The sequence below is a fragment of the Streptomyces sp. NPDC044003 genome, assembly GCF_056435185.1.
Map to the genome: position 1 here is coordinate 228173 of NZ_JBWKFA010000009.1, position 110922 is coordinate 339094.

At 71.6% G+C, this 110922-nt stretch carries 106 protein-coding genes and 7 pseudogenes (2 of these 113 only partly in view); 56 read left to right on the forward strand and 57 right to left on the reverse strand.

The features are described 5' to 3' along the window. Positions 1–121: the final stretch of a right-handed parallel beta-helix repeat-containing protein gene (locus AC07AW_RS31205; RefSeq protein WP_478818811.1), read on the forward strand. Its footprint begins 1388 nt before the window's first position; the window shows 121 of its 1509 coding nt (coding positions 1389–1509); its start codon lies beyond the left edge, outside the window; the stop codon is at positions 119–121. 295 nt (positions 122–416) lie between these two features. Here AC07AW_RS31205 and AC07AW_RS31210 read toward each other — a convergent pair whose 3' ends face one another. Beyond that, the gene (locus tag AC07AW_RS31210) at positions 417–1991 is read right to left on the reverse strand and encodes a carbohydrate-binding protein (protein ID WP_478818812.1); all 1575 of its coding nucleotides are present in this window, start codon (positions 1989–1991) and stop codon (positions 417–419) included. A 206-nt stretch (positions 1992–2197) separates the two neighbouring features. Here AC07AW_RS31210 and AC07AW_RS31215 point away from each other — a divergent pair, with 206 nt between their 5' ends. Further along, a complete protein-coding gene (locus AC07AW_RS31215; RefSeq protein WP_478818813.1) occupies positions 2198–2521 on the forward strand; it encodes a hypothetical protein in 324 nt (107 codons plus the stop codon). A 126-nt stretch (positions 2522–2647) separates the two neighbouring features. Next, positions 2648–3901, forward strand: a complete 1254-nt coding sequence (locus tag AC07AW_RS31220) for an erythromycin esterase family protein (RefSeq protein WP_478818814.1) — start codon at positions 2648–2650, stop codon at positions 3899–3901. Positions 3902–3988: 87 nt separating this feature from the next. Here the strand turns inward: AC07AW_RS31220 and AC07AW_RS31225 are convergent. Beyond that, positions 3989–4213, reverse strand: a pseudogene (locus tag AC07AW_RS31225) (NF041680 family putative transposase); the annotation flags it as partial. Positions 4214–4394: 181 nt separating this feature from the next. Here AC07AW_RS31225 and AC07AW_RS31230 point away from each other — a divergent pair. Further along, positions 4395–5186 (forward strand): bestrophin-like domain, encoded by a 792-nt coding sequence (locus AC07AW_RS31230; RefSeq protein WP_478818815.1) that lies wholly within the window; start codon positions 4395–4397, stop codon positions 5184–5186. A gap of 4 nt (positions 5187–5190) precedes the next feature. Here the strand turns inward: AC07AW_RS31230 and AC07AW_RS31235 are convergent, their stop codons facing one another. Together AC07AW_RS31235 and AC07AW_RS31240 are read right to left on the reverse strand one after the other, a co-directional pair. Next, positions 5191–6201 carry a zinc-dependent alcohol dehydrogenase family protein gene (locus AC07AW_RS31235; RefSeq protein WP_478818816.1) on the reverse strand — a complete coding sequence of 337 codons (1011 nt, stop codon included), beginning with the start codon at positions 6199–6201 and terminating at the stop codon, positions 5191–5193. A gap of 56 nt (positions 6202–6257) precedes the next feature. Further along, a complete protein-coding gene (locus AC07AW_RS31240; RefSeq protein WP_478818817.1) occupies positions 6258–6653 on the reverse strand; it encodes a nuclear transport factor 2 family protein in 396 nt (131 codons plus the stop codon). A 92-nt stretch (positions 6654–6745) separates the two neighbouring features. On the opposite strand from AC07AW_RS31240, the gene AC07AW_RS31245 reads away from it, so the two are divergent. From AC07AW_RS31245 to AC07AW_RS31255, 3 genes are all read left to right on the forward strand, one after another. Continuing rightward, entirely contained in the window at positions 6746–7318 is a 573-nt protein-coding gene (locus AC07AW_RS31245; protein WP_478818818.1) for a TetR/AcrR family transcriptional regulator, read from the forward strand. A gap of 95 nt (positions 7319–7413) precedes the next feature. Continuing rightward, entirely contained in the window at positions 7414–8001 is a 588-nt protein-coding gene (locus AC07AW_RS31250; protein WP_478818819.1) for a histidine phosphatase family protein, read from the forward strand. Between the two features lie 61 nt (positions 8002–8062). Further along, positions 8063–8602: a GNAT family N-acetyltransferase gene (locus tag AC07AW_RS31255; protein ID WP_478818820.1), complete on the forward strand. Its 540-nt coding sequence runs from the start codon at positions 8063–8065 to the stop codon at positions 8600–8602. 21 nt (positions 8603–8623) lie between these two features. Here the strand turns inward: AC07AW_RS31255 and AC07AW_RS31260 are convergent, their stop codons facing one another. Both AC07AW_RS31260 and AC07AW_RS31265 read right to left on the reverse strand, forming a co-directional pair. Next, entirely contained in the window at positions 8624–9145 is a 522-nt protein-coding gene (locus AC07AW_RS31260) for a GNAT family N-acetyltransferase (protein ID WP_478818821.1), read from the reverse strand. Positions 9146–9210: 65 nt separating this feature from the next. Next, positions 9211–9654, reverse strand: coding sequence for a MarR family winged helix-turn-helix transcriptional regulator (locus AC07AW_RS31265; RefSeq protein ID WP_478818822.1), 444 nt, complete (start codon positions 9652–9654; stop codon positions 9211–9213). A gap of 109 nt (positions 9655–9763) precedes the next feature. Here AC07AW_RS31265 and AC07AW_RS31270 point away from each other — a divergent pair, with 109 nt between their 5' ends. Next, complete coding sequence (locus tag AC07AW_RS31270; RefSeq protein ID WP_478818823.1) at positions 9764–10687, forward strand: quinone oxidoreductase family protein; 924 nt, start codon at positions 9764–9766, stop codon at positions 10685–10687. 27 nt (positions 10688–10714) lie between these two features. On the opposite strand, the gene AC07AW_RS31275 is transcribed toward AC07AW_RS31270, so the two are convergent. Continuing rightward, complete coding sequence (locus AC07AW_RS31275) at positions 10715–11668, reverse strand: terpene synthase family protein (protein ID WP_478818824.1); 954 nt, start codon at positions 11666–11668, stop codon at positions 10715–10717. 372 nt (positions 11669–12040) lie between these two features. Between AC07AW_RS31275 and AC07AW_RS31280 the strand changes: the two genes are divergently transcribed. Further along, complete coding sequence (locus AC07AW_RS31280; protein WP_478818825.1) at positions 12041–14212, forward strand: AAA family ATPase; 2172 nt, start codon at positions 12041–12043, stop codon at positions 14210–14212. 216 nt (positions 14213–14428) lie between these two features. Here AC07AW_RS31280 and AC07AW_RS31285 read toward each other — a convergent pair whose 3' ends face one another. Together AC07AW_RS31285 and AC07AW_RS31290 are read right to left on the reverse strand one after the other, a co-directional pair. Next, a complete protein-coding gene (locus AC07AW_RS31285; protein ID WP_478818826.1) occupies positions 14429–15196 on the reverse strand; it encodes a MerR family transcriptional regulator in 768 nt (255 codons plus the stop codon). Positions 15197–15297: 101 nt separating this feature from the next. Next, a complete protein-coding gene (locus AC07AW_RS31290; protein WP_478818827.1) occupies positions 15298–16266 on the reverse strand; it encodes an ArsR/SmtB family transcription factor in 969 nt (322 codons plus the stop codon). Positions 16267–16357: 91 nt separating this feature from the next. On the opposite strand from AC07AW_RS31290, the gene AC07AW_RS31295 reads away from it, so the two are divergent. The 7 genes from AC07AW_RS31295 (at position 16358) to AC07AW_RS31325 (ending at position 23895) form a co-directional block, all read left to right on the forward strand. Continuing rightward, entirely contained in the window at positions 16358–17707 is a 1350-nt protein-coding gene (locus AC07AW_RS31295; protein WP_478818828.1) for an MFS transporter, read from the forward strand. After that, on the forward strand, positions 17704–18327 hold the full coding sequence (locus AC07AW_RS31300) for a GNAT family N-acetyltransferase (RefSeq protein WP_478818829.1): 624 nt from the start codon (positions 17704–17706) through the stop codon (positions 18325–18327). Before AC07AW_RS31295 ends, AC07AW_RS31300 begins: the two co-directional genes overlap by 4 nt. A gap of 152 nt (positions 18328–18479) precedes the next feature. Continuing rightward, positions 18480–18887: a YciI family protein gene (locus AC07AW_RS31305; protein ID WP_478818933.1), complete on the forward strand. Its 408-nt coding sequence runs from the start codon at positions 18480–18482 to the stop codon at positions 18885–18887. An 8-nt stretch (positions 18888–18895) separates the two neighbouring features. Continuing rightward, positions 18896–20041, forward strand: a complete 1146-nt coding sequence (locus AC07AW_RS31310; protein WP_478818934.1) for an RNA polymerase sigma factor — start codon at positions 18896–18898, stop codon at positions 20039–20041. Positions 20042–20261: 220 nt separating this feature from the next. Next, positions 20262–21461, forward strand: a complete 1200-nt coding sequence (locus AC07AW_RS31315) for a S8 family peptidase (RefSeq protein WP_478818830.1) — start codon at positions 20262–20264, stop codon at positions 21459–21461. A 197-nt stretch (positions 21462–21658) separates the two neighbouring features. Next, positions 21659–23293, forward strand: a complete 1635-nt coding sequence (locus AC07AW_RS31320) for a serine/threonine-protein kinase (RefSeq protein WP_478818831.1) — start codon at positions 21659–21661, stop codon at positions 23291–23293. Continuing rightward, positions 23290–23895, forward strand: a complete 606-nt coding sequence (locus AC07AW_RS31325) for a hypothetical protein (RefSeq protein WP_478818832.1) — start codon at positions 23290–23292, stop codon at positions 23893–23895. The genes AC07AW_RS31320 and AC07AW_RS31325 overlap by 4 nt, the downstream gene beginning before the upstream one ends. Here the strand turns inward: AC07AW_RS31325 and AC07AW_RS31330 are convergent. From AC07AW_RS31330 to AC07AW_RS31345, 4 genes are read right to left on the reverse strand one after another with little or no spacing between them, the layout of a single operon-like run. After that, complete coding sequence (locus AC07AW_RS31330) at positions 23876–24613, reverse strand: Type 1 glutamine amidotransferase-like domain-containing protein (protein WP_478818833.1); 738 nt, start codon at positions 24611–24613, stop codon at positions 23876–23878. The two genes, AC07AW_RS31325 and AC07AW_RS31330, sit on opposite strands and share 20 nt — an antisense overlap. Continuing rightward, complete coding sequence (locus tag AC07AW_RS31335; RefSeq protein ID WP_478818834.1) at positions 24610–26079, reverse strand: hypothetical protein; 1470 nt, start codon at positions 26077–26079, stop codon at positions 24610–24612. Before AC07AW_RS31335 ends, AC07AW_RS31330 begins: the two co-directional genes overlap by 4 nt. A 54-nt stretch (positions 26080–26133) precedes the next feature. Further along, a complete protein-coding gene (locus tag AC07AW_RS31340) occupies positions 26134–26286 on the reverse strand; it encodes a hypothetical protein (RefSeq protein WP_478818835.1) in 153 nt (50 codons plus the stop codon). A 24-nt stretch (positions 26287–26310) separates the two neighbouring features. Next, the gene (locus AC07AW_RS31345) at positions 26311–26829 is read right to left on the reverse strand and encodes an MFS transporter (RefSeq protein ID WP_478818836.1); all 519 of its coding nucleotides are present in this window, start codon (positions 26827–26829) and stop codon (positions 26311–26313) included. Here AC07AW_RS31345 and AC07AW_RS31350 point away from each other — a divergent pair. After that, positions 26786–27247: a MarR family winged helix-turn-helix transcriptional regulator gene (locus AC07AW_RS31350; RefSeq protein WP_478818837.1), complete on the forward strand. Its 462-nt coding sequence runs from the start codon at positions 26786–26788 to the stop codon at positions 27245–27247. The genes AC07AW_RS31345 and AC07AW_RS31350 overlap by 44 nt on opposite strands. Positions 27248–27586: 339 nt before the next feature. Further along, positions 27587–29194 (forward strand): TROVE domain-containing protein, encoded by a 1608-nt coding sequence (locus AC07AW_RS31355; RefSeq protein WP_478818838.1) that lies wholly within the window; start codon positions 27587–27589, stop codon positions 29192–29194. A 138-nt stretch (positions 29195–29332) separates the two neighbouring features. Here AC07AW_RS31355 and AC07AW_RS31360 read toward each other — a convergent pair whose 3' ends face one another. Continuing rightward, complete coding sequence (locus tag AC07AW_RS31360) at positions 29333–30883, reverse strand: serine hydrolase (RefSeq protein ID WP_478818839.1); 1551 nt, start codon at positions 30881–30883, stop codon at positions 29333–29335. A gap of 98 nt (positions 30884–30981) precedes the next feature. On the opposite strand from AC07AW_RS31360, the gene AC07AW_RS31365 reads away from it, so the two are divergent. From AC07AW_RS31365 to AC07AW_RS31375, 3 genes are all read left to right on the forward strand, one after another. Continuing rightward, positions 30982–31929, forward strand: coding sequence for a nitrilase-related carbon-nitrogen hydrolase (locus tag AC07AW_RS31365; RefSeq protein WP_478818840.1), 948 nt, complete (start codon positions 30982–30984; stop codon positions 31927–31929). Positions 31930–31991: 62 nt separating this feature from the next. Beyond that, positions 31992–32789 (forward strand): thymidylate synthase, encoded by a 798-nt coding sequence (locus AC07AW_RS31370; protein ID WP_478818841.1) that lies wholly within the window; start codon positions 31992–31994, stop codon positions 32787–32789. Positions 32790–32824: 35 nt separating this feature from the next. After that, positions 32825–33331, forward strand: coding sequence for a dihydrofolate reductase (locus AC07AW_RS31375; protein WP_478818842.1), 507 nt, complete (start codon positions 32825–32827; stop codon positions 33329–33331). Positions 33332–33435: 104 nt separating this feature from the next. On the opposite strand, the gene AC07AW_RS31380 is transcribed toward AC07AW_RS31375, so the two are convergent. From AC07AW_RS31380 to AC07AW_RS31400, 5 genes are all read right to left on the reverse strand, one after another. Beyond that, entirely contained in the window at positions 33436–34440 is a 1005-nt protein-coding gene (locus AC07AW_RS31380) for a HEAT repeat domain-containing protein (RefSeq protein ID WP_478818843.1), read from the reverse strand. Between the two features lie 6 nt (positions 34441–34446). Continuing rightward, positions 34447–35115, reverse strand: coding sequence for a HEAT repeat domain-containing protein (locus AC07AW_RS31385; RefSeq protein ID WP_478818844.1), 669 nt, complete (start codon positions 35113–35115; stop codon positions 34447–34449). 88 nt (positions 35116–35203) lie between these two features. Next, the gene (locus AC07AW_RS31390) at positions 35204–35731 is read right to left on the reverse strand and encodes an NUDIX hydrolase family protein (protein ID WP_478818935.1); all 528 of its coding nucleotides are present in this window, start codon (positions 35729–35731) and stop codon (positions 35204–35206) included. 111 nt (positions 35732–35842) lie between these two features. Beyond that, the gene (locus AC07AW_RS31395; RefSeq protein WP_478818845.1) at positions 35843–36226 is read right to left on the reverse strand and encodes a VOC family protein; all 384 of its coding nucleotides are present in this window, start codon (positions 36224–36226) and stop codon (positions 35843–35845) included. Positions 36227–36326: 100 nt separating this feature from the next. Then, a complete protein-coding gene (locus tag AC07AW_RS31400) occupies positions 36327–37088 on the reverse strand; it encodes a GntR family transcriptional regulator (protein WP_478818846.1) in 762 nt (253 codons plus the stop codon). Positions 37089–37391: 303 nt separating this feature from the next. Here AC07AW_RS31400 and AC07AW_RS31405 point away from each other — a divergent pair, with 303 nt between their 5' ends. Genes AC07AW_RS31405 through AC07AW_RS31425 form a run of 5 tightly spaced genes read left to right on the forward strand, consistent with a single transcriptional unit; the run spans position 37392 to position 42083 of the window. Continuing rightward, the gene (locus AC07AW_RS31405; RefSeq protein ID WP_478818936.1) at positions 37392–38510 is read left to right on the forward strand and encodes an ABC transporter substrate-binding protein; all 1119 of its coding nucleotides are present in this window, start codon (positions 37392–37394) and stop codon (positions 38508–38510) included. After that, a complete protein-coding gene (locus AC07AW_RS31410; protein ID WP_478818847.1) occupies positions 38510–39403 on the forward strand; it encodes an ABC transporter permease in 894 nt (297 codons plus the stop codon). Before AC07AW_RS31405 ends, AC07AW_RS31410 begins: the two co-directional genes overlap by 1 nt. After that, positions 39391–40314, forward strand: a complete 924-nt coding sequence (locus AC07AW_RS31415) for an ABC transporter permease (protein WP_478818848.1) — start codon at positions 39391–39393, stop codon at positions 40312–40314. Before AC07AW_RS31410 ends, AC07AW_RS31415 begins: the two co-directional genes overlap by 13 nt. Before the next feature lie 3 nt (positions 40315–40317). Next, positions 40318–41403 carry an ABC transporter ATP-binding protein gene (locus AC07AW_RS31420; protein ID WP_478818849.1) on the forward strand — a complete coding sequence of 362 codons (1086 nt, stop codon included), beginning with the start codon at positions 40318–40320 and terminating at the stop codon, positions 41401–41403. Then, positions 41400–42083, forward strand: coding sequence for an HAD family hydrolase (locus AC07AW_RS31425; RefSeq protein WP_478818850.1), 684 nt, complete (start codon positions 41400–41402; stop codon positions 42081–42083). Before AC07AW_RS31420 ends, AC07AW_RS31425 begins: the two co-directional genes overlap by 4 nt. Positions 42084–42147: 64 nt before the next feature. Here the strand turns inward: AC07AW_RS31425 and AC07AW_RS31430 are convergent, their stop codons facing one another. Next, a complete protein-coding gene (locus AC07AW_RS31430; RefSeq protein ID WP_478818851.1) occupies positions 42148–42627 on the reverse strand; it encodes a carboxymuconolactone decarboxylase family protein in 480 nt (159 codons plus the stop codon). A 208-nt stretch (positions 42628–42835) separates the two neighbouring features. Here AC07AW_RS31430 and AC07AW_RS31435 point away from each other — a divergent pair. Continuing rightward, positions 42836–43704 (forward strand): annotated as a pseudogene (locus tag AC07AW_RS31435) (RNA polymerase sigma-70 factor). 100 nt (positions 43705–43804) lie between these two features. Further along, positions 43805–44614 (forward strand): alpha/beta fold hydrolase, encoded by an 810-nt coding sequence (locus AC07AW_RS31440; protein WP_478818852.1) that lies wholly within the window; start codon positions 43805–43807, stop codon positions 44612–44614. 36 nt (positions 44615–44650) lie between these two features. Here AC07AW_RS31440 and AC07AW_RS31445 read toward each other — a convergent pair whose 3' ends face one another. Further along, entirely contained in the window at positions 44651–45199 is a 549-nt protein-coding gene (locus AC07AW_RS31445; protein WP_478818853.1) for a GNAT family N-acetyltransferase, read from the reverse strand. A 289-nt stretch (positions 45200–45488) separates the two neighbouring features. Continuing rightward, positions 45489–46391, reverse strand: a complete 903-nt coding sequence (locus AC07AW_RS31450) for an NAD-dependent protein deacetylase (RefSeq protein WP_478818854.1) — start codon at positions 46389–46391, stop codon at positions 45489–45491. Between the two features lie 126 nt (positions 46392–46517). Between AC07AW_RS31450 and AC07AW_RS31455 the strand changes: the two genes are divergently transcribed. Next, complete coding sequence (locus tag AC07AW_RS31455; RefSeq protein ID WP_478818855.1) at positions 46518–47126, forward strand: HAD family hydrolase; 609 nt, start codon at positions 46518–46520, stop codon at positions 47124–47126. A 79-nt stretch (positions 47127–47205) separates the two neighbouring features. On the opposite strand, the gene AC07AW_RS31460 is transcribed toward AC07AW_RS31455, so the two are convergent. The 8 genes from AC07AW_RS31460 to AC07AW_RS31495 form a co-directional block, all read right to left on the reverse strand. After that, a complete protein-coding gene (locus AC07AW_RS31460) occupies positions 47206–48246 on the reverse strand; it encodes a vWA domain-containing protein (protein ID WP_478818856.1) in 1041 nt (346 codons plus the stop codon). A 102-nt stretch (positions 48247–48348) separates the two neighbouring features. Beyond that, positions 48349–49206, reverse strand: a complete 858-nt coding sequence (locus AC07AW_RS31465) for an ABC transporter permease (RefSeq protein WP_478818857.1) — start codon at positions 49204–49206, stop codon at positions 48349–48351. Beyond that, positions 49203–50312 (reverse strand): ABC transporter ATP-binding protein, encoded by a 1110-nt coding sequence (locus AC07AW_RS31470; RefSeq protein ID WP_478818858.1) that lies wholly within the window; start codon positions 50310–50312, stop codon positions 49203–49205. The genes AC07AW_RS31465 and AC07AW_RS31470 overlap by 4 nt, the downstream gene beginning before the upstream one ends. A 122-nt stretch (positions 50313–50434) precedes the next feature. Next, positions 50435–50590 (reverse strand): VenA family class IV lanthipeptide, encoded by a 156-nt coding sequence (locus AC07AW_RS31475; protein WP_167352188.1) that lies wholly within the window; start codon positions 50588–50590, stop codon positions 50435–50437. 166 nt (positions 50591–50756) lie between these two features. Continuing rightward, positions 50757–53477, reverse strand: coding sequence for a class IV lanthionine synthetase LanL (gene lanL / locus AC07AW_RS31480; RefSeq protein ID WP_478818859.1), 2721 nt, complete (start codon positions 53475–53477; stop codon positions 50757–50759). A gap of 172 nt (positions 53478–53649) precedes the next feature. Continuing rightward, complete coding sequence (locus AC07AW_RS31485; protein ID WP_478818860.1) at positions 53650–54309, reverse strand: CoA transferase subunit B; 660 nt, start codon at positions 54307–54309, stop codon at positions 53650–53652. After that, positions 54309–55085: a CoA transferase subunit A gene (locus tag AC07AW_RS31490; RefSeq protein ID WP_478818861.1), complete on the reverse strand. Its 777-nt coding sequence runs from the start codon at positions 55083–55085 to the stop codon at positions 54309–54311. The genes AC07AW_RS31485 and AC07AW_RS31490 overlap by 1 nt, the downstream gene beginning before the upstream one ends. Before the next feature lie 171 nt (positions 55086–55256). Then, complete coding sequence (locus AC07AW_RS31495; protein WP_478818862.1) at positions 55257–56753, reverse strand: extracellular catalytic domain type 1 short-chain-length polyhydroxyalkanoate depolymerase; 1497 nt, start codon at positions 56751–56753, stop codon at positions 55257–55259. A 296-nt stretch (positions 56754–57049) separates the two neighbouring features. Between AC07AW_RS31495 and AC07AW_RS31500 the strand changes: the two genes are divergently transcribed. The 3 genes from AC07AW_RS31500 to AC07AW_RS31510 all read left to right on the forward strand — a co-directional run bounded on the left by AC07AW_RS31500 (position 57050) and on the right by AC07AW_RS31510 (position 61397). After that, on the forward strand, positions 57050–57844 hold the full coding sequence (locus AC07AW_RS31500) for a 3-hydroxybutyrate dehydrogenase (RefSeq protein ID WP_478818863.1): 795 nt from the start codon (positions 57050–57052) through the stop codon (positions 57842–57844). A gap of 80 nt (positions 57845–57924) precedes the next feature. Next, entirely contained in the window at positions 57925–59289 is a 1365-nt protein-coding gene (locus tag AC07AW_RS31505; RefSeq protein WP_478818864.1) for an MFS transporter, read from the forward strand. Between the two features lie 167 nt (positions 59290–59456). After that, a complete protein-coding gene (locus tag AC07AW_RS31510; protein WP_478818865.1) occupies positions 59457–61397 on the forward strand; it encodes a helix-turn-helix domain-containing protein in 1941 nt (646 codons plus the stop codon). Here the strand turns inward: AC07AW_RS31510 and AC07AW_RS31515 are convergent. Next, a complete protein-coding gene (locus tag AC07AW_RS31515; RefSeq protein ID WP_478818866.1) occupies positions 61356–62216 on the reverse strand; it encodes a helix-turn-helix transcriptional regulator in 861 nt (286 codons plus the stop codon). The genes AC07AW_RS31510 and AC07AW_RS31515 overlap by 42 nt on opposite strands. Before the next feature lie 203 nt (positions 62217–62419). On the opposite strand from AC07AW_RS31515, the gene AC07AW_RS31520 reads away from it, so the two are divergent. Beyond that, positions 62420–63205 (forward strand): SDR family oxidoreductase, encoded by a 786-nt coding sequence (locus AC07AW_RS31520; RefSeq protein ID WP_478818867.1) that lies wholly within the window; start codon positions 62420–62422, stop codon positions 63203–63205. Between the two features lie 294 nt (positions 63206–63499). Here AC07AW_RS31520 and AC07AW_RS31525 read toward each other — a convergent pair. Then, a pseudogene (locus tag AC07AW_RS31525) lies at positions 63500–63587 on the reverse strand. A gap of 35 nt (positions 63588–63622) precedes the next feature. Then, positions 63623–64158: pseudogene (locus tag AC07AW_RS31530) on the reverse strand (DUF7873 family protein). A 244-nt stretch (positions 64159–64402) separates the two neighbouring features. On the opposite strand from AC07AW_RS31530, the gene AC07AW_RS31535 reads away from it, so the two are divergent. Both AC07AW_RS31535 and AC07AW_RS31540 read left to right on the forward strand, forming a co-directional pair. Next, complete coding sequence (locus AC07AW_RS31535) at positions 64403–65035, forward strand: hypothetical protein (protein WP_478818868.1); 633 nt, start codon at positions 64403–64405, stop codon at positions 65033–65035. A 37-nt stretch (positions 65036–65072) separates the two neighbouring features. Then, positions 65073–65381: a transposase family protein gene (locus AC07AW_RS31540; RefSeq protein ID WP_478818869.1), complete on the forward strand. Its 309-nt coding sequence runs from the start codon at positions 65073–65075 to the stop codon at positions 65379–65381. 54 nt (positions 65382–65435) lie between these two features. Here the strand turns inward: AC07AW_RS31540 and AC07AW_RS31545 are convergent, their stop codons facing one another. After that, positions 65436–66485 carry a competence protein CoiA family protein gene (locus tag AC07AW_RS31545; protein WP_478818937.1) on the reverse strand — a complete coding sequence of 350 codons (1050 nt, stop codon included), beginning with the start codon at positions 66483–66485 and terminating at the stop codon, positions 65436–65438. A gap of 472 nt (positions 66486–66957) precedes the next feature. Between AC07AW_RS31545 and AC07AW_RS31550 the strand changes: the two genes are divergently transcribed. The 3 genes from AC07AW_RS31550 (at position 66958) to AC07AW_RS31560 (ending at position 68848) form a co-directional block, all read left to right on the forward strand. Next, the gene (locus tag AC07AW_RS31550; protein WP_478818870.1) at positions 66958–67248 is read left to right on the forward strand and encodes a DciA family protein; all 291 of its coding nucleotides are present in this window, start codon (positions 66958–66960) and stop codon (positions 67246–67248) included. A 455-nt stretch (positions 67249–67703) separates the two neighbouring features. After that, on the forward strand, positions 67704–68309 hold the full coding sequence (locus AC07AW_RS31555) for a dihydrofolate reductase family protein (protein WP_478818871.1): 606 nt from the start codon (positions 67704–67706) through the stop codon (positions 68307–68309). Between the two features lie 305 nt (positions 68310–68614). Continuing rightward, positions 68615–68848, forward strand: a complete 234-nt coding sequence (locus AC07AW_RS31560) for a hypothetical protein (protein ID WP_478818872.1) — start codon at positions 68615–68617, stop codon at positions 68846–68848. A 160-nt stretch (positions 68849–69008) separates the two neighbouring features. Here AC07AW_RS31560 and AC07AW_RS31565 read toward each other — a convergent pair whose 3' ends face one another. Beyond that, positions 69009–69137 (reverse strand): hypothetical protein, encoded by a 129-nt coding sequence (locus AC07AW_RS31565; protein WP_478818873.1) that lies wholly within the window; start codon positions 69135–69137, stop codon positions 69009–69011. On the opposite strand from AC07AW_RS31565, the pseudogene AC07AW_RS31570 reads away from it, so the two are divergent. Together AC07AW_RS31570 and AC07AW_RS31575 are read left to right on the forward strand one after the other, a co-directional pair. Further along, positions 69102–69233, forward strand: a pseudogene (locus tag AC07AW_RS31570) (IS5/IS1182 family transposase); the annotation flags it as partial. The gene AC07AW_RS31565 and the pseudogene AC07AW_RS31570 sit on opposite strands and share 36 nt — an antisense overlap. 589 nt (positions 69234–69822) lie before the next feature. Next, positions 69823–70281, forward strand: a complete 459-nt coding sequence (locus tag AC07AW_RS31575) for a hypothetical protein (RefSeq protein ID WP_478818874.1) — start codon at positions 69823–69825, stop codon at positions 70279–70281. Positions 70282–70352: 71 nt separating this feature from the next. On the opposite strand, the gene AC07AW_RS31580 is transcribed toward AC07AW_RS31575, so the two are convergent. Together AC07AW_RS31580 and AC07AW_RS31585 are read right to left on the reverse strand one after the other, a co-directional pair. Continuing rightward, entirely contained in the window at positions 70353–70730 is a 378-nt protein-coding gene (locus AC07AW_RS31580; RefSeq protein ID WP_478818875.1) for a hypothetical protein, read from the reverse strand. Positions 70731–70955: 225 nt separating this feature from the next. Next, positions 70956–71291, reverse strand: a pseudogene (locus AC07AW_RS31585) (GNAT family N-acetyltransferase); the annotation flags it as partial. Between the two features lie 319 nt (positions 71292–71610). Between AC07AW_RS31585 and AC07AW_RS31590 the strand changes: the two are divergent. Then, positions 71611–72948, forward strand: a complete 1338-nt coding sequence (locus AC07AW_RS31590; protein ID WP_478818876.1) for a hypothetical protein — start codon at positions 71611–71613, stop codon at positions 72946–72948. 221 nt (positions 72949–73169) lie between these two features. On the opposite strand, the gene AC07AW_RS31595 is transcribed toward AC07AW_RS31590, so the two are convergent. Together AC07AW_RS31595 and AC07AW_RS31600 are read right to left on the reverse strand one after the other, a co-directional pair. Continuing rightward, positions 73170–73973, reverse strand: a complete 804-nt coding sequence (locus AC07AW_RS31595; RefSeq protein ID WP_478818938.1) for a nucleotidyltransferase domain-containing protein — start codon at positions 73971–73973, stop codon at positions 73170–73172. A 125-nt stretch (positions 73974–74098) separates the two neighbouring features. Beyond that, positions 74099–74932 carry an SDR family NAD(P)-dependent oxidoreductase gene (locus tag AC07AW_RS31600; protein ID WP_478818877.1) on the reverse strand — a complete coding sequence of 278 codons (834 nt, stop codon included), beginning with the start codon at positions 74930–74932 and terminating at the stop codon, positions 74099–74101. 274 nt (positions 74933–75206) lie between these two features. On the opposite strand from AC07AW_RS31600, the gene AC07AW_RS31605 reads away from it, so the two are divergent. The 5 genes from AC07AW_RS31605 to AC07AW_RS31625 all read left to right on the forward strand — a co-directional run bounded on the left by AC07AW_RS31605 (position 75207) and on the right by AC07AW_RS31625 (position 79885). Beyond that, positions 75207–76130 (forward strand): NAD-dependent epimerase/dehydratase family protein, encoded by a 924-nt coding sequence (locus tag AC07AW_RS31605; RefSeq protein ID WP_478818878.1) that lies wholly within the window; start codon positions 75207–75209, stop codon positions 76128–76130. 4 nt (positions 76131–76134) lie between these two features. Further along, the gene (locus AC07AW_RS31610) at positions 76135–77019 is read left to right on the forward strand and encodes an RNA polymerase sigma-70 factor (protein ID WP_478818879.1); all 885 of its coding nucleotides are present in this window, start codon (positions 76135–76137) and stop codon (positions 77017–77019) included. A gap of 114 nt (positions 77020–77133) precedes the next feature. Further along, positions 77134–77430, forward strand: a complete 297-nt coding sequence (locus tag AC07AW_RS31615; RefSeq protein ID WP_478818880.1) for a hypothetical protein — start codon at positions 77134–77136, stop codon at positions 77428–77430. Positions 77431–77665: 235 nt separating this feature from the next. Beyond that, on the forward strand, positions 77666–78844 hold the full coding sequence (locus AC07AW_RS31620; RefSeq protein ID WP_478818881.1) for an NAD(P)/FAD-dependent oxidoreductase: 1179 nt from the start codon (positions 77666–77668) through the stop codon (positions 78842–78844). A 96-nt stretch (positions 78845–78940) separates the two neighbouring features. Continuing rightward, entirely contained in the window at positions 78941–79885 is a 945-nt protein-coding gene (locus AC07AW_RS31625; protein WP_478818882.1) for an NAD-dependent epimerase/dehydratase family protein, read from the forward strand. Between the two features lie 155 nt (positions 79886–80040). On the opposite strand, the gene AC07AW_RS31630 is transcribed toward AC07AW_RS31625, so the two are convergent. The 3 genes and pseudogenes from AC07AW_RS31630 to AC07AW_RS31640 all read right to left on the reverse strand — a co-directional run bounded on the left by AC07AW_RS31630 (position 80041) and on the right by AC07AW_RS31640 (position 82855). After that, complete coding sequence (locus AC07AW_RS31630) at positions 80041–80436, reverse strand: hypothetical protein (protein ID WP_478818883.1); 396 nt, start codon at positions 80434–80436, stop codon at positions 80041–80043. 1280 nt (positions 80437–81716) lie between these two features. Further along, complete coding sequence (locus tag AC07AW_RS31635) at positions 81717–82058, reverse strand: hypothetical protein (protein ID WP_478818884.1); 342 nt, start codon at positions 82056–82058, stop codon at positions 81717–81719. 33 nt (positions 82059–82091) lie between these two features. Beyond that, a pseudogene (locus tag AC07AW_RS31640) lies at positions 82092–82855 on the reverse strand (transposase family protein). Between the two features lie 962 nt (positions 82856–83817). Between AC07AW_RS31640 and AC07AW_RS31645 the strand changes: the two are divergent. Both AC07AW_RS31645 and AC07AW_RS31650 read left to right on the forward strand, forming a co-directional pair. After that, positions 83818–83985 carry a hypothetical protein gene (locus AC07AW_RS31645; RefSeq protein ID WP_478818885.1) on the forward strand — a complete coding sequence of 56 codons (168 nt, stop codon included), beginning with the start codon at positions 83818–83820 and terminating at the stop codon, positions 83983–83985. A gap of 316 nt (positions 83986–84301) precedes the next feature. Then, positions 84302–84967 carry a DUF4232 domain-containing protein gene (locus AC07AW_RS31650; RefSeq protein WP_478818886.1) on the forward strand — a complete coding sequence of 222 codons (666 nt, stop codon included), beginning with the start codon at positions 84302–84304 and terminating at the stop codon, positions 84965–84967. Positions 84968–85030: 63 nt separating this feature from the next. Here AC07AW_RS31650 and AC07AW_RS31655 read toward each other — a convergent pair whose 3' ends face one another. The 5 genes from AC07AW_RS31655 to AC07AW_RS31675 form a co-directional block, all read right to left on the reverse strand. Further along, positions 85031–88507 (reverse strand): hypothetical protein, encoded by a 3477-nt coding sequence (locus AC07AW_RS31655; protein ID WP_478818887.1) that lies wholly within the window; start codon positions 88505–88507, stop codon positions 85031–85033. A gap of 119 nt (positions 88508–88626) precedes the next feature. Then, positions 88627–89481 (reverse strand): sulfite exporter TauE/SafE family protein, encoded by an 855-nt coding sequence (locus tag AC07AW_RS31660; protein WP_478818888.1) that lies wholly within the window; start codon positions 89479–89481, stop codon positions 88627–88629. After that, entirely contained in the window at positions 89478–90062 is a 585-nt protein-coding gene (locus AC07AW_RS31665) for a rhodanese-like domain-containing protein (RefSeq protein WP_478818889.1), read from the reverse strand. Before AC07AW_RS31665 ends, AC07AW_RS31660 begins: the two co-directional genes overlap by 4 nt. A 191-nt stretch (positions 90063–90253) precedes the next feature. After that, entirely contained in the window at positions 90254–91651 is a 1398-nt protein-coding gene (locus tag AC07AW_RS31670) for an MBL fold metallo-hydrolase (protein ID WP_478818939.1), read from the reverse strand. Positions 91652–91803: 152 nt separating this feature from the next. Further along, a complete protein-coding gene (locus AC07AW_RS31675; RefSeq protein ID WP_478818890.1) occupies positions 91804–93126 on the reverse strand; it encodes a D-arabinono-1,4-lactone oxidase in 1323 nt (440 codons plus the stop codon). Between the two features lie 173 nt (positions 93127–93299). Here AC07AW_RS31675 and AC07AW_RS31680 point away from each other — a divergent pair, with 173 nt between their 5' ends. Beyond that, the gene (locus tag AC07AW_RS31680) at positions 93300–94586 is read left to right on the forward strand and encodes an amino acid deaminase/aldolase (RefSeq protein WP_478818891.1); all 1287 of its coding nucleotides are present in this window, start codon (positions 93300–93302) and stop codon (positions 94584–94586) included. Between the two features lie 94 nt (positions 94587–94680). Next, complete coding sequence (locus AC07AW_RS31685; protein WP_478818892.1) at positions 94681–95286, forward strand: TetR/AcrR family transcriptional regulator; 606 nt, start codon at positions 94681–94683, stop codon at positions 95284–95286. 22 nt (positions 95287–95308) lie between these two features. Here the strand turns inward: AC07AW_RS31685 and AC07AW_RS31690 are convergent, their stop codons facing one another. Further along, positions 95309–95950, reverse strand: a complete 642-nt coding sequence (locus tag AC07AW_RS31690; protein WP_478818893.1) for a CGNR zinc finger domain-containing protein — start codon at positions 95948–95950, stop codon at positions 95309–95311. Between the two features lie 99 nt (positions 95951–96049). On the opposite strand from AC07AW_RS31690, the gene AC07AW_RS31695 reads away from it, so the two are divergent. Further along, positions 96050–96964 (forward strand): arginase family protein, encoded by a 915-nt coding sequence (locus tag AC07AW_RS31695; protein ID WP_478818894.1) that lies wholly within the window; start codon positions 96050–96052, stop codon positions 96962–96964. After that, positions 96961–97470: a hypothetical protein gene (locus tag AC07AW_RS31700; protein ID WP_478818895.1), complete on the forward strand. Its 510-nt coding sequence runs from the start codon at positions 96961–96963 to the stop codon at positions 97468–97470. The genes AC07AW_RS31695 and AC07AW_RS31700 overlap by 4 nt, the downstream gene beginning before the upstream one ends. 31 nt (positions 97471–97501) lie before the next feature. Here AC07AW_RS31700 and AC07AW_RS31705 read toward each other — a convergent pair whose 3' ends face one another. From AC07AW_RS31705 to AC07AW_RS31735, 7 genes are all read right to left on the reverse strand, one after another. Then, positions 97502–97912, reverse strand: a complete 411-nt coding sequence (locus AC07AW_RS31705) for an SRPBCC family protein (protein ID WP_478818896.1) — start codon at positions 97910–97912, stop codon at positions 97502–97504. A 44-nt stretch (positions 97913–97956) separates the two neighbouring features. Beyond that, positions 97957–98901 (reverse strand): class A beta-lactamase, encoded by a 945-nt coding sequence (gene bla / locus AC07AW_RS31710; protein ID WP_478818897.1) that lies wholly within the window; start codon positions 98899–98901, stop codon positions 97957–97959. A gap of 61 nt (positions 98902–98962) precedes the next feature. Beyond that, complete coding sequence (locus tag AC07AW_RS31715; RefSeq protein WP_478818898.1) at positions 98963–101899, reverse strand: NHLP bacteriocin export ABC transporter permease/ATPase subunit; 2937 nt, start codon at positions 101897–101899, stop codon at positions 98963–98965. A gap of 1 nt (position 101900) precedes the next feature. Continuing rightward, on the reverse strand, positions 101901–104018 hold the full coding sequence (locus AC07AW_RS31720; protein WP_478818940.1) for an NHLP family bacteriocin export ABC transporter peptidase/permease/ATPase subunit: 2118 nt from the start codon (positions 104016–104018) through the stop codon (positions 101901–101903). A gap of 182 nt (positions 104019–104200) precedes the next feature. After that, positions 104201–105007 carry a biotin/lipoyl-containing protein gene (locus tag AC07AW_RS31725; RefSeq protein WP_478818899.1) on the reverse strand — a complete coding sequence of 269 codons (807 nt, stop codon included), beginning with the start codon at positions 105005–105007 and terminating at the stop codon, positions 104201–104203. Between the two features lie 122 nt (positions 105008–105129). Beyond that, positions 105130–105381 (reverse strand): hypothetical protein, encoded by a 252-nt coding sequence (locus AC07AW_RS31730; protein WP_478818900.1) that lies wholly within the window; start codon positions 105379–105381, stop codon positions 105130–105132. 349 nt (positions 105382–105730) lie between these two features. Continuing rightward, positions 105731–106195 carry an N-acetyltransferase family protein gene (locus tag AC07AW_RS31735; protein WP_478818901.1) on the reverse strand — a complete coding sequence of 155 codons (465 nt, stop codon included), beginning with the start codon at positions 106193–106195 and terminating at the stop codon, positions 105731–105733. A 137-nt stretch (positions 106196–106332) separates the two neighbouring features. On the opposite strand from AC07AW_RS31735, the gene AC07AW_RS31740 reads away from it, so the two are divergent. Next, on the forward strand, positions 106333–106881 hold the full coding sequence (locus AC07AW_RS31740; protein WP_478818902.1) for a GNAT family N-acetyltransferase: 549 nt from the start codon (positions 106333–106335) through the stop codon (positions 106879–106881). A gap of 71 nt (positions 106882–106952) precedes the next feature. Then, complete coding sequence (locus AC07AW_RS31745; RefSeq protein ID WP_478818903.1) at positions 106953–107210, forward strand: DUF6332 family protein; 258 nt, start codon at positions 106953–106955, stop codon at positions 107208–107210. A gap of 111 nt (positions 107211–107321) precedes the next feature. Here the strand turns inward: AC07AW_RS31745 and AC07AW_RS31750 are convergent, their stop codons facing one another. Then, positions 107322–108188, reverse strand: a complete 867-nt coding sequence (locus AC07AW_RS31750) for a D-alanyl-D-alanine carboxypeptidase family protein (RefSeq protein ID WP_478818941.1) — start codon at positions 108186–108188, stop codon at positions 107322–107324. A 240-nt stretch (positions 108189–108428) separates the two neighbouring features. Then, positions 108429–109058, reverse strand: coding sequence for a TetR/AcrR family transcriptional regulator (locus AC07AW_RS31755; protein WP_478818904.1), 630 nt, complete (start codon positions 109056–109058; stop codon positions 108429–108431). Positions 109059–109172: 114 nt separating this feature from the next. On the opposite strand from AC07AW_RS31755, the gene AC07AW_RS31760 reads away from it, so the two are divergent. Both AC07AW_RS31760 and AC07AW_RS31765 read left to right on the forward strand, forming a co-directional pair. Continuing rightward, positions 109173–110333 (forward strand): agmatine deiminase family protein, encoded by a 1161-nt coding sequence (locus AC07AW_RS31760; protein ID WP_478818905.1) that lies wholly within the window; start codon positions 109173–109175, stop codon positions 110331–110333. Between the two features lie 256 nt (positions 110334–110589). After that, positions 110590–110922, forward strand: the 5' portion of a protein-coding gene (locus tag AC07AW_RS31765; RefSeq protein WP_478818906.1) for a TetR/AcrR family transcriptional regulator. It continues 249 nt past the right edge of the window; the window shows 333 of its 582 coding nt (coding positions 1–333); its start codon is at positions 110590–110592; the stop codon falls past the right edge of the window.

The following is a 110922-nucleotide window of genomic DNA, read 5'->3' on the forward strand; positions in this document are numbered from 1 at the left end:
GTCCCCCGGCCTGAACAACGGCTCCGTCATCAGCGGCAACGGAGGCCGCGACTACTGGGGCAACCCGGTGAGCTCGACCACGAAGCCGCACCGCGGCGCGTACAACGGACCCGGCCTGTAACTTCCTCGTCCGGCCGGGGCCCGAGGACGGCCGAGGCCCGAGGACGGGCAGGGTCCGTCCTCGGGCCTCGCTCACGGCGCCACGTGGTAGTACTGCGACTGCGTACAGGCGAGGCTCGGGGCCGGTGCCCTCCGCACCGACCGGTTGGCTCCTCGCCGACGTCACCGTCCCGGACGGACACCACGCCGCCGTGGCGCTCCGACAGTGAGGAATGAGGCGAGCCGCCACGTCCATGAGTCGTCGGCCCGGGGCGAACCCGAGGCCGACGACTACGACTACGCCTGCGGCTTGAGGCCTACCAGGTGACCGTACGGCCGCCGAAGGCGACGACGAGACGGCCGTCCGTGGCGTACGACCAGGTCAGCGCCCCGCTGTAGGAGGAGCAGCGGGAGCCGTTCGAGCCGGACCAGAACTGGTTGGAGCCGTCGGCGTCACCGATGGTCCGGTCGTTCGTGCCGCTGCTCGCGCTGCGGCACGAGGTGTTGTTCCGGAAGACCGAAGTGCCCGCGTCGAAGGAGAAGTTCCGCTGGGCGTTGTCGACGGAGACGTTGTTCGAGACCGTGATCGAGCCCGGGTTGCTGTTGTACGTGAACCCGTGCTTGCCGTTGTGGAAGGCGATCGTGCGCCGCACCACATGGTCGACGGCGATGTCCTCACCGCCGAGCTTGAAGCCGTTGCGGTCGCCGGCGCCGGCCTGGGAGCCGTCGCTGAGGGTGCCGTTGTCGTACGCGAGGGAGTCCTCGATGGTCACGGGCCCGATGGGGCCGGTGTCGGTCTTGGTGTAGAGGTCCCAGCCGTCGTCGATGTTGTGGTGGGAGACGGCGTACCGGAACACGTTGCCCGTGCCGACGGTGAGCTTCGCGGCGAACCCGTCGGCGTCCTCGCCGTCGGAGTCGGCGTTGTCGTGCGACTCCGCGCTCAGGATCAGGTTGTCGGACGGCCACTGCTCGCGGGGCGTGGTGGAGGCGATGCGGCCGAGCTGGAGGCCGGTGTCGCGGTTGAAGCGGGTGACCGTGCGCTCGATGACGTTGTGGCTGCCGCCGACGTAGATGCCGTTGTCGCCGGCGCGCTCGACGACGACGCCGTTGACGTGCCAGTACGAGCCGTTGACGGCGAGGCCGCGGTTGGCCGGGTCCTCGGTCATGGCGGAGAAGTTCAGCACCGGGGTCTCGCCGGGGTAGGCGGACAGCGTCTTGAGGGCGGCGGAGGTGCCGTTGTTGCCCGGCGGGATGGTGATCGTCGTGGAGTGACGGTAGGTGCCGCCGCGGAGGTAGATGGTCCCTCCGGCGGAGACGCGCCCGAGGGCCGAGGTGAGCGTCGTGGGGTCGGACTGTGTTCCCGAGGCGCCGTCCGTGCCGTTCGGGGAGACGTACAGCGCGCCGCTCGTCGGCGGCGGGGTGTCGGCGGGCGTGACGTTGAGGGAGTCGATGTTGGGCAGGCCTGCGGCGGTGGTGGGGTTGAGCCGGATGGTGTTGCTGCCGGCGTTCAGGGAGACGGTCAGGGTCTTGGTGGTCCAGGCGGTCCAGGTGCCGGTGGACTCGAACGACGGTGTCTGCACGGTGGACCCGTTGACGAGGAGGCCGGCGGGCCGCGCCGTGGTGGTCCCGTTGGCGAACCGTACGGCGAGCGTCGCCGTTCCGGCGGAGGGGGCGTTGACCGTGAACTGTGCGTAGGCGCCGACGGCGTTGGTGCCGTTGCAGAAGCCGCTGCCGGTGTAGCCGGCCCAGTCGGAGTCCACGGTGCCGCTGCAGACGGCGGGGGAGGACTCGGCCTCGTACAGGGTGGAAGCGGCGTGCGCCGTGTTCAAGGACAGGGCGACGAGCGTGCCCGCGACGAGGCTGACGCAGGCCGTGACGGATCGCAGATGCATGTGGGGGCTCCAGGAGGGAATGGACGGCGTTCCGGGACTGGACGGGAAAGCGCTTTCTCCGGAAGCTAGAGGTGTCGTCGTGGACGCGTCAATGGTTGCGTACGTGGCTGGCGTTCATATGGCTGAACATTTACGGGAGTTGGAGGCCGTCGGAACGGCGACGGCCCCAGCAACGTTCACCAGTCAAGGGAGGGGGCGACAGCAACATGACGGGGTTTCTGATCTTCGTGGGTGCCCTCGCCGGGGTCATGGGCATCTTCACCTGGCTGGCCGCGCACGTCCGGCGCCGGGGCGGCGCGGGCGCGGGCATCGCGGCGGCGCTGGCCGCCCACGACGAGGCGTTCCGCGTGACGGCGTACGAGTCCCACCACGAGATCCAGGCGCAGGCCTCACGCAAGGCGCCGTTGCTCTCCCCGGACGACCGCTGGACCCCCACCGGGGACGCAACCACCCGCCGGCCTCCGGTACTCGCACGGAAGAGCCTCCGGCACCGGATCGCAAGGCTCCGCACCAGACGCCGACGGCCGTAGCGCGCCAATCGCCACCGACCGGCTTCGCGAGCTTGTCGACCGCGCCGGCACGCCGATGGCCGACTTCCTGAGTGCACGTCGACATGTTTGGCTTCGGAGAACGTGACGGCAGGAGAGGGGAAAGCCGTGTCCGACGAGGTAAGGCGCTGGTTGGCCCAGACCGCCATCCCGTTGAACTGCCTCACTGCAGGTGGGTCAACTGCTGATCTCCAACCGCTGAAGAAGGTCCTCGACGGTGTGCGGATCGTGGGGCTGGGGGAGGCCACCCACGGGACGCGCGAGTTCTTCCAGCTCAAGCATCGCCTGCTGGAGTTCCTGGTAACCGAGCTCGGATTTTCGGTCTTGTCCATGGAGGCCAGTGCGTCGGCCGGCCCGGCTGTCGACGCCTATGTCCGCCATGGCGTCGGTGATGCCGCGCAGGCGATTTCCGGGCTGGGGTTCTGGACATGGCGGACTCACGAGGTCCTCGCCGTGATCGAGTGGATGCGTGACTACAACCGAGGGCGACAAGAGGATCAGAAGGTCCGTTTCATCGGCATCGACCCACAGCAGTGCAGCAGCTCTCTGGCCCTGATCGATTCCTTCCTCCACAGGACGGCACCGGAGACGGCACCGGACCGCGCAACCGGACTTCTCTCCACGCTCAGCGTGCTCGCCACGGCCTATCCAGGGTCGCACCCTGATCCCCGGCGGCGTCTGGTGCATGATGCCGAGGAGCTGGTGAAGTACCTCCGTCGGCTCGGCCCCGACGCGGCCGACGCGCTTCGGCATGCCCGGGTGCTGGTGCGGGCCGCCGACCTGGTGACACGTCCCGGGCACCATACGGACCCGGAGCAGACGGTCTTTGCCGCACGCGACCGCCACATGGCCGACGCCGTGGGGACGATCCTCGAAGATCCGTCCGCCAAGGTCGCCCTCTGGGCGCACAACGGGCACATCACCAAGAGCCGTCACAGTGGCGCGGTACCGTCGCTGGGGCAACACCTTCACTCGCAATATGGTGGCGCCTACTACGCGCTCGGCCTGTTGTTCGGCAGCGGCGCCTTTCGCGCCCGGCGGATGTGGCCGGGCCCGTGGTCCCGTCCCCGATCAAGCGCTGTCGTCACCAACCGGATCGGCTCTGCCCGATCCGGTGCCGTTGAGGCCCAGCTGGCCACAGCCAACCCCGGCAACCACCTCGTGGACCTGCGCAGCGCGGTCGACGCGCCGAGGGCCGTACAGACGTGGCTCAACGTCCGGCACGGCACGCGAAGTTTCGGCGCCATGGTCCCGCGCTGGACCTACCGTTTCCATCTGAGCCCTTCCTCCTTGGCTGAGGAGTACGACGGACTGGCCTACGTGGCGGTCTCGTCCGGCTCCCGGCCCCTCCGAATCTCATGAACGGTCCTCTGCACGAGCAAGATCAACAATCGGTCGCTGGACCCCGCCCGACCCCGATCGGTTCTCAAACCGTTCTTAGCTTGTTCTTCATGGTCTGATCCGGTCCCGTTCGATGATGCTCTCGGGACGGCGGACGGTTTTGCCGACGTCGTAGCGGGTGGCCGGCCGCTGGTTCTTCGAGGCGAGGAGCCTGCCGGGGCCCGGGCGCGATGGTTTCGGCGCACGGGCCGGACAGGGCAAGGCCGGGCGGAGGTTTCTGAACCCCCGGCGAACCCGGGCGGGAGTGAGCCTGTTCGGTTTCATCGGTCGCTCCTAGGGCTTGGACGTCGTTCCTTTCGTCTTCGGCGACCGTTGACGGGACATGGACCGTCTGAAGGTCACGGGTTCGTCGTGGCGGCATCGTGTTCCAAGGTCGACACGGGCGAGTGATCATTCAGCGTCAGCGCTGCCGTCGGCCGGGAAGGGCTCCGTGCCGCACCTAGACTCCCCGCACATGTCGCTCTGGCTCCTCAATCACTTCAGCACCTTCACTCTGGCCGTGGTCACCGTCGGCGGGACCGTCGTGCTCGCCGTGTCCGGCAGTGTGCTGCTGCGCCGCAGGTATCCGTCGCTGGCCCGGGGGGAGCACAACGACATGGTCGGGGTGACCTTGGGGATGTTCGGTGCGATCTACGGGATCATCCTCGCCTTCGTCATCGTCACCCTCTGGACCCAGCTGGACAACACGCAGACCATCGTCGCCAGCGAGGCCACCGACGCCGCGCTGATCGCCCGCGACGCCGCCGCCTTCCCGCCCTCCGTCCGCGCCGACCTCGACACCGCGCTCAGCGGCTACGTCCACACGGTCGTCGAGGACCAGTGGCCCCGTATGCGCGCCGGACAGCCGAGCTACGGGGCCACCGAGGGGCACCTCCGGTCCGCCTTCGAGGTCCTGCAGTCGTACGACCCGAAGTCCCCGCGCGAAGAGGTCTTCTACGGGGAGGCCGTCAGCCACCTCAACGACGTCGCCGCCCAGCGCCGTGCCCGCCTGACCATGGCCCAGCAGGAACTGCCGCCCCTGCTCCAGGTCTTGGCCTTCGGCGGTGCGATCGTCCTCGTCCCGCTGACCTTCCTCTACGGCATGCGCAAGCTCCGGATCCAGCTTCTTTTCGTCGCCTCGGTTGCCGCCCTCATCGGCTTCAGTCTGCTCCTTGTCTTCGTCCTCGACCGTCCCTTCGCCGGCGAACTGAGCGTGAGTCCCGCTCCGTACCGGGAGGGAGCGCTCGCCCGGTACTGGGATCGATGAGCGGTCAGGAGTGGTCGATGACGACCTTGCCGAAGGGGGCTCCGCCGGCGTAGTGGCGGTAGGCGTCGACGGCCTCGTCGAAGGGGAAGACGCGGTCGACGACGGGCCGCAGTCCGTGCTTCTCGATGAAGGCGTTCATGGCGGTGAACTGGGCGCGGCTGCCGACCGCCACGCTGCGGACGGTGGCACCGGAGGCGAAGAGGGCGTGCGGGTCGAGCGGCGGCGCCGTCCTGCCGGTGAAGCCGACGCACGCGATGGTGCCGGCCAGGGTGATGGCGCGGACGGACTCGTGGAGGAGTCCCGCGACGTCGACGATGCGGTCGGCGCCCCGGCCGCCGGTGAGGGCGCGGACCTCGTCGGCCCAGTCGGGGGTGGCCGTGTAGTCGACGACCTCGTCGGCGCCGAGTTCGCGCAGGCGCGCGGCCTTGGCGGAACTGCTGGTCGTGGCGATCACGCGGGCGCCGAGCGCCTTCGCGAACTGGAGCGCGAAGAGGGAGACGCCGCCGGAGCCCTGCACGACGACGGTGTCGCCGGGGCGGACCCCGGCTCCGTCGCCGGTCAGGGCGTTCCATGCGGTGACCGCCACGCAGGGAAGGGTGGCGGCCTCCGCGTACGTCAGGTGCGCGGGTACGGTCACGAGCGCGTCCGCGTCGACCAGGGCGAACTCGGTGAGCATGCCGTTCAGCGAACCGCCGCGCTGCGCGGCGTGCTCGACGGCGAACGGCCCGTCCTGCCACGACGGGAACAGCGTGGCGGCGACGCGGTCCCCGACGCGTACCGAGTCGGCTCCCGGACCGACCGCGACCACCTCACCGGCCCCGTCCGAGACCGGGACGACGTCGGGCTTGACCGGCAGGACGTAGGTCCCGTCGAGCACCATGAGTTCACGGAAGCTCAGGGACGTCGCGCGCACCGCCACCAGGGCCTGCCCGGGGCCGGGCGCCGGGACGTCGTGCTCACGGACGGAGAGGCCGGACAGCCCGGCCCCGGTGTGCGACAGGTGGTAGCTCCGCATCGATCGTGCCCTTCGTGTGAGACGGATGGTGGCTGGGGGGTTTCCCGGTGCGGGCGTCACTCGGCGTCGGACTCGGCGGCCAGCGGGACCTCGCCCGCGGTCTTGCTGAAGCCGAGCGCCTCGACGATCCGGCCGTCCGTCACCCGCATGACGTTGACGCCCTGCACCCACTGGTCGGGGCCGTCGCCGAAGCGGTAGGTCCACACGATCGTCGCGCGGTCGCCCGCGACGATCACCTCCTGCGGGGTGAACTGCGCGCCGGGGTCCTCGACCAGGGCCGTCCACCACTGCGTACACGCCTCGCGCCCGGAGACCCGCTCCCCGCGCGGCGCGGGCTGGACGCTCTCCATGACGCAGTCCTCGGCGATCAGGTCGGCCAGGAGGCCGGCCTCGCGGTCGGTGAACGCGCGGTTGAAACGGTCGATGACTTCGGCGGTGGTGCGTACGGGCATGGACGCCTCCTCGGAAGAGATAGACCGTTCGGTCTACGAGAGAAATAGATAGACCGATTGATCTACCGTGTCAAGTGCTGCAGAATCGAGTCATGAGCACTTCCGTGAAGCCCGGCCCCCGCGAGCGACTCCTGCTCACCGCCCAGGAGTTGACGTACACCCAGGGTGTCGGAGTCGGCATCGACGCCCTGCTCAAGGGCGCCGGCGTCGCCCGCCGTTCGCTGTACGAGCACTTCGGCGGCAAGGACGGCCTCATCGCCGAGGTGCTGCGCCGCAGCACCGCCGAGGACGTCGAGCGATACCGCACCACCATGGACGAAGCGGGGGACGACCCCCGCGCCCGGCTCCTCGCCGTCGTCGACCGACTCGGCCGCATCGCCGCCGACCCGGACTTCCACGGATGCCGCTACCTCGCCGCCGACCTCGCGCTCACGGACCCGGAGCACCCCGGCCACGAGGTCACCAGGGCGTACCGGCACACCATCCACGGCCTGTTCACGGACGAGTTCGTCGCCCTCGGGCACGCACGGCCCGGCTTCGCCGCCGACCAGCTGCTCCTCCTCGTCGACGGCCTCCTCGCCGCCGGCGCGACCCGCCCCGGCAGCGAGCCCGCGGCGGCGGCCCGCGACCTCGCCGAGTACCTCATCGACGCGGGTCGTGCGTAGGGCGGTGCCTTGACCGGCGCCGGCCCAGTCCGGGAACTCATCTCATGTGGTGATCCCACCACGGAGGGCGAGGTGATCGGATAGCGTGCGCGGCTATGGGTGAGCTGATAGTGATCAGGCATGGCCAGACCGAATGGAGTCTGTCAGGCCGGCATGCCGGACGAACCGACGTGGCGCTGACCGAAGCGGGCGAGGCTGCGGCCGGCGCCCTTGCTCCAAGGCTGGCGCGCCGCCGGCTGGTTGCCGTGTTCAGTAGCCCGCTGAGCCGCGCCATGCGGACGGCCGAGCTCGCCGGCCTGACCGATGCCAAGCCCGATCCCGACCTGTTGGAGTGGGACTACGGCGGCTACGAAGGCCTGACCGCCGATCAGATCCGCGCAACCCGGCCGGGCTGGGACCTGTGGCGTGACGGCGTCGTTCCCGGTGACGCCGACCACCCCGGCGAGGAGCTCGCGGCCGTGGCCGCACGCACGGACGCGGTGCTGGACCGTATCCGTCCGCTGCTGGAGGAGGGCGATGTCGCCGTGGTCGCGCACGGCCACCTGGCGCGCGTGCTCACCGTGCGCTGGCTCGGTCTCGACGCGTCCGCGAGCCGGCTGCTCGGTCACCCGCATCCGGGCACTCTCGGCTTCCTGGCGACCGAGGACGGGCAACCCGTGATCTCCGCCTGGAACGTCCCGTAGGGCGATGCGGCGCTCGCACCCGCCGAAGACGCGAGGCGGCTTCGTCGTCAAGAATGGGCAGATGGATGAGACAGAGCTGTCCGACGGGATCATCACGCTGTCACCGCTGCGCCTGGACGATGTGGAGGCACATCTCGCGGGGGAGGACGAGCCGTTGGTCCGCTGGCTCAACGGAGGTCCCGGTACGCGCGAGGGCGTCGAGGCGTACTTCCGGCACTGCCGGGAACAGTGGAGCACTGCGGGGCCGCTGCGCGCCTTCGGCATCCGGGCGGGCGCCGACAAGGTGCTCGCGGGGACGATCGACCTGCGGTTCACAGGAGAGGGCTTGGCTCCCGGCCAGGTGAACGTCGCCTACGGCCTCTATCCCTCCTGGCGGGGCCGTGGCCTGGCCACCCGCGCGGTCCTCCTGGTATCCCGGTACGCGGGTGCCGAGGGCGCGCGGGAAGCGGTCATCCAGGTCGATCCCGGGAATCCCGCATCCGCCGCGGTCGCGCGGCGCGCAGGATTCACTCCCGGCAAGCAAGCGCCGGGCAGCGGCGACACACGCCTCGACCAGTACCTCAGGGACCTGCGCGAGGACCCTCCTGGCCACGCCTGTTGAGCACGTGCCGCCGCGGCGGCTTCAGAGACTCTTCCGCATGAGGACGCACATCGTCTCGTGGCGACGGATCGACCCGTCGGGCCCTTCCTCGTCCCAGGCGTCCGGCGCGCGGCCGTACGCGACATAACCCAGGCGCTCGTACAGGGCGCGCGCCCGGGGGTTGTCCTCCTCCACGGCGAGTGCGGCCTTGCGCAGCCCGCGGTCCCGGATCCGCTGTTCGGCCGCTCGGACGAGCAGCGTTCCCAGGCCGCAGGACTGCAGCGCCGGGAGGACGGCGAGCTGCCACAGGGTTCCGGCTCCCGAGGAGACCGGGTAGTCGATGCCGCCGATCGCCACCGGCAGATCCGCGGGAGTGCATACGGCCAGGTAGTCCACCTCACCCAGCGCAGCACGTGTCAGTTCCCGTTCCACATGGCGCAGGTGGGTGTCCGAGCCCGACCAGGTGCACGCCGGCAGATCCCGAGGCAGGAGATCGCGCACGCTGAGAGACAGGGTGACGGCGGCCCGAGTGGAGTCGTCTTCGGTGTTCACGCCCTGAAGCATGCGATCGAAGCGACGGTACGGCAATGGATTTCTCGCGGCCGGCGACCGCCTCGCGGGGCCCGGTGCTATCCCTCGTGCACCCGGGTCAGCAGCTCCATCAGCTGTCGGGCCTCTGTCGCGCTGAGCGGCGCCAGGAGTGCGGAGTTGGCCCGCTCGGCCAGCTCCGCACACCGTTCCAGGACCCGCGCGCCCGCCGGTGTCACCGTCACCGCGTTCTTGCGCCGGTCGCGCGGATCGGGCTGCCGTCGCGCGAGCCCGGCGTCCTCCAGGTGGTTGAGCAGGAGGACCACGTCCTTGGCGTCGAAGCCCAGTCGGCGCACCAGATCGGCCTGGGCGACCGGACCGTACTCGGACACCGCCGCGAGCACGGCGTGCTGCGGGAGCTTCAGCCCTTCCTCGGCGATCGCCTCGGCGACCAGACTCCGGCCGCGCGCGGCGACGCGGCCGACCAGCCAGCTCGGCAAGGACTGGATGTGCGCCAGGGCGTTCGGGCCTTCCGTGGGAGTCATGGGCAGCAGACTATCCCGAATTCATTGGACTTCCCAACGGTATGCCTCTACGGTGGAATTCATTGGGGATCCCAATGATTCCGCGAACGTTCCGCACCTGGAGGTGTCCATGCGTCGTGTGCGCTACGAGGTGACCGGCGGTCCCGAGGTCCTCTTCCTGGAGGAGGTCCCGGTGCCGGAGCCCGGTCCGGGGGAGCTGCTCGTCCGGTCCGAAGCGGTCGGGGTCACCCTGCCCGCCGTACGGAAGGTGCGTGAGGGGACCGAGCCCGGCCCGCTCGGAGGTGAGGTGGCGGGCACCGTCGCCGCCGTCGGTGAAGGCGTCACCGGTTTCGCCGTGGGCGACCGCGTCACCGGACTCTGCTTCTCCCACGCCTACGCCGAACTGGCCCTCGTTCACGAGGCGATGACCTCCCGCATCCCCGACCGGGCGACCGCCGTCGACGCCGTGGCCCTGGTCCGCAGCGGCCTGGTGGCGCGCGGTGCCTACGAGGCCGGCCACCTCCGCCCCGGCGACGCCGTCATGGTCACCGCCGCGGCCAGTGCGGTCGGCACCCTCGCCCTCCAGTACGCCAGGGCAGGCGGCGCCTCCCGTGTCGTCGCGGCCGTCGGCAGCGCGGACAAGGCGGAGTTCGTGCGTGCCCTCGGCGCCGACGAGGTCGTGCTCTACGGGGACGAGTCCTGGGGTGATCCGGTCGACCTCGTCATCGACGGGGTGGGCGGGGAACTCCTCGGACCCGCCGTGCGAGTGCTCGCCCCCGGTGGCCGGCTGGTCGCCTTCAGCTCCGGCGGCGGCACGATCGACGCGTACGAGCTGCTGGTCCGGGGCGCTTCGGTGATCGGCTTCCAGATGGCGGCCATCGCCCGGGGCGAGCCGGAGGTGTACGCGCGCTGGCGCGACGAGCTGTGGGAGCTCCACCGCGACCAGGTGCTCCGCCCCCGGGTCGCCGCCGAGATCCCGCTCGCCGAAGCGGCGCGCGCCCATGAACTCGTCGAGTCCCGGCGCAACCTGGGCAAGGTCGTCCTCATTCCCTGAGACCGGGAAGGAGAGCGAACGTGCCGCTCAGCGGTCGTAGCGGCCGGTGTCGAGCTCCCAGCGGTGGTAGCCGGCGATCCAGGCGGCCAGGCCGTCGACGTAACGGCGGGCCGCCTCGCGTGCGGCCGGCGCGAGACCGAAGAGCTCGCAGATCTCCGGGACTTCAGCGGACAGTTCCACGAAGCGGTCGACCATCGCCTGGGCCTCGCGCATCACCTGCACCGCCGCCTCGGCGGGAGTGCCGCCGCGTTCTTCGCGGACGATCATCACCATATTGGCGACGTCCCCACGGGCGAGCTCCTGGGCGTACGAATGCACATCATTGGTGAACGACGGTATGTCGGCCGCCAGTTGGCGCATCAGACGGAGGGTCGGGTGGTGCAGCATCTCTTGCGGCAGCTCGAAGCCGTTGAGCCGCTCGACCATGTCGAAGAGCGTCTCCATCGCCGCCGTACCCCGGCGCAGCGCCAGATAGCTCTCCCGGTCCGGGAGCCGCCCGGAGAGGCGGCCGGCGGCCTCGGCGGGGTGGCACGCGAAGTACCACTCCCAGTTGTAGGCGGACCGCGCCCGCCACCGGGCGGACATGCCGCGTGCGCTGCGCTCCCAGAGGTCCGCGAAGGCCTTCTCGACCGGCGTACGGACCTCGGGGGCGGGGCCGTTCCCGTACAGAAGGGCCGTCAGGCGGGTGCAGATCTCGGCCACTTGCGCCGGTGCCCGACCGAGTTCCGAGTCGAAGCCGTCGTCGAAGAGGAAGTAGAAGCCGAGCAGGTCCGCGGCGAGGACGAGGTCGTCGGCGGCGGAATCAGGGCTGGTGAAAGCGGCGAGGCGGGGCACGTCCCACTTCTCGTACGCCGGCAGGGCTGTCGACGCGGCGAGACCCTCGTGATGGACGAGCCAGTCCCGGTGGCGTGGCGCGACGGATGCCTGGTTCGGATTGGCGCGAGGCGGAAACGGCAGGTCGAGCGTGGTGGCGTTGGTCACTGGCCCCCCAGGTTCTGATCCCGGGTGATCCCAAGACGCCCCCGGCGCGTTCGAAGAGTACTTGAATTGATCATCAACTGCCAGGAACGTCAAGCAGATCGCTTTCAAGCCAACGGAAGTGCTGGGTCCGGATGGGGCGATGAGGGCGTCGGGACGCGTGGGTCCTCGTGTCGGTCACGCGTTCCATCGTTCATTGCGGCGGGTGGTTCGTCCGGCGTGTGCGCCACCCGCGGCCGGGGGAGCGCGTTGGGGTTGCCGTGACGCCCGGTGCAGTGACGGTTCTGCAACCGGGACCTGCGGGTTCTGTGTCGACTGCCGATCTTGGCGGGTCGGCGGCGAGAGCGAAGATCTGGATGGTGCGCGGTGCCGGAGATGTGGACTCGGGACGAGGGACGCCATGCCCGGTTCGTGGACTGCCTCCGGGACGGTCCCGCCCTGGTCGGACGCGGCGAGGAGCTTGCCGCGCTCCGGGCCGCCCTGTCCGAGCACCGGATGGTCACCGTGACGGGCGCGGCCGGGACGGGGAAGAGCAGGCTGGCGCTGGCCGCCGTCACGCCACCTCTCGACGGCCCCTGGCGGACGGTGGTCCGGGTGCGCTGGCACGACGGTATCCCCGTGGGACGCCGGGCGTTGACGGCGCGGGTCGCCCGGGCTCTCAGGGGGGCGGACCTGGTCTGGGATCCGGCGCGAACGGACCTGGTGGTGCCGGATCCTGCTGGTTCGGGCCTCGCGGTGCCGGGCCTCGCGGTGCCGGGCTTCGCCGGGCCGGACCCCGCCGTGTCGGGCCTCGCCGAACCGGACCCCGCTGTGCCGGAGTCCGCCGGGCCGGATGCTGCTGGGTCGGGCCTCGCGGTACCGGACTCCGCTGTGTCGGCCCTCGCCGAACCGGACCCCGCACCCCCGAACCCCGTGACGCCGGCCGATGAAGTGCTCCTCCTCCTGGACGATGTCGATCCCGTGCACACGGAATGCATCGGCCTGGTCCAGACGCTGCTCATGGCCCAGCCCTCGGTACGGGTCCTGGTGACCGCGCGCCGGCCGCTCGGGCTCGGCGACGAGGAGGTGATCAGACTGGCGCCGCTGCCGGTGGAGGCGGCACCGGGCCAGGCGGGTTCGCTCGCCGCGGAGCTCCTGGTCTCCCGCGCGCGGGAGCGCGGCTGGAGCGAGGAGGCCGATCCGGCGGCCGTGGCCCGGGTCTGCCGTCTGCTCGAGGGCGTTCCCCTGGCCCTCGAACTGGCCGCGGGACGGCTGGGGGAGTGGACGTTGGAGGAGCTGGCCGTTCACCTCGAATCCGGCCAGTGCCGGCTGGCCGACCCGGCCCCGCTCCTGTTGCGGCACCGCACGCTGCGCACCTCCATCGGGGCCGTCCACGCCCTGTGCGACCCGGCGCAGCGCAGTGTCTGGCGCCGGCTGAGCGTGTTCGCCGGGCCCTTCACGGAGGCGGCGGCGGTGTTCGTGTGCTCCGGCTCGGACCTCGCGCAGCACGAAGTGCCTCCCGCCCTGGCGATGTTGAGCGCCATGGGCGTGCTCCAGGCGCTCGGGGACGCCGGCGCGGTGCGCCCGCCCCGCTACCGCATGGCCCGGGCCGCCCGGGACTTCGGTGCGGAACGGCTCGCGGCGGCGGGCGAACGGCCGGTGACACGGGACCGACACGCCGCGCATTGCCGTGGGGTGGCGGCGGTCGCCGAGACCCTGTGGAACACCGGTCTTCAGCGCCAGGCCCTCCAGACCGTCCGCGACGAACTCGACGACCTGATGACCCTCGTGCACCGCGGAGGGGACGGGACCGGTCACGCCGAGACGGCTCTGGAGATCATGCTGCACCTGTGGTTCTGGTGGGCGGTCCACGACCACGCCCGAGAGGGCAGCGACCACCTGCGCGTTCTGCTGCCCCGGCTGGGCGCCGACAGCCCGCTCCTGGCACGGGGCCGATGGCTCGCGGCCTGGCTCAGCGCCGCGTGGGACCCGCGCACGGCGCACCACCTGCTGTCCCTCGCCTGGCCGGCGGCCGTGCTCGCCGGTGACGACGCCCTCCTCGGCCGGATCGCCCACGTGCACGGGACGCTGGCGTGGCAGCGGCGGGACCCGGAGGTGGCCGCCGAGTACTACCGGCAGGCAGCGGACATCACGCCGAGCGGCGCCCCCGGAGGCCCGCCGCCCACCGTGAGTCTGGCCGCCCTGGCCGTGATCGAGGCCCACCGCACCCCCGCGGCGGCGGCGCGCACCGCCCGCCGGGCACTCGCGCAGCCGAGCTGCGCGAACGACGCCTGGGCCACGGCGCTCGCCCACTACGCCCGCGCCTTCGCCGACCACCGCGCCGGGCGGACGAGCCGCGCCCGGCACCGTGCCCGGCGCGCGCTCGCGGACCTAGAAGCCCGGCTCGACGCCCCGCAGGCCCGCCGCGCCCTGCTCCTTCTCCTCACCGCCCTCGACCTGGCCGCGACGGCGACCGGCGCGTCGACGCCACACCCGCGCCCGCACCTCCCCGGGCCCCGGGACGGGGCGCAGACCCCGCCGACGACGGCGAGCCTGGCCCAGCGGTGACAGCGCGCCGTCAGTGACGGCGAGTCCTGGATGACCCCGTGCCATCAGTGTCGGCGAGTCCCGGATCACCCGCGCCATCAGTGACGGCGAGTCCCGGATCACCCGCGCCGTCAGCGACAGCGAGTCCTGGATGACCCCGCGCCATCAGTGGGGGTCAGTCCCGGCTGACAGTGCGCTGTGGAGGACAGCGCACTGTCGGTGGCATCACCCCCCGGTTCAGCCCAGCCCGGAGGTCGCGTACGCCTCGATGGCATCTCGCTGGTACGCGGCGAGGCCCGGTGCGATCGCCTCGTACGCCGCGCGCCACTGCTCGTTCTCCACGCAGGAGCGCCCGAGGGCGCGGAACTCCTCGACGGAGACGGAGCCGGCCCGCAGTTCCGTCAGGGCCCGGTACTGGGCCTGCGTCTCGGCCTGTACGGGCTCGGCGTCGGCCGGCAGGCCGGCGGCCATCAGCTCGGCGAGCCGCACCATCTGCGCCGTGCGCTCGCGCTGCCCGGCCTCGATGTCCTGCGGGGTCATGGCGGTGACCCGGCGGGCGACCGCCTCGGTGTGCTCGGGGAAGTCGCGCAGGCTCTCCTCGTACTGAGCCGCCTGGACGCCTTCGAAGAGGTTCTCGGGTCGGTTGATCGCGGTCATGGATGTGCCGTCCTTCCTGGACTGCTCCAGTTCGCCGATCGTGCGGGAGACGGTGGCGGCCAGGGCGTCGAGCCGGTCCCGCTCCGCGAGCAGCCGCCGGTGGTGGCCGCGCAGGGCCTCCACCTCGTCGACCTGCTCGGCGAGGATCCGGCCGATCTCGGGCAGTCCCACGCCCAGCGCCCGCAGGACGAGGATCTGCTGCAACTGCAGGAGCTGCTGCTCCCCGTAGTGGCGGTGGCCGCTGGCGCCGATCCGGGCCGGCGGCAGCAGGCCGATCTCGTCGTAGTGCCGCAGGGTCCGGGCGGTCACGCCCGACATCCGGGCGACCTCCGCGATGGGCCAGTCCATTGCCGCCTCCCGCACGAGTGCGTCACGGGCCGGTCTTTCCGGCCCTGGTCAGGACGGTAGAAGCTGCCGCAACGGTAACTTCAACCCTCCGATCCGGGCCGTCACCGGCCCGCCCCCGCGACGAGTTCCTCCGCCACGCGCGTGCGTGCGTACAGCACGGCCCGCCCGGCCCGGTGGGCCGAGACGAGACCGGCCGCGCGCAGGGCGCCGAGGTGCTGGGACACCCCACCGGGAGTGAGGCCCGTGCGCCCGGCCAGTTCGGTCGTCGACGCCGGTGCGGTGAGCTCCGCGAGCAGCTGCGCGCGCGACCGGCCGAGGACCCCGGAGAGGGCCCGGGAGGCGGATTCGGGCGGGGCTTCCCACAGGGTGCCGATGCCGCGCGGGGGATAGCGCAGGGCCGGCTGGTACAGGGGGTCCGTCGTCGAGAAGACCCGGGGCCAGACGAACGCCGACGGCACGAGGAGCAGCCCACGCCCGTCCAGCCTGCGCACGCCGTGGACGAAGCGGTGCTGGACGCTCAAGGTGCCCGAGTCCCAGGCGAGTCGAGGTTCGAGGTCCGCGAAGAGGGTCCGCGTCCCGCCCTCGGCGAAGCGGCGGGCCCGGTACTGGATGTCGGCCTCCAGATGCGTCTGGATCCGCGGCCAGTACGGGGCCATCGCGAGCTCCCAGAAGGCGGCGATGACATCGGCGAGCCGCCCGAGCCCGCGCTCCGGATCGGCCCGCAGCGCGTCGACGCCGGGCTGCGCCTCGGGCGCGGAGGCCCGGATCCGCTCGGGCGGGGTGGCGCGCAGCGCGGCCAGCTCCACGGCGAGCGACGGGCCGGACGTGCTGGGCGGCGGACAGAGGAAACCGGGGATGGAAGGCGCGGGCACCGGCACCAGCGAGGTCAGCGGCGTCAGATCGAGCCGCGCCGCCGCGATCCGGGCGCGTACCTGCGCGGCCCAGCGGCGGTGCAGGGCCTGCTCGTCGGCCCCCAGGAGCACCCGGGCGCCGGCCACGACCTCCCAGAGCGGTGAGATGGCGAAGCGGGTGCGCGCGACGTCCTCGGCCGAGAACTCGATCTCCAGCACGGGTGCCCCTCCTGGCGGGCCGGCGTTCCTTGGATTCATGTGAGGCTAAAACATTGGCCCCTGGCTGGGACGACCGGCCACCGTATCGGGCATGCCCACCTTCCTCGCCGCCTCGCGGCGCATGCGGTCTCCCCTGCGCTCGCATCGTCCCCTCGACGTCCGGTCCCCGTGGCGCACGGGGGACTTCCGCGTCCTGTTCTCCGCCTCCGTCCTGAGCGCTCTCGGGACGAACGTCTCGTACGTCGCCGTCCCGCTGATCGCCGTGCTCGCACTGGAATCCGGGCCCGGCCAGGTCGGCCTGCTCGGCTTCCTCAGTACGGCGGCGTTCCTGCTCATCGGCCTTCCCGCGGGCGCGTGGGTCGACCGGATGCGGCACCGCACGGTCCTGATCGCGGCGGACCTGGTGCGCGCGGCGCTCCTCGCGTGGATCCCGGTGGCCTGGTGGTGCGACCTCCTGACCTTCGGCGGTCTGTGCGCGGTGGTGTTCCTGACCGGGGTGGCCACGGTGCTCTTCGACGTGGCCGGACAGAGCGCGCTGCCCCGGCTCGTCGAGCCCGCCGCCCTGATCCCGGCGAACTCGGCCCTGGTGACTCTGATGGCCACGGGCAACGTGGCGGGGCGGGGAGCGGGCGGCGCGCTGGTGCAGCTCCTGGGCGCACCGCTCGCCGTGGTGTGCTCGGCGGCGGCCCATCTCGGGTCGGGGCTCCGGCTGATGAGGCTGGCACGCGAGACCGCGCCCGGCACCCCCGTCGCCCAGGCCGCCGGCCCGGGGCCGAACCTCCGTGCCCAGATCGCCGAGGGACTGCGCCATGTCCTGCGCCACGCGGAACTGCGCGCCCTCGCGCTCACCGGCACGGTGGGGAACCTCGGATCGGTCATGGTGACCACGATGCTCCCCTTGGTGTTCACCCGTGACCTCGGTCTGTCGGCGGGCGCGCTCGGTCTGTTCTGGGCGGTCGGAGGCGCCGGGATGTTCCTCGGTGCGCGCTGCGCCCGTCCGCTCGCCGACCGGTTCGGACACGGCAGGGGGCTGGTCCTGACCCACCTGTGCCTGGCTCCGGCGGGCCTTCTGGTGCCCCTGATGGACCGGGGCGGGTGGCTGTGGGTGGCCGGCGCCGGATGGTTCGCGTCCTCCGTACGGACGGGGACGGTCAACGTCCTGGGCGTGAGCCTCCGCCAGCGTCTGACCCCGGCCGGCCTGCTCGGCCGCATGAACGCCACCTTCCGGTTCCTCCTCACCGGGGCGATGGCCCTCGCCGCCGCGCTCGCCGGTGCCATCGGCGCGCACTACTCGCCGCGCGCGGCCCTCTGGGCGGGTGGAGCCCTCCTCTGCCTGAGCTTCCTTCCCACGCTCCTCTCTCCGCTGCGCGGGCGCCGTGACCTCCCGGTCGAGGAAAAGCCCTGCGGGAGCGCTCCCAAGGTGGCAGGCTGCACCGGGTGACGACCGCACCGCACATCCGCCCGTACCGGCCCTCGGACCGCGCCGCGCTCGGCGACATCTGCGTCAGGACGGCGCACGAGGGCGGGGACGCGTCGCTCCCGTACCCGGACCCCGAGCTGCTGCCGGCGATCTTCGCCTACCCGTACGTGGACCTCGAACCCGACTTCGCCTTCGTCCTGGACGACGGTGCCGGCGGCGCCGTCGGCTACGTCCTGGGCGCACCGGACACGGCCGCGTTCGCCGGACGGTTCCGCGCCGAGTGGCTGCCGGAGGTGACGGACCGGTACCCGCCCGTCGCGGGAGCGGCCCGCACTCCGGCCGAGGAGATGACCGGACTGCTGCACACGCCGGAACGGATGGTCCGCGAGGAACTCACCGGCTTCCCCGCGCACCTCCACATCGACCTGCTGCCCGCATGGCAGGGCCGGGGGTACGGCCGCGCCCTGATGTCGACCCTCCTGGAAGCCCTGCGCCGGCACGGCGTCCCGGCCGTGCACCTCTGCATGGCGCGGGCGAACACCCCGGCCCGGGCGTTCTACGACCGTCTCGGCTTCCGGCTGCTGTCCGTGGACGACCCCGGCCCCGTCTGGTACCTGGGCAGGCCGACGACGGCCCCGTGAGCGGGGTCGGCCGTGCCGCTCGACGCGGCCCGCTGGGGCACGTCGAGAAAGCCGGAAAAAAGATCCGGCGATGATGTCGAGAACCCGTGGGCTGCTCCGTCCCCGGTGTGAGAGCGACCAGAATGGGCCGCATCAGCACCGAGGAGAACATCATGGCCAAGTACCTGCTCCTGAAGCACTACCGGGGCGCCCCGGTCGTGGACGACTGCGTGCCCATGGACCACTGGACGCCCCAGGAGATCTCGGACCACATGCAGTACATGCACGACTTCGCCGCCCGGCTGGAGAAGACCGGAGAGTTCGTCGACGCCCAGGGGCTCGCCCCCGAGGGAGTGTGGGTCCGGTACGACGGAGAGGGCCGCCCGCCCGTCACCGACGGCCCGTTCGCCGAGACCAAGGACCTCATCGCCGGCTGGATGGTGATCGACGTCGACAGCTACGAGCGCGCTCTGGAGCTCGCCGGGGAGCTTTCGGCCGCCCCCGGGGCCGGCGGGAAGCCGATTCACGAGTGGCTCGAACTGCGCCCGTTCATGGCGGCGCCGCCCACCATCACGGAGTGACCACGTCCATGGACGAGGCCCTGCTCCGCAGCCTCACACCGAGTGTCCTCGCCGTCCTCGTCCGCCGCGGAGCCGACTTCGCGGCGGCCGAGGACGCCGTCCAGGACGCACTGGTGGAGGCGGTCCGCGTCTGGCCGGACGACCCTCCCCGCGACGCGAAGGGCTGGCTGGTCACCGTCGCCTGGCGCAAGTTCCTGGACGCGACCCGGGCGGACACCGCCCGGCGCCGGCGCGAGGACCTCGTCGACGAGGAGCCGGCGCCGGGGCCCGCGCCCGCGGCGGACGACACGCTCCGGCTCTACTTCCTGTGCGCCCACCCGTCCCTGACGCCCTCGTCCGCGGTCGCGCTCACGCTGCGCGCCGTGGGCGGGCTGACGACCCGCCAGATCGCCCAGGCCTACCTGGTACCCGAGGCGACGATGGCGCAGCGCATCAGCCGGGCCAAGCGCACGGTCTCCGGTGTTCGTCTCGACCGGCCCGGCGACGTCGCCACCGTGCTGCGCGTCCTCTACCTGGTCTTCAACGAGGGCTACTCCGGTGACGTCGACCTCTCCGCCGAGGCCATCCGGCTCACCCGCCAGCTCGCGGCGGCGATCGACCACCCCGAGGTGGCGGGGCTCCTCGCCCTGATGCTGCTCCACCATGCCCGCCGCGCCGCCCGGACCGCGCCCGACGGCAGCCTCGTGCCGCTCGCCGAGCAGGACCGCGGCCGGTGGGACACGGGGGCGATCGCCGAGGGCGTCGAGATCCTGCAGGCGGCGCTCGCCCGAGACCGCCTCGGCGAGTTCCAGGCGCAGGCCGCCATCGCGGCGCTCCACGCCGACGCGCCCACGGCGGAGGAGACCGACTGGGTGCAGATCGTCGAGTGGTACGACGAGCTCACCCGCCTGACCGACAGCCCGGTCGTCCGGCTCAACCGCGCGGTCGCCGTCGGCGAGGCCGACGGACCGCGCGCCGGCCTGGCGGCGCTGGCGGAGCTGGACGCCTCCCTGCCCCGGTACGCGGCCGTGGCGGCGTACCTCCACGAACGCGCCGGCGATCGGACGACGGCGGCGCGGCTGTACGCGGAGGCGGCGAAGAAGGCGACCGACCTTCTGGAACGCGACCATCTGACGCGTCAGGCCGCCCGCCTCAACACCCACTTGCGTCGCTGACGTCCCGTCCGTCGCGGAGTCCGCCTCGAACGTGCCCATTTCACGGAGGAGTTCGCGACAGGGCGTGTGCGACGTGGAGGCGATGCGGAGGGCTTATTAAGAAACCTTGTTGAAGAACCCCTTACCCCTGGTTCGCACTTGATTTGCTCCTGCCAACTCGCACAGGGTTTCCCTCGAACGTTTGACGCCCCACACGTCAACACGAGGAGAGACCCTTTTCATGGCAACTCACAAGCGATCCCGCGGACTTCGCAACGCGGCCATAGCCGCAGGAGTAGCAGGCGCCGCCACCGCGGCGCTGCTCGCGGGCAATCTCGCCGGCGCGGCCGCCCCGGCCGAGGGCACCGTGCACGGACTCGGTGCCCCGGGTGCCGTCGCCGGCAGCTTCGTCGTCATCCTCGACGCATCCGCGAACAAGGCGGACCTCGCGAAGAAGTACGGCGGCACGCTCCAGCGCTCCTACGGCTCCGAGGTCAACGGCTTCTCGGCATCGGGCCTGACCGTCGAGGAGGCCAAGCGGCTCGCCGCCGACCCCGCCGTCGAGACGGTCGTGCAGAACAAGCGCTTCAGCATCAACGAGACGCAGGAGAAGCCCCCGTCCTGGGGCCTGGACCGCATCGACCAGGCGGAGACGGCAGGCGACGACAAGTACACCTATCCGGACGGCGGGGGCGAGGGCGTCACCGCGTACGTCATCGACACCGGCGTACGGATCACCCACCAGGACTTCGGCGGCCGGGCCACCCACGGCTTCGACGCGGTGGACAACGACGACACGGCCGACGACGGCAACGGCCACGGCACCCACGTCGCGGGCACCATCGCCGGTACCTCCCACGGCGTGGCCAAGAAGGCGAAGATCGTCGCCGTGCGGGTGCTCGACGACAACGGGTCCGGCACCACCGAGCAGGTCGTGGCGGGCATCGACTGGGTGACGAAGAACCACTCCGGTCCGTCCGTCGCGAACATGAGCCTCGGCGGCGGCGCCGACGAGGCGCTCGACGCCGCGGTCCAGCGCGCCATCGCCTCCGGCGTGACCTTCGCGGTCGCGGCCGGCAACGAGTCCTCCGACGCCGGCCAGGGCTCCCCGTCCCGGGTGGCCGAAGCCCTCACCGTCGCGTCCAGCACCAAGGACGACGAGCAGTCGGACTTCTCGAACTTCGGTGCGGTGGTCGACCTGTACGCCCCCGGCTCGGACATCACCTCGGCCTGGAACGACAGTGACACCGGCGTCAAGACGATCTCCGGGACGTCCATGGCCACGCCGCATGTGACGGGTGCCGCAGCGCTCTATCTGGCGGCCCACCCGTCGGCGACACCCGCGGACACGGCCGCCGCGCTGACCGGGGCGGCGACACCGGACGCCATCAAGAACCCCTCGGCCGGCACGGCGAACAAGCTCCTGAAGGTCACTCCGTAACCGCACCGCACCTCGGACGGCCCTCCACCACCGTGGGGGGCCGTTCCCCATTCCGTACGGGGTCGGAGTCAGTCCGCGGTCGACAACCACCGTCGGCCTACTGTCGCCGGGAACCGGCCGTGGCGAGAATCTGTCCCTGTGGAGGAAGGCCGGTCGGCCTCGCCAAGGTCCCGCCACGGCGCCGAGGGGGTACGGGGATGAGCGCATGGGTGGTCCCGGGCTACACGGAGTCCCGGGAGCTGGGCGCGGGCGGCAGCGGACGGGTGGCGCTGGCCACCCACGACGCGACCGGCGTGCCGGTGGCCGTGAAGTACCTGAGCGAAAGGCTCCGTTCCGACGAGTCCTTCGTCCGCGGATTCCGCTCCGAGGCCCGGCTCCTCGGCACCCTCGACACCCCGCACGTCGTGGGGCTCTACGAGTACGTCGAGTCGCCGCAGGGCGCGGCCATCGTCATGGAGCTGGTGGACGGCGTCGCGCTGCGCGCCCTGCTCGCCCGGGAAGGCGCGACCGGCCCCGAGGCCGCGCTCGCCGTCCTCAAGGGCTCGCTCCTCGGCCTCGCCGCCGCCCACCGGGCAGGCGTCGTCCATCGCGACTACAAGCCCGAGAACGTCCTCGTCGCCGCCGACGGGTCCTCCAAGCTCGTCGACTTCGGGATCGCGGCCGGACGGGACAGCAGCCCCGGCATCGCCGGGACGCCCGCCTACATGGCACCCGAGCAGTGGAACGGCGCACCCGCCTCGCCCGCGGCCGACGTCTACGCGGCGACCGCGACCTTCTTCGAGTGCCTGACCGGACGCAAGCCCTTCGCGGGGGACAACTTCGCCGAACTCGCCCTCCAGCACCTGGAGGCACCCGTACCCGACGGACAGGCCCCGGAGCCGCTGCGCCCGCTGATCCGCCGGGGCCTCGCCAAGGCCCCGAACGAACGGCCGGAGAACGCCGAGGCGTTCGTCAGCGAACTGGAGTCGGTGGCCACGGCCGCGTACGGACCGGACTGGGAGGAGCGGGGCCGGGGCCGACTGGCGGCCCTCGCGGCACTCCTGCCGCTGCTCTTCCCCTCCGCCGGAGGTACGGCCCAGGGCACGACGGCGCTCGCCACGACGACCCTGCCGACGCCCCCCGCCCGGGGCCTCCGCCGGTGGCTCCCGCACGGGCTGCCCGCGGGCGCCGCCGCCCTGGTCCTGGCGCTGCTGCTCGCGCTCGCCGCGCGGGCCGGGGGAGCGGAGTCGGACGGCGACGAGGCCGCGCAGGCCTTCGCGACGACGAACACGTCACCGAGCCCGAGCCCGAGTACGTCTCCGACGACCGAGGAGCCCTCCGCCGCGCCGGAAACCCCCACGACATCACCGCCGGCGACCTCGACACCACCACCCACCCCCTCATCCACCACCACGGATCCGACGCCCCCGCCCACGACGCCGCCGACGACTCCCCCCACCACCCCGCCCACGACCCCACCCACGACTCCGCCCACCACCCCACCGACGACGCCCCCGACGCAGCCGCCGGTCTCCGTCACGTCCGTCTCCGTCACGAGCCTGCGCCAGACCGGGCCGACGACGGCCGAGGCCACCGTCGAGATCACGACGGACGGAACGGGCCCGGTGACACTCCTCGTCGAGTGGTCCACCAGCGACGAGAAGGACGTGCCGGGCACGCCGGACGGCTCCGAGACCATCCGGCGCGAAGGCGCGGACCGTTACACCCTGACGCTCCCGCACGTGGTCCGGGGCAGCGGCTGCTACTGGGGCGTGCGCGCGACGACGGACCCGGGCGCCGCGAACGGCGGCTCCCTCCAGCAGATCTTCATCAGGCGGTGTGTGATCACGTGAACGACGACGACTACAGCGCCACCGAACTGGGCAGCCACTGGTTCCAGGGCCCGACACCGGACCCGACGCCCGACCGCGTGGAGGGCGAAGTCCTCCGCTTCGGCCCCGGGGTGACCGCGGCCGCCGCCCGACGCGCCCAGAACACGCCCACGGCGGCTCAGATCTGGCACGGCACCCTGCCCGGCACCCCACCACCGCGCCGACCCCGTTCCCGCTGGCCCCTCCGGTACGTGCCGGCGGCCGTGATCCTCCTTGCCGTCCTGGCACTGCTCGCGTGGCGCGAGTACGGCCCCCGGGTCTCGGTACGGGACATCACGGTCACCGCCCCGGAAGGGACGCTCGGCTGCGACGGCACGGCGAACGTGCTGGGCGTCGTACGCACCGACGGCCGCCCGGGCACCCTCACGTACCACTGGGAACGCAGCGACGGCACCCGCTCCGCACCCCTGCGCGAGACCGTGCCCCGAGGCCGGAAGGAGGCCCGACTCCACCTCCTGTGGACCTTCGAGGGCCGAGGCACCCACCACGCCGTGGCACGCCTGGTGATCACGTCCCCCACGGCCCGTACGGCGGAGGGCGCCTTCACGTACCGCTGCGAGTGAGCCCCAGGGGGCGACACGACAGGGCTCGTTCCCTCGCTCCGCCTTCCTCGTCCGGCTCCACCCGGTACAGCCGGGCCCGGGGGGCGCGGCTCACGGCGTCCGTCAGCCGGCCGTCCGTGAAGAGCGCGCCGACGCCGTCCTCCACCGCCCAGCCGGCGGACAGCGCACCGGTTGCCACAGCCGCCCGATAGGAAGCGCGTCGGCCCGGCTCGCTGTCGTAGTGGGGGCACACCGAGCCGGGCAGCAGGCCAAGACCGTCGGAGAGATGAGTGAGCGGCCCGAAGGAGTCGGTGTGCGAGCCGTCGGCCCAGCAGTTGGCGCCGGCGCTGATCCCGCACAGCAGGGTCCCCCGGTCGTAGGCCTCGCGCAGCAGACGGTCCACGCCGTGCACCCGCCACACCGCGAGCAGGTTCGCGGTGTTGCCCCCGCCCACGTACACGACGTCCTGGGAGAGCAGGAAGGTCCGCAGGGCGTCGTCATCGAGTGCGCGCCGGAACAGGGGGAGGACGCCGGGTTCACAGTTGCGCGACCGGTAGGCCGCCAGAAACTGCTCTACGTAGCCGGGGGCGTCACCACTGGCCGTGGGAACGAAGCAGACCTTCGGCCGGGCGGCGCGCGCCTGACCGAGCACCCAGTCGTCGAGGAGCCCGTCGCCGTCGGTGGAGAAGCCACCCCCGAGGAGCGCCAGCCGACGCCGGCCGCTGGAGTGCTGGTTCATGAGGTGACGATCCGTTTCATCAGCGTCTCGGGCAGCGCCGGGTTCTCGGCGGCCGCCCGGGCGAGCGTCTCGTCGGGGCCGTCGATCAGCGACTGCAGGACCGACACCGGGAGAGCCGGGTGAGCGGCCGCGTACTGCTGGACATCCGGGGACTCGGCCGCCAGGCAGAGCAGGAGGGCCTCGGGAGGTGCGGACGGGTGGCGGGCGATGTCCCGCAGGACGCGACGGCCGGTCGTCGGGTGCGCCGCCACGTGGTGCAGCACGGCGGCGGGGCAGCCGGGTCGGCCGACGACGGCGCTGAAGACGGGCGGCCCGTGGCGTTCCACCAGTTCGGCGAGTTGGCCGGGGGCGAGTTCCGGGTGGGCCGCGATCCGCCGGGCGACCCCGGGGTCCGGGTCGGCGACGAGCTGTTCGACGAGGGCGGACGGCAGCGCGGCGCGGTCGGCGACCAGGGCTCTGACCTGCGCCACACGACTCGCGGCGAGGGTGCGGAGCTCGGTCTCCGTGGCGGATTCGACGCGCGGGGCCGGTTCGTCCGGCAGCCGTTCGTGCGCGGCGACGGCGACCAGGAGGTCGAGCGGGACGGCCGGATTCTCGGCGATGGCCCGCCGGACCTCCGGATCCGGGTCGGTGGCGAGCGTACGCAGAAGGGCTTCGGGTACGGCGGGGTTGGCGGCGACCGCGGCGCGGACGTCTGCGGCGGGGTGTTCGGCGAGCCGGTCGACGAAACCGGTCGGGAGGTCGGTGCGGGCCGCGAACGTCGTGACCGTCCGGACCTCGGGCGCGTCCAGGAACGCGGCGAGTCCCGCCGTCGGCACGGCCGGATGAGCGGCTGCCGCGAGTCGGACGCGTCGGACGCCGGGCGCGTGGTCGAGGCAGGCCGTTTCGCGCCGGTGGCACGCGCCGCAGCGGGTCGGGGCCGGGTGGCCACCGTCGGCGAGAAGGGCGGCGAGCACCGCGGCGGGCGCGTGCTCGTTGCCGGCGACTGCCTCTCGTACGACCGTGCTGGGGTGGCGGGCGAGACGGGGGAGCAGTTCCGGCGGGAGGCGGGGGTTTCCGGCGGCGTCCGCCACGACCCTGGGATCCGCGTCATGGGCGAGGGCGGCGACGACCTCGCTCGGCGCGTCGAACTCGTAGGCGACCTCCTGCCGCACCCCGGCATCGGGATCGGTGGCCGCTTCCCACCAGAGGGCCACAGGAGCCACTCCGCCGAGTACCGCGTCCACGGCCCGTCCGGGATGGCTTGCGGGAATCCGGGACCACGGCACCCGCCCGCTCCGTATCAGACAGCTGGTGAGTGCCGGGTCGCCGGCGGCGAGCAGTGCGTCGATCTGAGGGGCGGTGAGCTGCTCGCGGGTGGCCAGGGCGTACAGGACGTCCTCGTCACCGGTCGCCGCCAGCAGGGCGAACAGGTCGGCGGGCAGAGCCGGGTTCTCGGCCAGCCCCAGCAGCAGTGCGTCGTGCATACGATCCTCCCCGTCGGAGGCGATGGAACAGCACGCGAGCCCGCTGAGTCCACCTCATATCGCGGACGTGCGAGGCCCCGTGATGTTCGTGCGGGCCGGGAGCGACCGCTCGGCGCACAGCAGGATCGCCGCGCCGGTCAGGACGAGGAGGGCGAGCACCGTCCACAGGTGCCACGGTCCCGTGTCGAGCAGGAACCCCAGGAGCATGGGCGCGACAGTGCGGCAGACCGATCAGGACAGCTGGTAGACCGACAGGTAGCGGCCCCGCAGGTGGTCGGGGGCGGCCTGGACGGAGAGGCTCTGTGCGGGGGCGGAGTGGATGAGTTCGCCGGCGGTGTAGAGCGCGGCGACCGCCAGGACGACGACCAGGGCGTCCGCGCCGTGGACCAGCCGGGGGAGGGCGGCGAAGGCGGCGAACGAGAGCGCGAAGGTGACCGCGCCGAGGGCGGCCGTACGGGTGCGCCGGCCGCGCGAGGTCAGGCGGGCGGCGGGCACGCCGAGTGCGGCGACCAGAACGGTGTTGACCGCGAAGACCGCCCCCGCCAGGGCGTCCGGCAGGGCGACGTCGCGGGTGAGGAAGACGGGCAGGGCCATGGCCTGGGTGGTGTAGCCGAAGGCGATGAGGAAGTTGGCGGTCGTCAGGAGGAGATAGGGGCGGTCGGCGAGCACCTGGCGGTAACCGCCCTGCTTTTCACGGTGTTTGGCGGTGCTGCGGACCTGGGGGATCCGGGCGACCAGTACGCTCGTCATCGGCCGGCTCTTCCGGCTCACCCACACCCTCGACCAGCAGCTGCGCCCGCCCTTCGCCGAAGCGGGCCTGGGGAGCGGGGACTTCGACCTGCTCGCCGCGCTCCGACGGACCGGCGAGCCCTACGCCCTCTCCGCGGGCGAGCTCAGCCGCACCGTCCTCGTCACCACCGGCGCCATCACCAAGCGCGTCGACCGGCTCGAAGCCCGCGGTCTGGTCGCCAGGACCGTCGACGAGGCCGATTCGCGCGGGCGCCTCATCACCCTCACCCCCGAGGGCGTCGCTCTGACCGACGAACTCATCGCCGTCCACCTGGCCAACCAGCGCCGACTCCTCGCCGGGCTCGGCGGGGACGAACAGGAGCAACTCGCGGACCTCTTGGCGCGGCTCACCGTCACACAGCCGACGAACGAGGAGTGAGTGCAGCCGGCCGGAGCGTCGTCGGCGATGCGGTGGCCCACCCCGGTGGTCGTCGTGATGACCCCGCGTTAAATCGTTGGTGCGCGGGCTGCGGGGCCTTGTACGTTGGCTTCGCGACCGCGCCTCCCGATGCGCCCGGCTGCGGCTACTTCCTTCCGAAAACAAAGTGACGCCGCCGCCTCTTCTGATCTCGGCAGGCGCGGGCGTGTTCGCCCCGCCGGGCATGGTGCCCGGGGGCCTCGCCCCGCCGGACGTCGTGCCCGGGGCCGTCCGACCCTTTGAATCCGGGGAGATTCACTGCCTCGTCACACCCCACGTGTCTCCAAGATGTGGTCCGACATGCTCGTCGCCCCACACATCCTGGCGGCCGCCCGCGCCATGCCCGCGTCCCCACCACGGATCCACCACCCGCCCGTCGGGCCGGGGTTCCGCACCTACCCGGGCGGTCCGGCCTTCGTCCGGGAGCCCCGCGACGAGCTGTTCCTCCTCGCCGTCGGCAACTTCGTCTCCCAAGGGACGTTCTACGAGAGCGGCGAGGACCGGGACGCGCGGTACGTCCGACTCGTCGGTGAACTCGCCGTCGAGGACCCCGCATGGACGGCCGGCCTGCTGCGCTGGCTGCGCGGCGAGGGCAACATGCGCACGGCGTCCCTGGTGGGCGCCGCCGCGTACGTGCGGGCCCGGCTCAAGGCCGGAGCGACCGAAGGCCCGTCCAACCGGTCCGTGATCGACTCCGTGCTCCAGCGCGCCGACGAGCCCGGCGAGCTGCTCGCCCACTGGATCTCGGCGTACGGGCGGAACATGCCGCAGCCCGTGAAGCGGGGCATCGCCGACGGCGTACGCCGGCTGTACACGTCCCGGTCCCTGCTCAAGTACGACACCGCGTCCAAGGCCTTCCGCTTCGGCGACGTGCTCAACCTCGTGCACGCCACCCCCGACCCGGACAAGCCCTGGCAGGGCGCGCTCTTCCGGTACGCGCTGGATCGCCGCCACCACCCCGAGCGGGCGGTTCCGCCGGCGTCCGACCCGCTGCTGACCGCCCATCGGGCGCTCCTGGAGACGGCGGCGGACGAGCGGCGGCCGCTGGTGACCGGGCCGGGCGGCCCCGAGCGGCTCGCCGCGGCGGGCATGACGTGGGAGGCCGTGGCGGGCTGGCTCCACGGGCCGATGGACGCCGCCGTCTGGGAGGCCCTGATCCCCACGATGGGACCGATGGCCCTCCTCCGGAACCTGCGGAACTTCGACGAGGCCGGAGTCTCGGACGAGGTCGCGGCCCGGGTCGCCGGACGCCTCTCGGACGCCGAAGAGGTCGCCCGGTCCCGCCAGTTCCCCTTCCGCTACCTGGCCGCCCATCAGCACGCGCCGTCGCCGCGCTGGGCGGCCCCGCTGGAATCGGCACTCGGCCACTCCCTGGCCAACGTACCGGCCCTGCCCGGCCGGACCCTGATCCTCGTGGACCGGTCCGACTCCATGTTCTGGGACACCGTCTCCGAGCGGTCCAAGCTGACCCGTGCCGACGCGGCCGCCGTGTTCGGCACCGCGCTGGCCATGCGCGCCGAGCAGGCGGACCTGGTGGAGTTCGGCTGGGGCAGCGCAGCAGTGCCGTACACGACGGGCGAGCCGGTCCTCGAGGTGCTGAAGCGCTTCCGCAGCATGGGCGGCACCTACACCGCGAACGCGGTACGGAAGCACTACCGGGGCCACGACCGGATCCTGATCGTCACCGACGAACAGACCGCCCCGTACCAGCCTGCCGTGCCGGCCGATACGGTCCCGGCCGACATCCCCGTCTACACCTGGAACCTGGCGGGATACCAGCCCGCCCACGGCCCCACGGGCCCCCACCGGCACACCTTCGGCGGCCTCACGGACGCCGCGTTCCGCATGGTCGGGCTCATCGAGGCGGGCCGCGAGGCCACGTGGCCATGGGGAGAGGCCAGCACCTGAGCTGCGCCGGTCCCTTGGCCCTGGGGAGAGGTCAGCTCCTGAGCTGCGCCGGTCCCTTGGCCCTGGGGAGAGGTCAGCACGTGGGCCACGTCGGCCACTTGGCCATGGGGAGGGGGCAGCACGTGAGCCGCGTCGGCCTCATGTGCCGTTGACGCGGGTGAACGTGCCCAGGCCCTCGTGGTTCAGGTATTCGACGGTGAACGACTTTCCGTCCGGGGTGAAGGTGACCCCGGTGAGGCCCACGGCGTTCTCGCCGGCCGTCGGGAAGCTGAACGTATTGCCGTCGTAGTGCGTGAGCCGGTACGACTGCGGCTTCGGCCCCAGTTGGAGCGTCAGGGTGCCGTCCGTGGCGACGACGACCTTCGCGCGGCCGTAGTAGGAGTTCCCGAACGTGCCCGCGTACGTCTCGGCGGCCTGCGCGGGCGTGGCGCCGGACGGCGGGTGGGCGTAGTCGGTCTTCGACCGGAGGGCGTCCGTCTGCTGCTGGTACACCGCGTCCACGAGGGGGATCCAGTCACGGCTGACCTTGCCCGTCTGCGCGATGTCGAAGAAGTCGAGCGCGACCGCGTCGGCGACGCCGACCGGTGAGGCGTTGGTCAGGACGACGATGCCGAGCTGCTCGCCGGGCAGCATCGTCACGTTGGTGTGTGCGCCCAGCTCGAACCCTCCGGTGTGCGAGAGCCTGAGCCGGCCCTCGTCGTCGTAACTCACGTTCCAGCCCAGGCCGTAGAAGCCGGTCCGGCCGGCCGGGGCGTGCGGCGGGCTCGAGACCGACTCGGGCCAGTGGGTGCGCTCCAGGGCCTCGGCGTCGATGATCTGCTGACCATCGAGCTTGCCGTTGGCGAGTTGAAGCTTCAGCCACGTGGTCATGTCACGGGCGCTGGAGCTGACTCCGCCGGCGGGGGACTGGGCGTCCGGATTCCGCACGTACTCGGCCTTCCAGGCGCCGTCGACCTTGGCGTGGCCCCAGGCCCGGTCGGTGGCCTTCGCGAAGTCGTCGAAGCGAGAACTGGTGGAGTTCATGCCGGCCGGCTTGTAGAGCGTGTCGTCGGAGAGCTTCTCCCAGGACACACCCTTCTCGTTGGCGACCGCCTGAGCGGCGGCCGTGAGGCCGAAGTTGGTGTACGCGTAGCTGGCACGGAAGGGGGTGAGGGGCTCGTACCGCAGATGAGACAGGATGTACGAGCGGTCGTAGCCCAGGTCTTCGAGCAGGTCACCCGAGTGGTCAGGGAGGCCGCTGCGGTGCGCGAACAGGTCGGCGGCCGTCACGTGGGAGGTGACCCACGGATCCTTCAGCGCGAAGCCCGGCACGTTCGGGGCGACCGGCTCGGCCCAGCCGTCGACGCCAATGGCTCCGGCCATCACGGTGGAGGCGACCGGTTTCGACACGGAGGCCAGCTGGAACACGGTGTCGGCGTCGATGGCGGCACTCTCGCCGACCTTCCGTATGCCGTACCCCTTCAGGTGGATCACCTTGCCGTCGTGGACGACGCCGACGGCGACGCCCGGCACGCCGGTGCGTTGCATGGCGTCCTTGACGACTCCGTCGAGCTGGTCGACGGCGCGCTGCACATCGGCGTCGTCGAGCTGGGGCGGGGGTTGCGGGGGAGGCGGCGTAGGGCTGGGGGCTGCGGCGCCTATAAGCGCCGCCGCCAGTCCTGCCGCGGCAAGCCATCGAACGGTGCTCATATCTCCATTCAAAGTCCTCCCCCGACGTCTGTCGCGCGCTGCCCGGCCCCTGGGGCGGCGTGCTTGCCGATCAGCGGCGGTGTTCCTAGCGTCGGAACATGACTCCGACCTCTGACGGGCCCCGCCGCACCGTGACCGTCGCCGTCGCCCAGGCGGCGGCCCCGCTCTTCGACACCCCGGCCGCGGTGGCCCGGGCCGAGGAACTCGTCCGCGAGGCAGCCGCCCGGGGCGCCGAAGTCGTCGTCCTCCCCGAGGCGTTCATCGGCGGCTACCCCAAGGGACTGGACTTCGGCATCACGGTCGGCAGCCGCAGCCCCGCGGGCCGTGACCTCTTCCGCCGCTACCACGCCGCCGCCGTCGAGATCCCCGGCCCGGAGACCGAGACGCTCGCCGCCGTCACCCGGGAACTCGGCTGCCACGCCGTGATCGGCGCGGTCGAACGCCAGGGCGGCACCCTGTACTGCGTCGCGCTCTTCTTCGGCCCCGACGGCTACCTCGGCCTTCACCGCAAGCTCATGCCCACCGCCGCCGAGCGCTTCCTGTGGGGCCAGGGAGACGGTTCCACCCTGCCCGTCGTCGACACGGGCACCGGCCGCATCGGCGCGGCCATCTGCTGGGAGAACTACATGCCGCTCCTGCGCACCACGATGTATGCCAAAGGCGTCGACCTGTGGTGCGCGCCGACCGTCGACGACCGCGACGCCTGGCAGGCCACCATGCGGCACATCGCCCTGGAGGGCCGCTGCTTCGTCCTCGCCGCCTGCCAGTACCTGCGCCGCGACGGACTGCCGGACGACCTCCACCCCGTCCAGGGCGACGAGCCCGACACCGTACTGATCGGCGGCGGCTCGGTCATCGTCTCCCCGCTGGGCGAGGTCCTCGCCGGGCCGCTGCGCGACGGCGAGGGCATCCTGACCGCCGAGCTCGACCTCGACGAGCTCGCGCGCGCCCGCTTCGACCTCGACACCACCGGCCACTACGCCCGCCCCGACGTCTTCACCCTCCACGTCGACGAGACTGCCCGCACCACCGTGACCAGCGGGTAATGGGTGGGATGCGCCCGACCGCCGTCGAGATCGCCCCGTGGCCGGCGGTAGACTCGGCGACCGTGGCGGATACCCAGTACGAAGACTTGTTGAAGACGGTGCTCACCTCGGGAACGGCCAAGGCCGACCGGACGGGCACAGGCACCCGGAGCATCTTCGGGCACCAGCTCCGCTACGATCTCTCGCAGGGATTCCCGCTGGTCACCACCAAGAAGGTGCACCTCAAGTCCATCGTGTACGAGCTGCTGTGGTTCCTCCGCGGCGACTCGAACGTCGGCTGGCTCCAGGAGAACGGCGTCTCCATCTGGGACGAGTGGGCCGACGACAAGGGCGAGCTCGGGCCCGTCTACGGCGTGCAGTGGCGCTCCTGGCCCACGCCCGACGGCCGGCACATCGACCAGATCAGCCAGGTCCTCGACACGCTGCGCAGCGACCCGGACTCCCGGCGCATGATCGTGTCCGCGTGGAACGTCGCCGAACTCGACCGGATGGCGCTGGCCCCCTGCCACGCCTTCTTCCAGTTCTACGTCGCCGACGGCAAGCTCTCCTGCCAGCTGTACCAGCGCAGCGCGGACCTGTTCCTCGGCGTGCCGTTCAACATCGCCAGCTACGCCCTGCTCACCCACATGGTGGCGCAGCAGACGGGCCTGGAGCCGGGCGACTTCATCTGGACCGGCGGCGACTGCCACATCTACGACAACCACGTGGAGCAGGTGACCGAGCAGCTCGGCCGCACGCCGTACGAGTTCCCCGAGCTGAAGCTGCACAAGGCCGACTCGCTGTTCGACTACGCGTACTCCGACGTCGAGATCGTGGGCTACCAGCACCACCCGGCGATCAAGGCTCCGGTCGCCGTATGAGCAGCACGAGCAGGACGAGTAGGACGAGTACGGGTGTGAACATCGGTCTCATCTGGGCGCAGACCCCGGACGGCGTGATCGGCGCCGACAACACGATCCCGTGGCGGCTTCCCGAGGACATGGCGCACTTCAAGGCGACCACCCTGGGCCATCCCGTGATCATGGGACGCAAGACCTGGGACTCGCTGCCCGCCCGTTTCCGTCCCCTGGTGGGCCGGCGGAACATCGTCGTGACCCGGGACGCGCAGTGGGCGGCCGAGGGCGCGGAGCGCGCCGGATCCATCGAAGCGGCCCTCGCCCTGGCAGCGGGGTCGCCGGAGCCGGCCGACGAGGCCGTCGCCTGGGTCATGGGAGGTGGCGAGATCTACCGCGCCGCCCTGCCCCACGCCCGGACACTCTCGGTGACGGAGGTGGACACCGCGATCGACGGCGACACGTACGCCCCGACCGTCGAGGCCGACTGGCAGGTCGCGGAGGACACCGACTGGCAGGACTCCACGACCGGCCTGCGCTACCGCATCCGCCGGTACACCCGGCCGTAGCCGTAGCCGTAGCCGTAGCCGTAGCCGTAGCCGTAGACGTGGCCGTGGCCGTGGCCGTGGCCGTAGCCGGTAGCCGGTAGCCCGTAACCGGCCGGCCGCGTCCGTCAGCGCGCCTCGCGCCTTCCCAGGACGTACGTCGCGGTCAGCGCGACCGCCCGGTCCTCGTCCTGGGACAGCTCTGTCAGCGCCCGCGACGCGGCGTCTCCCGGGATGTCCGCGAGGGCCTGCGCAAGGCGCCGACGCTCGGACGCCTGCGTCGCGCCGTGGGCCAGGCGCTCGACCAGCAGGCCGGTGATCCGGTCCGCGAGCGCGGGACGGCGCGCGAGCCCGCCCAGCGCGTCGGCCGCGTCGACGTCGTTCGCCTCCTCGGCGATCATGTCGACGAGCGTGGGGACCGCGTCGGCCACGCCGCGTGTCCCCAGCTCCAGGGCGGCGTACCTCCGCACCCCGACGTCGGGGTCCGCGAGGGACTCCCGCAGCAGGCCGGTCGCCTCGTCGCCCGGGATCTCGGCGACGGACTGGACGGCGCGCCTCCGGACCTCGGCCACCGGTGAGCCGAGGCCGCGGGCGAGGAGCGGCAGCCCGCCCTCGCCCGAGCGGGCGAGGGCCCAGCGGAGGGCTCCCGCGACGACCGGGTCCGCCTCGCTCAGCGCCGCCTCGACCAGCGCTTCCACCGGCACCGGGGCCTCCTCCGTCGAGGACAGGGCGGCGCGCTGGCGCGTCCCCGGGCTCTTCGAGCCCAGCGCCTGGAGCAGGGCGACGACCTGGAGGACGTCCTGCCAGCCCGCGGGCTCCGCGGAACCGATCCGGCGCAGCCGTGTGAGCAGCTCCGTCTCGGCCGCGATGCGCTCGCGCGTCTGGCGGATCAGGTCGTCGACGAGCTCCGAGGGCGCGAAGCCGGGTTCGTCGAGCGCGCGCCCGACCTCGCGCAGCGAAAGCCCCAGGGACCGCAGGCTCTCGATGTGGAAGATGCGCCGGATGTCCGCCTCCGAGTACTCCCGGTAGCCGCCGCTCGTACGGCCCGTCGGCCGTACCAGGCCGAGCGCCTCGTAATGCCTGAGCATGCGGGCACTGACCCCGGAGTGCTTCGCCACATCACCGATCAACACCGACGGTCACTCCTCCTGGCCCGACGGGCCGAGCAGCACGATCCGCTGCGCCTCCTCGATCGCGAAGTCGAACCCGGCGTCCGGGTCGCGCGACAGCTTCTCCGTCGCGATCGCGTGCTGACGTACATGAGGGCGGGGGTCCGACTTCGCGGCGCGCAGGACCGGCGTCATCGCCTCGCCGAGCGCGATCAGCGCCCGGCTGAGGCTCAGCTGCGTCTCGCGCCCACCCCGCCCGAGCTGGGTCGCGAGCACTCCGGCCGGCTCGGACTCGGCGCCCTCGGGCACGAGCACGACCGCCGCCCGCCAGGCGCTCCGCGCCACCTCGTCGTCCGGGTCGGTCATGAGCTCCCGTGTGATCGCCGGCCAGGCGCTCGGGTCCCCGATCTTGGACAGGGTGTGCAGGGCCTGGCTCCGCGCCTGGGACAGCTCCGAGCGGAGCTCGCCGAGGAGCCGGGGGAGCGTCAGCGCCGACGCGTGGCGGGTGAGCGCCCACGTGAGCATTTCGCGTACCTGGAAATCCGGCTCGATCGCGCAGCGCCCGACGAGCTCGTCGACGCACCGCGGGTCCGGCGCCGTGCCCACCGCGAGCGCGGCCCGCAGCCGCACCGACGGGCTGTCGCTCCCGAGCCCCCGCAGAGCCCTCATCATGTTCGTGGCCTCGTTCGCCATGGTCATGGGACCACCTCCTCGGCCACAGTGAAGACCTTGTCACCGTGTCAAGGTCAAACGGTGTCGCGGGGGCGGCCCTGCGGGGGAGCGGGGTTCAGTAGGTGTGTCCGACGTGGGCGAGGGCCTGCTTGAGGAGGTGTCCCTGGCCGCCCGGCATCTCGTTCTGCACGGCCGGGGAGGCCGCTTCCTGCGGGCTGAACCACACCAGGTCGAGGGCGTCCTGCCGCGGGCGGCAGTCGCCGGCGACCGGGACGATGTACGCCAGGGACACGGCGTGCTGGCGCGGGTCGTGGAAGGGCGTGATGCCGGCGGTGGGGAAGTACTCGGCGACGGTGAAGGGCTGCAGGGACGCGGGGACGCGGGGCAGGGCCACGGGCCCGAGGTCCTTCTCCAGGTGACGCAGCAGCGCGTCACGGACCCGCTCGTGGTGCATCACCCGGCCGGACACCAGGGTGCGGCTGATCGTTCCCTCGGAGCCGATCCGCAGAAGCAGCCCGATGCTGGTGACTTCGCCGCTGTCGTCCACGCGCACGGGGACGGCCTCGACGTACAGGATCGGCATCCGGGACCTGGCGGTGTCCAGTTCGTCCGTGGTCAGCCAGCCGGGCGTGGTCTCAGTCATGTCGGACATCGCTTGATCATACTTTCCGGGCGGAGCTTCGGCCCAGGCCGCGTGTCCGCCGGCCGGGTGGGAGTGGGAACGGGAGTGCTGTCGGTCGCTGCCGCGGGGCGGTCAGAGCGGCTTGAGCCTCTGGTGCAGGAGACAGAACTCGTTGCCTTCCGGATCGGCCAGGACGTGCCAGTTCTCGGCGCCGCTCTGGCCGACGTCGACGGGCTTGGCGCCGAGCGCGAGCAGCCGCTCCAGCTCGGCGTCCTGGTCGCGGTCGGTGGCGTTGACATCGATGTGCAGACGGAGCTTCCCGGTCCGCGGCTCACTGCTGGGGCTGAGGATGAGCGTGGGCTGCGCGCCGCCGAACCCGATGCCGGCCGGCCCGATCTCGATGCTGCCGTCGTCCTCGCGGCCGACCTCGACGTAGTCGAGGACCTCGCTCCAGAAGACGGCGAGCCGCTCGGGATCGGCGCAGTCGAGGATCAGCTCACTGATGCGGGATGCCATGCCGGCGAGTGTACGTGCCGAGCCGTCGTGACGCGCCGTCATATCGCCACATCCGGATGCTGGTTGAACGCCCCGAAGATTCCTCGTGACGCATCTGTCGTCACATCAGCAGCGAGCCGGGGTCCCGGACCAGCGGCGCCGTGCCCACCGAGTTGCTCACGTTGAACGTGACGCTCCCCGCGCGGTAGCGGTCCTCGGTCCACTCGATGGGGCGGCCGTCCTGGTTGCTCGTGAGGTGCCGCTGGCGCAGGAGCGGGCTGCCCCGGCGGACACGGAGCAGGCGGGCGTCGTCGCTCCCGGCGGGGACCGCGTCGATGAGGTGCTCGCCGTAGTGGGCGACGATCCCCGCGTCCTCGGCCATGCTGTCCATGATCGAGGCGCAGTCGACGGGCAGGGACTCGACGGTGGGCGCGACCCACTCCGCGTACGCCGTGCGTTCCAGCATCACCGGCTCGTCGTCCAGACAGCGCAGGCGCAGGACGTCGAGGACCCCGGCCCCGTCCGGGAGGGCCAGCCGGCGCGCCTCCTCCGGGGTGGCCGGGCGCCGCTCGCGGTGGAGGAAGCGGCTCGCCGATCGGTAGCCCATCGTCCGTGCCCACTGGGCGAAGCTGTGGAGCTCGGCGAAGCTGTGCCGGCGCTCCCGGCGGAGCACGATGCGGCGGGCGCCCTGGCGCGAGCCGATGATGCCTTCCGAGGTGAGCAGGGCGACGGCCTGGCGGACCGTGCCGCGTGACGCGGACCAGCGGTCGGCGAGGTCGCTCTCGGACGGCAGGCGGGCGCCGACGGCGTACTCGCCGTTGAGGATCGAGCGGCGGAGTTCCTCCGCGATCTCCACGTACAGCGCCGTCACAATGCCCCCCACTCGTCCTTGACTGTGCGCACCCGGTCACGGGGTGTGCTGTCCCGGCGGCCACCCTAACCCGGCGAACTGACCTGGAAAGGCCTTGTCGGTTCACCTCAAGTCCACCCGGGCCAGCTGTGGTTCACCACAACCGGCTCTTCCGGGAGGCGTCTGGATTTCGCCATGTCCCGTTCACTTTCCGGACAGGAGGCGCGGGCGAACTAGGGGCGGCTTGTTCAGACAAGTTCCGTCACTCGCTTCAGTCGCTCCACTCGCTTCTGGGAGAAACCCGTGCGCAGAACCCCCGTCCGCGGCGCCGCAGTCCTGCTCGGCGCCGTCGTCCTGACCACCGTCACCGCCTGTGGTGCCGCTCCCGAGGGCGCGGCCGGCGCCGCGGGCGAGGGCGCGAAGTCGGCCAAGGCGGCGTCGGCCAAGGACTTCGGAGGCATGGACGCCCTCGTCAAGGCGGCGAAGCAGGAGGGTGCGCTGCACGTCATCGCGCTGCCGCCGGACTGGGCCAACTACGGCGAGCTGATCAAGGCGTTCGAGACGAAGTACGGCATCAAGGTCGAGAGCGAGAACCCGGACGCCTCCAGCGCAGACGAGATCGCCGCCGTCAAGTCCCGCAAGGGCCAGAAGCGCGCCCCCGACGTCCTCGACCTGGGCATCGCCTTCGCCCGCAGCGGCGCCGAGGAGGGCCTGTTCGCCCCGTACAAGGTCGAGGCCTGGGACAAGATCCCCGCCGCCCAGAAGGACACGGACGGCCGCTGGTACAACGACTACGGCGGCTACGTCTCCATCGGCTGCGACGCCAAGCGGATCCCGAACTGCCCGAAGACCTTCGCCGACCTCCTCAAGCCCGAGTACAAGGGCAAGGTCGCCCTCAACGGCAACCCGACCAAGTCCGGCTCCGCCTTCGGCGGCGTGTACGCGGCCGCCCTCGCCAGCAAGGGCTCCTTCGCCGACATCCAGCCCGGCATCGACTTCTTCGGCACCCTGAAGAAGAGCGGCAACTTCATCCCCGTCGAGTCCACCCCGGCCACCGTCGAGAAGGGCGAGACGCCCATCAGCATCGACTGGGACTACCTCAACGCCGGCTACGCCGACCAGTTCAAGGGCAAGGGCGTCGACTGGCAGGTCGCCGTCCCCACCGACGGCGTGTACGCGCAGTTCTACTCCCAGGCCGTCAGCAAGGACGCCCCGCACCCCGCCGCCGCCCGCCTGTGGATGGAGTTCCTCTACAGCACCGAGGGCCAGAACCTCTGGCTCAAGGGCTACGCCCGCCCGGTCCTGCTCCCGGCCATGACCGCCGACGGCACCGCCGACAAGACCTTCGTCGCCAAGCTCCCCAAGGTCGACGGCACCCCCGCCTTCCCGGCCTCCGCCGAGCTCGACAAGGCCAAGGCCACCCTCGCCGAGAAGTGGGACAAGGCCCTCTCCTGATGTCCTCAGCCACCCCCACCACGGGAACCGCCGGCGGCAGCCGCCGCCGGCGGCGCGGCCCCCGTACCTGGCTCGCCGCCCTCCCCCTGATCGCCTTCACGGCCCTCGCCTTCGGACTGCCCCTCGGCGCCCTCCTGTACGGCGCCGTCACCCGCACCGATCCGGCCACCGGCACCACCGCCCTCACCGGCGAGCACCTGAGCCGCTCGCTCCGGGGCCCCTACCTCGGCTCCCTCCTCGGCAGCCTGCAACTCTCCGCGCTCACCGCCCTGATCGGCTCGGTCCTCGGCGTCCTCATCGCCCAGGCCGTCGTCACCTCCCGGTCCCAGGCCCTGCGCAGCGCCGTCCTCACCGCCTCCGGGGTCCTCGCCAACTTCGGCGGCGTCCCCCTCGCGTTCGCGTTCATCGCGACCGTCGGCATCTCCGGCGTGGTCACCCAGCTCGCCGACCTGACCAGCCTCGGCTGGAACCTGTACTCCTTCGGCGGCCTCGCCGTCGTCTACCTGTACTTCCTCATCCCCCTCATGGTCCTGGTGATCCTGCCCGCCCTCGACGGCCTGCGCCCCCAGTGGCGGGAGGCCGCGCAGAACGCGGGCGCCGGCGGATGGCAGTACTGGCGCCACGTCGGCATCCCCGTCCTCGCGCCCTCGCTGCTCGGCGGGTTCGTGCTGCTCTTCGGCAGCGCCTTCGCCGCCCACGCCACCGCCGCGGCCCTCGTCGGCGGCTCCGTCCCGCTGGTCACCCTGAAGATCGCGGACGCCCTCTCCGGCAACGTCCTGGTCGGCCAGGAGAACGTGGCCCTCGCCCTCGGTCTCGACATGATCCTGATCGCCGGCCTGGTCATGGCGGTCTACCTCCCCCTCCAGCGCAGGAGCGCCCGATGGCTGCGATGACCCCCACCGCCCCGGACACCACCCCGGAGTCCGCGGCGCGGGCGGCGGCCCGGCCCACCACCCCCGTACGGACCCGGCGCCGCCCCCGCCTGTGGCGCGGCCTCGTCCTCGGCCTCGGCGGCGCGTACTTCCTCGTCCCGCTGATCGCCTCGTTCGTCTTCACCGTGCACACCCCAGGACAGGGCGTCTCCTTCGAGGCGTACACCGCACTGCTCTCCGCCGACGGGTTCACCGAGAGCCTGCTGCTCTCCCTCGGTCTCGCCGCCGCCACCATCGCACTCGCCCTGCTGCTCGCCGTGCCCGCCCTGGTGGCCGTCCGGCTCGGCGCGCCACGCCTGCGACCGGTCGTCGAGGTGATGTGCATGCTGCCGCTCGTCGTGCCGCCGATCGCACTCGTCACCGGCATCAGCACCGTACTGCGCTGGGGCCCGGACCACCTGTCACGGACCCCGCTCTACCAGACGTTCCTCGCCGTCCAGAACGAGGACTTCCCCTTCGTCCTGGTCCTCGCGTACACCGTCATGGCCCTGCCGTTCGTGTACCGCTCCCTCGACGCTGGACTGCGCGCCGTCGACGTCCCCACCCTCGTCGAGGCCGCCCGCAACTGCGGCGCCTCCTGGCCGTACGTCATGCTCCGGGTGATCCTGCCCAACCTGCGCTCCTCGCTCGCCGGCGCCGCCTTCCTCACCCTGGCCCTGGTCCTCGGCGAGTTCACCATCGCCTCGATCCTCGGCTTCCGGCCCTTCGCCGTCTGGATCGTCTCCATCTCCGGCGCCCAGGCCCGCATGTCGGTGGCCGTCTCCCTCCTGAGCCTCCTCATCACCTGGGCGCTGCTCCTCGTCCTGTCCCGGGCCGGAACCGCCCAGGCCGGCACGCCCGGAGCCCCCCGCACCTCCCGCAAGGAGTCCTGACCCATGACCTCTGCCACAGCGGAACGGACGGAGTCCACCGCCGCCACCGGGGCCCGCGTCGAATTCCGCGGCCTGCGCCGCGCCTTCGGCACCACCGTCGCCCTCGACGGCCTCGACCTCACCGTCGAGCCCGGCGAACTCCTCGCGCTCCTGGGCCCGTCGGGCTGCGGCAAGACCACCGCCCTGCGCGTCCTCGCCGGCTTCGAACGCCCCGACTCCGGCGAGGTCCTCGTGGACGGGCAGGACATCACCCACGTCCCGGCCAACCGCCGCGACGCCGGCATGGTCTTCCAGTCGTACAGCCTCTTCCCCAACCTCACCGCCCGCGACAACGTCGCCTTCGGCCTCCGCGTCCGCAAGACCAAGGCGGCCGAGCGCCACGCCCGCGCGGCCGAACTCCTCGACCTCGTCGGCCTGCCCGAACACGGCGACCGCTACCCGCACCAGATGTCCGGCGGACAGCAGCAGCGCGTGGCCCTCGCCCGGGCCCTCGCCCTGCGCCCCCGCGTCCTGCTCCTGGACGAACCCCTCTCCGCCCTCGACGCCAAGGTCCGGCTCAGCCTGCGCGAGGAGATCCGCCGGCTCCAGCTCTCCCTCGGCATCACCACCGTGTTCGTCACCCACGACCAGGAGGAGGCGCTGTCCATGGCGGACCGCGTCGCCGTCCTCAGCGCGGGCAGGCTGGAGCAGTGCGCGGCCCCCGCCGAGCTGTACCGCCGGCCGGCGACCGCCTTCGTCGCCGAGTTCGTCGGCACCATGAACCGCCTGCCGGGCCGCCTCACCGACTCCGGCCTCGTGGAGGCCGCGGGCAGCAGGCTCCCCGTCGACGGAGACGTCCCCGACACCCGCGACGTCGAGGTGCTCGTCCGCCCCGAGAACGTCACCGTGACCGCCGACACCGACGGCGAGGCCGTCGTCGTCTCCACCTCCTTCTTCGGCTCCGTCACCCGGGTCCACCTCGACCACCGCGGTACGACGGTCAAGGCGGACCTCCCGTCGCGCGACGCCGGCGAACTGACCCCGGGGACCCGCGCCACCGTCGGCCTCGCCCCGCACCCCGCCCTCGTCGTGCCGAGGACGGAGCGGTGAGCGGAAGCTCCACCGACCTGGCCGCCGTCCTCTTCGACATGGACGGCACCCTCGTCGACACCGAGGTCCTCTGGTGGCAGGCGACGGAGGAGGTCGCCGCCCGTCTCGGACACCGCCTCACGGACACCGACGCGCCCGAGGTCGTCGGACGCGCCGTCGAGGACACCGCCGCCCACCTCGTACGAGCCACCGCCGCGCCCGACCCGCACGGCGTCGTGACGGCGCTGACCACCGCCTTCCAGCAGCGCGTCGACGAGGGCGCGCCGATGCGCCCCGGAGCGGACCGGCTCCTCGCCGAACTGGAACAGGCGGGGATGCCGTTCGCGCTGGTCAGCGCTTCACCCCGCTCGGTGGTCGACTCGGTCGTCGGCGGCGCGCTCGCGCACGTCCCCTTCGCCCTCACGCTCTCCGCCGACGACACCGCCCGCACCAAGCCGCACCCCGACCCGTACCGCACGGCCGCCCAGCGGCTCGGCGTCCCGACGGCGGCGTGCGTGGCCGTCGAGGACTCGCCCGACGGAGCGGCCTCGGCCGACGCCGCCGGCTGCACGGTCCTCGTGGTCCCCTCCATGCTGCCGGTGCCCCGCGGCCCCGGCCGGGTGTTCGCGGACAGCCTGGCGGACGTGTCACTCGACGGCCTGCGCCGCCATGTCCGGGACCGGGCTGCGACCCGGGCCTGAACTGCTCCTTCGTGCAGCGCGGGCCCGTCTCCGGAAGGGACGGGCCCGCGCTCCTTCCCGCCGGTCAGGCGGACGTACGGGCGAACATCCCGGGCTCGTACGAGCCGCCCGGGTTGTGCACGATCACGTTCATCCGGGTGGCCGCGTTGATCAGCGAGACCAGGCAGACCAGGGCGCCGATCTGGTCGTCGTCGTAGTGCTTGCGCACCGCGGCCCAGGTCTCGTCGGACACGCCGTGGTCGCCGAGCCGGGTGCCCTCCTCGGCGAGCGCCAGCGCGGCCCGCTCCGCCTCGGTGAACACGGTGCTGTGGCGCCAGGTGGCGACCAGGCTGAGCCGGACCGCGGACTCACCCTCGGCCGCGGCCTCCTTGGCGTGGGCGTCCAGGCAGAATCCGCAGCCGTTGATCTGGCTCACCCGCAGCTGCACCAGCTCCCGCAGGGACCTCGGCAGAGTGGACTCCTCCAGGGCCAGCGAGGTGGTGGAGAAGCGCTTGGCGACCTTCGCGGCGGTCGGGCTGTCGAAGAGGTTGAAACGGGGTTCCATGACGTCGTCCTCACTCGTGGTGTTGATGGCCGCCCCATCGGGCGAACACAAGACGCCGGCGTCCCGGCCCCTGTGACGGCCCGGTGCTGTGGCGTGGGTCACCGGCCCCGGGTGTCACAGAACGGCAGCGGCCGGCGTCTCGTGCACGACGCACGGGACAGCGAACGGGCAGGAGCCGGAGATGAACGACCCGACGAAGAACGACGCGATGCGCGATGTCACCGGGGCGTTCGTCGCCCACCGCAATCTGCTCTTCACCGTCGCCTACGAGCTGCTCGGCTCGGCCGCCGACGCCGAGGACGTCCTGCAGGAGACACCTGGCTGCGGTGGGCGCGCGTCGACCCCGGCACCGTACGGGACCGGCGTGCGTACCTGGTCCGGATCACCACGCGCCAGGCGCTGACCCATCTGCGCACCCTCGGCCGCCGCAAGGAGTCCTACCTCGGCCCCTGGCTGCCCGAGCTGCTGCTCACCGCGCCGGACGTGGCGGAGGACGCCGAGCTGGCCGACAGCGTCTCGATGGCGATGCTGCTCGTCCTGGAGACCCTGGGCCCGGCCGAGCGGGCCGTGTTCGTCCTGCGCGAGGTCTTCGAGCTGGCGTACGAGGAGATCGCCGAGGCCGTCGACAAGACCCCGGCGGCGGTCCGCCAGATCGCCCACCGGGCACGGGCCCACGTCGCCGCGCGCCGTCCGCGTGGGGTCGCCTCCGCCGCGGAGACCCGGCGTACGGTCGACGCGTTCCGCCGGGCGGTCGAGACGGGTGACCTGCAGCGGCTGCTCGACGTCCTGGCGCCGGACGTCGTCCTGCTGACCGACGGCGGCGGAGTCGTACGGGCCGCGCTGGAGCCCGTCGTGGGGGCCGAGCGGGTGGCGGGCGTCCTGCGCCGGATCGCGGCCACGACGGCGCTCCAGCCGGCACGGGTCAACGGCGACCCGGCGCTGATCGTCCGCATCGGCGGCGAGATCGACACGGTCATGGCGATGCGGATCGACGAGGGCCTGATCACCGGTCTGTACGCCGTGCGCAACCCGGAGAAGCTGGCGCACCTGGAGCGGGAGACCGCGCTCACCCGCTGAGCCCCGGTCCGACATGCCCCGACATGACCCGAGATGCCCCGACTGTCCCCCCGTACCTCTCCTTCCTATGCTGGAGGAAGGAGAGGTGAGGAGGGCCGCGATGGCCGCCGTCGCCGTGCACAGCGCCGAACTGGGGGAGGGGCGCCCGACGCTTCCGTACGCGGAGGCCGGCCGGCCAGGGGGCGTACCGCTCGTCCTGGTGCACGGCTACCTGGACTCCTGGTGGACCTTCGAGCCGTTGCTGCGCCGCATGCCCGCCGGCCTGCACGCGTACGCTCCCACCCAGCGTGGCCACGGCGACGCCGACAAACCGCCCGAGGGCTACCTGCCGGAGGACTTCGCCGAGGACCTGGTCGCGTTCATGGACCGCGTGGGTCTGGAGCGGGCGGTCCTGGTCGGCGGATCGAGCGGTGGGGTGGCCGCCCGGATCGTCGCGGGCCGTCGGCCGGACCGCGTGGCGGGCCTCGTCCTGCTCGGCGTCCCGGCCACCCTCGCGGACAAGCCGAAGGCGGCCGAATTCTGGGAAGCCGTGAGGGGGGTGAAGGATCCCGTGGACCCGGCGGTCGCGGCGAGCCTCTTGGACGGCCTGACAGCAACCCCCATGGGGCGCGGCTTCCTGCAGACCCAGGTCGACGAAACCCTCAAGGCCCCGGCCCACGTCTGGCGCGAGACCCTGCGCGGCCTTCTGGAGACCGACCTGCGGGCCACTCTGGCGGGCATCCTCGTCCCCACCCTGGTCGTCTGGGGCGACCAGGACCCCATCCTGACCCGAGAGGACCAGCAGACGATCCTCGACACGATCCCCGACTCCCGGCTCCTCGTCTACGAGGGCGTGGGCCACATCGCGTACTGGGAGGACCCGGAGCGCGTACTGCGCGACCTGACGGCCTTCATGGCCGACCGTACCTGAGGACGGGCTACTGGTCCGCGCGGGCCGGACGTCCCGTCAGACCTCGGGAAGGGACGGGTCGGGGGTCCACGGGGTGGGGGCGGTGACGGCCCAGCGTTCGTGGTCCCGCCACTCCCCGTCGATGAAGAGGTAGGCCGGCGAAACCCCTTCGAAGCGGAAGTCCAGCCGCTGCACCAGGGCCAAGGACGCCTTGTTCGCCGGCTGGATGCAGGCCTCCACCCGGTGGAGCCGCAGGTCGGTGAAGGCGTACCGGAGGGCGAGGGCGATTCCTTCGGTCATGTAGCCGGACCCCGCGGACGGGGCGAAGGCCGCGTAGCCGATGGACGCCCCCTGGTAGCGGCCCCGGATGATCGAGTTGATGTTGACCGTGCCGGCCACCGCGCCGGTCTCCCGGACACGGATCAGGAAGCCCAGGTTGCTCCCGTCGTCGAAGCGGTGCATCCAGGCCCGGAAGTCCTCCCCGGTCGCGGGCAGCTGCATCCACGGATGGTGCAGCTCGGCGCTGGCCCGCACGAGCGCGCAGAACTCGTCCTGGTCGGAGAGGGTGAGCGGGTGGAGTTCGACCCGTGGCGTCGGCGTGAGCATGGGCCAACGCTAAGCCCTGTCCGGAGGGGGTCAACCGTGGGGGCCCTTCCTCCAGAACGTGCAGGAGAAGACCTTCTGCGCGTGCTTGTTCTGCTCCTGCCTCAAGGCGCTCCTGAACCCCTGCCGGACGCCGGCCAGGCGCGTGAACAGGGCGGCGTCGTCAGTCAGTTCGGCCTGGGCGAGGTAGCGCGCCACGGGCTACCGGCCGCCGGCTCCGCGGCCGTGACGTGGTGCGTGTACTGGCTCCAGCGCCGGTAGCCGACAGCGCCACCCCGCCACGACCGGGGCTTCAGTCGAGCCCGGCCTGCTCGCCGACGGGCGCGCCCAGCCGCTCGGCGAGGGTGGTGAGGGCCGCCCCGAGGGGGAGCGCGATCCGGGCGAGGGCGTGCCGGTCGCCGCGGGTCGGGTCCCGGTTGATGATCAGTACCGGGATCCCGGCCTGCGCCGCTTGGCGGACGAACCGCAGGCCGGACATCACCGTGAGTGAGGAGCCGAGGACCAGCAGCGACGCGGCCTCGCCGACCAGCCTGCGGCAGTGCTCGACCCGCTGCGGCGGGACGGCCTCGCCGAAGAACACCACGTCGGGTTTGAGGATGCCGCCGCAGTTCGCGCAGGGCAGCACGCGGAAGTCCGCGACCTGTGCGTCGGTGAGGTCGGCGTCACCGTCCGGATTGATGCCGGCCGCCACCGGCTCGAAGCCCGCGTTGGCCTCCTCCAGCCGCCGGGCGAGCTCGCGGCGCGGACTGTACGTGCCGCAGGACAGGCAGACGACCCGGCCCAGGCTGCCGTGGAGCTCCACGACCTCTCCGCTGCCGGCGGCCTGGTGCAGGCCGTCGACGTTCTGGGTGATCACCCCGGAGAGCAGGCCGCTCCGCGCGAAGGCGGCGACGGCCCGGTGCCCCGCATTGGGCCGGGCGCGCCCGAAGGTGCGCCAGCCGAGGTGACTGCGCGCCCAGTACCGACGCCGGGCCTGGGCACTGCCGGTGAAGTCCTGGTAGGTCATCGGGGTGTGCCGGCTGAGGCTTCCGCCCTCGCCCCGGTAGTCGGGGATGCCGGACTCCGTGGAGATCCCCGCGCCGCTGAGCACCAGCACACCGCCGGTCCCCAGCGCCTCCGCGACCGGCCCCAGGTCCGTCGTACCCGGTGGCAGGTCCTCGTCGGGGATCCAGCTCAGAGTGGGGCGCATGCGCATGCCGCCAGGGTACGGAACCGCCACCTGGTCCGCGATTGCGACAGGGGTGTCACAGGCTGCGGAGATCGCTTGACCACGGCCTGGAGGGAGCGGAGAGAGTGGGCCGGGAGGAAGAGGGGGGTGCGTATGTCCGAGACCTGCGTGATTCTCGATATCGGTGGCGTGCTGGAGCTCACGCCGGAGACGGGATGGGTGAAACGGTGGGAAGACCGGCTGGCACTGCCGCCCGGCACCGTGAACCGGCGGATGCGTGATGTGTGGCAGGCTGGCAGCGTCGGGAGCATCAGCGAGCGCCATGTGCACGAGCAGGTGGCGGCACGTCTGCTGCTCGACGGTCCCCAGGTCGAGGAGTTCATGGACGATCTCTGGACCGAGTACCTGGGGACTCCGAACAACGAGCTGATCGACTATGTGCGAGAACTGCGCGGGCGCTGCCGGCTGGGCATCCTGAGCAACAGCTTCGTCGGCGCCCGTGAGCGGGAGACGGCGCTCTATCACTTCGACCAACTGGTCGAGCGGATCGTCTACTCGCACGAGATCGGCGTCGAGAAGCCCGACCCGCTCGCCTTCGAGGCGGCGTGCACCAGTCTGGACGTGCGGCCGGAGCACTGCCTCTTCATCGATGATGTCGCGGTCAACGTGAAGGCGGCCCGGGCGGCGGGCATGCAGGCCCATCTGTTCGAGGACAACGCCCGGACCATTTCACGCATCGCAGCGCATCTCGACGCCGAATGACGAGCCCTCGCCGAATGGCGAGTCTTCGCGGAATGACGAGTCTTCGCAGAATGGCGAGTCTTCGCCGAACGGCAATTCGTCAGACCATGAGGAGAAGTCGCGTCTGGGAGACCAGCTTCCGATTCACGCTGGTGCTCTGCACGAAGATGGTGAAGTCGTCGTTGTGGTCCGGCTTGACGCGCGTCTCCACGTCCGGAAGGCCGAGCAGAGAGCGGGCCTGGGGCCCCGTGTACACCCGGTCCGTCTTCTTCTCCAGTACCGCGATCTGCTTCCGCGCCTGAATCTTCTCCGGCTTGCTCAGCTGGTAGTACGCACAGCCCGTGCGGTAGGTGTGCCCGGATTCGACGACCCATTCCCGGATCCCCGCGTCACGCGCCACCGGAATCAGCGCGTACGCCGACGGATCCGCCGGGGTGAGACCGGCCGCCTTGATGGTGTCCTTGTTGACCGCCTCCGCGTCCGTGGAGAACACCGCCCGCGATCCACGGATTCCCTTGGTGCGTCCCACCATGAACTTCTCGGTGGCCTCCTGGATGACCTGACCGGCCTCCTCCAGACCCTGGGTGCTCGTGGCATCCCAGATGGCGATGTTCTCCTTCGGGAAACCGCAGTTCATCGCCTCGCGCTTGCCCATCTGGTCGGGCACGAGCACGGCGAGGGTCCAGTTGTCCTCCTGGCCCTGGATCATCTCGGCCACGGCATCGACCAGTTGACGCGCATTGCGGATGGGGGTGCCGGGGCAGCGGTGACTGGCGTTCTCCTGGCCGTCCGTCAGGACGAACGTCAGGAAGCTGTGGTCGCCGTACAGCTGAGCCGTCTGCGCCAGCTCCCGCTGGGATTTCAGCGCCGCAGCCAGAAGGGCCGTCATTCCGCCGGTCCGGTACATCTGCTTGAGCGACGGCATGCGCAGCACGTCCTTGTCGTAGATGACGCACTCCACCTTGTCCGCGAAGACGTACACCGTGACACGCGTTTCCTGGTCCAGTTCCCTCGACCGGCGGGCCAGATAGGCGATCTGCTGATCGGCGACTTCCACGACCTTCCCGCTCAGATGCGACATGGACGAACTGGCGTCCAGCACAAGGGCGACGTGGTTGATGTAGTTCTGCTTTCCGGACAAGACAGGTTCCCCCTCATTCCGTCGTGATGGTTCTACCGTCTCATCCACCACTGACAATCGACCTCGGGCGCCGAGGCGGGGGAGAGCCGACGGCGCCGCCGGTCATTCGGGACGGTTGAAGCGGTGCGCGGCCCACAGCAGGGCGAGGACGCCGCCCGCGAGGAGGAGGACCGCTTCGAGGAGGAGGGGTGGTGGCCCGCCGGCCCACTCGATGCCGGCCGCGGCCGCCTGGTCCGGCACCCGGAGGGCGATCGTGCGGCGGAGGAGGTCGACCGCGTAAGCGAGGGGGTTGGCGTCGGACAGCGCGCGGACCCAGCCGGGCAGAGCCGTGAGGGGAAAGAAGCCGCCCGAGAGGAACAGCAGCGGCATCATCACCAGACCGAGCAGCGTGTGGAACGTCTCGGCCCTGCGCAGGCCCACGGCCAGCGCAAGCGCCAGGGCGGTGATGGTGAAGGACGCCAGGACCATGCCGGCGAGCAGCAGCACCAGGAGGAGAGGGTCGTACGGCAGGCCCGCCACGCCCGCCAGGCTCAGCAGGACGGCCCCCTGCGCGGTGGCGGTCAGCGTGCCCCCGGCGCAGCTTCCCAGGAGCAGCGTGGAGCGACGCACCGGCGCCATCAGGAGCTCACGCAGATAGCCGCTCTGCCGGTCGGTGATCAGCCGGATCCCGACCATGATGGCGGGCGTCTGCACCGTCATCATCAGCATGCCGGGGAAGAGGTACGTCTGGTAGCCGACCCCCAGGGAGGACTGGGGGATGAGGGCGGCCAGCCCGCCTCCCAGGATGAAGAGATAGAGCACGGGGTGGAGCAGCATCAGCGCCGTGTGGGTGCGCTGGCCGGCCAGCCGCAGCAGATCGCGGTGGACCAGGGCGTGGACCGCGCGCAGTTCGTGCCGCAGACGCGGGGTGGCCCGCTCGGCGGCGGGGATCTCCGAGGACTTCCGGGCCACGGTGGTCATCGGCCACCGCCGGTCTCCGCCACGGCCTCGGCCACGGGGGTGGCGGCCGGCCGAACGGGTCGTGCGGCGTCCAGGCTGCGCCCGGTGTGGTGGAAGAAGACGTCGTCGAGCGTGGGCGGGGTCGCCGAAGCGGCGTGCACCGCGATACCGCCGGCCTCCAGGGCCGCACACAGCCGGGGGATCCAGCCGCTGCCGCCCGGAACCCGCAGGCAGATGCCGTCCGCGTCCATGGTGACGGCACGGTCGGGCGGCACGATGCGGCGTACGACATGCTGCGCCGCCGGGTCGTCGCCCGTGCGCAGAACGACCCGGTCGTCCCCGATCGCGGACTTGAGCGCGACAGGCGTGCCCTGGGCCACCAGCCGGCCGCGGTCGATGATGGCGAGGCGATCGCAGTTCTCCGCCTCCTCCAGGTAGTGGGTGGTGACGAAGAGCGTGCTGCCGTGCCTTTCCCGCAGGGCACGCAGGTGCTCCCAGACCTGGGCCCGGGCGTGCGGGTCGAGGCCGGTGGTCGGCTCGTCCAGGAACAGCACGCCGGGGGCGTGCAGCAGTTGGCGGGCGATCTCCAGGCGTCGGCGCATGCCACCGGACAGGGTGCGTACGGGGGAGCGGCGCCGGTCGGCGAGATCCGCGGTCTCGAGCACGTCGGTGGTGCGTCCGCGGGCGTGGCGCCGGGACAGACCGTAGAGGCGGGCGTGGATGTGGAGGTTCTGTTCGGCCGTCAGGTCCGGGTCCAGGGCGCTGTGCTGGAAGAGCATGCCGACCCGGCGTCGTACCTCGTGGGGCTGGGTCAGGACGTCGGCACCGGCCACCGTGGCGTGACCGGAGGTGGGGCGGGCGAGGGCGCACAGCATGGCGATGGTGGTGGACTTCCCCGCGCCGTTCGGGCCGAGGAAGGCGAACGTCTCGCCCTGTGCCACGTCCAGGTCCAGGCCGCGTACGGCGTGGGTGGGCGTGCCCTCCGGTCCCGGGTAGCTCTTGACCAGACCGCGCGTGCTGATGGCGTACGCGGGCCCGGGCGGGTGGTGTGGGGCGTGCGGGCTCGCGGGCGCGGCCGTCCTGAGGGCCGCCGGGGCGAGCTCGTCATCACCGGCGTGTCGCTGCATGGGGTCTGGTCCTCGTCTCCGCGTTCGCCGCATCGGCGGCCACTGGTGCGTGCCGCTCTTCCCCTCGGTGCTCCGGCCGGCGGCTGCCCGGGACAGCCGCCGGCCGGATGGTGTCGGCTGTCCTACGCGCAGCTGACGCCGATGCAGACCGTGTTGAGGAGGGTCAGCAGGCCGACGCACTCACACGTCGCGGCGAAGGGCGCTCCGTCGACGCCGACGGGGTCGGTCTCCGGAAGGGCGTGCAGACGGGCCAGCAGTTCGAGGTCCTGGTTCTCCATGGGATGTTCCTTCTTTCTGTGGGGTGGCGGCAGCACTGCTCTGCCGCTCGACCCGGCGTCCGGTCGAGCCGGCGCCGGGAGTCTGTGGGGAGGAGGGAACACAGGGGGCGAGGCAGGGGGACACGCAGAGAGGCCTGTGGCCGATACGGCAGGCTCTCCAGGGTGCTCAACCCGACTGCTCGACCATCCAGTGCCGGGGGCTCGTGCGACGGACCCGCAGGAGGAAGGCGAGGATCCCGGCGGACCCGTCGCTCCAGCTGGTCGAGACGTCCCCGTACTCGTTGGGGAACACCACCTGTTCCCGGCGGTGGGCTCTTTCGGCCAGGAGGAGGCCGGCCAGATCCTCGGCCATGTCCTGGTAGACGGGCTCTCGCGTGGCGTCCGCCATGTCGAGGAGGAAGTCGCCGTTGCCCGCGAGACCGTGGCACTGTGTGAGTGCGGCGCGGGAGGCGCGTTCCGTGACGGCGTGGGTGCTGCGGCGGGCGAGCTCGCCGAACCTGTCGTCGCCGGTGGCCTGCCACAGTCGGACGAGGAAGGTCCCGATGCCCGCCGCGCCGTGGCACCAGTACGGGGCCGTGGGTACGTCACCGGCCTGGGCGGGCCACTGGGCCGCCTCCCCGGTGCGTACGGCGGCGGCCAGGAGGTCCTCGCCGATCTCCACGGCCAGCGCCCGGTGATCGGGATGCCGGGAGACGTCCGCGGCGGCGAGCAGGAAGCAGCCGATGCCGGCCGTTCCGTGCGCGAAGCCGAGGTAGCGTTTGCCGCCCTCCGGGGAATCGGCCTCCCCGGGCACGGCCCAGCCGACTCCCGCGGGCTCACGCGTGACGGCGGCGGTCAGCCGGTCGGCCGCGTCGACGGCCAGTTCGGCGAAGCGCGTGTCCCCGGTGCGCTGCCACAGGTGGAGGGCGGCGAGACCGCTGCCCGCGGTGCCGTGGGTGATGTCGTGATGGGGCGTCACCTGTTGCGGTGCCAGGGCCAGTGCCACGGCGTGGTCGGTGAGCCGACGGTCGTCGACGGCGCGCCCGGCGTCGTACAGCGCCCAGGCCGTGCCACGGCCGCCGAAGTGCAGGCCGGGGCGCGGGGAGCGGAGGTCGGTGCGGTCCGCGATCCAGTGGCCTGCGGTGGAGAGCAGGCCGGGCAGGCGCGGGTCGCCGGTGAGTTCGAAGCAGCGCGTCAGTACGGCCAGGACGCCGGCGGCGCCCTGCTGCACGGTGCAGGGGTCGCTCTCCCCGGCCATGGTCGACACGGGCCACAGGCGCCGGTCGTCCGCGGGAGTCATCGAGTCGACGAGGTGGTTCACGAGCCAGGCCACCACGGCATCGTGCGCCACGTCGTGGTGCGCCACAGCATCGTGCGTCATGTCTTCGTGCGCCCCGGCATCGGGCGTCACGTCTTCGTGTGCCGACCGCACGACAATGCCTCGTGCCGCCGGGCCCGCCGTCCCCAGGGCCTCGCCGGCCGTTGCCGGATCCCATCGCTCGGCGGGATCGTCGCGCATCAGCCCGAGGATCATCTCCGCAACGCCGTACGGGAGTCGGAGCGGGCCGGTGCAGGCCTTCAGCCAGGCGGCGAGCCGCTCCTCGGCAGGCCGGCCGCCGGGCTCCTCGGGCAGGAGGTTCGGAACCTTCCCGGCCAGGACGAAGCAGACCGTGGCACCGAGACTGTAGTAGTCGGCCGTCGGGGAGACGGGCGCGTCGGCCAGGCGCTCGGGCGCGCTGAACCCGGGCGTCCCCACGCGGGTCGGCAGCGCGGTCTCGTCCTCCAGGACGGCGAGCTCCAGGTCGATGAGGCGCAGTTCGCCGTCCGGGCGGACCATGACATTGCCCGGGGTGAAGTCCCGCAGGACCAGGCCGCGGGCGTGTGCCTCCGCCACCAGGTCCACCAGGCGTGCGACCTGCGCGAGCGCGTCGGCGCGGTAGCGCTCGCCTCCCATGTCGCGGAAGTGCTCGGCCACCCAGGTGTGCAGCGTCACGCCCGGCACCTCGTCCTGGGCCAGGAACAGATGCCCGCCGTGCTCGAACAGCGCCACGGCCTCCGGCGCGAGCCCCGTGCCCGTCAGCTTCTCCAGCGTCCTGGCCTCGGCGCGCAGCCAGTCCCGTACGTCGGCGCCGGAGGCATCGCCCTCCACGTGCGGCCGGGCCTCCTTGATCACCACGCCGGCGCCCGTACGGGCATCGCTGCCCCGGTACACGCCGCCCTTGTTCGTCTGCCGGATCGCCTCCCGGACCGCGAAGCGGCCACCGAGCACCACCGGCCGGTTCTTCGCATCCCCACCGCTCGGCGTCACCGGCACCACGGTGGGGAACGGACACTCGGCCCAGGGCGGTGCGGAGTAGTGGCCGGTGCGCTTGTCCTCCACGGGGTTGCCGTCGGGGTCCTCGATGAACCACACCAGCAGACCGTCGTCCGAAAGACGTCGCCGCCCGACGAACGCCCCGTAGCGGTAGTGCACCAGGCTGCGCACGGCGTACGGCTGGTCGGACAGGATCCGCGGGCCGGCAAGGCCCGCCGTGGCGCCGTGCAGCTCCTGGGCGACCGCGGCCGCCTCCGCGTCCGAACGCGGGTAGACGGTGATGAACTTGCCCGAGTTCCCCCGCGGCGTCGCACGGGAGTTGAGGGCACTGACCTGCTCAAGGGACCGGGCGAACTTGAACCCCGACCGCTCCCGCAGCAGCACGCCCAGGGCCCTGGTGAGGACCGCGGGCGCGGAGGCGGCCGTGGCCGAGAGGTGCAGCTTCCACCCCTGCGCACGCCGCGTCCCGGCCACGGGCGCGACCCGGCACCACATCTCGTCCGCCTCGACCGCCCAGCGCGCACCCGTACCCGTGGCGTGCAGCGCTCGGCGGAGGAGGTCTTCCAGCTCGACTTCGGTAGCGTGGCTCGTCATTGCGTGTCCCTCTCAACGGTGAGAACCGCTGACGGGAAGGTGCCCGATGACATAAACAGACCAACACGCGGCCACCTGGATTCACTTCTTTCAGCGAGCGCGCGACGTGGTAGCCACGCCAAGAGGCGCGCCCGGCGCAGTGAGCGGCGCACGAATGCGGCGCCCACCGGCCTCACGACGCCCGTACGGCTCCGATGCCGGCCGGCACCTTCAGGTCCGCGTCCGTCGCCGCCCGGACCTCCTCGACGGTGACGCCGGGCGCGGTTTCGACGAGGGCGAAGCCGTCGGGGGTGATGTCGAGGACGGCGAGGTCGGTGATGACGCGCTGGACGACGGCCCGGCCGGTCAGCGGCAGGGTGCAGGTGTCGACGAGCTTGGGGGTGCCGTCCTTGGCGGTGTGTTCCATGAGGACGATGACCCGTCCGGCGCCGTGGACGAGGTCCATGGCCCCGCCCATGCCCTTGACCATCTTTCCGGGGATCATCCAGTTGGCGAGGTCGCCGGCGGAGGAGACCTGCATGGCGCCGAGGATCGCGGCGTCGATGTGGCCGCCGCGGATCATGCCGAAGGACAGGGCCGAGTCGAAGAACGAGGCTCCGGGCAGCGTGGTGACCGTCTCCTTGCCCGCGTTGACGAGGTCGGCGTCGAGTTCGTCCTCGGTCGGGTAGGGGCCCACCCCGAGGATGCCGTTCTCGGACTGGAGCACGACCTCGATGCCGGGCGGCAGGTGGTTGGGGACGAGGGTGGGGAGTCCGATGCCGAGGTTGACGTACGAACCGTCGGTCAGTTCCCGGGCGGCGCGGGCCGCCATCTGCTCGCGGGTGAGGGCCATCAGGCGTCGCCTTCCTGTCGGACGGTGCGGCGCTCGATGCGCCGTTCGGCGGCGGGGTCGCCGGGGGTGACCCGGACGACGCGCTGGACGAAGATGCCGGGGAGGTGGACCTCGTCGGGGTCGAGTTCGCCCGGTTCGACGAGGTGGTCGACCTCGGCGATGGTGATCCGTCCGGCCATGGCGGCCAGCGGGTTGAAGTTGCGGGCGGAGGAGCGGAAGACGAGGTTGCCGTGGCGGTCGCCGATGGTCGCGCGGACCAGCGCGAAGTCGGTGGTGATGCCGTGTTCGAGCAGGTGTGGACGCCCGTCGAAGTCCCGGGTCTCCTTGGCCGGCGAGGCCACCGCGACCGTGCCGTCGGCGGCATAGCGCCAGGGCAGTCCGCCCTCGCCGACCTGGGTGCCGGTGCCGGCGGGGGTGTAGAAGGCGGGGATGCCGGCGCCGCCGGCCCGCAGCCGCTCCGCGAGTGTGCCCTGGGGGACGAGCTCGACCTCCAGCTCTCCGCTCAGGTACTGGCGGGCGAACTCCTTGTTCTCGCCGACGTAGGAGCTCGTCATGCGGGAGATCTGCCCGGCGGCGAGCAGGAGGCCGAGGCCCCAGTCGTCGACGCCGCAGTTGTTCGACACGATCCTGAGGTCGCGCACCTGGCGCTGCCACAGGGCGTCGATGAGTGTGCCGGGTATGCCGCACAGCCCGAAGCCGCCCACCGCGAGCGAGGCGCCGTCGGAGAGGTCGGCCACCGCCTCCGCGGCGCTCGCGACTGTCTTGTCCAGACCCATACAGGTCCCTTTCCCTCGGGCAGCCGGGCCGACCGTGCTGGTCAGAGCCGGTGCCAGTACAACCGACGGGCAGCGAGCCTAGGCAGGCCGCAGAGACGGGACCATGGCTTCCGTCCACACATCAACCCCGGGGGAGGTGGTGGTGACCACCTCCCGCGGGGTGGGCGAGGCTCAGGCCGAGCAGCCGGAATCCGCCACGACGTAGTAGCCGGGCGCGGTCTGCTTGAGGGTGTGGGTGGTGAAGGTGTTCCACAGCCCCATGGCCTGACCCGAGCCGGCGGCGTAGGTGTAGCCGCCGCTCTGAGAGGCGCGTCCGGCGGCCACGTGGTCGTAGTTGCTGGCCGTGTGGCAGGTGGGCGTATAGCCGGTCGTGGTCGCGGTCACGGCCGCCGAGACCGCGCCCTTCGCGCCCGAGGCGTCGACGGCCGCGACGGTGTAGCCGTACGACGTGCCGGTGGTGAGACCGGTGTCGGTGTAGGCGGTCGAGGAGGCGGTGCCCACCTTCGTGCCGGCGCGGTAGACCTCGTACGAGCTCGCGCCGGCCACCGCGGTCCAGCTCAGGGACACGGTGGTGTCGGTGACCGAGGTGATTGCGAGTGCGGTGGGGGCGGGCAGGGATCCGGGGCCGGGTTCCTGCCCGGCGTCGCCGTCGAGGCCCCAGAAGCGGGCGGTGTGGTAGCTGGAGCAGATGGTGTCGAGGTAGTACGTGCCGGTGGTGCCGCACTGCTCCGGGCCGCTGCCCGGGTCGACCGCGAGCCCGTGGTTCATTCCGGAGAGGGAGTAGACCTGGACGGCGGGCCTGCCGGAGGTGTCGTCGTACTCGCTCATTGTGGTGCCCCCGCTGAGGCTCGTGGTCCGGGAGGGCGTCTGGCCGATGCCCCACACGTCCGTCCACTGGTCGCGCAGCTCGGTGGCGTTCGCCGGCTTGACGGTGGTGTCGGCGGTGCCCTGCCAGATCGCCACCCGGGGCCACGAGGTCGTGCCCGCGGGAGCGGCCGAGCGCACGAGGGCACCCCACTGGGCGGGGCTCTTGTCCGGCGGGCTGTACATGCAGGTGTACGCCGAGGACACGCTGTTCGCGCAGGACGCGGGCAGTCCTGAGTCGATGGAGCCGCCCGCGAAGACGTCGGGGTAGGCGGCGAGCATGTTCGCCGTCATGCCGGCGCCCGCCGACAGACCGGTGATGTACACCCGCCGGGTGTCACTGCCGTACTGGGCGACGGCCTTGTCGACCATCTGCTTGATCGACAGTGCCTCGCCCTGACCGCGCGCACTGTCACCCGGCTCGAACCAGTTGAAGCAGGAATTGGAGTTGTTGGCGCTGCTCGTCTGCGGGAGGACCAGCGCGAAGCCGTAGCGGTCGGCGAACGTCGGCCAGCCGGAGTGCGCGTAGTAGTCGCTCGCGCTCTGCGTGCAGCCGTGCAGGGCGACCACGAGCGGCGCGCCGGCCGGCAGCGCGTCGGGGGCGTAGGCGTACATGGACAGATTGCCCGGGTTGGAACCGAAACCGGTGACCTGGGTCAGGCCCGCGGCGGACGCCTGCGGGCCCACGGCGACCAGGCCACCGGTCAGGGCCAGGGCCCCCGCGGCGGCGGTGACCCAGCGACGGATGCCTCCGACGAGGCGGCGGCTCTTCGCGAAGCGGAACGGAGGGTGCGGCTGTCCCATGACGACTGCCTCCTGTGGTGGTGAACGTGGGGAGCACCGACCGATGGCGTGTGAGGCCGGGCGATCGGTGTGGCGTGCATCATGGGGGCGCCCGCGCCGGCGCAGACATGGGCGGGACACCCAGGCTTGGCCGGGGCCCTGTGTGATCGCGATCCATGGCCGTCCTCGCGGCCACCCGGGTACCGGTCCTCTGCGGTTCCGCTTCCCGCTATGGCGGAAACCACCACTCCTCGCCAGTGGTTTGTAGGGGCCGCTGACATGGGACGGGCCCGAGGCCCTCCCTACTGTTTCCGGCCATGACGAACACATTTCCCCCTCCGGTTCCGCTGCCGCCGCCCGCCGCGGCGCTCGACCTGAGCGGTCGCACGGCCCTGGTGACGGGCGGCGGCAGCGGCATCGGCCGGGCCTGTGTGCTCGCCCTGGCACAGGCAGGGGCCACCGTCCACGTCGTCGACCGGGACGCCGGGGCCGCCAAGGCGGTCGCGGAGATCGCCGGCGGTCACGCCCACGTGGCCGATCTCGCGGACGCCGCCGCCGTCGACCTCCTGCCGGCCGAGGTCGACATCCTCGTCAACAACGCCGGCCTCCAGCACATCGCCCCGCTCACGGACTTCCCCCCGGAGCGCTTCGAACTCATCCAGAAAGTGATGGTCACCGCCCCGTTCCTGCTCATGCGCAGGACGCTGCCGCACATGTACGGGCAGGGCTGGGGCCGGATCGTCAACATCTCCAGCGTCCACGGGCTGCGCGCCAGCGCTTACAAATCCGCCTACGTCGCCGCCAAGCACGCCCTGGAGGGGCTGAGCAAGGTCGCCGCGATCGAAGGCGCCCCGCACGGAGTCACCAGCAACTGCGTCAACCCCGGCTACGTCCGTACTCCCCTCGTCGAGGGCCAGGTACGCGACCAGGCCGCCGCCCACGGCATCAGCGAGGGCGATGTCCTCTCGAACGTCATGCTGGCCCGCTCGCCCGTCAAACGCCTCCTGGAGTCGGAGGAGGTGGCCGCCGCCGTCCTGTGGCTCTGCGGCCCCCACTCCGGCTACCTCACCGGAACCTCCCTGCCGCTCGACGGCGGCTGGACCGCCGGCTGAACAACCGCCCCGGAGCGGCCCCTTCACGCGCCACCCGCACCATCCCGTCCCGTCCCCCCTTGCGAAAACCCGGTGAACCCATGTCTGACACCACCACACCGAGAGGCGGCATCGGCCGCATCGTCGCCGCGAGCCTGATCGGCACGACCATCGAGTGGTACGACTTCTTCCTGTACGGGTCGGCCGCCGCCCTGGTCTTCAACACGCTGTTCTTCCCCAGCGCCGACCCGCTGGTGGGCACCCTGATCGCGTTCATCACCTACGCCATCGGCTTCGCCGCCCGACCGCTCGGCGGCATCGTCTTCGGCCACTTCGGCGACAAGATCGGCCGCAAGAAGCTCCTGGTGGTCAGCCTCCTCATGATGGGCGGCGCGACCTTCGCGATGGGCCTGCTGCCCACGTACGAGACCCTCGGCGCCGGAGCACCGGTCCTGCTGACCGTGCTGCGCCTCGTCCAGGGCTTCGCGCTGGGCGGCGAATGGGGCGGGGCCGTCCTGATCGTCTCCGAGCACGGCGGCGACAAGCACCGCGGCTTCTGGGCCTCCTGGCCGCAGGCAGGCGCCCCCGGCGGCAACCTCCTCGCCACCGGCGTCCTCGCACTCCTCGCCGCGTTCCAGTCGGAGGAGGCCTTCCAGTCCTGGGGCTGGCGCATCCCCTTCCTGCTGTCCGGTGTCCTCGTGATGATCGGCCTGTGGATCCGCGTCTCGGTCTCCGAGTCCCCGGTCTTCCTCGCCGCCCAGGCCAAGGCGGAGGCCGCCGCGGCGCAGGGCGTGAAGGAGAAGGCCCCCGTCGTCGAGGTGTTCCGGCACAGCTGGCGCGAGGTGCTGTCGGCCATCGGCACCCGGTTCGGCGAGAACATCTCGTACTACATCCTGACCTCCTTCCTCCTCGTGTACGTCACCGTCCACCTGGAGCTGCCCAAGAGCACCGCCCTGAACGCCGTCCTCATCGGCTCCGCCGTCCACTTCGTCACCATCCCGCTGTGGGGCGCGCTGTCCGACCGCGTCGGGCGCCGGCCGGTCACACTGATCGGCTCCGTGGGCATGGCGGTGTGGGCGTTCGCCTTCTTCGGTCTCCTCGACTCCAAGTCCTTCCCCGTGATCGCCCTGGCCGTCACCGCAGGACTGCTCCTGCACGGCGCGATGTACGGGCCGCAGGCGGCATTCATCTCCGAGATGTTCGACACCAAGGTCCGCTACTCCGGCGCCTCCATGGGCTCCCAGCTCGCCTCGATCGTCGCCGGGGCGCTCGCCCCGATCATCGCCGTGGAACTCCTCAAGGACTACGACTCCTCCACCCCCGTCAGCCTCTACCTCTGTCTCGCCGCCGTGATCACCACCATCACAGTGGCGGTCACCCGGGAGACCCGGGGCCGCGACCTGAGCAGCACGCGGGAGGAGGAGCCGGCCGCCGCCCCCGCGGTCCCCGCTGGCGACCGCGCGTAGCACCGCCGCGCTCAATGAGCAGCCCGGTCCGCCGCCAGGACGGCGAACGCGGCGGACCGGGCCCCAGGGGGTGTCCGAAAAATCCCGCACAGCACCCGCGGCGCCCGGCGCGCCCCCTCGCCGCCCCACCCCACCCGAAGACAGCACACCGCCGCGAGGAGGCCCCCATGACCGCCGACAGCCGGACGTCCGCACAGGCGGAGGCAACCGCGCCCGCGGAGACGGCTGCCCGGCGCCTCCTCGACCTCCTCGCCGCCGACGCCCCCGCCGAGGAACTCGCCGCCCAGCCCGCCCGCTCACGCGCGGCCGGTGTCGCCGCGCCGGACATCGTGCGCATCGAGGAGACCACCGAGACCGCCCTGACCGTGCGGCGCGTACTCGACCAGTACCGCCGTCGGGAGACGGAGCTCGTGGCACTCTTCGACACCGCGGGCGACCTGGCCGCCCTGCGGGACCTCGACTCCGTGCTCCGCGCCATCGTCCGGCGCGCCAGAACCCTGCTCGGCTCCGACGTCGCCTACCTCACCCTCAACGACCCCCTCGCCCACGACACGTTCATGCGCGTCACCGACGGATCCGTCTCCGCCGCCTTCCAGCAACTCCGCCTGGGCATGGGAGAGGGACTGGGTGGCCTCGTCGCCCAGACCGCCCGCCCCTACGCCAGCACGGACTACCGCACCGACCGCCGCTACCGCCACACCGGGACCATCGACGACGGCGTCGCCGAGGAAGGACTGCGCGGGATCCTCGGAGTCCCCCTGCGCCTCGGGGAGGAGATCATCGGCGTCCTCTTCGCCGCGGACCGCACACCGCGCGAGTTCACCCCCGACGCCATCGCCCTCCTCGGCTCGCTCGCCGACCACGCCGCCGTCGCCATCGACAGCGCCCGCCTCCTGGAGGAGACGCGCAGCGCCCTCGCCCGGCTCGAAGCCGCCAACGCCACGGCCCGCGCCCACGGCGAGGCACTGCACCACGCGTCCGACGCCCACGACCGCCTCACCCGACTGGTCCTGCGCGGCGCGGGCATCGACGACGTGGCGGCCGAGATCGCGGCGCTGCTCGGCGGGGGAGTGGCCGTCCACGACACCGACGGCAGCGAACTGGCCCGCTCCGGCACCGGACCGGTCACTCCCTCCGCCGACACCCTGGCGTCCTCACGTACCGACGGCCGCGCGATCCACGCCGACGGCGTCTGGACCTGCGCCGTCCTGGCCGGCACCGAATCACTCGGGAGCATCGTCCTGACGGGACGGGCCGACCTCTCCGAGGCGGACCGGCGCCTCTACGAACGCGCCGCGCTGGTCACCGCGATGCTGCTCCTCATGCGCCGGTCCGTCGCCGAGACCGAGGACCGGGTGCGAGGCGAGCTCCTCGACGACCTCCTCGCCGACCCCGCCGCCTCGGCACGCTGGGACGGCGGAAGCCTCACCCTGCGGGCCCGCCGCCTCGGCGTCGACCTGGCCCGGCCCCACGCCGTCGCCGTCCTCGACAGCGAACCGGCCCTGCGCCCCCGGCTCGCCGCCGAGGCCGCCCGCAAGGCCCGCGGGCTCGGCGGCCTGGCCGGCACCCGGCACGGCCACGTCGTCCTGCTGGCCCCGACCGACCGGCCGGGCACACTCGCCCGCAGCCTCTCGGCAGACCTCACCCGCATCCTCGGAACACCCGTCACCGCCGGCGCCGCGGGCCCCGGACACGGACCCGAACACCTCGCGGCCCTCCACGCCGAAGCCCGGCGCTGCGTCACCGCGCTCCACGCCCTCGACCGCTCCGGAGAAGGCGCCGACATCGCCGACCTGGGCTTCATCGGCGTCCTGCTGGGCGACCGCACCGACGTCGGCGCCTACGTCGAGCGGGTCCTCGGCCCCGTCCTCGCGTACGACACCGAACGCGGCACCGACCTGCTGCGCACCCTCCGCGCCTACTACGACCAGGGCGCCAGCCTCTCCCGCGCCAAGGACGCCCTCCACGTCCACGTCAACACGGTCGTCCAGCGCCTCGACCGTGTCGCCCAACTCCTCGGCCCCGACTGGAACACCCCGTCCCGGGCCCTGGAGACCCACCTGGCCCTACGACTCCACCAGCTCACCCGCACCGACGGCGAGACCTGAGAGCCCCCTGAGGGCCTGGGCGGTGGCGGAGCCCGGTTCGACGTTGTAGACGCACAGGGTCTGTTCGGCGTCACCGGGGACCTGGAAGGACTCGTAGGAGAAGTGGAGCTCACCGGCGTCCGGGTGGTGGTAGTGCTTGGCGCCGTGGGTGCGGCGCAGCACCCGGTGGTCGTTCCACCATCTGGTGAACTCCGGTGACTTCACGGTGAGTTCACCGATGAGGTCGGCGAGCCGACGGTCGTGGGAGTTGCGGCCGGCTTCGAGGCGGAGCATGGCGACGGTCTCGGCGGCGATACGCTCCCAGTCGCCGACACGCTCGCGGGCCTCGGGGGCGAGGAGGTAGTAGCGGGCGAGGTTGCGGTGGGGCGCGGGCAAGGCGTCGAAGTCGGTGAGGACTTCGCGGGCGAGCCGGTTGGAGGCCAGGACGTCGGTGCGCCGGCCCACGATGAACGCCGGCACGTGGTCCAGCGTCTGCAGCATCAGATACAGGCCGGGGCGCACCCGCTGGGGCCCGGCCGGGGCACGGCGGGCCGATGCGGGCCGGGCCAGGAGGTCGGCGAGGTGCTCCCGCTCGGACGGGTCGAGGCACAGGGCGCCGGCGAGGGCTTCGACGACTTCGGGGGAGGGGTTCTGGGCCCGGCCCTGTTCGAGGCGTGTGTAGTACTCCGTACTGACTCCGGCGAGCCGGGCCACCTCGTCGCGGCGCAGGCCGGGCACGCGGCGTACCCGGCCGTCCTCGGGCAGTCCGGCCCGGTCGGGGGTCACCCGGGAACGGCGGGTGCGCAGGAAATCGGCGAGTTCGCGACCACGGTCATCCATGCCCCCAGTGTGACCGGCGCGAGCGGGTCACACCCCGGTGCCGGGTGGTACTGCCGGTACCTGCCTTGGCGATACCTGCCCGGTCAGGGCACTTTCCGGCGTCCCAGGGGGCGCCTCGGGGTGGTGTTCTTGTTCGGGAGGCCGACGGCGAGAAGCCGCGGTCCCGACCCCCTTCACCTCACCCACCTCGAAAGGTGTGTCCCATGACCACGCGCACCCCGCACACGTTCGCTCGTCCCCTCTCCGGCCGCGTCGCCGTGGTCACCGGCGCCTCCAGCGGCATCGGCGAGGCGACGGCCGAGCACCTCGCCGCGCTCGGCGCCCGGGTCGTCGTCCTGGCACGGCGAGCGGACCGCCTGGCGGAACTGGTCGCCCGGATCGAGAAGGACGGCGGCCAGGCCCTGGCTCTGCCCGCCGACGTGACCGACACGGCGGCCGTGCGGGCGGCCGCGGAACGAGTGGCATCCGAATACGGCGGCGCCGACCTGCTGTTCAACAACGCGGGCGTGATGCTGCCGGCCCCCGTCGAGGAGCTGGCCACCGAGCAGTGGCAGCAGCAGATCGACCTCAACATCACCGGCCTGATGAACGTCATCGGAGCGTTCACCCCGCAGCTGGTGGAGGCGGCCGGAGAGCGCGGCGTCGCGGATCTCATCAACACCTCGTCGATCGCGGCGCAGAACATCTTCCCGAACTTCGCCGTCTACTCCGCGACGAAGGCGTACGTCACCCACCTCTCCCGGCACCTGCGGGCCGAGCTGGGCGCGAGGAACGTCCGGGTCTCGGCGATCGAGCCGGGCATCGTCGGCACCGAGCTGCAGAACCATGTCACCGACGAGGGCGCCCTCGCATGGCTGGAGGGCTCCAAGGAGACCATGGAGTGGCTCACGCCCGAGGACGTCGCGCAGACCGTCGGCTTCGTCGCGAGCCTCCCGGCGCGGGCCAACCTTCAGCAGGTCACCCTCATGCCGACCGCCCAGGCCAGCTGACACGCACGGGAAAAAGGAGCGGGTCCGGGGGCGTAGCCTGCCCCCGGACCCTGTGGATGCCGCTCACATCACACGCCGGCACGCTTGAGGACCCGGGTCATTCGTCATTGCGTCGCGTCCTGCCTTTGGAGCACCGCCGATCGAGCTCGGCGGACCAGATTCGAACTGGCATTTCGACGCACCAGGGCCCGGGCCCGGTCGATCCGGCGATGAGCGACGGATGCCGAGTCTGGAGCAATAGCCTGAGATTGACCGCGGTCTGCCTCTGCCTGCTTGGGCCATCCCGGCAGGAAGTGCCGGGAGGAGGACTCGAACCTCCACTGGAACCGCGGATGTCACGACAAGGCTCAGCTTCAGCTTTGCGCTCCTCGCGCACCCCGGCCGTGTTCTGTGGCCGGGGAGTCTGTGGTGTCCCGACTACCCGAAGAGGTAGCCGAAGACGGCGTCGCCGACCCGCTGGTCGGTGACCTCGGCGCTGTTCGCCTCCTCAGGGGCGAACTTCACCGCCTGCTGGAGCTTCTCCACCCGCTCGAGCAGCTCGTTGACCCGGCGGGCCGGCAGCGCGCCCGAGAACTTCACCGTGGTCCAGTAACCGACCGGCACGTCCTCGTAGTACACCTCGACCTGCGCCGGGTGCTTGTCCGTCGCCTCCGCCTTGACGTGGTTGCGCGGCACCTTCTTCGTACGGACCGTGCGCACGACCTCGGTCTTCCAGGCGTCGGTCGACGGGTCCTGCGTCCACGACTCGGCGGCGTCGAGCACCGGAAGCTTGCGGACGAAGGTGTTGATGTCGGTCAGCTGCTTCTCCAGGAACGGCAAGTACGCCACTTCGGCTGGTAGGTACGGGAGATGCCGGCGAGCAACGCGGGCTTCTGCAGACCGTGGTGCGCCGCCGTCAGGTCCTGATGCGCCCGGGACTTGACGCCCTTCTCCACTGCGATGATCTGGTTCAGAAACGTTCGAGAATCGCGTGATTCGCTTCAGGTTGGGCTAGGACCTGTCCGGGCGATCGCATGGCGTTTGGGAGCTTGTCCGTCCTCGGGCGCTCGTGATCGACCAGGCGGAGCCTCTTCCGCCTGCTGACGATGTTGCGGGTACCCCCTTGGCCAAGAGCCGCTCGGCCTGTCTCGGGGGTAGCCTGTCCCACTCATGGGGCCTGCGTGATCAACGCGTCGGGTTGTCACGAAAGGAGGCCTCATGCGGTCGCTTAAAAGGCTCTTCCTGACGCTCAGGAACACCCACGAGGCTCCTGGCGACGAGACGTTCGCGAAGTCCGGACCGTGTGAGTGCTCCCCCGAATGGCCGACCCTAGAGACGATCGCAAACGGTTACATAATGCGCGCGCTGCCCTCGTCGCACTACAGCATCATGACGAACCCGGAGATCGGTACGTTCGTTGCCCGGTGCACGGGGTGTCACGCCAGGTACCCGGCGCCGTGGGTAGTGGACGGGAACGAGCCGATGCCCTACGACTTCGCGCGGGACGCCGCCGAGCCCACCGGCCAAGAGCGTCTGCACGGTCCCGTCGAGGCGGAGTACACGATCAGCACCGCCAGGGGGAACGACTGGCCCGCGCTGCCTGGGGTCGACTACGCGACGCTCTTCCAGCCTCGCTCACTGGTCTGCGGGTCGGCTGAGGCGGAGGGTGATCACTCCTTCCGTACAGGAACAGCTCTGATCTCGGTCTCATGGGAGCTCGCGGGTACGTGGGCCGTATACGTCGAGGGCGCTGCTTCGCTGGAAGCCGCCGACCTGATCGTCGAAGAGATGGCACGGCAGCTTGGCGAAGCGACTGGCGAGACAGCCCTCCATCACAGGGTCAACGGCTAACGAAGGGCTGGTCAGGCTCCTGGCGGACGGTCCAGCGGTGGAGATCCTCGCCGACGCCGGCTACAAGGGCCTCGGTGCTCAGACCGGCGGACGCGTGGTGACGCCACCGCACCGCAAGTTCAAGAAGAACGCCCCGGACTGGTACGAGGAAATGCACGAGCGCCGGCGCAAGCCCCACTCCTCCCGCCGCATCCGGGTCGAGCACGACATCGCCCACCTCAAGAACTGGCGAGCCCTCGCCCGCCATCACGGCCGCCGCGAGCACATGAGCGACATGATCCAGGCGGTCGTCGGCCTGCTCTCCCACCAGCAGACCGCGGACCTGGGTCATCGACGACAGAGGTGAGCACCGGTGCCACCGAAGCCCTCGAGGTCCCACCGCTTACCGTGCACGAGCTCGTTAGGGCAACCTCTGGGCTGGAGAAACGTGTATGAAGGTGCTGCGTCCAGTAAGCGGGTTCAGCACCGCAACCTTCAGCTGCGAGCGGGCGCGGGTCCGGATATGGGCGAGCCAGGTCTGATTCGGCACCAGGATGGTCAGGTCCGCCGGCCACCTGCTGAGAGCTGCTGGATGCGGGCAGACCACCCCGGCGAGCTTGAACTTCTCGCTTGCCCATCTCGGCCGGGCGTAGACGAGTAGACCGTTGCCGTGTGCCGGGCTCTGATCGCCGTACGTGATGGCCTGGCCTGAGGCGGAGCGGACCATCTGTGTGAAGGTCTCCCAGACCGTAGCGTCCAGACCTGCGTACTCGAAGAAGCCCGCCAGCCGCTGCAGCTCTGCCTGCTGTTCCAGTAGCTCCGCCTGGTGCTGCAACGCCCACTGCTCGGCGGCCTGGCGGTGTCTTTCCTTCTCTTGCCGGTCACGCTCAGCGGCAGTCGCGCGCCTGGAGGCTTCCGCATCGGCTTCCATCCTGGCGCGTGCTAAGGCCGGCTGCTCGTATGCGGGGGCCGTCCACCACACCGTCCCGTTTGCCGTGGTGTGGGTGTGCACGCGCCCGTTCAGAATCCACTCGATCGCTGCACCGAGTGGGCAGGTGATGTGCACCCACTTCCCCTCCTTCTTCAGCGTGCACGGTTCCCATGCGTAGCGGACCATCCCATGCAATGCCGTCCAGCTCTCACCCCGCTGGCTGGGGAAGCGGACCCTCAGCGAGGGCACCGAGCGCTCCCACGGCCGGTCCTGCAGAGCGACCCAGCACACCGCCACACCATCCTGGGCATAGCGGTCGGTGCGCATCCGAGCCTCGTCCGGCGTCATGGGCGACAACTGCGCCTCCAACGCCATGAAGGGGCGACCGCTCTCGTCGAACACCATCACGTCGGCCCGCCAGTTCCGGGACTCGCTGCTTACTTCCAGCTCTGCTCGCCATCCTGCCGCCCGGGCTGCCATGGCCGGCTCCAGCTTCAGCAGATGGTGCTCCGGTGACTCGTTCGCGAGCTCACAGTCCAGCGGCCGGACCTGGTGGTAGAAGTGCCGGACCCTGTGCTGAGACGCCCGGGCGAAGACCCGACCGCCGCATTCAGGACACGCAAGCCGTAGCCCCTTGGCGCGGTGAACGTCCGCTCAGGCACGGCCGCATCCGAGATCGTCGAGCGACGCGTCCAGCCGGCCCCAGATGGGGTGCACAGCGGTGTAGCCCATCAGCCTCCCCCTTCCGTATGCCCGGCCCAGCGTCTCCTCGCCAGGGCGGCCCCACGCCGAAGTTCTGCAGAAGGGCGAGAACTGAGCGCTGCCTCGCGTAGACCGCGGATATGGAGGCCGGTCGGGTATATCCCTGCCGGATGGCCGGTCTCCCGGCTCCCGCGAGTGGGTCCGTTCTGGTGGAAACGGCGTGGGGCGGTCCGGGCAGAGGGCGGGCCGCCGGAGGATCTGTGAGCCACAGCAATACGGTTGCCCCACAGCCGTCAACCGCGGCGCTGTGATGCCACTGGACCGCTGGCTCGACATCGCCGGTGCTGTCGCTCCCAAGCTCGCCGCCCACGCCACCGCCGTGACTTTCGACTCCGAGACCGAGCAGCTCGACCTGCTGCCCGACGCGCCCGCCTACGCCACTGAGCTCCGCTTGATGACGCCCCGGATCATCGAGACTGCCACCCAGCGGGTCGGCGCGGCGGCCGTGCACACGATCCGGGTCCGCCAGCCCGGGATCCTCCCACCACCGCGGCCTCCGTGCCCACCGTCGGGACGGCGCCCGAGCCCGCCGGTCCGGTGAAGACCCGCGAGACCGCCTCCGAGGGCTTTCGGCTTGCACTCGCTGCCCACCATGAGGTGTGGACGCCGTTCCAGCAGGACCCCGCCCTCGCTGCCGCTGTCGGACGCCAGGAACAGGTCCGCCGCGACCTCGCCGCCACCGTTTCCCCGATGTCGAGGACGACCAGGAAGACGAGGCGCCGACGTCGTTCGAGGACGTCCGCGCCCAGCAGCGCCAGGCCGCCGAAGCCACCCGCATCGCCGCGATCCTGCGGGCCCGCGCCGAACGCGCCGGACGGCCGACGCCGGCCGCCGCTCCCGTGCTACGTCAGGCTGGATAAAGCAGTGCAATGCCCGAGGTCGGATGGATGTCGTATCCGCCATCGCGGTGAGACACCGTAGGACTGTGCCACGGAAGTGGCGCCGATGAGTTTCCGGCGGTTGTGTGGTCTACCCGTCAACAAAAGGGAGCACACCATGCGCAAGATCATCATTTGCACGTTCCTGACGCTCGACGGCGTCATGCAGGCGCCGGGCGGCCCGGACGAGGACGCGGAAAGCGGCTTCAAGCACGGCGGCTGGCAGAAACCGGTGGACGACGACGAGGTCGGCGCGGCCGTTGCCGGTTGGTATGAGCGCTCCGACGCGATGCTACTCGGCCGCAAGACGTACGAGATCTTCGCGTCGTACTGGCCGACCGCCGATCCTGACAACCCGTTCACCGAGCGGATGAACAGCATGCACAAATACGTGGCGTCTCGGACCCTGACGTCCGTCCAGTGGCAGAACTCCACGCTGCTGGAGGGCGACACCGTCGATGCCGTACGTACGCTGAAGGCGTCCGACGGCGGCAACATCAACGTTGTCGGCAGCGGCGACCTCGCCCAGACCCTCATGCAGCACGACCTCGTCGACGAGTACCGGCTGACCATCCACCCGGTGATCATCGGCACCGGCAAGCGGCTGTTCGCCGACGGCGCGATCCCCACGGCGCTGGAGCCGGTCAGCGTCTCGACGACGAAGGGCGGCACCGTCGTCGGCGTCTACCGGCCGAACGGCAGGCCCAGCTACGACAGCTACTGATGTCGTGTGCCGCGGAATTTCCGCCGGCGACGCCTTGATCGCGATCGACACCCTGGCCGCTGCACCCGCCCAGATCACCCCGGGGATGGGGAAAGCACTGGCCGCAGTGAGGACTGCAACGGCCACAGCCCGTCGGCACCTGGGCGTGCCCGTCGAGTCCGGCCCGGCGGCAGCCGGGCCGGGGGGCGATACCGGCCCCGCGTATCAAGCGCCGCACCCGGCCCCGAAGGCGCGGTCTCGGCCCCGGCTTCCAGGGCATCGGCTCATGAACACCGCCCTGGGCTCCAACGCTCGTTGATACGGTCATGACCACCACGACAAACAGCTTCGCCGCTCCCCAGGGCGCCGCGGACGCGGTTGTCGACGAGATCCTGCGCCGCCGCATCACCGTCGAGGGCGCCCGCCGTCGGGACCGGTGTCTGCGCCGCACCCAGCAGGAGAGCCCCTGGTTCGACGACCAGGACATCGTGCTGCGGATCGAGGCGGAGGTCGAGGAGCCGCGACCTGCTGCTGGCGCTCGCTCATCTCCTGGACGGTGAGGGCGATCCCGAGGCGTATATCCGGGAGTCCGTTCAGCGCCGCCACCTGACCGCCACCGTCCCCGGGGTCGTGACCGGCGAGGTCGTCATCTCCCGCGAGGGCCTCGCCGTCAAGCCCAGCTGAACCGCCGGCGCCCCGGCCCACGCCATACCAGGACGGTTACGGGGCGGGCAGGCGGCGGGCGAGGGCGGCGGCGAGCTGCCCGGCCGCCGGGCCGCGCCCGCCGGGGTCGAGCTGCTCCAGGAGCTGGGGGCCCGTGTCGAGCACGCCTTCGCCCGCATGAAGCACTACGAGATCCTTCGCGACTGCCGACAGCGCGGTAGCGGCCTCCATCACGCGGTCCAAGCCGTCGCTCACATGCACAACCTCGCCCTCGCCGTGTGATCAGACAGGCCGCAATCCCACTCTGACCCGCCAGATCACAGCCTTCTTCAACACGCTCTAGCCCGCCCCACGGCCGGGGCGCGCGCGGGCCGGGTCACCGAGCTCGGGTGCGTCCCGGTCGAAGGATTGCCCAGGGGCCGTCGGGACTCGCGCCCTCGCCGGACCGGGGCCGTTCGGGCCTGGCCGGCACGGTTTCGCCGAAGCCGAAGGGGCCGACCAAGTGAGGCGGGGAGCGACCCCGGCCGTTTTCAAGAATCGCCATCGCAGGTGACGGTGGAGCCGTCGCCCATCACCCAGTGAACGGGCGTCACCTGCGCCGTGGCTGTCGCAGTGATGCCGCCGGCAATCGCGGACGCCGCTGCAGTTTCTGGTGATGCATCAGGCGCGAGTGGGTCGATGCGAGCTGTGGGGGTCGCCATTCGGTCAGGCGGTGCGACCCCCGGGTTGGTGAGGGGAGCTGGGCGCGGAGGGAGTGTTGCTGCATCCCGCATTCATTATTGAACGCGTTCAATGATGCTGGCAGGCTGGCATACGCGGGCGCCGATCCGGCGTACTGCCTACATCACGCATGCCATCAAGGGAGCAGGCCGTGGATCCGGACACACCGTGGCGGAACCTGGGAGTTATCGGACTGCGGCTCGTCGACCTGGTGGTCCGATACACCATCACCTTCGCGATCACCTGGGCGGCCGTGTCGGAGTCGATGTCCCCGGACTTCAGGCTCACTGCCTATGATTTCCAGAACCTCTTCATCACGATCGGGATCCCGTCCCTCCTGATCAGCGTCATCTACGGGCTGGTCAGCAAGCGCAACGGTATGGCGTTCCGGGGCCCACTGAGTCTGCTCCTGCTCCTCCCTCTCTGGTACCTGGTCTTCTTCCTGCCACTCCTGCCCATCGCCATCATGGGGCAGTTCTTCTTCGCTTTGTGCGTGATGCGGACACTGCGGGGCCCCTCCCAACTCCGGCGCCTGGCGCGCACAGCGCTCGCGGCTGCAGCCCGTCTCTCCCGTAGCTGGGCATTCCGCAATCGCAGAGCGGCCCCCTGACATCCTGTGCCTCGGTGAAGCGGGGTGGATGGAAGACCTGCGCCCTGTCGGCATGCCTCTGGGCCACCCACCTACGACCTGTCCGAACCGCTGGCGGTCTGCCGCCGGCCTCGCAGTCGTGCCGCCAGCCCGGCCGTTGCGAGCAACGACAGGAAACCCAGTGCCCAGGGGTCGCTCACCCTGCCGCCCAGGGGGAGGTCGAGCGCGTGGTTGACGGCATGGAAGGTGTTCGTGAACACGAAGCCGGCCAGGGCGACGGCGACCGCGTCCCGCCACCACAGGGCGCACAACATCATCAGCCCTATGCCTATCTGGAACACCCCCGCGTCATGGAGGAAGTGCTCGTGGAAGGGCCAGTCGGTAGCCCTCGCAAAGCTTGCCGGCGCCACCCGGGCCCAGATTCCGGCGACCAGCATCGTCACGGCCGCCAGGATGACTGTGATCGCCACGAGCGGCTCCGTCCGCTGCCTCATTGCTCCTCCTGAAGGAATCCGGGTGCGCTTGCGGGTGTTCGAGGCCGCCGGGCCGGGCTCCCGGGTGCGGCCCTGATGACATCCACGAGACGCTCGAACGGCCCGAAGCGTGACAGCCACGACTGTGACCCGGACCACGTGGGTCGACCGCACAGACCGTCGGCAACCGGCTCTCGCGCCTTCCGGCTTTTGGAGGGTGCCTCAGCAGCGCAGCGGAACCACCATCTCCACTTCCCGCTGGCTGTCCTTCAGCGGGTACGGCTCCTCGTAGCCCGTCGGGACGAAGCCGCTGCGGCGGTAGAACGCGATGGCGCGGTGGTTGTCCTCGTGGACGAGGAGGACAAGGCGTTCGGCCGTGGTCTCCTCGCGCGCCCAACGCACGATCTCGTCCAGCATGAGCGCCGCCACGCCGCCGGTCGGGCCCCGGTGGTCAGGGTGCAGCCAGACGCCGACGAGCTTGGCGGTGTCGGGCGAGGGGAGGAATCCGTTCATGACTCCGATCCACGACCCTTTGGGATCGACGGCTGCGACGCCGGCGTTGCAGGGGCTCGCGGCCCGGGTCGTGCGGAACCGCCACTCCGAGTCGGGGTGACCGAGCGCGTCGTCGACGGTTCAAGGTAGGCGAGCGGGGTGTCGCGGAGCATCTCCAGGCGTATGGCCCGGTACGCGAGCCAGTCCTGGGGCCTGTACGTGGTGCAGGGCATAGTCCATGGGCGGGCGATCTTCGCAGGGTGCCACGGCTGTGGCCAGGCCCAGCCGGTCGCCGAGGCCGGGTACTTGGCTGCGATGGCTCGGGTGGGATGCGATGCGCCCCCATGGTGATCTGGTGGAGTTCCGCGGTTGTAGCGTGCGAGCCATGACGCTGAGGACTGGGCCGGGGCACGGCTTTTGGGCACGCAGGTTGCTCGAAGCCGAGGGTGTGGATCCGAACGGACTATGGCTGGACGCGTATGGGCACGTGGAGCGTGGGGTCGCGCTTGCCATGCGCGGGTTCGACTCCGAGCGTCCCGCACTGGTCAACGGTGCGGTCTCGATCGCCTCGGAGATTCTGCGGCGATGGCGTACGCCCCGGCCGGAGCTGGTGGCCGGCCTGGTGCGATGCCTGGAGTTCGGTGGTGCGGAGGCCAGAGGCGATGCGGCACTGGCGCTGGCAGACGTCGTGTCGTCGGATTCCACGCAGGACATCACGTCGGCTGTTCCCGCGCTGATCGCGGCCGCCGACGATTCCTACGACCGGGTCGCCGGGCCGGCGGCACTGGCCCTTGCCCGGCTCGGCCATCCGGGAGTCCTGGATCCGGTACACCGGTGGCTGGCGTCCGGCAGCCGACTCCCGTTCTTCCAGGTGACGTCACTCGGGCAGGTTCTCCAACCGCTGGTGGGACGCGCCGACGAGTTGCTCCCGGACATCCGTCGCATGCTCGTCGACTCTGCCGGCCAGGAGGCACTGCGTTCGGTCTTGAGAGCACTAGCCGCGTGGGGCCCCGCCGCGAGCGAGGCGGTTCCCGAACTTTTGTCGACGCTCGCCACCCGCAACGTCCGATGGGCCTGCGACGTTCTCGGCGCTGTCGGCCCGGCTGCGGCGCCCGCGGCGGACACACTCTGCGGCTTCGTCCACGGCGTGACGCAGCCACCACGCCACGACGGCGGTCGGCTGCCTTCGGACCGCCCACGACGATGGCACGGCACGCAGCACGCGGCGTGGGCTCATTGGCGGATCACTGGTGAATCGAAGGTCTTCATGGCCTTCCTGGAGGACGAGGCATCCCGGGGCCTGGGCTATGCCGACCTCGGCCGCCTGGCAGAGCTGGGGCCGCAGGCGATGCGCTGTGCGAGCGCGCTCCGGCCGTTGCTGGAGTCCTCCGGCCCGTGGACCCGCGTGCGGGCCGCCCATGCCTGGTGGCGGATCACCGGTGACACGGACGCCGCCGTCCCCGTACTGCTGGCGGCGCTGGACCCTCTCGGGTCGGGTGATGCCGACGGGCCTTGTCGCGAGGCAGTCCGGTGCATCGCCCAAATCGGCGCCCCGGCCGTCGCCGCAGCGCCTCTGCTCCAGGCGACGCTGTCGTCCGACCGATGCTTCCCGGCAGACGTCTACCCTGCTGCCCGCGCGGCACTGGCGGCCTTCGACGAGGGCCTCCGCCACAGGAGGACGGCTCTCATGTCGACCCCGAGGCGTCCGACCTCCCATCAGTGAACCCGCCCGCCGAATGGGCTTCTCGGTCACGGCCGGCCCGAGCAGCTGTCGACGTCGGACACCGCGTCTCCGCTGGCGAGCTGCCCACCCGGCGCCACCAGGCCGCCCTGAAGACGAGGAAGACGTGCACGTGATGGCGAAGGCACAGACCTCGCGGGCGCCGCCCCAGCCTGTCGTCCTCGCCGGCGGCCAGCACGTCGACCACATCACCGTGGCTTCCCTCAGGACGTGAGCCGCCCGCATACCTCGGCAGCCAGCCCGTCAGCGGCATCGAGCGCAGCGGACAGTACGTCTGGGGCCGTGCCAAGCATGGCAAACAACCCGTGAGCCCGCTCGGAGAAGTCGGCGGGAGCAGCCGGGAGTCGTCCCGCAGCCTGAACGGCGCCCTTCTCGTTCAACACCCAGCAACCTGCGTGAGCATGCAGGCCCTGCACGAGAAGCCCCACCGCGCGAAAGAGGCAGCCGGCCACGTAGAACGCTTCGCCGCGAGCCGCTCCCTTGCGGGCGTTGGCCAGGCTGAAGGGAGCCTCCCACCGCGCGTTGGCGATCAGCGCGTCACGCAACTGCTCCGGATAACGGCGAGTCTCCTGCTGCAGAGCCCGCAGTTCGCCACCGGGATCAACGAGAACACGCCCAACTGCCACCTCGCCCACATAGGCGTGGGAGTAAACCCCAAGCGGGTGACCGGCCTGAATGCCCACCTCGAAGCGCCCAGCCCGGCATTCTTCCCAGATCCGGTTAACACGGCCCAGATCGCGGTAGATCCAGTCGACGCGGCAGCCGTCGACGGTCAGCCATGCCCCACCGTCCACCCACGGCCCCCAGCCGCCCGGTTCCGTCACCTCGACCTCGACGCCAGTCAGCTCGAACGCGAGGCGGCGCAAGGCGGCAGTGTCCAGCGGCGTCCGGTAGTACAGACCCAAATCGAAATCAGAGTCAGGGCGATGCGTTCCCCTCGCTCGGCTGCCGCCCAGACACACGCCAACCACTCCGCCGACGTCGGTCAACCGATGCGCAATCTCCATCAAACGATCCACAGCCCAGAGTCTGCAGAACCAGATCACTCACTGCGACCACAATTCTCAATACCCTCCATTCTGCGGCCTACCCATCCAGGTGAAGTGCAAAGACGGCCTGGTCCGGCAGGCCCTCACGAGGGCCTGTCCGCACCGGTTCCATGGGCCGCCACCGCGAGACCCTGCCAGGCCGCCCAGCCGTCCAGGCGGGCCGCGTACACCTGCGGGAGCAGTTCGTTGCCCTGTCGGCCGAAGAAGACCCGCAGGGGCAGGTTCTCGGCGTTGACGACCTCAAGGAGCGCCCGGCCTGCGGCAGCCGGGGAGCCTTCATCGAGGTTCTTCACGGCCTCCGCGAAGCCCGCGCGCAGCCCTTCGTACAGCGGGTCGGCCTCGGACTGTACGGCCGTGGCGATCGCGTCGGTGGCGTACGAACCGGGCTCGACGATCGTCACCTTGATCCCGAAGGCGGCGACCTCCTGGGCGAGGGACTCGCTCAGCCCTTCCAGGGCCCACTTGGAGGCGTGGTAGCCACCGCCCATCGGCATCGCGACGACGCCGCCGACCGAGGAGATCTGGACGATGTGCCCGCCGCCCTGGGCCCGCAGCTGCGGCAGAGCGGCCTGGACGACCCACACGGGGCCGAGCAGATTGGTCTCCAACTGGTCCCGCAGCTCGCGCTCGCCCAGCTCCTCGACAGCGCCGAACAGGCCGTAGCCCGCGTTGTTCACGACGACGTCGAGCCGGCCGAACCGGTCCACGGCCGTACGTACGGCCTCGTGGACGGCGGATCTGTCGGTTACGTTCAGCTCCAGCGGGAGCACCGCGGCTCCGTAGGCGGCGACCAGGGCGTCGAGGCGTGCGGCGTCACGGGCGGTGGCGGCGACCCGGTCGCCGCGACCCAGGGCCGCCTCGACGAAGGCGCGGCCCAGGCCGCGGGCGGAGCCGGTAACGAACCAGACTTTGCTCATGGGCGGACTTCCGTTCCTTCAACAGTGGATGCCGCAGTGGCGGCGTACGCCCACCAGACGATGCACCCCGCCCCTCTGTGACACGTCAACCAACCCTGTGACGTGGCACGCACTCGCTCCAACTTCCGCAACACCTTTTGAGGGGCGTTTCGGAAGGCTCAGGCTCGACACTGGGCGGCTGTGATCCAGCGCACGCCGGGTGGTGTCACGTTTGGTGCCGCCCGTCTGTCCCATGAGCGTCACCCAGACCGAACGAGACGGAGGGAGCGCGGGCATGAGAGTTCTGCTGGCGGGTGCGAGCGGGGTCCTGGGGCGGCGGGTCCTTCGCGAGATGGCAGCGGCCGGGCATGAGGTGGCCACTCTGGGCCGGGGAGCGGGCAGTTCGGTCCGTGCCGACCTGCTGGACAGGCAGGCGGTGCTGCGGGCGGTCGACGGGCTGGCCTTCGATGCCGTGGTGCACGCGGCCACCGCGCTGACCGGGAAGTCCATGATGCGACACCAGGATTTGGCCGCGACCAACGCGCTGCGCATCGAGGGCACCGCCCATCTGCTGGACGCCGCCCGGGAGACCGGGGCCGGACGGTTCGTGGTGGAGTCGATGATGTTCGGCTACGGCTACGGAGACCACGGCGATGCCCTGGTGACCGAGCACGGAACGGCCTTCGGCCCGCGCCAGCACGATCGCTGGCTCGAGCGGCATGTCGGGGCGGTGCGCAACAAGGAGGAGCTGGCCTTCACCACCGACGGCATCGACGGCATCAGCCTGCGGTATGGCCTGTTCTACGGCCCCGGCACCACCGACGTCCACCTGGTGCCGATGCTGCGAAGGCGGAAGGTGCCGGCTGTTGCCGATCAGGGGCGGGCGCTGTCCTGGGTGGACGTGGAGGACGCCGCCCGCGCCGTCGTCCTCGCGCTGGAGAAGGGCCGGGCGGGAGAGGCGTACAACGTCGCCGACGACACCCCGGTCGGCTTCGGGGAGCACGTGCGGGCGGTGGCCGCCGCGTTCGGCACGCCACGGCCGATGGCCGTCCCGCTGTGGCTGCTCAGGCCGGCCCCTCTGGCGCACAGCATCATGGCGACCAACCTCCGTCTGTCCAACGCGAAGGCGAAACGCGAGCTCGGCTGGCAGCCCAGCCACCCTGGTGGCGTGGCCGGGGTGCGGGCGCTTGCCCGGCGGCTCGCCGTTCCGGCAGCCTGAGCAGATGATCGATTCCCCGCCCGTCCAGGACCCGTTCTTCGAGCACCGGCGGCTGCTGTTCGCCACCGCCTACCGGATGCTGGGCAGTGTCGCCGATGCCGAGGACATCCTGCAGGACGCCTGGCTCAGCTGGTCGAGCGTCGACCACGCCTCCGTTCAGCAGCCGAAGGCGTACCTGGTGCGCACCGTCACCAACCTGTCGCTGAACCGGCTCACCTCTGCCCGGGCCACCCGTGAGTCCTACGTCGGACCGTGGCTGCCCGAACCGGTACTGACCGGCCCTGACATCGCGGAGAAGACCGACATGGCCGAGACCGTCTCGATGGCAATGCTCGTGGTGATGGAGAGTCTCAGCCCGATCGAGCGCGCCGTCTTCGTGCTGCGCGAAGTCTTCGGCTACTCCCACGCCGAACTCGCCGAGGTGCTGGAACGCCCCGAACCTACGATCCGCCAGATCGCGCACCGGGCGCGCTCCCACGTACAGGCCCGAAGGCCTCGCTTCGACACCGACCGCGCCCAGCGCGACCAGATCACCGAGCGCTTCCTGGCCGCCTGCGCCGGCGGGGACCTGAACGCGATGATGGAACTGCTGGCCCCGGATGTCACCGCCTGGTCCGACGGCGGCGGCAAGGTCACCGCCTCGCGCCGCCCGCTGCACGGCACCTCGGCCGTGGGCCGCTGGCTGCTCGGTGTGCTTGCCAAGCCGGACTCCCAGGGCATCACCCTGAGCGCCATCGAGATCAACGGCGAACTCGGCATCCTCGCCTCCGTCGGCGACACCCCGGTCGGTGCGCTCTCCTTCGACCTGGTCGACAGGCGGATGCAGAACCTGCGCCTGCAGGTCAACCCGGACAAGCTCGCCGGCCTGGACGACGACCGCACCTCCTGAGGCGTCGCTCCGTGACCCTGCTGGGCTCGTGCAGGCCGTCCTGTGCGCACCCGCAGGGTCATCGTCCCGGCGGCGGCCCGTGCCGCACCGGGTCCGAGCGGGAGCCAGACAGGAGTGAATGCGACGTCCGGTTTCCTCAAGTTCTGCGGCCTGGTCGCTGTCGGCAGCCTGTGGTTCATCAGCTCCTGCGGCGCAGCGTTGTTCGGCGAGCCATGCGTTCCGGGCAGGACCAAACCCGGCGTGGTGTGTGCGGACGAAGGCGGGGTCGAGCACACGTATGCGGAGGCCCGAGCGGTCGAGAATCGCGGGCGGCGGCAGATGAAGACCAGCGGGACCACCGTCGCCGTCGGCGTGGGGCTGATCATCTTCGGCGGAACGCTCTCGCGCCGCCCCGGAGCCGCATCTGGATGACGGGCAGTCCTGGGCGGCGCGTGAGAGCCGGGCTCCGACGGCATGGTCGGAGCCCGGCTCTTTGGCGTCGGAGGTGAAGGGCCTGGCGGCTCCGTGGCGCATAGGCCCGACCAGAGAGGTCACCGCAGAACTCGCACTATGTGATGCAGGTCACATTCGAGACTGTCACGTCACCGCACCTTTGCTTGTCCCGTGGATGTCCCCGAAATCGCGACGACTCAACGGAGCGCACAAGATGAACTCGAACCACCGCATCGTCGTTCTCGGTGCCGGCTACACGGGCATGTTCACCGCCATCCGACTGGCCCACCGCACCCGCCGGACCGGCGTGAAGATCACACTGGTCAACCCCTCGAGCCGGTTCGTGGAGCGGCTGCGGATGCACCAGATCGCCGCCGGGCAGAAGCTGGCCGCACACCGGATCCCCGACCTGCTCGCCGGTACGGGCGTCACGTTCGTCCAGGGCACCGCCACCGCCATCGATCCCGAAGCCCGGCACGTCACCGTCGACGGCAGCCTCTCCCTCGGATACGACACCCTCGTCTACGCGCTGGGCAGCTGGACCGACACCGGCAACGTCCCCGGCGCCGACACCCACGCGCTCACCCTCAACAGCCCGGAGATCGCCGGCCGCTTCGCCGCGCGGGCCGCCGAGCTCGCACGGGCCGGCGGCACGGTCACCGTCTGCGGCGGCGGCCTGACCGGCATCGAGGCGGCCACCGAGCTCGCGGAGGCCCACCCCGGCCTGAACGTCACCCTGATCAGCGCAGAGGAGCCCGGCGCGATGATGGGCGACAAGGCCCGCGCGTACCTGCACCGCGCGCTGGACCACCTCGGTATCACCGTGACGTCCGGCGTCCGTGTCGCCCGGGTGCTGCCCGATGCCGTCCAGCTGGCCGACGGCCGCGCGATCCGCTCCGACGCCTGCTTGTGGACCACCGGCGTCAGGGTGTCGCCGCTCGCCGCAGACTCGAAGATCGCCACCGATGGCCGCGGACTGATCCTCACCGACGCCACGCTGCGGTCGGTTTCCCACCCGGAGATCCACGCCGTCGGCGACGCCGCCTCCGTCCGCATGACCTGGGGACAGCTCCACGGCTCCTGCCAGAGCGGGCTGCCGACCGCCCAGTACACCGCCGACACCATCGCCCGGCTGGTACACGGCAAGACCGTCAAGCCGTTCCGCTTCGGCTACTTCCACCAGCCGCTCAGCCTCGGCCGGCGCGACGCGGTCATCCAGTTCACCAGGGCCGACTTCACCCCGGCCCGCTGGCGCCTCACCGGTCGCGCCGCCGTGATGTACAAGGAGCTGGTCAGCGGTAGCCCGCTGATGACGTACCGCTACAGCAAGCGCATGAACATGACCACGTTCGTCTCCAAGGGCGCCACCGCCTCCCTGGAGCCCGCCGTATGACCGCCCTGCCGGCTCCCGGCGCCGTGATCCGCTTCGCACTGCCCGGTGCGCGCCACGGGCACCCCTCGTGATTCGCCTGTCCCGAAGGAGTCCAGCATGAAGATTCTCGTCACCGGTGCCACCGGCGCGGTCGGAGGCCAGCTCGTTCCCCAGCTCGTCGACGCGGGCCACGCAGTCGTCGCTGCCACCACCACCGAAGCCAAGACCGCCCGGCTGCGCGAGGCCGGTGCGGAGCCGATCGTCCTGGACCTGCTGGACGCCACCGCCGTACGCGACGCGGTGCGGCAGGCCCGGCCCGACGTGATCATCCACCAGGCGACCGCGTTGGCCGGAAACCTGAAGCTGCGCAAGGTCGACCGGGACTTCGCGGTCACCAACCTCCTGCGCACACAGGGCACCGACAACCTGCTGGCCGCGGCAGCCGAGTTCGGGGTGCGGCGGTTCATCGCGCAGAGCGCCATGCAGGTGCTGTACGCCCGCACCGGAGGCCCCGTGAAGACGGAGGAGGACCCGATCGACACGCACCCGGCCCCAGGCAGCGAGCGGACCCTCGCCGCGATCCGGCATCTGGAGCAGGCAGTGACCTCCACCCCCGGCATCGACGGCATTGTGCTGAGATACGGCGGCTTCTACGGCCCCGGCACCTCGATCGAGCCGAACGGCGAGCAACTGGAACTTGTACGCAAGCGACAGTTCCCGGTGATCGGCGGAGGCGGCGGGGTCTGGTCGTTCACCCATGTCGCGGACGCGGCCGGATCCGCGGTGGCCGCCGTCGAAGCCGGTGCGCCGGGCATCTACAACATCGTGGACGACGAGCCGGCGCGGCTGGCCGAGTGGCTTCCGGAGCTGGCCCGGGCCGCCGGGGCCAAGGCGCCCATGGATGTCCCGCGCTGGGTGGGCCGCCTGCTGGCCGGCGAATTCATCGCCGTGGCCTCGACGGAGATCCGCGGCGCCTCGAACGCGAAGGCGAAGAAGGAGCTCGGCTGGACCCCGCGCTACGCCTCCTGGCGTCAGGGTTTCACGGAGATGCTGCGACGCTGATCCCAGGCCGCCTCCGCACAGCGGGGCGAACTGGTGCGCGCGGCCGCGACGCTGGTCTGGGGCGCCCCGGGACAGCGGAGGGACCTGGCCGTGCCCCGGCCGCGTCGCTCGGCCCCGCCGCAGCTCGACTTCCCGCAGGTCCGTAACGGACTCGACTACCTCACCAGCGTCGTCGAGCATCTCGACGAACTGACTCCGAGGTGGGGCCCCGGAGGGTGAAGCACGCCGTCCTTCACCTCCAGGCCGCGGTCGAGGTCCTCTTCAAGGCCCGCCCTGCTCGCCGAGCACTGGACCCTCGTCTTCACCAACCCCGGCCACGCCACCCGCAAGGCCCTCGACGAGGCCACCCTCGCCAGCGTCTCGCCCGACACGGCCATCACCCGGCTGCGGAACATCGTCGGCGTCGAGATCTCAGAGAAGGAGGAGAAGGCGCTCACGAAGCTGACCGCGGACCGCAACAAACTCCAGCACTTCGGATTCACCGACAACGCCCGCGCGGTCGAGGCCTGCGCCGGTGAGGTGCTCGACTTCCTCATCCGGTTCATCGACATCGAACTGCAGCCCTACCTCGAACCTGCGGACCAGAAGGAGACCAAGCGCAGTCTGAGGGATCTGCGCGAGGGGCTGGGCAGCATCAACTCCTACGTCGAGAAGCGGATGAACCGGCCGCCGACGAACTGCGCGAGGAGGGCGTCGAGAGCACCACCATCGAGTGCCTCGTCTGCGAGAAGGTGACGCTGGCCCTGGACGAGGCTCCTCCGGTGCCGCCGGCCGGCGACGGCGACTTCGCCACCTGCCGCTTCTGTTCCAGCTTCTTCGAGCTCGGAGACCTGCCCACACACTGGCTCCTGGCGAACGGCCAGGACGGATCCTCGTACAACTTCATCTGCCACTGGTGCGATGAGGGAACCCTCGGCACCGACGTCCGTGTCCGCAGCGAGCCCGAGCCGTCTACTTCTGCTTCGCCTGCTCCCACATCGCCAAGGAGATTGCGCCCTGCGACGGGTGCGGCAAGCCAATCGACGTCTCGGTCGAAGGTCCCGCGCCGCTGTGCCGCCCGTGCGGGGACGTGTGGGAGACCGATCCCGAGCCGGAGTTCGAGCTGCCCTACGAGGGCCCGGCGGACTACGGATTCCCGGACGAACGGCAGTGACCGCAGCAGAGATCACCCGAAGCACCAGAGAAGGAGGCGGATCACGAGCCGAATCCGCCAGGTGCACCAGCTGGGCCGGCACCTGACGGAGGTCGCGTCGTCCCCGTGGAAGAGTCGTGACGACCACCTTCGAGACGGCGCCCCCGGGCGAGGTGGCCTTGCCGAAGACCGTCGTCACGCCGACGCCCCCGGCCACCGACGAGTGCCAGGCCCTTTTTGAGCGGTGGGCCGAGCGGCGCGGTGTCGACGCGGCCCGCCGTCTTGCCGAGGCCGAGGACCTGGCCGACGCCGTCGCCGTCGAGATCACCCTCCCGACAACTCCGTCCCCACCTACGACAAGAGCTGGCGGGTCTGGCCGCGGTTCTGCGCCGCCTCCCGGCTGCCCGAACTGGAGGATTCCCGCGGTGCACTGGTCGCCTTCGTGGCGTGGATGCTGCGCGAGGGCCAGCAGAACGGGCAGGGCTACGCTCCCAACTCCGCCCCCACCCACCTCGCCGCTGCCGTCGTCGGACTGCGTGAGCGCTGCGTGGCGGTGTCCGACGATCGGCACCCGGCGGCGGCTGACCTATAGCCGCCAGGCGCTGACGCCCCTGGCCCACCTGACCTGCAACCACGCCTTCGCCGAGCTCGCAGCCAGATTCCGCGTGGGACGGCCCCCAGCCGTACCGCCGCGCGAAGTCAAAAACCGCGTTGCGGAGGAACGTCTGATCGCACAAGGCGGACTCGCGCGGCTGGTATGCGGCCGGGCAGGTAGACGAATCCGTTGCCGTTGTCGAGGAGCAACCCCTCATCGATGCCGTCCACGGACCAGAGATCAACCGGCCCACGGGTGTTGTTGATCTGAAGGAAGAACTCTGCTTCCTCCTCGCCCCGACAGAGGAAGATCCCCTCCACCTCAGGTCGGCGGCTGCCGGCGATTCCCGGTGCGGCGCTCATCCGGGCCCAATCCAGGCCATGCTGTGCGATCGACTGCCGATTGAGCACGGAAGAAACGTGAATGTGGTTCGACGTATCCAACACGCCAGGAGTATAGGAGGCAGTGAGGCTTACGCCTCAGGTTGAGGCGGTCAGCTCTAGGGTGAGGACAGCCTTGACGAGGTCGGTGATGCGGGTGGTGCTGCAGCGGAGCTTCCGCAGCAGGCGCCAGGACTTGAGGGTGGCCATGGCCTGTTCGCCGAGTGCGCGGATCTTCGCGTGGGCGCGGTTGACAGCCTTCTTCCCGGCGGAGAGCTTGTTCCAGCGGCCGCGGAAGGGGGCGCGGACAGCGGGGCCGGAGCCCTGGTACGCCTTGTCGGTCCAGCACCGGATGCCGCCGGTGTTGAAGGCGTTGAGCAGGCCGTGGGAGCGGGCTTCCCTGATGTCGTGGACCGCGCCCACCAGAGCCGGCGAAGCCCGGATGAGCTTCCCGAACGGGTCGGTGAGGACTTGGACGTTCATGCCGTGCTTACGGTGCTTGCCGGAGTAGAAGGGGCGGTCGGCCGCGATGCGGTCGATGGGCGGCAGGGTTCCGTCCAGGATCACGAACGCCTTGCGTGTGGCAACCGTCATAGCCTGCTGGAGGGTGGGGCGAGGACGGCCAGGACGTCCACGGCCTCGGTGACGTAGCGGTGGGCGGTGGCCAGGCCGACGCCGAAGCCGGCCACGAGTTGGGCGAAGGTGTGACCGCAGCGCAGGTGGGCCAGGGTCATCAACGCCTGTCGGCCGCAAGTGAGTCGACGCCAGCGGGTGCCGATCCGTCGCCGTCGAGCGGTCAGCTCCCGCCGCAGCAGCCGCAGTGCGGAAGTGGACAGGTCCAGTCCGGACGGGCACACAAGCAAGCGAAGTTCCTGGCAGCGAAGGTTGATCTTGGTCGACAACCCGTCTACCAGGAGCTTCGTCGTTATGCCACGCCAGCCCCAGCGATCCCAACCATGTTGGAAAAGGCTCAGTCTCGTCGACGGCTGAACCGTCCCCTGTGAGGGCGAACGCCGACCTGCCCGCAGACACCAGCCTGCCCACCCGGTCCGGGGTGGCGGACTTGCCCACTGCGGCCACGGCGTCGGCCGATACCCCGCCCAGTCGTGCTGCCCGCGCCGAGGTTGGAGAGGCCAACCCAGGTGAGCCCGCCAAGCCCCAGGGCCACCGCCAAGGACAGGCACACCATGCGGATGCTCCCACATCGCCGTTGTGACGGGTCCTGCCGTCGGTGGAAGAGCGACTTCATCGCTTTCGGCCTCCTTCGTTGAAGTGACTGACGTGGAGACCACGTTCGGCCGAGGGCCCGAATGTCCGCTGTCCAGCGCCGCGAAAGCCCAGGTCAGCCGTTGGACAAGCCGCGTTGTCCCCGGACACGGCCGGGATGTCCGCTCTCATGGATCCCGATCGACCGTCGCTGTGGACGGTGTGGTCTGGAGGCTGCGGCGGTGGTGGCGGGGCATTCTGGGTCGGCAGCCTGAAGGTGCTGGGGTCGGCGGTACGGACGAGCTCGGGAGGCGGACGGTGGGCCAGGCCACGCTTGTGGGGGAGCAGTTTCTCGAACCGGAGGTCGACTTCTACGGGCTGTGTCTGCAGGACGCCGATCTGTCCGTGGTGCCCGACCCATACCCCGCGGCCCGGGTGATGGAGGGGTTCGTGCACGCCCGGCCGGGACGGATGGATGTCGAGAGCGCGGCGCATACCCATACCGCGGTCATGACCGCGCAGGTGTGGGACGCGGAGCCTCCCGTCGACGACACGCGGGCCTGGGACGAGCAGGCCGAGACCACGGTGCGCTGCCGGACCGGGAATCTGCAGGTGGGGGGTGACGTGCGGGCCGATCGCTCAGGAGATCGAACTCGGCACCCCCGGCACCGAATGGAACGTCCGCCTCTGCAGTGCCGGGAGAGCGGAGGCGGCCAAGGCCGTCGAGGAGGAAGGCGTCGCCGAGGGCATCGAGACCTACCTGGTGCAGTTCTGGCCGACAGCCTGAGCCCCGGGCCCGGGGCTCAGGAACGGGAAAGACGCGGACATGATCTTCCCCAGACCGTGGGCGCGTCAGGAGACGGTCACGTAGAAGCCGTCGTCCATGCCGTGGATGATCCGGTTCAGTTTCGTTGCCACGTCGCCGGCCCTAGGCCGAGTGGGTATCCCTGATCGAATGGTTTTTCGGCCCGCCGGACTCCGGGACCTCTGGGGCGAACCGTGGTGATTCCGGTAAGGCATCGTCACAGAACCGTGAAGCAGCTGCGCGAAGCTGGGAACCACCTCAGCGCAGTTCGCGCGCTGTCATCGGGGGGAGTACCGCCATGAGTTCCGTTCGCAGAGCCGCCTTCGTCCTCGTCGCCGTGTCCGCGCTGGCCCTGACCGCCTGCGGGCCGTCCGAGGACGGTGCCGCGGGCGGCGCCGATGTGCCGGCCACGACTCCCCCCGCCTCCACGTCCCCGTCCGCGCCGGGCAAGCCGTCCACGCCCGCCAAGCCCTCGACGTCGGGCAAGCCGTCGACGCCCGCCAAGCCGTCCACGCCGGGCAAGCCGGCCTCGCCGTCCACGGATCCGGACTACGGCGTCTTTCCCTGCAGCACCTACGACGTGACGTTCGCCGCGAACCTGGCGGAGCCCACGACCAGCAGCTACCTGCTGAAGGTCACCAACAAGAGCGGGAAGCCGTGTCGGGTGCTCGGCCACCCCATCGTGACCTTCGGTGACCTGGACGGGCAGGCGACGCAGCGCGGCACCGCCCCGGGCATCGAGGACGCCATCCGGCTCGACCCCGGCGAGTCCGCCTACGCGGGGCTCATGGGCGGTCTGAAGGACGCCAAGAGCAAGACGGTCTCGTCCATCGCGATGACCATGGACACGGAGTCCGACCTGACGCAGGTGCCGCTCAAGGCCTCGACGCCCGGCTTCAACGTCTCCGAGAGCAACTCCGTCACCGCCTGGATGGACAACGCCGAGGACGCGCTCAGCCTGTAGTCGGGAGCGGCCCGCCCGGACGGCGGTTGTGGAGCCCGGTTCCCCGCGCTCGACGGCCGCCGTTCAGCGTCCGTCCAGGACCGTGGCGTACGCCGTCTCCCGGACCTCCCGGTCCGGGTGCCGCCGCAGCGTCATGACGGCCGCACGGCAGGGCTCCGGCCATCCCAGGCGGGTGCCGAGGGCCGAGGCGAGGGCGGCGGCGAGGAGGCCTTCCACGAGCCCGCCGCCGTCACCCAGGACCCGCACCGCGTTCAGCGCGGCGCCGGGGTCGGCGGGCGGAGTGCCGTACCGGTGTGCCTTCTCCAGATCCTCGGCCACCCGGGCCGCGAGAACGGGGCGTTCCTCGATCGCGGCGGCCAGCTCACGCAGCGGGAGCAGCAGGTCGGGCTCGGGCGCCTCCAGGTCGATCGCCCGTACGAGGACGGCGGTGCGGGTGGCGGCGACGGCCGGCTCGGCCGCCAGCTGCCGCGCCAGGGCCGTGCACATCCGGTGGTCGTGGATCGACGAGCCGACGAGGGAGTGCAGACGACGGCGGGCCGGCAGATCCCCGTCGCGGCCTCCTCCCTCCGGCTCCCCGGCCGCGACGAGCGCAAGAAGCCGGTCCACGACGTCGTGCAGAAGGCTGCCGGGCTCCGCGCCGCCGACCGGGTGGGGGAGTCCGGACCGGGCGAGCTCCGTCAGCCAGTAGCCCGCCCGATCGGTGGTCAGCGGCGAGGCGAGGTCCGTGTAGACGTGGACGAGGGTCGCGCCGGCCGCCGGTGTGTACTGCGCCCAGTCGCGGAGACCGAGCAAGGCCCTCTCCGCCACCTGTTGCTCGGGTACGTGGACCAGTCGGGCGACGAGTTCCCCGTACCGCGACCGGTGGGCCGGGGCCAGGTCCGCCGGGTCCAGGCCCAGGAGCGTGCGCCGGGCGGCGTCGGGCCCGTCGGCGGCCGCCGCTTCCAGCAGGGCCCACATCTCCTCGGCCGGCAGCAGCGTCGGGGTCAGGCCGACGACGGTGGCGTGCACGTCCGGATGGATGCCCGGGGTGCGGGCCACGGTGGACAGGAGCGCTGTGGCGGCGGCCGGGGGCAGATGGCGGGCGGCGAGCCGGGCGGCCGCCTTCCTGACGGTGACCTTCACCCCGTTCTCCCGGGTCAGTACGTCACGGAGCAGGGCGGTGACCTGGCTGGGCCGGGAGTGTGCGGCGGCGCGGGCGGCGGCGGACCAGGCGGCCGCGGCCTGGTCGTCGCCCGCATGGTCGAGCAGGGCGCCGAGGGCCGCGGCCGGGTCGTCGGTGTGGGCGGCCGCGTCCAGGGCCGCCGCCCTCAGAGAAGGCTCGACAGGGGTGGTCGCGGACGCCGCCATGTTCTCGTGCGCGGCCACGGTCGGCATCGGGGCGGTGTACCGCTGGAGCAGGGCCCTCCCGTAGGCCGGCACCGGGGCCACCGTACGGAGCAGCGCGGCACGTTCGTCCAGACCCCGGCCGTCATCGGCGACGACGGACGCGGCCAGCCGGACCGCGGCCTCCTGCTGCCGGGGCAGCCACCGGTCGGCGTAACGGAAGGGAGGCAGCGGCCGGGGACCGCCGGCCGCGGGGAACCGCCCGCCCGGGAGCGGTGTCTCGGGCAGGGCGCGGTCCAGCAGGTCGGTGCGTTCCGAGGCGAGTACGGCGAGCACCTGGGGCACGAAGGCCGCGGACGGTTCCCGCGCCAGCAGCGCGGCCGCGCGGTCGCCCCGGGTCGCCGGGTCGGCCAGCCAGGCCGCGGCGACCTCGCCGAACACCCCGTCCGGGCAGGTGCGCAGGGCCTGTTCGAGACGGTCCTGGAGTTCCGGGATGCGATGCGCACGCCGTCCGGCGGATCCGACGAGCGCCAGCAGGGGCATGACGTCGCCACGGGCGACGGCGCCGTCCAGCCACGGCCCGAGGACGCCGAGCAGGACCCCGGCTCCGCCGCCCCGCACCACGGGGCCCAGCCGACCGAGTTCCAGCGTCCCGGTGTGAGCGGTCAGCGCTTCCACGAGGAGGACCGCACTGCGCGCGGCAGCGGAAGCGGGGGCGTCGGCAGGCGCGTTCGCGGCGGCGGAGAGCAGGGTCACCGCCAGCGTCCGGATCGTGTCCCGGGTCCTGGGCGAGCAGTCCCGGGCGCCCAGCGCATCCAGGCACAGCCGCTCCAGGGATTCGGACCCGGTGCGGCCCCCGGCGAGAGCCCCGGCCCCGAGGGCTGCCACGAGAAGCGGTGCCGACAGTTCGGCGACGGCGGACAGGGCCTCCTCGCGTACGGGGTCGCGCTCGTGGGTGAGCCGGCCGGCGGCCAGCGCGAGCACTTCCGCCACCTGTCCAGGATCACTGGTGTGACCGGCGTTGACGACCAGCTGGTGCCAGAGCACCCCGCGCTCGTCGGCGTCATCGGTACGCAGTGCCGCAAGGAGTTGTGGACGGGCCTCGGCGGCCGGGAGCAGGGCGAGCAGGCCCCAGGCGTCCCAGCGCAAGTGGCGCTCGGCGCGGGCTTTCTCGAGCGCGGCTCGGACCCGGGTGTGCCGCTCGGCGGCCGGCAGCAGGGCGAGCACCCCTGGGTGGGCGTGCAGCTTCCTGCGCGGATCCCCGGCGTCGAGGACGGCGTCCACGAAACCGGGCCGGCGCGCCGGCGGCACGGACCGCAGCAGAACGCCGAAGGCCTCCCGGCTGAACGACCGGGCCCCGAGACCGGGCAAGGACGGCGGATCCGCCGCCACCAGTTGCCGCATGACCGCACGGCCGGGTGTCCGTTCCCATCGCCCGGCCGTGCGGCCCGGATCGGCGAACCAGCGCGCGACGCGCTCGGCGTCGACCGCGACGAGCTCGCCGAGCCGGTCGTGCACCGGATCGGGCAGGTCGTCGGGGCCGTACCGCTCAAGCAGGCCGAGCACCCGCTCCGGTGCGGCGGGCAGGGCGGCGGCGATCCCGGTGGCATGTCGCCTCCACCAGAGCGTGCGCAACCGTTCGGGGGACCCGGCGAGTTCGCGTTCCGCATGGTCGAGGACGGCGACGGGATGGCGGACGGCCAGCGTGCTCCAGTCCTCGAACGCGAGCGTCCCGGCGAGTTCGGGCAGCAGCCGCGCGGTGAACCCCGTCGAGCACCCCGGCAGCAGACGGGCCGCGTCCCGGTCGCCGTACTCCGAGCGGACCCGGAGCACCAGCCGTTCGGCGAGCTCGGAACGGCGCCCGTCACGCAGCAGCCGTGCGAGGTCGGCGCGGACCACGGCGGGCGCGTCGTCGTACGCGGCTTCGACAGCGGCGTCCGCGACGGGCAGCCGCCGCGCCCCGCGCAGCGCGTACCGACGGACCACGGGGTCGGGATCACCGAGCCGGGCGGCCAGATGCTCCGAATCTCCGGCGGCCAGGGCCGCGAGCGCGGCGAGACGACGCTCGTACGCGCCCCGCGCGTCCAGGGCGGTGAGCAGAGGACGTAGTCCGCCCCGGGAGGCGAGCCGGTGAGCGGTGACGGCGGTGAACCGGAGCCGGGCGGCGTGCGGCAGGGGTTCGAGGGCGGCGAGCAGCTGGTCGGCAGTGGAGATCATCGCGGGCATTGTGCGCGAGGGCGTGTCCCCGCCTCCACCGATTATCGGGCTGACCGATTATCGGGCCCGACCGCTCATCGGGCCGATAAGCGGTCGGGTGGGAGGTCGGGTACGGGAACTCAGGGCGCGCTCCTGGCGGCCGAGGTCCGCCACAGCCGGACGGCGACCGCGCCGGCCAGTGCGGTCCCGAGGACCGCCCAGGTGGCCGGGTGGGTCCACACGGCCGTGTCCAGCTGCCGCGCGAGGACGAAGACGCCCATCACGACGACGAACCAGCCGAACGCCGTGCGCAGTGCGTCCTGCGGGATGCGCCCCGCGAGCCGTCCGCCCACGACACTGCCGACCACGGCCGCCGCGGTCACGGTCAGGGCCAGACCCCAGTCGATCCCGACGCCCGCGAGGTGCCCCGCGAGCCCCGCGAAGGAGTTCATCGCGATGACGAGGAGCGAGGTGCCGACCGCGATGCCCATCGGCAGCCCGGCGATGAGGGCGAGCGCCGGGACGACGAGGAATCCGCCCCCCGAGCCGACCAGGCCCGTCACGGCACCGACGGCCAGACCCTCCACCGCGATGTGCCGCGGAGGGAGATCGCCGGGGCTCCGCCGCGTCTCCCGGCCGCCCCGGGGCCTGCGGAGCATCGCGACCGCCGTGGCCAGCATCATCAGGGCGAAGGCGACGAGCAGGGCCGTGCCCGGGATGTACTCGGCGAGCCGCCCGCCGCCGTACGCACCGGCCATGCTGAACCCGCCGAAGAGCAGCCCGGTCCGCCATCGGACCCGGTGGGCGCGCGCGTGGGGGACCAGCGCGGCGAGGCTGGTGACGCCGACCACGAACAGGGAGGTGGCGATCGCCTCCTTGGTGTCGAGCCCGGCCAGATAGACCAGGATCGGCACCGTCAGGATCGAGCCGCCGCCCCCCAGGGCGCCGAGGCTGACGCCGACGAGCAGGGAGGCGGCGACGACCAGGGCGGTCACGAAGAGCTCCGCAGCTCCGCGATCACCGTGCGGATGTCGGGGCGCGGCCCACGGTTGTACGGCAGCTTGGAGAGCAGCACGCCCATGGCGCAGGAGTTGCTGAGGGCCGCGTAGGTCAGGCCGGCTCCGATCGCGGTGCCGATCAGGTGCGCGCCCGGAACGAACACTCCGACGAGTCCGGTGATCAGGACGGTCGAGCCGGCCACGAGCCGGACCTGGCGCTCCATGTCCCACCGCTCGGGCCCACGGTTGACCGGCGCGCCGGCGGTCTCCCAGGCGACGATGCCGCCCTCCAGGACGCGGAGGTTCGGCAGGCCGGCCTCGGCGAGGGCCTTCTCGGCCTGCGTGGCGCGCTGTCCGGAGCGGCAGACGAGGACGACGTCCTCGTCGAGGTGGGTCAGGAGCTCGGTGCGGTGCTCACGGAGGGTGTCGAGCGGCACGTTGTACGAGCCGGGAATGTGCGCCGTACGGAACTCACCCGGCGTGCGCACGTCGAGCAGGCGCGGGGCGCGCCCTTCCTGGACGAGTCGGTGCAGGGCGGCGGGAGCGAGGGAGGGGGTGGGCGCGGAGGTGGCGCTCATGGAAATCCACTTCGAGTCGGTCGGATATACCGAGGGGGGTATGTAAAAGGGTGCGAGGGGCCCAGGGCTCTTCGGGGACGCAGGCGCCGATGGGCTCAGACGCCGATGGGCTCTGGCGCCGAGGGGTTCAGGCGTCGATGGGTTCAGACGCCGATGGGTTCAGGCGTCGATGGGTTCAGGCGTCGATGGGCTCAGGCGTCGATGGGCTCGGCCGCCGACGACTCCGTCAGCGCCCAGGCGGCGTAGCCGCCCAGGATGTCGGAGACGTCCTGGAAGCCGCGCTGCCGCAGCAGGCTCGCGGCGATGGAGGAACGGTGACCGCCGGCGCAGTGCACGACCAGGGGCCGGTCGGCGGGCAACTCGTGTGCACGGTAGGGAAGTTCGCTGAGCGGGATGTGCAGGGCGGACTCGACGAAGCCGTTCGCCTCGCGCTCGCCGCAGGTGCGCACGTCCACGACGACCGGCGGCCGCTCGCCCGCGAGGGCGGTGCGCAGGTGCGCGGCGGTGATCCGGCTCGCGGGGGAGACCTCGCCGGCCAGTGCCTCCAGGGCGTCCTCGGGGTTGCGCAGATAGCCGGCGACCCGGTCGAAACCGATCCGGGCGAGGCGGGTGACGACCTCCTCCTCCCGGTTCTGCGGCGCCATGACGACCAGCTCGGCGGCCGGGTGGAGAACGGTGCCCGCCTGCTCGGCGAAGCGGCCGTCGGCGGGCACGTTCACCGCGCCGCGCAGGTGCCCCGCCGCGAACTCCTGCGGGTCGCGGGCGTCCACCACGATCGCGTCACCGGCCCGCAGCTCGGTGAACTCGGCGAGGGTCAGCGGACGGGGGGCCGAGGCGTCGTAGCGGGCCCGGTCCCTGCGGTTGAGCTCGGCGTCGTACGCGAAGTAGCCCGGCGCGGCCGACTGGCCGGCGGTGACCAGGGCGACGAACTCCTCGCGGCTCATCGGGGCGCAGGCGTAGTTGGTGGCCCGCTGCTCGCCGATCGTCGACTGCTTCTCCGTCGACAGGTTCTTGCCGCAGGCCGAGCCGGCGCCGTGCGCGGGGAAGACCCGCACCTCGTCCGGCAGCCCCATGAGCTTGTTCTGCACGCTGTCGTGGAGCATCGCGCCGAGCTCCTCGGCGGTGACGCCCACCGAGGCGAGCAGGTCGGGCCGGCCGACATCGCCGATGAACAGCGCGTCGCCGGTCAGGACGCTGTGCGGCACCTCGTCCTCGGCCCGCTCGTGCACGAGCACGCTGATCGACTCCGGCGTGTGGCCGGGTGTCTCCAGGATCTCCAGCGTGACGTCGCCGAGGGAGATCCGCTCGCCCTCGGCGAGCTTGCGGATCGGGTATTCGGTCTCGGCGTGCCGGCCGTAGCCGATCCAGGCGCCGGTCTCGTCCGCCATCTCCAGATGGCCGGCGACGAAGTCGGCGTGGAAGTGGGTGTTGATCACGCCGACCACCGTGAATCCGTGGGCGGCGGCGTCGGCGAGGTATTCCGAGACGTCCCGGCGGGGGTCGACGACGACCGCCTGCCCGGTGCGCTCGTCGGCGATCATGTACGACGCCTGGGAGAGACAGTCGAGGTAGTACTGGGCGAAGAACACGGCAGCCCCTTCACGCATCGGGGGGATCCCTTGCCAGGTAGATACCCCCCTGGGTATTTACATGCTCGACCGTAAGCAAGGTGCCGCAGCAAAGTCAAATACCCCCCCGGGTATCCATGACCGCAGGGAGGTATGTGCCTCGGTGTCGCCGACTAGACCGGCTTCGCCTCGGGTCCTACGCCGAGGACTCGGTCGAGGTAGGGGTTGGCGAAGACGCCGGTGGGGTCGAGCGTGTCGCGCAGGGCCGTGAAGTCGTCGAAGTGTGCGTACCGCGGGCGCAGGCGCTCCGCGTCGAGGCCGTGCATCTTGCCCCAGTGCGGGCGTCCCCCGTACGCGCCGAGGATCGACTCGCACGCCTCGAAGTACGGGGCGTAGGGCATGCGGTGGTACTGGTGGAAGGCGATGTAGCAGCTGTCGCGGCCGTACGCGGTGGAGAGCCAGATGTCGTCGGGGGCGGCGAAGCGGACCTCCAGCGGGAACGACACCTTCGCGTCGTGCGTGTCGATGCACTGCTTGATCTCCCGCAGGGCGTCGACGGCGTGCTCGCGGGGGATGGCGAACTCTCCCTCGTGGAAGCGCACGTCACGCGGTGAGGCGAAGATCCGGTACGACAGGTCCGACCACTCGCGGGTGGACATCGCCCGGGCCGCGAACCGGGTGATCGGGGGAACGAGCCCGGGGTAACGGGTGCCGAGCCGGTTGAGTCCCTCGAAGCCGAGACCGCTGACGGTCTCGTCCAGGCGGCGCGCGAGGGCGCCGAGGGGCTTCAGCGGGGCGTCGGCCGGCTGCCGCCGGAAGCGGCGGGTGAGGGTCGTCGTGCTGTGCGGGAACCAGAAGAACTCGAAGTGGTCGTTGGTGTCGGCGAGTTCGTGGATCCGGTCGAGGGTCTCGGCGACGGGCATCGCGGCGTCGTGCGCATGCAGGGCGAACAGTGGCACACAGCGCAGGGTCACCGCGGTGATGACACCGAGCGCGCCGAGTCCGACCCGGGCGGCGGCGAAGAGCTCCGGCCGCTCGTCGGGCGAGCAGGTGACCAGCGACCCGTCCGCGAGAACGAGTTCGAGCGCGCGCACCTGGGTGGCGATGCCTCCGAAGCGGGTTCCGGAGCCGTGCGTGCCGGTCGAGATGGCCCCGGACACGGTCTGGCGGTCGATGTCGCCGAGGATCTCCATGGCCAGGCCGTGCTCGGCGAGCAGCGGGTTCAGCCGCCACAGCGGCATGCCGGCGTCGACCGTGACGAGGCCGGTCTCCCGGTCCACCGACCGCAGGCCCGCCATGCGGTCCAGGCGCAGCTGGACGCCCGGGGCGACGGCGACCGGGCTGAAGGAATGGCCTGCGCCGATCGCCTTCACCCGGTGGCCGTCCGCGGCCGCGCTCCGTACGGCGTCGGCCACCTCGGTGGCGTCCGCCGGATGCAGAACGCGCACGGGACGCGCCTGCTCGTTTCCCGCCCAGTTGCGCCACACGCTGGTCATGACCGGAGTCCTCTCGGGTGGATCGACAGCGGCCGCGGCCCGGTCCGGGCGGCGGTTCCCGGCAGAGTGGACTTGGACAACCGTCCAAGTCAAGGGTCGAGGACGCTTGACTTGGACGGTTGTCCAAGGGACGGTTGCGGGGCCGAGCAGGTCTGGAGAAAGGCCACAGGGTCATGGCACAACAGCCGCATGTCACACGGACGACGCCCGCTCCGCACCGACTCGGGAGCCCACCGTCACCGGCCGGTTCCCCGGGCCCCTCGGGCTTCCCGAGCCTTGCCGGGCTTCCGAGCCTCCAGGAGGCGACGGCCGCCCTCCAGCCGCCGTTCGCCGTCGTCGACCTCGGGGCCCTGCGCGCCAACGCCACGCAGATGACCCGGCGCGCCGGCGGCAAGCCGATCCGGCTCGCCAGCAAGTCCCTCCGCTGCCGCGCCCTCATCGGCGACACCCTCCGCCTCCCCGGGTTCAGCGGCATCCTCGCCTTCACGCTCCCCGAGGCGCTCTGGCTCGCCGAGGACCACGACGACGTCCTCGTCGGCTACCCCTCCGTCGACACGGACGCACTCGGGCGCCTGGGAGCGGACGAGCGGCTCGCCGCCCGCGTCACCCTCATGATCGACTCCATGGAGCACCTGGACCTCGTGGCCGACGCCATCGGTCCGACCGGCCCCACGGTCCGCGTCTGCCTCGACCTCGACGCCTCGCTGCGCCTGGCCGGCGGACGCCTCCACCTCGGCATGCGCCGCTCGCCCCTGCACGCACCGCACCAGGCCCGGGACCTGGCCCTGGCCGTCGCCGCCCGGCCGCGTCTCCGGCTCGTCGGCGTCATGTCGTACGAAGGGCAGATCGCCGGCATCGGCGACAACCAGCCCGGCTCCCGGGTCAGCCGTACCGCCGTCCGGTTCATGCAGAAGCTCTCCACCCGCGAACTGCGCGAACGACGCGCCGCCGCCATCCGGGCCGTACAGTCCGTGACAGCCCTGGAGTTCGTCAACGGCGGAGGCACCGGAAGCCTGGAGAACACCTCCGCCGAACCGGCCGTCACGGAACTCGGTGCCGGCTCCGGCCTCTACGCACCGACCCTCTTCGACCACTACCGCAGCTTCCGGCCGCACCCCGCCGCCCACTTCGTCCTTCCCGTCGTACGCCGTCCCGGCCCGCACCACGCCACCGTCCTCGGCGGCGGCTGGATCGCCTCCGGCGCCCCCGGCACCGACCGGCTGCCCGTGCCCGTGTGGCCGACCGGCCTGCGACTCATCGCCCGGGAAGGCGCGGGCGAAGTCCAGACGCCCCTCACCGGCGACGGGGCGGCCGGCCTGCGGATGGGCGACCGCGTCTGGTTCCGCCACGCCAAGGCCGGCGAGCTGTGTGAACGCGTCAACGAGCTCCACCTCGTCGACGGCGACCGCATCGTCGACGTCGTACCGACCTACCGGGGCGAGGGCCGGGCCTTCCTGTGACCGGCCGCTCGCCGGGCCGCCCTGATCACCGGCCGGCGGAGCCGCTGGGATACGTTGATCCGGTTCACCGCCCCACCCCGTCGATGGAGACGCCATGACCCGCCGCTCAGCCGACGAGCGCCGTGAGCAGCTGGTCGAGGCGGCCATCCGCGTGATGATCCGCGACGGCGTCGCCAAGACCACCACCCGCGCCGTCGTCAGCGAGGCGGGACTTCCCCTCGGAGCCTTCCACTACTGCTTCCGCTCCAAGGAGGAGCTCCTGCACAGCGTGATCGAACGCATCACCCTGAGGAGCGTCACCCCCGCCACCGCGTCGCCGGCGGAAGGCTCGACGCGCGACATCATCTTCCGCACGCTGCACGCCTACTGGGACCAGGTCCGCGAGCGGCCCGCCGAGCACATGGTCACCTACGAGCTCACCCAGTACGCCCTGCGCCAGCCCGGTCTGGCCGACGTCGCCCGCCGCCAGTACCAGCACTACCTCAAGGTCTACAGCGACCACCTGGAAGCCATCGCCGACCTCGCGGGCTTCCGCTGGACCGTGCCGCTCCCGGCCCTGGCCCGCTACGGTCTGAGCGTCATGGACGGACTGACCCTGAACTGGCTGATCGACCGCGACGACGACCAGGCCGGGGCGGCCCTGGACGAGTACGCCGAACACCTCAGCGGAGTGGCCGCGCCCCGGACCCCCGGCCGGTAGCCGAGCCGCCCGCGTCACCCGGTCACCCCTGGGGCGCGGCGGCTCGATTCCGCTGGTAGTGGGTCCGGCCCTTGGCGGAGTTGCCGCAGGTGGCCATGGAGCACCAGCGGCGCCGGCCGCCCCGGGAGCTGTCCAGGAACAGCCAGCCGCACCGCCGGCCGGGGCAGACGCGGGCGCGTTCCAGCGGCAGCGCCCGGAGCAGGTCGAAGGCCCGCAGGGCGAGCTCGTGGCGGAGGTACTCGAGCCCCGAGGACCCGACGTCGACCTGCAGCCGCGGTGTCGTCCCGTCCAGCGTGAGACGGGCATGGACGACCGCGTCCTTCCAGTCCTTCTCCACCCGGGCGACGGCCTCCGCCGGTGCCGGGGCGTCCTGGTGGATCAGCGCCGCGAGCAGCTCGTGCAGGGCCTCGCGCAGCTCGCGGATCCGGGCCAGCGCCGACTCGGCCGGGCCCGGCTCGGCGTCGGCCGACTCCCGCAGGGCGGTGAGGTCGGCGGGGGAGAAGTGCCCGGTGAGCGCGGCCCACTCCAGCAGGCGCGGGTAGCCGTCGAGCCAGTCGACGGGCTCGGCGTCGCGCGCCGTGACCGTGTTCACCAGGTCGACGACGAGGTGCCCGCCGACCAGATCCCGGGCCCTGAAGGTGTGAGGCCGGATGCTGCCCGTCACGCGACCGCCTTTCGTACGCTTGCCTCCGTCGATCCAACCAGTGTACTGATGTTATCCGGTTGGATTCCCTCGTGGATGCCCGCATGTGAGGAGACGCCCGTGACTGCTGCCGTCGAGCTCATCACGGCCCCCTGGAACCTCGGCCTGCGACCGCCCGCGCCGGGCCACGAGCCAGGAACCTGGCGCGCCCCGCAGGCCCTGCTGTCGGCGGGTCTCGCAGCACGCCTGAAACCCGACCGGCTGGTGGAGCTCGACCGCCCGCCCTACGCCTTCGACGCGCAGCCCGCGACCCGCATCCGCAACGGCGTGACCCTCCGCGAGCACACCCTGCGCCTCGGCGAAGCGGTCCACCTCGCGCTCGCCGCCTCCCGGCTCCTGGTCGTCCTCGGCGGCGACTGCAGCATCCTGCTCGGCTGCCTGCTCGGGGCCCGGCGCCACGGACGCTGCGGCCTGGTCCACCTCGACGGGCACAGCGACTTCCGGCACCCCGGCAACCACGACGCCGGTACGGCCCTCGGTTCGGCGGCCGGAATGGACCTGGCCCTGGCCACCGGCCGGGGGGAACTGCTGCTCACCCACTGGCCGGTGGTGGGCCGGCCGCTGGTTGCCGACGAGGACGTGGTCCAGATCGGCGACCGTGAGGAGGGCGAGGAGGCACCCCCGGTCACCCGCTTCACCGCCCAGGAGATCCGGCGGATCGGCATCGCCGAACTGGGCGAACGGGTCCTCCGCCACCTGGAGCGACGTGAGCTCGACCGCGTCTGGCTCCACATCGACCTCGACGTGCTCGACGCACGCGTCCTGCCCGCCGTGGACTCCCCGGGCCGCCCGGGCCTGGACTTCCCCCAGCTCGCCGAGCTCGTCTCCACCCTGGCCGCCACCGGCCGCGTGACAGGGCTCGACGTGGCCATCTACGACCCGGAACTCGACCCCGACGGCGCGTACGCCGCCCCCATCGTCGACTGCCTCGCCCACGCCCTGCGCCCGCTCACGTCCGCGGAGGCGCCCGCATGAGAACGCTGCTCGCCGACGGCCCCAGCACGCTGTACCCCACCGAGATGGAGCAGTTCGGACGCCTGGCCGGGTCTTGGACGACCAGGATCACGTACTACCCCGCCGACGGCTCCCCGGCCCACAGCGTCAGCGGCGCATGGGAGTTCGGCTACGCACTGGAGGGCCGGGCGGTCCTGGACGTCTGGCGCCGGCCCGGACGCGAGGAACTCCCCGCCCAAGGGCCCGCCCCGGACGAGGAGTGCGGTCTGTGCGTACGCATCTGGGATCCCCGCCTCCAACTGTGGCGGTTCACCTTCCACGGCACCGCCCACGGCGACCAGGTGCACATGTACGCCCGCCGGATCGACGACGAGATCGTCATGGAACGCGCCGCCGGCGGCGACCTCGTCCGCTGGACCTTCGCCGACATCACCGCCGACACCTTCCACTGGCGCAACGAACGCTCGGCCGACGGCGGCCGCACCTGGAGCCTCGACCAGGAGGTCGACGCGCGCCGCCTGCGCTGACCCACGCGACGGCGGCGCTCCGCGTCGGCACTCAAGCGGACTCGAGGACCTCCTTCAGCCGGGCCAGGTCCGCCGTGACCGTGGCGGCGTCACGCTCGAAGTCGGCGTCGCCCGTCCCCGGCTGACGGCGGAGCGTGAACACCACCTCGCTTCGGGGGCCGTCGGCGATCACACGGACCGGGTTGTGGACGGTCTCCCCGGAGGGCAGCGTGACGTCGTGGTCGAGCACACCCAGCTCGTTGCGCGGCGCGAAGGCGACCACCACGCGCCCCAGAGGGGCGGAGTCCGCCACCCACGCATCCCCGATCTTCTCGACGGATTCCCCCAGGCCGTGCGCCCACGCGGGCAGGTTGGCCGGGTCCGACGCGTAGGCGTAGACATCGGCGGCGGTGCGGTCGATCCAGATGCTGAGGTGACGTGATTCCTTGCCCGTGATGGTCATGGCATCGACGTTAGTGGCCCGGCGTCGTCTTCCTCTTGAACGAATCAGACACGGTGATCCGCATCCGCCCCTGTGCCGAACTCCTCGGCCAGCAGAGCGGCGGTCCTGGCCACCAGCGGGTTGTCGGTCGGGGCGTCCGCCTCGGGCTGGGTGGTGAGGACGGCGAGCACGATCGGCGTGCCGTCCGGCCGCCAGGCGATGCCCACGTCGTTGGCCCCGCCGTAGCGCGGGGAGCCCGTCTTGTCGGCGAGGAGCCAGTCGGCGGGCAGGCCGCGGCGGAACTTCTCGGTGCTGGTGGTGTTGCGGAGCAGCCAGTCGGTGAGCCGCTCGCGGTCGTGGGGTTCCAGCGCGTCGCCGAGTACGAGACGGGCGTACGAGAGGCCGATGGCGTGCGGGGTGGTGGTGTCGGTGACCCGCCAGGGCTCCGCCGAGTTCAGCTCGGGCTCCCACCGGTCCAGCCGGGTGACGCGGTCCCCGATCGAGCGGCAGAAGCGGGTGACGGCGGTGGGGCCGCCCAGCTCCTTGAGGAGCAGGTTGCCGGCGGTGTTGTCGCTGAAGCGGATGGTGGCGTCGCAGAGCTCGGCGATCGTCATGCCGCCCGCGACGTTCACGGCAAGGCCCGCGACCGGCGAGATGCCCGACCTCTCGACGTACGCCTGGGTGTAGTGGACGCGCCGGGCGAGGAACTCGCCGTCGTGGTCGAGGTCGCGCAGGACGGCAGCGGCGGCGAGCGTCTTGAACACGGAGGCCATCGGGAAGCGTTCGTGTCCCCGGTGGGCCACGGTCCTGCCCGTGCGCATGTCACGGGCGAACACGCCGAGCCGTGCGGTGTGCTCCTGCTCCAGGCGCCTGAGCCGCGCGACGATGCCGCCCGGTTCCGGTAAGGCCTGCGCGGTTCCGCCACTCAGGGCGAGTGCGGCCGTGAGTGCCGCTCCGGCGCCCAGGGTGAGTGCGGTACGGCGGGACGGGCGGGGTCCTTCGGTGTGCAAGGTGTCTCCTTCCACGATGATCACTGTCCTAGGTGTACACGCCCCGACGGCCGATCCGGTTTCAGCCCAGTTGGCGCCGGACCAGCTCGTGGAAGAGCCCGCTCGTGTCGGCGAGGAGCTCGGCGGGCGTCCCTTCCTGGACGATGCGTCCGTCCGCCATGGTGATCACCCGGTCCGCGTCCATGATCGTGGACAGGCGGTGGGCGATCACCACACGGGTCGCGTTCAGCGCGCGCGTCGATTCGATGACGGTCCGTTGTGCCTCGTTGTCCAGGGCGCTGGTCGCCTCGTCGAAGAACAGGATGCGGGGCCTGCGGATGAGCGCCTGGGCGATCATCAGCCGCTGGCGCTGCCCGCCCGAGACGGTGCCTCCGCCGTCGGTCAGCATCGTGTGCATGCCCATGGGCATGGCCTTGATGTCCTCGGCCAGGCCCGCCATCGCGGCGGCGGCCCACGCGTCCTCCAGCGGGTACGACCCCGCGCCGCGGATGCAGTCGAGGACGGAGCCGGAGAACGGCTGGGCGTTCTGGAGGACGACGCCGCACTGGCGCCGCACGGCCGCCTGGTCGAGGGCCGCGAGGTCCTGCCCGTCGTACCGCACGGTCCCGGAGGCCGGCCGGTCGAAGCCGATGAGCAGCCGCAGGAGCGTGGACTTGCCGCAGCCGCTGGCCCCGACGATCGCGAGGAACTCGCCCGGCCGCACCCGGAGACCGACCCCGTCGAGGACCAGCGGGCCGTCCTCGGTGTAGCGGTAGGAGAGGTTCTCGGCCTCGATCGCGCCGGTCAGTTCGCCCGGCGCGGCGCTGGAGCCGCGCACCTCGGGCGTCTCCCGGAACACCGGCCTGATCTGTTCGAACATGGGCTGTACGGCAGCGGCCGAGAGAAGCGCGCCGGTCAGCTGCGTGACGGAGGACAGCATCATGGTGACGGCGGTGCTGAAGGTGAGGAACTCGCTCGCGGTCAGGCTGCCGCGGGCCGGACCGGCCAGGAGCGCGAACATCACGAGCGTGCACAGCGGCAGACACACCGCCCCGAGGACCGCGAGGACGTTCTTGATCCGCCCGACGCGCCGGTGCAGCTCGCGGGTGCGGGCGAACTGACCGGCCCAGGCGGCGTACGCGAAGCTCTCGGCCGCCGCCACGCGCAGCTTCGGCAGACCGCGCAAGGTCTGGAAGGCCTGGTTGTCGAGCTTGTGGCCGAGCCGGATCAGCTGTCGCTGATAGCGCAGCTGCCAGAGGCCGAGACCCAGGAAGACGGCGGCCGTGGCGAGCAGCAGGGCGAGCGCGACGAGGGCCAGGGGCACGCTGTAGACCAGGAGCAGCACCAGGTTCACCGTGCCCACCGTGCCGGCCTGGACGACCACCGGGCCGATGCCGGACAGGACCCGCCGGATGGCGCTGATGCCCATGGCGGCACCGGCCAGTTCACCGGTCGAGCGGCCCGTGAAGAACGTCGTCGGCAGGCGCAGCAGGCGGTCCCAGACGGCCGGTTGGAGCGTGGCCTCGATACGGCCCTCCATGCGGAGGATCGCGGTGTTCTGGAGCAGCATGAAGGCGGCCGACACGACGCTGGTCGCGATGATCGCGGCGCCGGCCTGGACGATGAGTCCGGTCTCGCCCGCCGGCACGTACGCGCCGAGCACCTTGCCCGTGGCGACGGGAACGAGGGCGCCCAGCGCGACCGCGACGAGCCCACCGAGAAGCAGGTCGCGGAGCTCCGCCCGGGTGCCGCGGACACTGAACCGGAGCAGGCGCAGCACCCCGAGCGGCCGGTCGGGCAGCGGCCGGTAGAACATGACGGCCCGCGGCGCGAACCCCTCGGCGGAGGCCCGGCCGACGCGCTCCCGCTCACCGGTGGCCGGGTCGAAGGCCACGTAACGGCCGCGCCGCCACAGCAGGGCGACCGGTGTTCCGTCCGCCGCGCGGTGGCCCACGAGCGGGCCGCAGTCCTCGCGCCACCAGCGCTCGCCGAGCCGCACGCCACGGGTCCGGATCCGGGAGGCGAGCGCGATGCGTTCGACGGGGTCGTGGCGTCCGGTCTCCGCGTCGACGGCGGCCGGTTCCGCGAGGGCGATGCGCGCCTCGTCGGCCACGGCCCGGCACACGGCATAGGTCGCGTCGTCGCCCGTACGATCCGCCGGGGAGGTGCCGCCGGAGCGGCCGATGGAGGCGAGCAGGGTGCGGTCCGCGCGCGTGCGTGCCGCCTTTCCCGCCTCGATCCCCGCGGCCGCGCGGTCCTCGTGGTCGCGCTCCAGCTGCTCGATCCAGTCGTCCAGGGCGTACAGCAGTCGGTACTGCTGGTCCACCATGCCCTGCCAGGTCGCGGGGTCGATCAGGAGCGTGCCGGACCCGTGGCCGTGACTCTGTTGGCTCTCGTACGCCGCTCCGTACGCGATGCTGCCGGGGCTGACCCGCATCCAGAGGACGTCGCCGTCGGCCGCGCCGGAGGCGTCGTCCAGGGCCGCCTGGTACAGGACCCGGAGACCGCGCCCGATGCCGAGCGCGAAGGCGTGCTCCAGGGGGCTGGGCGGGACCTCGGCCGGCATGCCGTACGCGCCCTGGTTCTCGTACCAGCCGTCCGCGTACCACTGGCCCTCGTACCACCGGCCGCCGAACCCCTGCTCCCCGTACCGCTGCTCCCCGTACGCCTGCCCGGCCCCGTACGGCAGTTCGCGCAGCTCGATGCGGCGCAGCACACAGCCCTGCACAGGGCGGCCGATCAGGGTGTGCGCGGGGCCGTCGACCGGGCCGAGCAGCAGCGTGCCCGTCTCGACGCGGCCCAGGGAGTGCCAGGGCCCGAGCCGTGCGGCGTCGACGGCGAAGAGATCCATCGCGCCGTCGACGACGAGCCAGAGGACGTGCGGGCCTTCGAGGGCGACACTGCGCAGCCCGGCGCAGTCGACCGCGTCGCCCAGAGCGCCCAGGGCGGCGACGACCGGGTCCGGGACGCCGCCGTGCCGTGCGCCGGCGAGGTCGGCGGGCGGGTGGGGGAAGGTCACGTCAGTGCTCCTTGACCAGGCCGGCGTACGCGCCCCGCGCCGCGACGAGCTGTTCGTGGCGTCCGCGCTCCACGACCGATCCCCGGTCGAGCACGACGATCTCGTCGCTGTCGCGCACGGTGCTCAGCCGGTGGGCGATGACCACGCAGGCGCAGCCGCGCCGCCGCAGGTTGTCGATGACGATCTCTTCGGTGGCCGCGTCGAGGGCGCTGGTCACCTCGTCGAGGATCAGGACGCTGGGGCGGCGCACCAGCGCGCGGGCGATCTCCAGGCGCTGGCGCTGGCCGCCGGAGAAGTTGCGGCCGTCCTGCTCGACGCGGCTGCGGATGCCGCCGGGGCGGCGGGCGACCTCCTCGTACACGGCGGCGTCCTGGAGGGCGCTGACGACGGCCTCGTCCGTGACGGAGGGGTCCCAGAGCGCCACGTTGTCGCGGACGGTCCCCTCGAAGAGGAAGACGTCCTGGTCGACGAAGGACACGGACGCGGCGAGGGCGCTGCGCGGGATGTCCTCCAGACGCATCCCGTCGATGCGGATCGCGCCCTCCCAGGGGGTGTAGAGGCCGGACATCAGCCGCGAGACGGTGGACTTGCCACTGCCGGAGCCGCCGACCAGGGCGACCTGCTGCCCGGGGCCGACGGTGAGCGAGAAGTCCTTGAGCAGCGGGGCGTCGAGGGGGCTGTAGCCGAAGGTGACGCCGTCCAGTTCGACGTGGCCGGTGAGCCGCCGGGTGGGGGCGTGCGGGGCGCGCCGGGTGTGGACCGGGTCGACGGGGAAGTCCTCGACGTCCCGGAGCCGGGCGACGTCGGCCGCGAAGTCCTGGATGCGGCCCGCCACTCCGTTGAGCCGGGTGATCGGTGCGGTGAAACCGGTCACGAGGGCCTGGAAGGCGACGAGCAGCCCGACGGTGAGATGCCCCTCCACGGCCCGCAGACCGCCGATCGTGAGGATCAGCGCGCTGTTGAGCGCGGCGAGCGTGGGCGCGACGACCGCCAGCCAGGCGCTCGGCACACCGAGCCGCTGCTGCACGTCGAGGGTGGTGGCGTGCTGCCCGGCCCAGCGGCGGAAGAAGCCGTCCTCGCCGCCCGTGGCCTTCATCGTCTCGATGAGCTGCAGTCCGCTGTACGCGGTGTTGGTCAGCCGGGCGCTCTCGGCGCGCAGCTTCTGCGTACCGGTGGCCCGCACGTGGATGACGACACGCAGGGCGACGACGTTCAGCAGGGCGATCAGCACGCCGACGACCGTGAGTTGCGGGTCGTACGTCCAGAGCAGTACCGCGTAGAGCAGGACGACGACGGCGTCGACCGCCGCTGCGGCGAGGTCGCGGGCCAGGGTCTCGGCGACGGCGTCGTTGGACTGCAGACGTTGGACGAGGTCGGCGGGGTTGCGCTGGGCGTAGAACGCGAGCGGCAGTCGCAGCAGATGCCGCAGGAAACGGGCGCTGCCCAGCGTGGAGGCGATGACGCGCCCCCGCAGCAGATTGGCCTGCTGGAGGCCGGTGAGCGTCGCGGTGAGCACGAGGGCGGTCGCCATCGCCGCGAAGACCACGCCGAGCAGGGACGTCTGGTTCCCGATGAGGAACATGTCGATGTACGTACGGCTCAGGGCCGGCACCCACGCGCCGACGGCCACCAGAAGGAGGCTGGCGACCACCGCGGCGGCCATGGTGCCGGAGGTGCCGCGCAGCCGGGCGGGCAGCGCGGCGAGGACACCCGGCCTGCTCCCGCCGCGGCGGAAGCCGGGGCCCGGTTCGAAGGTGAGCACGATGCCGGTGAAGCTGGTGTCGAACTGGTCCATGGGGACGAACCGGCGGCCGCTGCCGGGGTCGTTGATGTACACGCCGGGCCGGCCGAGACGGCGGCCGGTGCCCTCGTAGACGACGTAGTGGTTGAACTCCCAGAACAGGACGGCCGGGGCGCGCACCTCGGCGAGCGCGGCCAGGTCCATCTGCATGCCCTTGGCCTGCAGTCCGTAACCACGGGCCGCCTTGAGGAGGTTCCCGGCCCGGGACCCGTCGCGGGAGACGCCGCAGGCGATGCGGAGCTCTTCCAGCGGGACGAACCGGCCGTGGTGCCCGAGCACCATCGCGAGGGCGGCGGCGCCGCACTCGACCGCCTCCATCTGGAGCACGGTGGGGGTGCGGACGGCCCGGGGCCGTCGGCCCTTGGCGGAGGGTGTACGGCGCCGGGGACGGCCGGCGGGGGTACGGGGTTCGGGCACGGCGGCGGGTGGGAGCCTGCGAGCCGTCGTCCGGGCCCTGCCGCGGGACCGGGCCCCTGCCGGGGTGGTTCCTCGTGCCGCGCTCACGGCAGCAGCCAGTCGACGGGCCGCTGCGCGGCGAGATGGACGGCGCCGGTCACCGGCGTGCCGGACGCGGGGGCGTGCGGGGGCCCGTCCGTGGAGGACCAGACGTATCCGGAGGCGGTGGCGGGGGAGCGGTCCAGGGCCACCAGCACAGCGACCGGATCGCCCTGGCGGGAGAACCGCGCGGCGAGACCGGCGTCGCCGAGGAAGGACACCAGCCGCGCCTGCGTCTGGGGGGTGCTGCCGACGGCGGTCACCCGGCCCCGGAGCACGCCGAACCGCTCGCGCGGGGCGGACTGGACGCCGAGGTCGACCGAGGCGCCGACGCGGATCGTGGCGGCGGTGTCGCCCGGCAGGTACAGGACGGCCACCAGAGGGGCGTCCGGGTCGGTCACACGCTCGACCGTCGCCACATCGGCGCCGGCGGTGACGACCGAACCGAGCCTGGCGTGCAGAGTGGTGACGCGACCGCCGGCGACGGCGCGCACGGGCCGGTCGCCCCGGTCCGTACGGACGGTCAGCAGGGGCGCGCCGGGCGCGACGGACCGGCCCTCGTCGACGAGGACCTCCGTGACCTGGCCGGCGACGGGACTCTGCAGCAGATAGGTGCCCTCGGCGTGGGTGAGGAGACCGGGAGCGTTCACCTTGGACGTCACCGTGCCGGTGAGGGCCCAGACGCACGCGGCCGCCATGACGACGACGGTGACGGCGAGGACGAGACGGCCCTGCGGGCGCGCGAAACGCACGGGCACGTCGAGTTCTTCGGGGGATTGCAGCTTGGAAAGCGCATTGCGGCGGAACTGCACGGACTATTCCTTCTGCTGCATTCTCTCGCAATTCCCGCGGTCGGGTTTTCCGCGGTCGGGCTCGGGGGTGTCCGTGAACCCCGGAACCGGCATGGTTCCGGGGTTCACGGCCGTGGTGGGGCTCAGATACCGGCGATGCCGGTGATGCCCGCGGTGTTCACCGAGACACCGGTGATGCCGGCGGCCAGGCCGGGAACGCCGGAGACGAGGCCCTCGACGCCCTGGACCGTCTGCAGGGAGCCGACGGTGCCGAGCACGTTGGTGACGTCGTTGGTCAGGGCGCCGGCGAGGCCGCCGGAGACGGTGACGAGACCGCCGGAAACGGCGTCGAGGTCGGCGTCGGAGATCTCAACGGTCTCAAGGTCGTGACGCATGATGCGCACCCTTCGTTCATGGGGGGGAATCCGTCTTCTGCGGCCGCAGCGAGATTGATCAAATCACGTGAACGACTGACCGGAGAAATTCGGTTGACGCTGCGGCGGGGGTTCTTCTGCACCCCGGGAAGCGGCCGTGCATTCAATTTCACCGAATGCCGACACGTTCTCCTCGGATCCGAGTAACAGATTCGGCCGACCCGCCTCGCGCAGGGAACCTAAACGGACAGAAGGGTGTCGTCCGGGCGGCCCCGAACCCCGCGCTGTCGGGGAAAGGTGAAGGCCCCGCCCCTCCACACGCACACGTTGTGCAGGTTTCCGGCAGGCGCGCGCGGCGCCGGACGGCCCGTCAGGCCTCGGGGGCCATGTCGTACGTGATCCACATCGTGCGCGTGGCCACCTGGTCGTACTTGGAGCGCGCGCGGTGGTTGTCGTCGGCCGTGATCCAGCGGACGACGCTCCAGCCGCGCTCGGCCCCGATCCCGCGCAGAGCGCCGAGCAGCAGGTCCGCCACACCGGAGCCGCGGCTCGCCGGGTCCACGAAGAGGTCGTCGAGCCAGCCGCCGACGGTGGCGGACAGCGGGCGCGCGAAGGGCCGGAAGTGGGCGAGCCCGAGGAGCCGGCCGTCGGCGGCCTCGGCCACCAGGCCCTCCACCTCGTGACCGGGGTCGTGGATCCAGGACCAGACGAGCCGCGCGGCCTCCTCGGTCTGCTCGACCCGGTAGAAGTCGGCGTACCCCCGGTAGAGGGCACGCCACTGGTCGAAGTCGCCTTCCTGGACCGGGCGGACCACGACGGCGGCGGTGTCGGACATTGCTTCACGCTCCTCACGCACCGCTCCCTGCGGTGCCGGGCAAGTGGATCACGCCGTGGTTTCGCCGCTGAACCCCGGTTCAGTAGACGGCGATTTCTTACGGATCCCTCGCCCGGGCGTGGGATAGGTTGCCCGCCATGACTGAACTCGGACCTGACACCTGGCCGCCTGCCCCGATACGGACCGAAAGGCTCGTGCTCCGCGGGTCCGAGGCCCGGGACCGCGCGGCGTTCATCGACCTGTTCGCCTCGCCGGAGGTGGCCACCTACGTCGGTGGCGCGCGGCCGCGCGAGGAGCTCGACCGCGCGATGCCCGAGGTGCCCGGCCGACGCCCGGGCTGTTTCGTGATCGATCTCGACGGGGCGATGATCGGCATGATCACGCTTGACCGGCGCGACGCGGAGCGTCCGGGGCACGTCCGTGAGGAAGCCGGCGAGCACGAACTCGGCTACATGTTCCTGCCGCAGGCGTGGGGGCACGGGTACGCCGCCGAGGCGTGCGAGGCGGCTCTCGACTGGCTCGCCGCCGCGCTTCCCGGCGAACCGGTGGTGCTCTCCACCCAGACCGCCAACGAGCGCGCGATGCGCCTGGCGGCGAAGCTCGGGTTCACCGAGGTCGAACGGTTCGAGGAGTACGGCGCGGAGCAGTGGTTCGGCGTCCGTTCCTCGGCCACGCCGTCCCGCTGAACGCTGAACGCTGAACGCTGAACGAGGGCGGACGCGGCGTCACCTGCGGCGAACTGTGTGAGACTCGCAGCATGGAGGACATGGGGCGGGAGTCGCGGTGGGAGAAGGACGCGATGACAGTGGAGATCGGCTTCGCCCTGGTGACGGCCGCTGCCCTGGCCGCCCTCGTGTTCGGCGTGCTCCTGGTGCCGGCCCTGCTCGTCGGCGTCTCCGAACCGGCGGGGAGAGCACTGGTGACGGTGGGGACGGTGCTGGCCGGACTCGCCGCCGTGTGGCGCGTGGTGCGGGTGCTGGTCACGTTCGACGCGGCTCGCCGTCAGGGGCGTTGACTCATCACGAGGGTGCGTCCCCTTGAGCGGTACGTCCGACCACGGGCCGGCCCGCACCGCCTCCCGCCGAACGGGAGGCGGCTGACGGCGGGCCGGACCCGTCGGTGAGCCTTACCTGGCGAAGCCGTAGTCCAGCAGCTTCTTCACGTCGGCCGCCCGGTTCGCCTCGGACGGCGAGGCGAGCACCGTGCCGATGACCGTCTTGTTGCCGCGAGTGGCCGCGAAGACGAGGCAGTACTTGGCCTGCGGACCCGAACCGGTCTTCACGCCGATCGCGCCGCTGTACGTGCTCAGGAGCTTGTTCGTGTTGGTCCACGACATGTACCGGTAACCACCGCTCTTCGTGGTCACCTTCTGCGTCGTGGACTTCGTCTTGACGACGGTGCGGAACGTGGAGTTCTTCATCGCGCTGCTGGCGATCTTCGTCAGATCGCGCGGCGTCGAGTAGTTCTGCCCACCCCCTATCCCGTCGAACGAGTCGAAGTGGGTGTTCCGCAGACCGAGCCTCCGCGCCTCGTCGTTCATCTTCCCGATGAACGACTTGACGCGGGCGTCCCGCGTGGAGCCCGTGCCGAACTTGTCGGCCAGCGCGTAGGCGGCATCACATCCCGACGGCAGCATGAGGCCGTAGAGAAGCTGCCGGACGGTCACCTTGTCCCCGACGATGAGCCGGGCCGAGGAGGCGTTCTTGGAGACGATGTAGTCGCTGTAGGCCTTCTGGACCGTGACCTTGGCGTCGAGGTTGAGGTTCGGCTGGGCCAGCACCACCTTCGCGGTCATGATCTTCGTGGTGGAGCCGGTCGACCGGCGGGTGTCCGCGGCCTTCCCGTACAGCGTCGCACCCGTTCCGTTGTTCATGACGAAGCCGCCCGGGGCGGTGATCGACGGGACGGACGGCGCGGCCTGCGCCTGGCCGGCGAAGAGGCCGCCGGCCAGGACGGCCGAGGCCGTCAGTGAGACGGTCACGGCGCTGCGCAGGCCGAGAGTGGGAGTCAGCAAAGTCTTCTGCCCTTGGTAGGAATCGATGTCGTCCGGGTCCTGGGACGGTGCCGTTCACGGACCCGGCGCCTACAAGACGGTCGAAAGGGCTCCGAGGATGCGCGGCGGGACGGTGATCTTCCGCCCATTTCCTGTGGCGCGCGCCGCCGCCCGCTCGCCCCCTCGGCCATGGACCGACATGCCGGTTGAACCCGGACGGTGTGACGGGAGCCCGTTGCGTCAGTGACTCAGTCGCTCGATCTCGAGGGAGACCGCTTCCCTCACCAGTTCGCGGGCATGGGTCAGGGGCAGCGCACCGCTGAGCCAGCGCGTGCTGAGCCCCTCCAGGAGGCCGGTGAGCCGTTCCGCGGAAGCCGTCAGGGCCGGTGCGGGAGCCGACGGCCGGACGCCGCTCAGGAGGTCCGCGACATCGTGGATCCAGGCCAGCGTGGCTCTGGCCAGATCTCCCCGCAGTCCGGGCTCGAAGACCGCGGTGGCGCGCAGTTCGCCCCATGCGGTGCTGTTCTCCCGTACTTCGGGAACGTCCTGGAACTCCAGGAGGAGGGTCTGCGTCAGCTCCTCCCGGGCGTCGCGCGGTCCGGCTCCGCCGTCCCCTTCGGACGTGTAGCGATCGGCCCGGTCGCTGATGAACTCGAGGGTGTGGCGCAGAACGCCGGCGCGGTCCTTGAAGTGGTAGTAGATCAGCGCGGTCGACACCCCGGCTTCCGTCGCGAGCTCCTCCATGCGCAGTCCGCGGACCCCGCGCCGCGCGATGACGCGCGCGGCACCTTCCAAGATGGCCCTTCGGCGGTCCCTCGCCACGTGTTCCCCCTCGTGAGTGGTCTGAACGGTCTGAGTGGTCTGAACCATCAGTGTCACATACTGACTGAATCTTTAGTCATGACTTCGAGATCATTGACTGAATTTTCAGTCTGCGACACCATGCGGGGGAACATCCGCCCCCTCCCTCCAGGTAGGAGTTCCATGGACACGCCCACGACGTCCCGACGCCGACTGCTCCAGCTCGGCGCTGCGGCTCTGCCCCTCGCGGCCCTCGGGTCGGCGCTGCCCACCGTTGCCCGGGCCGCCACCAGCCCCTCCGGCGCCACGCTGCGTATGCCCGCGGAGCACGACCGCCACGTACGGACCTTCATGGCCTGGCCCGCGCTGTCGTCGGTCTGGTCCACCCAGCTCGGCGCCGTCCGCAATGACATCGCGCGCGTGGCCGACGCGATCTCCCGCTACGAGCCCGTCGTGGTGCTCGCCCGGCCCAGCCAGGCGGCCGACGCGCGGTACCTGTGCGGAGCCGGTGCCTACTACGGCATCGACGTCGTCGAGATACCCGATGACGACCTCTGGATCCGGGACTTCGGCCCCACCTTCGTGGTCGCCCCCGGCGCCGTCGCGGGCGTGGACACGAACTTCAACGGCTGGGGCAAGACCGGCACGTCGTACGCGCAGCCGTACGCGAACGACGCCGCCGCGGCCGCGACCCTCCTCGGCCAGTACGGCGTTCCGCGCGTCCAGGCCGGCTTCGTCGGGGAAGGCGGTTCGCTGGAGACCGACGGCCAGGGCACCCTGCTCGCCACCGTCAGCTCGCTCGTCAACAGCAACCGCAACCCGGGCATGAGCCAGGACCAGGTCGAGCAGACGATGAAGTCGGCGCTCGGCATCGACAAGGTGATCTGGGTGCCGGGACTCGCCGGCCAGGACATCACCGACTGCCACATCGACTGCCTGGCCCGCTTCGTCGCACCGGGACACGTCATCCTGGACCAGCCCGGCCCCCACACCGACCCCAAGTGGGTGGCCGTCTACAACGAGACCAAGCAGATCCTGCTCGGCGCGACCGACGCACAGGGGCGCCGCCTGACCATCACCGAGCTCCCCGGGCCCGACCGCTATCAGATCCGCGGCAGGGGCAGCAGCTTCCTGTCCAGCTACACCAACTACTACACGGCGAACGGCGCCGTCCTCGTCCCGCAGTTCGGCGACGGCTATGCCGACGGTGTGGCCTACGCGATCCTCCAGGCCGCGTACCCCGGCCGGAACATCGTCCAGTTGAACATCGACGCCATCGCGGGCGGCGGTGGCGGCATCCACTGCGCCACCCAGTCGCAGCCCGTCCCGCCCCCGGTCGTCTGACCGGGCGGCACCGCGTGACGCGCCGGTCGTCGCCCTCCGGCGGCGACCGGCCTTTTCAGGAGAGTGACATGCGGCGCCGGTCGTCTTTCAGGAGAGCGACATGCGGCGCCGGTCATCTTTCAGGAGAGTGGCATGCAGCGCCGGTCGGTGTTCAGGAGAGAGATGCGGCGCCGGCCGGCTTCCGGCGACGGCCGATCCCGGGCAGTGATCGACATCGTGATTCCCGGCGGGGGAGGTGCCCGGTAAGGTTCGGGCCATGGCGTCTCGCAGTACTCAGATCCTGGAAGCCGCCGCCCGGGTGATCGCCCGGCGCGGGGTCCGCGGCCTGCGCGTGGAGGAACTCGCGGCCGAGGCGGGGGTGTCCACCGCGCTGATCTACTACCACTTCAAGGACCGCGCCGGGATCCTGAGCAAGACGCTGGAGTTCATCAACGACCGCGCCGAGCGCTACACGACCCATCGCGATCCGGACGCCGAACCGCTCAGCCCGCGCGAGGAACTCGACCAGACGCTCCTCCTCGAACTCCAGGACGCGACCGAAGTCAGGGAGAACAGCAGCGCCTGGGGCGAGTTGCGGGCGAGCGCCGTC

What these genes read in the sequence shown, in the direction of transcription:
- AC07AW_RS31210 (WP_478818812.1), bottom strand. Translation starts at nt 1,991, where the DNA reads ATGCATCTGCGATCCGTCACGGCCTGCGTCAGCCTCGTCGCGGGCACG.
- AC07AW_RS31755 (WP_478818904.1), bottom strand. Translation starts at nt 109,058, where the DNA reads ATGGTTCAGACCACTCAGACCGTTCAGACCACTCACGAGGGGGAACAC.
- AC07AW_RS31295 (WP_478818828.1), top strand. Translation starts at nt 16,358, where the DNA reads ATGCCCACCTTCCTCGCCGCCTCGCGGCGCATGCGGTCTCCCCTGCGC.
- AC07AW_RS31510 (WP_478818865.1), top strand. Translation starts at nt 59,457, where the DNA reads ATGACCGCCGACAGCCGGACGTCCGCACAGGCGGAGGCAACCGCGCCC.
- AC07AW_RS31520 (WP_478818867.1), top strand. Translation starts at nt 62,420, where the DNA reads ATGACCACGCGCACCCCGCACACGTTCGCTCGTCCCCTCTCCGGCCGC.
- AC07AW_RS31720 (WP_478818940.1), bottom strand. Translation starts at nt 104,018, where the DNA reads ATGGAGGCGGTCGAGTGCGGCGCCGCCGCCCTCGCGATGGTGCTCGGG.
- AC07AW_RS31455 (WP_478818855.1), top strand. Translation starts at nt 46,518, where the DNA reads ATGTCCGAGACCTGCGTGATTCTCGATATCGGTGGCGTGCTGGAGCTC.
- AC07AW_RS31590 (WP_478818876.1), top strand. Translation starts at nt 71,611, where the DNA reads ATGACGCTGAGGACTGGGCCGGGGCACGGCTTTTGGGCACGCAGGTTG.
- AC07AW_RS31700 (WP_478818895.1), top strand. Translation starts at nt 96,961, where the DNA reads ATGAGAACGCTGCTCGCCGACGGCCCCAGCACGCTGTACCCCACCGAG.
- AC07AW_RS31365 (WP_478818840.1), top strand. Translation starts at nt 30,982, where the DNA reads ATGACTCCGACCTCTGACGGGCCCCGCCGCACCGTGACCGTCGCCGTC.
- AC07AW_RS31470 (WP_478818858.1), bottom strand. Translation starts at nt 50,312, where the DNA reads ATGCAGCGACACGCCGGTGATGACGAGCTCGCCCCGGCGGCCCTCAGG.
- AC07AW_RS31630 (WP_478818883.1), bottom strand. Translation starts at nt 80,436, where the DNA reads ATGTCGATGAACCGGATGAGGAAGTCGAGCACCTCACCGGCGCAGGCC.
- AC07AW_RS31305 (WP_478818933.1), top strand. Translation starts at nt 18,480, where the DNA reads ATGGCCAAGTACCTGCTCCTGAAGCACTACCGGGGCGCCCCGGTCGTG.
- AC07AW_RS31450 (WP_478818854.1), bottom strand. Translation starts at nt 46,391, where the DNA reads ATGCGCATGCGCCCCACTCTGAGCTGGATCCCCGACGAGGACCTGCCA.
- AC07AW_RS31310 (WP_478818934.1), top strand. Translation starts at nt 18,896, where the DNA reads ATGGACGAGGCCCTGCTCCGCAGCCTCACACCGAGTGTCCTCGCCGTC.
- AC07AW_RS31410 (WP_478818847.1), top strand. Translation starts at nt 38,510, where the DNA reads ATGTCCTCAGCCACCCCCACCACGGGAACCGCCGGCGGCAGCCGCCGC.
- AC07AW_RS31680 (WP_478818891.1), top strand. Translation starts at nt 93,300, where the DNA reads ATGGCACAACAGCCGCATGTCACACGGACGACGCCCGCTCCGCACCGA.
- AC07AW_RS31610 (WP_478818879.1), top strand. Translation starts at nt 76,135, where the DNA reads ATGATCGATTCCCCGCCCGTCCAGGACCCGTTCTTCGAGCACCGGCGG.
- AC07AW_RS31430 (WP_478818851.1), bottom strand. Translation starts at nt 42,627, where the DNA reads ATGGAACCCCGTTTCAACCTCTTCGACAGCCCGACCGCCGCGAAGGTC.
- AC07AW_RS31385 (WP_478818844.1), bottom strand. Translation starts at nt 35,115, where the DNA reads ATGACCATGGCGAACGAGGCCACGAACATGATGAGGGCTCTGCGGGGG.
- AC07AW_RS31235 (WP_478818816.1), bottom strand. Translation starts at nt 6,201, where the DNA reads ATGCGGAGCTACCACCTGTCGCACACCGGGGCCGGGCTGTCCGGCCTC.
- AC07AW_RS31605 (WP_478818878.1), top strand. Translation starts at nt 75,207, where the DNA reads ATGAGAGTTCTGCTGGCGGGTGCGAGCGGGGTCCTGGGGCGGCGGGTC.
- AC07AW_RS31440 (WP_478818852.1), top strand. Translation starts at nt 43,805, where the DNA reads ATGGCCGCCGTCGCCGTGCACAGCGCCGAACTGGGGGAGGGGCGCCCG.
- AC07AW_RS31535 (WP_478818868.1), top strand. Translation starts at nt 64,403, where the DNA reads ATGCGGTCGCTTAAAAGGCTCTTCCTGACGCTCAGGAACACCCACGAG.
- AC07AW_RS31280 (WP_478818825.1), top strand. Translation starts at nt 12,041, where the DNA reads ATGTGGACTCGGGACGAGGGACGCCATGCCCGGTTCGTGGACTGCCTC.
- AC07AW_RS31260 (WP_478818821.1), bottom strand. Translation starts at nt 9,145, where the DNA reads ATGCTTCAGGGCGTGAACACCGAAGACGACTCCACTCGGGCCGCCGTC.
- AC07AW_RS31745 (WP_478818903.1), top strand. Translation starts at nt 106,953, where the DNA reads ATGGAGGACATGGGGCGGGAGTCGCGGTGGGAGAAGGACGCGATGACA.
- AC07AW_RS31550 (WP_478818870.1), top strand. Translation starts at nt 66,958, where the DNA reads ATGCCACTGGACCGCTGGCTCGACATCGCCGGTGCTGTCGCTCCCAAG.
- AC07AW_RS31505 (WP_478818864.1), top strand. Translation starts at nt 57,925, where the DNA reads ATGTCTGACACCACCACACCGAGAGGCGGCATCGGCCGCATCGTCGCC.
- AC07AW_RS31600 (WP_478818877.1), bottom strand. Translation starts at nt 74,932, where the DNA reads ATGAGCAAAGTCTGGTTCGTTACCGGCTCCGCCCGCGGCCTGGGCCGC.
- AC07AW_RS31475 (WP_167352188.1), bottom strand. Translation starts at nt 50,590, where the DNA reads ATGGAGAACCAGGACCTCGAACTGCTGGCCCGTCTGCACGCCCTTCCG.
- lanL (WP_478818859.1), bottom strand. Translation starts at nt 53,477, where the DNA reads ATGACGAGCCACGCTACCGAAGTCGAGCTGGAAGACCTCCTCCGCCGA.
- AC07AW_RS31735 (WP_478818901.1), bottom strand. Translation starts at nt 106,195, where the DNA reads ATGTCCGACACCGCCGCCGTCGTGGTCCGCCCGGTCCAGGAAGGCGAC.
- AC07AW_RS31560 (WP_478818872.1), top strand. Translation starts at nt 68,615, where the DNA reads ATGACCACCACGACAAACAGCTTCGCCGCTCCCCAGGGCGCCGCGGAC.
- AC07AW_RS31705 (WP_478818896.1), bottom strand. Translation starts at nt 97,912, where the DNA reads ATGACCATCACGGGCAAGGAATCACGTCACCTCAGCATCTGGATCGAC.
- AC07AW_RS31250 (WP_478818819.1), top strand. Translation starts at nt 7,414, where the DNA reads ATGGGTGAGCTGATAGTGATCAGGCATGGCCAGACCGAATGGAGTCTG.
- AC07AW_RS31595 (WP_478818938.1), bottom strand. Translation starts at nt 73,973, where the DNA reads ATGGAGATTGCGCATCGGTTGACCGACGTCGGCGGAGTGGTTGGCGTG.
- AC07AW_RS31730 (WP_478818900.1), bottom strand. Translation starts at nt 105,381, where the DNA reads ATGCGTCACGACCTTGAGACCGTTGAGATCTCCGACGCCGACCTCGAC.
- AC07AW_RS31240 (WP_478818817.1), bottom strand. Translation starts at nt 6,653, where the DNA reads ATGCCCGTACGCACCACCGCCGAAGTCATCGACCGTTTCAACCGCGCG.
- AC07AW_RS31340 (WP_478818835.1), bottom strand. Translation starts at nt 26,286, where the DNA reads ATGCTCCTGGGGTTCCTGCTCGACACGGGACCGTGGCACCTGTGGACG.
- AC07AW_RS31330 (WP_478818833.1), bottom strand. Translation starts at nt 24,613, where the DNA reads ATGAACCAGCACTCCAGCGGCCGGCGTCGGCTGGCGCTCCTCGGGGGT.
- AC07AW_RS31420 (WP_478818849.1), top strand. Translation starts at nt 40,318, where the DNA reads ATGACCTCTGCCACAGCGGAACGGACGGAGTCCACCGCCGCCACCGGG.
- AC07AW_RS31415 (WP_478818848.1), top strand. Translation starts at nt 39,391, where the DNA reads ATGGCTGCGATGACCCCCACCGCCCCGGACACCACCCCGGAGTCCGCG.
- AC07AW_RS31355 (WP_478818838.1), top strand. Translation starts at nt 27,587, where the DNA reads ATGCTCGTCGCCCCACACATCCTGGCGGCCGCCCGCGCCATGCCCGCG.
- AC07AW_RS31620 (WP_478818881.1), top strand. Translation starts at nt 77,666, where the DNA reads ATGAACTCGAACCACCGCATCGTCGTTCTCGGTGCCGGCTACACGGGC.
- AC07AW_RS31270 (WP_478818823.1), top strand. Translation starts at nt 9,764, where the DNA reads ATGCGTCGTGTGCGCTACGAGGTGACCGGCGGTCCCGAGGTCCTCTTC.
- AC07AW_RS31390 (WP_478818935.1), bottom strand. Translation starts at nt 35,731, where the DNA reads ATGACTGAGACCACGCCCGGCTGGCTGACCACGGACGAACTGGACACC.
- AC07AW_RS31485 (WP_478818860.1), bottom strand. Translation starts at nt 54,309, where the DNA reads ATGGCCCTCACCCGCGAGCAGATGGCGGCCCGCGCCGCCCGGGAACTG.
- AC07AW_RS31230 (WP_478818815.1), top strand. Translation starts at nt 4,395, where the DNA reads ATGTCGCTCTGGCTCCTCAATCACTTCAGCACCTTCACTCTGGCCGTG.
- AC07AW_RS31265 (WP_478818822.1), bottom strand. Translation starts at nt 9,654, where the DNA reads ATGACTCCCACGGAAGGCCCGAACGCCCTGGCGCACATCCAGTCCTTG.
- AC07AW_RS31335 (WP_478818834.1), bottom strand. Translation starts at nt 26,079, where the DNA reads ATGCACGACGCACTGCTGCTGGGGCTGGCCGAGAACCCGGCTCTGCCC.
- AC07AW_RS31360 (WP_478818839.1), bottom strand. Translation starts at nt 30,883, where the DNA reads ATGAGCACCGTTCGATGGCTTGCCGCGGCAGGACTGGCGGCGGCGCTT.
- AC07AW_RS31395 (WP_478818845.1), bottom strand. Translation starts at nt 36,226, where the DNA reads ATGGCATCCCGCATCAGTGAGCTGATCCTCGACTGCGCCGATCCCGAG.
- AC07AW_RS31500 (WP_478818863.1), top strand. Translation starts at nt 57,050, where the DNA reads ATGACGAACACATTTCCCCCTCCGGTTCCGCTGCCGCCGCCCGCCGCG.
- AC07AW_RS31465 (WP_478818857.1), bottom strand. Translation starts at nt 49,206, where the DNA reads ATGACCACCGTGGCCCGGAAGTCCTCGGAGATCCCCGCCGCCGAGCGG.
- AC07AW_RS31345 (WP_478818836.1), bottom strand. Translation starts at nt 26,829, where the DNA reads ATGACGAGCGTACTGGTCGCCCGGATCCCCCAGGTCCGCAGCACCGCC.
- AC07AW_RS31515 (WP_478818866.1), bottom strand. Translation starts at nt 62,216, where the DNA reads ATGGATGACCGTGGTCGCGAACTCGCCGATTTCCTGCGCACCCGCCGT.
- AC07AW_RS31740 (WP_478818902.1), top strand. Translation starts at nt 106,333, where the DNA reads ATGACTGAACTCGGACCTGACACCTGGCCGCCTGCCCCGATACGGACC.
- AC07AW_RS31675 (WP_478818890.1), bottom strand. Translation starts at nt 93,126, where the DNA reads ATGACCAGCGTGTGGCGCAACTGGGCGGGAAACGAGCAGGCGCGTCCC.
- AC07AW_RS31655 (WP_478818887.1), bottom strand. Translation starts at nt 88,507, where the DNA reads ATGATCTCCACTGCCGACCAGCTGCTCGCCGCCCTCGAACCCCTGCCG.
- AC07AW_RS31665 (WP_478818889.1), bottom strand. Translation starts at nt 90,062, where the DNA reads ATGAGCGCCACCTCCGCGCCCACCCCCTCCCTCGCTCCCGCCGCCCTG.
- AC07AW_RS31255 (WP_478818820.1), top strand. Translation starts at nt 8,063, where the DNA reads ATGGATGAGACAGAGCTGTCCGACGGGATCATCACGCTGTCACCGCTG.
- AC07AW_RS31625 (WP_478818882.1), top strand. Translation starts at nt 78,941, where the DNA reads ATGAAGATTCTCGTCACCGGTGCCACCGGCGCGGTCGGAGGCCAGCTC.
- AC07AW_RS31490 (WP_478818861.1), bottom strand. Translation starts at nt 55,085, where the DNA reads ATGGGTCTGGACAAGACAGTCGCGAGCGCCGCGGAGGCGGTGGCCGAC.
- AC07AW_RS31315 (WP_478818830.1), top strand. Translation starts at nt 20,262, where the DNA reads ATGGCAACTCACAAGCGATCCCGCGGACTTCGCAACGCGGCCATAGCC.
- AC07AW_RS31495 (WP_478818862.1), bottom strand. Translation starts at nt 56,753, where the DNA reads ATGGGACAGCCGCACCCTCCGTTCCGCTTCGCGAAGAGCCGCCGCCTC.
- AC07AW_RS31320 (WP_478818831.1), top strand. Translation starts at nt 21,659, where the DNA reads ATGAGCGCATGGGTGGTCCCGGGCTACACGGAGTCCCGGGAGCTGGGC.
- AC07AW_RS31650 (WP_478818886.1), top strand. Translation starts at nt 84,302, where the DNA reads ATGAGTTCCGTTCGCAGAGCCGCCTTCGTCCTCGTCGCCGTGTCCGCG.
- AC07AW_RS31285 (WP_478818826.1), bottom strand. Translation starts at nt 15,196, where the DNA reads ATGGACTGGCCCATCGCGGAGGTCGCCCGGATGTCGGGCGTGACCGCC.
- AC07AW_RS31215 (WP_478818813.1), top strand. Translation starts at nt 2,198, where the DNA reads ATGACGGGGTTTCTGATCTTCGTGGGTGCCCTCGCCGGGGTCATGGGC.
- AC07AW_RS31245 (WP_478818818.1), top strand. Translation starts at nt 6,746, where the DNA reads ATGAGCACTTCCGTGAAGCCCGGCCCCCGCGAGCGACTCCTGCTCACC.
- AC07AW_RS31760 (WP_478818905.1), top strand. Translation starts at nt 109,173, where the DNA reads ATGGACACGCCCACGACGTCCCGACGCCGACTGCTCCAGCTCGGCGCT.
- AC07AW_RS31445 (WP_478818853.1), bottom strand. Translation starts at nt 45,199, where the DNA reads ATGCTCACGCCGACGCCACGGGTCGAACTCCACCCGCTCACCCTCTCC.
- AC07AW_RS31555 (WP_478818871.1), top strand. Translation starts at nt 67,704, where the DNA reads ATGCGCAAGATCATCATTTGCACGTTCCTGACGCTCGACGGCGTCATG.
- AC07AW_RS31685 (WP_478818892.1), top strand. Translation starts at nt 94,681, where the DNA reads ATGACCCGCCGCTCAGCCGACGAGCGCCGTGAGCAGCTGGTCGAGGCG.